Origin of the sequence: Pseudomonas sp. ITEM 17296, assembly GCF_028895205.1 — a bacterium.
Lineage (GTDB): Bacteria > Pseudomonadota > Gammaproteobacteria > Pseudomonadales > Pseudomonadaceae > Aquipseudomonas > Aquipseudomonas kermanshahensis.
The window spans coordinates 227864-341233 of sequence record NZ_WJRS01000002.1 but is presented as its reverse complement, the minus strand read 5'-3'; the positions used below and the strand labels follow the sequence as shown (position 1 = coordinate 341233).

Annotated in this window: 108 protein-coding genes and 6 pseudogenes (2 of these 114 only partly in view); 55 read left to right on the top strand and 59 right to left on the bottom strand. The window is 61.4% G+C overall.

Annotated elements, in window-relative coordinates; translation table 11 throughout:
- The 3 genes from GIB19_RS04215 to GIB19_RS04205 all read left to right on the top strand — a co-directional run.
- A protein-coding gene (locus GIB19_RS04215; RefSeq protein WP_274883752.1) for a branched-chain amino acid aminotransferase crosses the window boundary here: on the top strand, positions 1–397 show its 3' end. The gene continues 623 nt to the left of window position 1, outside the view; the window shows 397 of its 1020 coding nt (coding positions 624–1020); the start codon falls outside the window, past its left edge; it ends in the stop codon at positions 395–397.
- A 158-nt stretch (positions 398–555) separates the two neighbouring features.
- Positions 556–1236 carry a response regulator transcription factor gene (locus tag GIB19_RS04210; protein WP_027594822.1) on the top strand — a complete coding sequence of 227 codons (681 nt, stop codon included), beginning with the start codon at positions 556–558 and terminating at the stop codon, positions 1234–1236.
- Positions 1214–2605: a sensor histidine kinase gene (locus GIB19_RS04205; RefSeq protein ID WP_265968147.1), complete on the top strand. Its 1392-nt coding sequence runs from the start codon at positions 1214–1216 to the stop codon at positions 2603–2605. The genes GIB19_RS04210 and GIB19_RS04205 overlap by 23 nt, the downstream gene beginning before the upstream one ends.
- On the opposite strand, the gene GIB19_RS04200 is transcribed toward GIB19_RS04205, so the two are convergent.
- Positions 2518–3363: an AraC family transcriptional regulator gene (locus GIB19_RS04200; RefSeq protein ID WP_265968146.1), complete on the bottom strand. Its 846-nt coding sequence runs from the start codon at positions 3361–3363 to the stop codon at positions 2518–2520. The two genes, GIB19_RS04205 and GIB19_RS04200, sit on opposite strands and share 88 nt — an antisense overlap.
- A 113-nt stretch (positions 3364–3476) precedes the next feature.
- Here GIB19_RS04200 and GIB19_RS04195 point away from each other — a divergent pair, with 113 nt between their 5' ends.
- Positions 3477–4364 (top strand): EamA family transporter, encoded by an 888-nt coding sequence (locus tag GIB19_RS04195; protein WP_274883749.1) that lies wholly within the window; start codon positions 3477–3479, stop codon positions 4362–4364.
- A gap of 40 nt (positions 4365–4404) precedes the next feature.
- Here the strand turns inward: GIB19_RS04195 and cysS are convergent, their stop codons facing one another.
- Both cysS and GIB19_RS04185 read right to left on the bottom strand, forming a co-directional pair.
- Entirely contained in the window at positions 4405–5787 is a 1383-nt protein-coding gene (gene cysS, locus GIB19_RS04190) for a cysteine--tRNA ligase (protein ID WP_085273481.1), read from the bottom strand.
- 9 nt (positions 5788–5796) lie between these two features.
- Positions 5797–7500, bottom strand: a complete 1704-nt coding sequence (locus GIB19_RS04185) for a glutamine--tRNA ligase/YqeY domain fusion protein (RefSeq protein ID WP_027594817.1) — start codon at positions 7498–7500, stop codon at positions 5797–5799.
- Between the two features lie 249 nt (positions 7501–7749).
- Here GIB19_RS04185 and GIB19_RS04180 point away from each other — a divergent pair, with 249 nt between their 5' ends.
- A complete protein-coding gene (locus GIB19_RS04180; protein ID WP_085273482.1) occupies positions 7750–8253 on the top strand; it encodes a peptidylprolyl isomerase in 504 nt (167 codons plus the stop codon).
- Positions 8250–8972, top strand: a complete 723-nt coding sequence (locus GIB19_RS04175) for a UDP-2,3-diacylglucosamine diphosphatase (protein ID WP_099429509.1) — start codon at positions 8250–8252, stop codon at positions 8970–8972. The genes GIB19_RS04180 and GIB19_RS04175 overlap by 4 nt, the downstream gene beginning before the upstream one ends.
- 136 nt (positions 8973–9108) lie before the next feature.
- Here the strand turns inward: GIB19_RS04175 and pvdQ are convergent, their stop codons facing one another.
- Positions 9109–11400, bottom strand: coding sequence for a bifunctional acylase PvdQ (pvdQ, locus tag GIB19_RS04170; protein ID WP_274883745.1), 2292 nt, complete (start codon positions 11398–11400; stop codon positions 9109–9111).
- 196 nt (positions 11401–11596) lie between these two features.
- On the opposite strand from pvdQ, the gene GIB19_RS04165 reads away from it, so the two are divergent.
- Positions 11597–11971 carry a fe2+ zn2+ uptake regulation protein gene (locus GIB19_RS04165; protein WP_085273484.1) on the top strand — a complete coding sequence of 125 codons (375 nt, stop codon included), beginning with the start codon at positions 11597–11599 and terminating at the stop codon, positions 11969–11971.
- 36 nt (positions 11972–12007) lie between these two features.
- On the opposite strand, the gene GIB19_RS04160 is transcribed toward GIB19_RS04165, so the two are convergent.
- Positions 12008–12196 (bottom strand): hypothetical protein, encoded by a 189-nt coding sequence (locus GIB19_RS04160; protein ID WP_027594812.1) that lies wholly within the window; start codon positions 12194–12196, stop codon positions 12008–12010.
- Positions 12197–12345: 149 nt separating this feature from the next.
- Between GIB19_RS04160 and GIB19_RS04155 the strand changes: the two genes are divergently transcribed.
- The 4 genes from GIB19_RS04155 (at position 12346) to GIB19_RS04140 (ending at position 14786) form a co-directional block, all read left to right on the top strand.
- Positions 12346–12804, top strand: a complete 459-nt coding sequence (locus GIB19_RS04155; protein WP_274883740.1) for a hypothetical protein — start codon at positions 12346–12348, stop codon at positions 12802–12804.
- A gap of 249 nt (positions 12805–13053) precedes the next feature.
- Positions 13054–13461: a Mor transcription activator family protein gene (locus tag GIB19_RS04150; RefSeq protein WP_027594810.1), complete on the top strand. Its 408-nt coding sequence runs from the start codon at positions 13054–13056 to the stop codon at positions 13459–13461.
- 40 nt (positions 13462–13501) lie between these two features.
- Complete coding sequence (locus tag GIB19_RS04145; protein ID WP_274883735.1) at positions 13502–14164, top strand: DUF2589 domain-containing protein; 663 nt, start codon at positions 13502–13504, stop codon at positions 14162–14164.
- Positions 14165–14225: 61 nt separating this feature from the next.
- A complete protein-coding gene (locus GIB19_RS04140) occupies positions 14226–14786 on the top strand; it encodes a DUF2589 domain-containing protein (RefSeq protein WP_265968140.1) in 561 nt (186 codons plus the stop codon).
- Between the two features lie 9 nt (positions 14787–14795).
- Here the strand turns inward: GIB19_RS04140 and GIB19_RS04135 are convergent, their stop codons facing one another.
- From GIB19_RS04135 to GIB19_RS04125, 3 genes are read right to left on the bottom strand one after another with little or no spacing between them, the layout of a single operon-like run.
- Positions 14796–18470, bottom strand: coding sequence for a translocation/assembly module TamB domain-containing protein (locus tag GIB19_RS04135; protein ID WP_274883730.1), 3675 nt, complete (start codon positions 18468–18470; stop codon positions 14796–14798).
- The gene (locus tag GIB19_RS04130; RefSeq protein ID WP_027594807.1) at positions 18467–20209 is read right to left on the bottom strand and encodes an autotransporter assembly complex protein TamA; all 1743 of its coding nucleotides are present in this window, start codon (positions 20207–20209) and stop codon (positions 18467–18469) included. The genes GIB19_RS04135 and GIB19_RS04130 overlap by 4 nt, the downstream gene beginning before the upstream one ends.
- A 51-nt stretch (positions 20210–20260) precedes the next feature.
- Complete coding sequence (locus GIB19_RS04125; RefSeq protein ID WP_027594806.1) at positions 20261–20911, bottom strand: GNAT family N-acetyltransferase; 651 nt, start codon at positions 20909–20911, stop codon at positions 20261–20263.
- A gap of 163 nt (positions 20912–21074) precedes the next feature.
- Here GIB19_RS04125 and xthA point away from each other — a divergent pair, with 163 nt between their 5' ends.
- Positions 21075–21887, top strand: coding sequence for an exodeoxyribonuclease III (gene xthA, locus GIB19_RS04120; RefSeq protein WP_027594805.1), 813 nt, complete (start codon positions 21075–21077; stop codon positions 21885–21887).
- 334 nt (positions 21888–22221) lie between these two features.
- Here xthA and GIB19_RS04115 read toward each other — a convergent pair whose 3' ends face one another.
- Both GIB19_RS04115 and GIB19_RS04110 read right to left on the bottom strand, forming a co-directional pair.
- Positions 22222–22974: an anti-sigma factor family protein gene (locus tag GIB19_RS04115; protein ID WP_274883727.1), complete on the bottom strand. Its 753-nt coding sequence runs from the start codon at positions 22972–22974 to the stop codon at positions 22222–22224.
- Positions 22971–23492, bottom strand: a complete 522-nt coding sequence (locus tag GIB19_RS04110; protein ID WP_238214916.1) for a sigma-70 family RNA polymerase sigma factor — start codon at positions 23490–23492, stop codon at positions 22971–22973. The genes GIB19_RS04115 and GIB19_RS04110 overlap by 4 nt, the downstream gene beginning before the upstream one ends.
- 124 nt (positions 23493–23616) lie before the next feature.
- On the opposite strand from GIB19_RS04110, the gene GIB19_RS04105 reads away from it, so the two are divergent.
- From GIB19_RS04105 to GIB19_RS04085, 5 genes are all read left to right on the top strand, one after another.
- The gene (locus GIB19_RS04105) at positions 23617–24669 is read left to right on the top strand and encodes a catalase family peroxidase (RefSeq protein WP_099429519.1); all 1053 of its coding nucleotides are present in this window, start codon (positions 23617–23619) and stop codon (positions 24667–24669) included.
- On the top strand, positions 24666–25199 hold the full coding sequence (locus tag GIB19_RS04100) for a cytochrome b (RefSeq protein WP_274883726.1): 534 nt from the start codon (positions 24666–24668) through the stop codon (positions 25197–25199). The genes GIB19_RS04105 and GIB19_RS04100 overlap by 4 nt, the downstream gene beginning before the upstream one ends.
- A gap of 85 nt (positions 25200–25284) precedes the next feature.
- Positions 25285–26490, top strand: a complete 1206-nt coding sequence (locus GIB19_RS04095; protein WP_274883724.1) for an MFS transporter — start codon at positions 25285–25287, stop codon at positions 26488–26490.
- Positions 26491–26569: 79 nt separating this feature from the next.
- A complete protein-coding gene (locus GIB19_RS04090) occupies positions 26570–27115 on the top strand; it encodes a cupin domain-containing protein (RefSeq protein ID WP_027594799.1) in 546 nt (181 codons plus the stop codon).
- A 2-nt stretch (positions 27116–27117) separates the two neighbouring features.
- Entirely contained in the window at positions 27118–27417 is a 300-nt protein-coding gene (locus GIB19_RS04085; protein WP_274883719.1) for a DUF7693 family protein, read from the top strand.
- On the opposite strand, the gene GIB19_RS04080 is transcribed toward GIB19_RS04085, so the two are convergent.
- Positions 27390–28004, bottom strand: a complete 615-nt coding sequence (locus GIB19_RS04080) for a 2-hydroxychromene-2-carboxylate isomerase (RefSeq protein WP_274883717.1) — start codon at positions 28002–28004, stop codon at positions 27390–27392. The genes GIB19_RS04085 and GIB19_RS04080 overlap by 28 nt on opposite strands.
- A 30-nt stretch (positions 28005–28034) precedes the next feature.
- On the bottom strand, positions 28035–28766 hold the full coding sequence (locus tag GIB19_RS04075; RefSeq protein ID WP_274883716.1) for an SDR family oxidoreductase: 732 nt from the start codon (positions 28764–28766) through the stop codon (positions 28035–28037).
- An 89-nt stretch (positions 28767–28855) separates the two neighbouring features.
- Between GIB19_RS04075 and GIB19_RS04070 the strand changes: the two genes are divergently transcribed.
- Together GIB19_RS04070 and GIB19_RS04065 are read left to right on the top strand one after the other, a co-directional pair.
- Positions 28856–29419, top strand: coding sequence for a TetR/AcrR family transcriptional regulator (locus tag GIB19_RS04070; RefSeq protein WP_274883714.1), 564 nt, complete (start codon positions 28856–28858; stop codon positions 29417–29419).
- Entirely contained in the window at positions 29406–29999 is a 594-nt protein-coding gene (locus tag GIB19_RS04065; protein ID WP_274883713.1) for an eCIS core domain-containing protein, read from the top strand. Before GIB19_RS04070 ends, GIB19_RS04065 begins: the two co-directional genes overlap by 14 nt.
- A 195-nt stretch (positions 30000–30194) precedes the next feature.
- On the opposite strand, the gene GIB19_RS04060 is transcribed toward GIB19_RS04065, so the two are convergent.
- Complete coding sequence (locus GIB19_RS04060) at positions 30195–31187, bottom strand: bile acid:sodium symporter family protein (RefSeq protein ID WP_099429524.1); 993 nt, start codon at positions 31185–31187, stop codon at positions 30195–30197.
- 119 nt (positions 31188–31306) lie between these two features.
- Here GIB19_RS04060 and ampC point away from each other — a divergent pair, with 119 nt between their 5' ends.
- Both ampC and GIB19_RS04050 read left to right on the top strand, forming a co-directional pair.
- A complete protein-coding gene (ampC, locus tag GIB19_RS04055) occupies positions 31307–32449 on the top strand; it encodes a class C beta-lactamase (RefSeq protein ID WP_274883712.1) in 1143 nt (380 codons plus the stop codon).
- A gap of 324 nt (positions 32450–32773) precedes the next feature.
- Complete coding sequence (locus GIB19_RS04050; protein WP_027594791.1) at positions 32774–33106, top strand: hypothetical protein; 333 nt, start codon at positions 32774–32776, stop codon at positions 33104–33106.
- Positions 33107–33152: 46 nt separating this feature from the next.
- Here GIB19_RS04050 and GIB19_RS04045 read toward each other — a convergent pair whose 3' ends face one another.
- From GIB19_RS04045 to GIB19_RS04020, 6 genes are all read right to left on the bottom strand, one after another.
- Positions 33153–33458, bottom strand: a complete 306-nt coding sequence (locus GIB19_RS04045; protein WP_027594790.1) for a hypothetical protein — start codon at positions 33456–33458, stop codon at positions 33153–33155.
- A gap of 144 nt (positions 33459–33602) precedes the next feature.
- Positions 33603–33791 (bottom strand): hypothetical protein, encoded by a 189-nt coding sequence (locus tag GIB19_RS04040; protein ID WP_027594789.1) that lies wholly within the window; start codon positions 33789–33791, stop codon positions 33603–33605.
- A gap of 139 nt (positions 33792–33930) precedes the next feature.
- A complete protein-coding gene (locus GIB19_RS04035; protein WP_027594788.1) occupies positions 33931–34251 on the bottom strand; it encodes a YbjQ family protein in 321 nt (106 codons plus the stop codon).
- 61 nt (positions 34252–34312) lie between these two features.
- The gene (locus GIB19_RS04030) at positions 34313–35200 is read right to left on the bottom strand and encodes an EamA family transporter (protein ID WP_274883710.1); all 888 of its coding nucleotides are present in this window, start codon (positions 35198–35200) and stop codon (positions 34313–34315) included.
- Positions 35201–35341: 141 nt separating this feature from the next.
- A complete protein-coding gene (locus GIB19_RS04025; RefSeq protein WP_099429527.1) occupies positions 35342–36097 on the bottom strand; it encodes a class II aldolase/adducin family protein in 756 nt (251 codons plus the stop codon).
- Positions 36098–36138: 41 nt separating this feature from the next.
- Positions 36139–37182: an ABC transporter substrate-binding protein gene (locus GIB19_RS04020; RefSeq protein WP_265968128.1), complete on the bottom strand. Its 1044-nt coding sequence runs from the start codon at positions 37180–37182 to the stop codon at positions 36139–36141.
- 177 nt (positions 37183–37359) lie between these two features.
- On the opposite strand from GIB19_RS04020, the gene GIB19_RS04015 reads away from it, so the two are divergent.
- From GIB19_RS04015 to GIB19_RS04000, 4 genes are all read left to right on the top strand, one after another.
- Positions 37360–39312, top strand: coding sequence for an oxidoreductase (locus GIB19_RS04015; RefSeq protein ID WP_274883708.1), 1953 nt, complete (start codon positions 37360–37362; stop codon positions 39310–39312).
- Positions 39313–39350: 38 nt separating this feature from the next.
- Positions 39351–39953 carry a helix-turn-helix domain-containing protein gene (locus tag GIB19_RS04010; protein WP_099429530.1) on the top strand — a complete coding sequence of 201 codons (603 nt, stop codon included), beginning with the start codon at positions 39351–39353 and terminating at the stop codon, positions 39951–39953.
- A 38-nt stretch (positions 39954–39991) separates the two neighbouring features.
- Positions 39992–41047: a GlxA family transcriptional regulator gene (locus GIB19_RS04005; protein WP_099429531.1), complete on the top strand. Its 1056-nt coding sequence runs from the start codon at positions 39992–39994 to the stop codon at positions 41045–41047.
- An 81-nt stretch (positions 41048–41128) separates the two neighbouring features.
- Complete coding sequence (locus GIB19_RS04000) at positions 41129–42334, top strand: NAD(P)/FAD-dependent oxidoreductase (protein WP_274883707.1); 1206 nt, start codon at positions 41129–41131, stop codon at positions 42332–42334.
- A 120-nt stretch (positions 42335–42454) separates the two neighbouring features.
- Here GIB19_RS04000 and GIB19_RS03995 read toward each other — a convergent pair whose 3' ends face one another.
- Complete coding sequence (locus tag GIB19_RS03995; protein WP_099429533.1) at positions 42455–43066, bottom strand: FMN-dependent NADH-azoreductase; 612 nt, start codon at positions 43064–43066, stop codon at positions 42455–42457.
- 132 nt (positions 43067–43198) lie between these two features.
- Between GIB19_RS03995 and GIB19_RS03990 the strand changes: the two genes are divergently transcribed.
- Both GIB19_RS03990 and GIB19_RS03985 read left to right on the top strand, forming a co-directional pair.
- Positions 43199–44101, top strand: a complete 903-nt coding sequence (locus tag GIB19_RS03990; protein ID WP_027594779.1) for a LysR substrate-binding domain-containing protein — start codon at positions 43199–43201, stop codon at positions 44099–44101.
- Positions 44094–44453, top strand: coding sequence for an MmcQ/YjbR family DNA-binding protein (locus tag GIB19_RS03985; RefSeq protein ID WP_027594778.1), 360 nt, complete (start codon positions 44094–44096; stop codon positions 44451–44453). Before GIB19_RS03990 ends, GIB19_RS03985 begins: the two co-directional genes overlap by 8 nt.
- Before the next feature lie 3 nt (positions 44454–44456).
- Here the strand turns inward: GIB19_RS03985 and GIB19_RS03980 are convergent, their stop codons facing one another.
- Positions 44457–44861 (bottom strand): DUF1294 domain-containing protein, encoded by a 405-nt coding sequence (locus GIB19_RS03980; protein WP_274883706.1) that lies wholly within the window; start codon positions 44859–44861, stop codon positions 44457–44459.
- 1 nt (position 44862) lies between these two features.
- On the bottom strand, positions 44863–45693 hold the full coding sequence (locus tag GIB19_RS03975; protein WP_027594776.1) for an undecaprenyl-diphosphate phosphatase: 831 nt from the start codon (positions 45691–45693) through the stop codon (positions 44863–44865).
- Positions 45694–45989: 296 nt separating this feature from the next.
- Here GIB19_RS03975 and mcpP point away from each other — a divergent pair, with 296 nt between their 5' ends.
- The 11 genes from mcpP (at position 45990) to GIB19_RS03920 (ending at position 57752) form a co-directional block, all read left to right on the top strand.
- Entirely contained in the window at positions 45990–47624 is a 1635-nt protein-coding gene (gene mcpP, locus GIB19_RS03970; RefSeq protein ID WP_274883705.1) for a methyl-accepting chemotaxis protein McpP, read from the top strand.
- Between the two features lie 115 nt (positions 47625–47739).
- On the top strand, positions 47740–48306 hold the full coding sequence (gene pnuC / locus GIB19_RS03965; protein WP_027594774.1) for a nicotinamide riboside transporter PnuC: 567 nt from the start codon (positions 47740–47742) through the stop codon (positions 48304–48306).
- Entirely contained in the window at positions 48303–48854 is a 552-nt protein-coding gene (locus tag GIB19_RS03960; protein WP_099429536.1) for an AAA family ATPase, read from the top strand. Before pnuC ends, GIB19_RS03960 begins: the two co-directional genes overlap by 4 nt.
- A 298-nt stretch (positions 48855–49152) precedes the next feature.
- The gene (locus tag GIB19_RS03955) at positions 49153–49590 is read left to right on the top strand and encodes a hypothetical protein (protein ID WP_027594772.1); all 438 of its coding nucleotides are present in this window, start codon (positions 49153–49155) and stop codon (positions 49588–49590) included.
- Position 49591: 1 nt separating this feature from the next.
- Positions 49592–50164, top strand: a complete 573-nt coding sequence (locus tag GIB19_RS03950; protein ID WP_027594771.1) for a hypothetical protein — start codon at positions 49592–49594, stop codon at positions 50162–50164.
- Between the two features lie 51 nt (positions 50165–50215).
- Positions 50216–51715 (top strand): heme utilization protein, encoded by a 1500-nt coding sequence (locus GIB19_RS03945; protein WP_099429537.1) that lies wholly within the window; start codon positions 50216–50218, stop codon positions 51713–51715.
- Between the two features lie 64 nt (positions 51716–51779).
- Positions 51780–52460: a C39 family peptidase gene (locus GIB19_RS03940; protein WP_027594769.1), complete on the top strand. Its 681-nt coding sequence runs from the start codon at positions 51780–51782 to the stop codon at positions 52458–52460.
- A gap of 44 nt (positions 52461–52504) precedes the next feature.
- Positions 52505–53263 (top strand): hypothetical protein, encoded by a 759-nt coding sequence (locus tag GIB19_RS03935; protein ID WP_099429538.1) that lies wholly within the window; start codon positions 52505–52507, stop codon positions 53261–53263.
- A 46-nt stretch (positions 53264–53309) separates the two neighbouring features.
- On the top strand, positions 53310–54590 hold the full coding sequence (locus GIB19_RS03930) for a transporter (protein ID WP_099429539.1): 1281 nt from the start codon (positions 53310–53312) through the stop codon (positions 54588–54590).
- A 138-nt stretch (positions 54591–54728) separates the two neighbouring features.
- Positions 54729–56930: an LTA synthase family protein gene (locus GIB19_RS03925; RefSeq protein WP_274883697.1), complete on the top strand. Its 2202-nt coding sequence runs from the start codon at positions 54729–54731 to the stop codon at positions 56928–56930.
- Between the two features lie 96 nt (positions 56931–57026).
- Complete coding sequence (locus GIB19_RS03920; RefSeq protein WP_274883695.1) at positions 57027–57752, top strand: DUF899 domain-containing protein; 726 nt, start codon at positions 57027–57029, stop codon at positions 57750–57752.
- Positions 57753–57876: 124 nt separating this feature from the next.
- Here the strand turns inward: GIB19_RS03920 and ureG are convergent, their stop codons facing one another.
- The 18 genes from ureG to GIB19_RS03830 all read right to left on the bottom strand — a co-directional run bounded on the left by ureG (position 57877) and on the right by GIB19_RS03830 (position 77989).
- A complete protein-coding gene (gene ureG, locus GIB19_RS03915) occupies positions 57877–58500 on the bottom strand; it encodes an urease accessory protein UreG (RefSeq protein ID WP_010953755.1) in 624 nt (207 codons plus the stop codon).
- A gap of 11 nt (positions 58501–58511) precedes the next feature.
- On the bottom strand, positions 58512–59186 hold the full coding sequence (locus tag GIB19_RS03910; protein ID WP_099429541.1) for an urease accessory protein UreF: 675 nt from the start codon (positions 59184–59186) through the stop codon (positions 58512–58514).
- Positions 59186–59731: a HupE/UreJ family protein gene (locus GIB19_RS03905; protein ID WP_099429542.1), complete on the bottom strand. Its 546-nt coding sequence runs from the start codon at positions 59729–59731 to the stop codon at positions 59186–59188. Before GIB19_RS03905 ends, GIB19_RS03910 begins: the two co-directional genes overlap by 1 nt.
- 18 nt (positions 59732–59749) lie before the next feature.
- The gene (gene ureE, locus GIB19_RS03900) at positions 59750–60247 is read right to left on the bottom strand and encodes an urease accessory protein UreE (RefSeq protein ID WP_027594762.1); all 498 of its coding nucleotides are present in this window, start codon (positions 60245–60247) and stop codon (positions 59750–59752) included.
- Positions 60248–60257: 10 nt separating this feature from the next.
- Positions 60258–61961 carry an urease subunit alpha gene (gene ureC, locus GIB19_RS03895; RefSeq protein WP_274883664.1) on the bottom strand — a complete coding sequence of 568 codons (1704 nt, stop codon included), beginning with the start codon at positions 61959–61961 and terminating at the stop codon, positions 60258–60260.
- Positions 61958–62275 carry an urease subunit beta gene (locus GIB19_RS03890; protein WP_027594760.1) on the bottom strand — a complete coding sequence of 106 codons (318 nt, stop codon included), beginning with the start codon at positions 62273–62275 and terminating at the stop codon, positions 61958–61960. The genes ureC and GIB19_RS03890 overlap by 4 nt, the downstream gene beginning before the upstream one ends.
- A gap of 19 nt (positions 62276–62294) precedes the next feature.
- Entirely contained in the window at positions 62295–62597 is a 303-nt protein-coding gene (locus tag GIB19_RS03885; protein WP_027594759.1) for an urease subunit gamma, read from the bottom strand.
- Positions 62598–62607: 10 nt separating this feature from the next.
- Positions 62608–63441 (bottom strand): urease accessory protein UreD, encoded by an 834-nt coding sequence (locus GIB19_RS03880; protein ID WP_099429544.1) that lies wholly within the window; start codon positions 63439–63441, stop codon positions 62608–62610.
- A gap of 366 nt (positions 63442–63807) precedes the next feature.
- Positions 63808–64722, bottom strand: a complete 915-nt coding sequence (locus tag GIB19_RS03875; RefSeq protein WP_027594757.1) for a site-specific integrase — start codon at positions 64720–64722, stop codon at positions 63808–63810.
- Between the two features lie 260 nt (positions 64723–64982).
- Complete coding sequence (locus tag GIB19_RS03870) at positions 64983–67244, bottom strand: ATP-dependent DNA helicase (protein WP_274883659.1); 2262 nt, start codon at positions 67242–67244, stop codon at positions 64983–64985.
- Entirely contained in the window at positions 67241–68890 is a 1650-nt protein-coding gene (locus GIB19_RS03865; RefSeq protein ID WP_099429546.1) for a VRR-NUC domain-containing protein, read from the bottom strand. The genes GIB19_RS03870 and GIB19_RS03865 overlap by 4 nt, the downstream gene beginning before the upstream one ends.
- A 93-nt stretch (positions 68891–68983) precedes the next feature.
- Positions 68984–70291, bottom strand: a complete 1308-nt coding sequence (locus tag GIB19_RS03860; RefSeq protein ID WP_274883843.1) for an MFS transporter — start codon at positions 70289–70291, stop codon at positions 68984–68986.
- 97 nt (positions 70292–70388) lie between these two features.
- The gene (locus GIB19_RS03855; protein ID WP_027594754.1) at positions 70389–71606 is read right to left on the bottom strand and encodes a fumarylacetoacetate hydrolase family protein; all 1218 of its coding nucleotides are present in this window, start codon (positions 71604–71606) and stop codon (positions 70389–70391) included.
- A 26-nt stretch (positions 71607–71632) separates the two neighbouring features.
- Positions 71633–72703, bottom strand: a complete 1071-nt coding sequence (locus GIB19_RS03850; RefSeq protein WP_274883656.1) for an Ldh family oxidoreductase — start codon at positions 72701–72703, stop codon at positions 71633–71635.
- Between the two features lie 16 nt (positions 72704–72719).
- The gene (locus GIB19_RS03845; RefSeq protein WP_274883655.1) at positions 72720–74300 is read right to left on the bottom strand and encodes an aldehyde dehydrogenase (NADP(+)); all 1581 of its coding nucleotides are present in this window, start codon (positions 74298–74300) and stop codon (positions 72720–72722) included.
- 35 nt (positions 74301–74335) lie between these two features.
- Entirely contained in the window at positions 74336–75877 is a 1542-nt protein-coding gene (locus GIB19_RS03840; RefSeq protein WP_274883654.1) for a UxaA family hydrolase, read from the bottom strand.
- Between the two features lie 164 nt (positions 75878–76041).
- Positions 76042–77007, bottom strand: coding sequence for a LysR family transcriptional regulator (locus GIB19_RS03835; protein WP_274883652.1), 966 nt, complete (start codon positions 77005–77007; stop codon positions 76042–76044).
- Between the two features lie 34 nt (positions 77008–77041).
- A complete protein-coding gene (locus GIB19_RS03830; RefSeq protein ID WP_099429552.1) occupies positions 77042–77989 on the bottom strand; it encodes a LysR family transcriptional regulator in 948 nt (315 codons plus the stop codon).
- 101 nt (positions 77990–78090) lie between these two features.
- Between GIB19_RS03830 and GIB19_RS03825 the strand changes: the two genes are divergently transcribed.
- Both GIB19_RS03825 and GIB19_RS03820 read left to right on the top strand, forming a co-directional pair.
- Entirely contained in the window at positions 78091–79404 is a 1314-nt protein-coding gene (locus tag GIB19_RS03825; protein ID WP_099429553.1) for an L-fuconate dehydratase, read from the top strand.
- Positions 79405–79471: 67 nt separating this feature from the next.
- Positions 79472–80773 carry an MFS transporter gene (locus GIB19_RS03820; RefSeq protein WP_099429554.1) on the top strand — a complete coding sequence of 434 codons (1302 nt, stop codon included), beginning with the start codon at positions 79472–79474 and terminating at the stop codon, positions 80771–80773.
- Between the two features lie 7 nt (positions 80774–80780).
- On the opposite strand, the gene GIB19_RS03815 is transcribed toward GIB19_RS03820, so the two are convergent.
- The 3 genes from GIB19_RS03815 to GIB19_RS03805 all read right to left on the bottom strand — a co-directional run bounded on the left by GIB19_RS03815 (position 80781) and on the right by GIB19_RS03805 (position 85077).
- Positions 80781–82154 carry a GntR family transcriptional regulator gene (locus GIB19_RS03815; protein WP_274883646.1) on the bottom strand — a complete coding sequence of 458 codons (1374 nt, stop codon included), beginning with the start codon at positions 82152–82154 and terminating at the stop codon, positions 80781–80783.
- Entirely contained in the window at positions 82154–83536 is a 1383-nt protein-coding gene (locus GIB19_RS03810; protein ID WP_274883644.1) for a hypothetical protein, read from the bottom strand. The genes GIB19_RS03815 and GIB19_RS03810 overlap by 1 nt, the downstream gene beginning before the upstream one ends.
- 515 nt (positions 83537–84051) lie before the next feature.
- Complete coding sequence (locus GIB19_RS03805) at positions 84052–85077, bottom strand: zinc-dependent alcohol dehydrogenase family protein (RefSeq protein WP_027594744.1); 1026 nt, start codon at positions 85075–85077, stop codon at positions 84052–84054.
- Positions 85078–85281: 204 nt separating this feature from the next.
- On the opposite strand from GIB19_RS03805, the gene GIB19_RS03800 reads away from it, so the two are divergent.
- From GIB19_RS03800 to GIB19_RS03785, 4 genes are all read left to right on the top strand, one after another.
- Positions 85282–86196 carry a LysR family transcriptional regulator gene (locus GIB19_RS03800; RefSeq protein ID WP_027594743.1) on the top strand — a complete coding sequence of 305 codons (915 nt, stop codon included), beginning with the start codon at positions 85282–85284 and terminating at the stop codon, positions 86194–86196.
- A 151-nt stretch (positions 86197–86347) separates the two neighbouring features.
- Positions 86348–87619, top strand: a complete 1272-nt coding sequence (locus GIB19_RS03795; RefSeq protein ID WP_274883639.1) for a tyrosine-type recombinase/integrase — start codon at positions 86348–86350, stop codon at positions 87617–87619.
- A 386-nt stretch (positions 87620–88005) separates the two neighbouring features.
- Positions 88006–88713, top strand: coding sequence for a tyrosine-type recombinase/integrase (locus GIB19_RS03790; protein ID WP_274883637.1), 708 nt, complete (start codon positions 88006–88008; stop codon positions 88711–88713).
- A complete protein-coding gene (locus GIB19_RS03785; RefSeq protein WP_274883636.1) occupies positions 88640–89251 on the top strand; it encodes a tyrosine-type recombinase/integrase in 612 nt (203 codons plus the stop codon). The genes GIB19_RS03790 and GIB19_RS03785 overlap by 74 nt, the downstream gene beginning before the upstream one ends.
- Before the next feature lie 112 nt (positions 89252–89363).
- On the opposite strand, the pseudogene GIB19_RS28360 reads toward GIB19_RS03785, so the two are convergent.
- The 5 genes and pseudogenes from GIB19_RS28360 to GIB19_RS03755 form a co-directional block, all read right to left on the bottom strand.
- Positions 89364–89728, bottom strand: a pseudogene (locus GIB19_RS28360) (IS66 family transposase); the annotation flags it as partial.
- 64 nt (positions 89729–89792) lie between these two features.
- Positions 89793–90212, bottom strand: a pseudogene (locus GIB19_RS03770) (IS66 family transposase).
- Positions 90213–90296: 84 nt separating this feature from the next.
- Positions 90297–90440: an IS66 family transposase zinc-finger binding domain-containing protein gene (locus GIB19_RS03765; RefSeq protein ID WP_267285392.1), complete on the bottom strand. Its 144-nt coding sequence runs from the start codon at positions 90438–90440 to the stop codon at positions 90297–90299.
- The gene (locus GIB19_RS03760; protein WP_267285393.1) at positions 90376–90711 is read right to left on the bottom strand and encodes a transposase; all 336 of its coding nucleotides are present in this window, start codon (positions 90709–90711) and stop codon (positions 90376–90378) included. Before GIB19_RS03760 ends, GIB19_RS03765 begins: the two co-directional genes overlap by 65 nt.
- A gap of 203 nt (positions 90712–90914) precedes the next feature.
- Positions 90915–91733, bottom strand: a complete 819-nt coding sequence (locus tag GIB19_RS03755) for a DMT family transporter (RefSeq protein WP_223811839.1) — start codon at positions 91731–91733, stop codon at positions 90915–90917.
- Between the two features lie 270 nt (positions 91734–92003).
- Here GIB19_RS03755 and GIB19_RS03750 point away from each other — a divergent pair, with 270 nt between their 5' ends.
- The 4 genes and pseudogenes from GIB19_RS03750 to GIB19_RS03735 form a co-directional block, all read left to right on the top strand.
- Entirely contained in the window at positions 92004–92621 is a 618-nt protein-coding gene (locus GIB19_RS03750) for a TetR/AcrR family transcriptional regulator (protein ID WP_125859158.1), read from the top strand.
- A gap of 186 nt (positions 92622–92807) precedes the next feature.
- Positions 92808–94115 (top strand): sulfite dehydrogenase, encoded by a 1308-nt coding sequence (gene soxC, locus GIB19_RS03745; RefSeq protein ID WP_223811840.1) that lies wholly within the window; start codon positions 92808–92810, stop codon positions 94113–94115.
- Complete coding sequence (locus GIB19_RS03740; RefSeq protein ID WP_125859159.1) at positions 94102–94677, top strand: c-type cytochrome; 576 nt, start codon at positions 94102–94104, stop codon at positions 94675–94677. The genes soxC and GIB19_RS03740 overlap by 14 nt, the downstream gene beginning before the upstream one ends.
- Positions 94678–95056: 379 nt before the next feature.
- Positions 95057–96125, top strand: a pseudogene (locus tag GIB19_RS03735) (TonB-dependent receptor plug domain-containing protein); the annotation flags it as partial.
- 449 nt (positions 96126–96574) lie between these two features.
- On the opposite strand, the gene GIB19_RS03725 reads toward GIB19_RS03735, so the two are convergent.
- The 4 genes from GIB19_RS03725 to GIB19_RS03710 form a co-directional block, all read right to left on the bottom strand.
- Complete coding sequence (locus tag GIB19_RS03725; protein WP_274883628.1) at positions 96575–97258, bottom strand: TetR/AcrR family transcriptional regulator; 684 nt, start codon at positions 97256–97258, stop codon at positions 96575–96577.
- A 58-nt stretch (positions 97259–97316) separates the two neighbouring features.
- On the bottom strand, positions 97317–97871 hold the full coding sequence (locus GIB19_RS03720; RefSeq protein WP_125859160.1) for an OsmC family protein: 555 nt from the start codon (positions 97869–97871) through the stop codon (positions 97317–97319).
- Between the two features lie 229 nt (positions 97872–98100).
- Positions 98101–98433 (bottom strand): carboxymuconolactone decarboxylase family protein, encoded by a 333-nt coding sequence (locus tag GIB19_RS03715; RefSeq protein ID WP_274883625.1) that lies wholly within the window; start codon positions 98431–98433, stop codon positions 98101–98103.
- Between the two features lie 413 nt (positions 98434–98846).
- Complete coding sequence (locus tag GIB19_RS03710) at positions 98847–100316, bottom strand: amino acid permease (RefSeq protein WP_125859162.1); 1470 nt, start codon at positions 100314–100316, stop codon at positions 98847–98849.
- Between the two features lie 320 nt (positions 100317–100636).
- Here GIB19_RS03710 and metC point away from each other — a divergent pair, with 320 nt between their 5' ends.
- A complete protein-coding gene (metC, locus tag GIB19_RS03705) occupies positions 100637–101824 on the top strand; it encodes a cystathionine beta-lyase (protein ID WP_274883623.1) in 1188 nt (395 codons plus the stop codon).
- Positions 101825–101875: 51 nt separating this feature from the next.
- Here the strand turns inward: metC and GIB19_RS03700 are convergent, their stop codons facing one another.
- Positions 101876–102442 (bottom strand): TetR/AcrR family transcriptional regulator, encoded by a 567-nt coding sequence (locus GIB19_RS03700; RefSeq protein ID WP_274883621.1) that lies wholly within the window; start codon positions 102440–102442, stop codon positions 101876–101878.
- 320 nt (positions 102443–102762) lie between these two features.
- On the opposite strand from GIB19_RS03700, the gene GIB19_RS03695 reads away from it, so the two are divergent.
- Positions 102763–103458, top strand: a complete 696-nt coding sequence (locus tag GIB19_RS03695) for a DsbA family oxidoreductase (RefSeq protein ID WP_125859165.1) — start codon at positions 102763–102765, stop codon at positions 103456–103458.
- 1286 nt (positions 103459–104744) lie between these two features.
- On the opposite strand, the pseudogene GIB19_RS03690 reads toward GIB19_RS03695, so the two are convergent.
- Both GIB19_RS03690 and GIB19_RS03685 read right to left on the bottom strand, forming a co-directional pair.
- Positions 104745–105645, bottom strand: a pseudogene (locus GIB19_RS03690) (IS5 family transposase).
- Positions 105646–106409: 764 nt separating this feature from the next.
- Positions 106410–106655: pseudogene (locus GIB19_RS03685) on the bottom strand (transposase); the annotation flags it as partial.
- Between the two features lie 300 nt (positions 106656–106955).
- Between GIB19_RS03685 and GIB19_RS03680 the strand changes: the two are divergent.
- Positions 106956–107246, top strand: a complete 291-nt coding sequence (locus GIB19_RS03680; protein ID WP_125859167.1) for a c-type cytochrome — start codon at positions 106956–106958, stop codon at positions 107244–107246.
- A gap of 154 nt (positions 107247–107400) precedes the next feature.
- Here GIB19_RS03680 and GIB19_RS03675 read toward each other — a convergent pair whose 3' ends face one another.
- The 4 genes and pseudogenes from GIB19_RS03675 to GIB19_RS03660 all read right to left on the bottom strand — a co-directional run bounded on the left by GIB19_RS03675 (position 107401) and on the right by GIB19_RS03660 (position 110245).
- On the bottom strand, positions 107401–108501 hold the full coding sequence (locus GIB19_RS03675) for an MFS transporter (RefSeq protein ID WP_274883618.1): 1101 nt from the start codon (positions 108499–108501) through the stop codon (positions 107401–107403).
- A gap of 85 nt (positions 108502–108586) precedes the next feature.
- Positions 108587–109084: pseudogene (locus tag GIB19_RS03670) on the bottom strand (acyl-CoA dehydrogenase family protein).
- Entirely contained in the window at positions 109053–109970 is a 918-nt protein-coding gene (locus tag GIB19_RS03665; protein ID WP_264312522.1) for an acyl-CoA dehydrogenase family protein, read from the bottom strand. The pseudogene GIB19_RS03670 and the gene GIB19_RS03665 overlap by 32 nt, the downstream one beginning before the upstream one ends.
- Positions 109967–110245, bottom strand: coding sequence for a MoaD/ThiS family protein (locus GIB19_RS03660; RefSeq protein ID WP_125859168.1), 279 nt, complete (start codon positions 110243–110245; stop codon positions 109967–109969). The genes GIB19_RS03665 and GIB19_RS03660 overlap by 4 nt, the downstream gene beginning before the upstream one ends.
- A gap of 183 nt (positions 110246–110428) precedes the next feature.
- Here GIB19_RS03660 and GIB19_RS03655 point away from each other — a divergent pair, with 183 nt between their 5' ends.
- The 4 genes from GIB19_RS03655 to GIB19_RS03640 all read left to right on the top strand — a co-directional run.
- Positions 110429–110743, top strand: coding sequence for a copper uptake system-associated protein (locus GIB19_RS03655; protein WP_125859169.1), 315 nt, complete (start codon positions 110429–110431; stop codon positions 110741–110743).
- A gap of 125 nt (positions 110744–110868) precedes the next feature.
- Entirely contained in the window at positions 110869–111744 is an 876-nt protein-coding gene (locus GIB19_RS03650; protein WP_125859170.1) for a LysR family transcriptional regulator, read from the top strand.
- Between the two features lie 104 nt (positions 111745–111848).
- Entirely contained in the window at positions 111849–113015 is a 1167-nt protein-coding gene (locus GIB19_RS03645) for a pyridoxal phosphate-dependent aminotransferase (RefSeq protein WP_125859171.1), read from the top strand.
- Between the two features lie 47 nt (positions 113016–113062).
- On the top strand, positions 113063–113370 hold the beginning of the coding sequence (locus GIB19_RS03640) for an AEC family transporter (RefSeq protein WP_407692102.1). It continues 568 nt past the right edge of the window; the window shows 308 of its 876 coding nt (coding positions 1–308); the start codon lies at positions 113063–113065; the stop codon falls past the right edge of the window.

Below are 113370 nucleotides of genomic sequence, written 5' to 3'. Positions count from 1 at the left end.
CCTCGATCCGCTGACTCACACCAAGATCGAGGAAGTCGGTTCGGCCAACTTCTTCGGCATCACCGCCAACAACGAGTTCGTCACTCCGAAATCGGCCTCCGTGCTGCCAGGCATCACCCGCCTGTCGCTGATGGAACTGGCGTCCTCGCGCCTGGGCCTGAAAGTGATCGAAGGCGATGTAGAGATCAACCACCTCGACCGTTTCATCGAAGCAGGCGCTTGCGGTACCGCTGCGGTAATCACCCCGATCGGTGGCATCGAGTACAACGGCAAGCTGCACGTCTTCCATGATCTGGAAAAAGTCGGCCCGGTAACCCAGAAGCTCTACAACGAGCTGACCGGCATCCAGAGCGGTGACGTCGAAGCACCAGCAGGCTGGATCGTCAAGGTCGCCTGAGGCGCTTTGCAAGCCTGACAAAGGGGCATGCCAGATGATGGCATGCCCTTTTTTTTGGCTGCTGGGTCGGGCCCGAACCGCCAGATGAATTTTTCTTAAATCGCCGTTTGTCTATTCTTTGGCACAATCAAGCCTCTATTCGCCGCCCAGGAACCAGCATGCCACGCGTACTGACCATCGAAGACGACGCCGTCACCGGCCAGGAAATCGTCGCCGAACTCTCCAGCCACGGCCTGGACGTGGATTGGGCCGACAATGGCCGGGAAGGCCTGGCCAAGGCGATTGCCGGTGGCTACGACCTGATTACCCTGGACCGTATGCTGCCCGAAGTCGATGGCTTGACCATCGTCACGACCTTGCGCAACCTGAAAATCGCCACGCCGATCCTGATGATCAGCGCCCTGTCCGACGTTGACGAACGCGTGCGTGGCCTGCGTGCTGGGGGGGATGACTACTTGACCAAGCCGTTCGCCTCGGACGAAATGGCCGCCCGTGTCGAGGTGCTGCTGCGCCGCAACAGCGTGCCGATGACCCAGACCCGCCTGCAAGTCGCCGACCTGCAACTGGACCTGATCAGCCACGAAGCACGCCGCGGCGAGCACACCCTCAACCTGCTGCCGACCGAGTACAAACTGCTCGAATACCTGATGCGCCACAGCGGCCAGGTGATCACGCGGATGATGATCTTCGAGGAAGTCTGGGGCTATCACTTCGACCCGGGCACCAATCTCATCGACGTCCACATCGGCCGCTTGCGCAAGAAGATCGACTCGCCCGGCCAATCGCCGTTGATCCGTACGGTACGGGGCTCCGGCTATGCCATTGCTGAACCCGTCTAAGGGCTGGAGCTCGTCAACCAGCCGCTTGCTGGCACTGTACAGCTTTCTGTTCGTGGCCTGGAGCAGCATCCTGATGGGGGTGCTGTACTTCGAGGTCTCCAGCTACCTGAACAAACTGACCCGCCATTCCATGCTGCAGCGCCAGCACCTGTTCGCACACATGAGCGGCAAGCAACTGGACGACGCCTTGATTGCCAGCCAGGCCTTCGAGGAACGCAGCTTCGATGCCTACGGCCTGTTCGATGCCCAGCTCAACCCGCTTGGCGGCCGCCTGCGCACGCTGCCTTCGGAGCTAGGCTTGGACGGCAAGGTGCATGAGCTCAAACGCTGCCTGGACGCCGATGACCCGCACATGCCACGCGACAGCTGCGACGCCGTGGCCATCAAAGTGCAGGATGGCCGCTGGCTGGTGCTGGTACGGGACAATGGCTCGTTGTTCGTGGTCACGCGGATCATCCTGCATGCCCTGCTCTGGGGTATTTCCCTGACCTTGATCCCCGGGTTTGCCGGCTGGTACCTGCTGCGCCGCAGGCCGCTCAAGCGCATTCGCGCGATTCAGGCCCAGGCCGAGTTGATAGTCGCCGGCGACCTCACCCACCGGCTGCCGCTGTCAGCCCGTCGCGACGAGCTGGACATGCTTGCCGCCATCGTCAATGCCATGCTCGACCGCATCGAGCGGTTGATGCACGAGGTCAAGGGGGTGTGCGACAACATTGCCCACGACCTGCGCACGCCGCTGACCCGCCTGCGCGCGCAGCTGTACCGAATCCGCCAGCAGAGTGCCGCAGATTCGGCGCAAGCCGAGGCGCTTGACCAGGCGATTGGCGAAACCGATACCTTGATGGCGCGCTTTCGCGGCTTGTTACGCATCAGTGAACTGGAGGACCGTCAGCGGCGTGCAGGTTTTGTACAACTCGACCCGCATGGTCTGCTGGTAGAGCTGCACGACTTCTACCTGCCGCTGGCGGAAGATGGCGGTATTCGCCTGGAGCTTGAGCAGCCCGCGCAGCTACCGGCGCTGCACGGCGACCGCGAACTGCTGTTCGAGGCATTGGCCAATCTGGTGGGCAACGCTATCAAGTTCACCCCAGAGGGTGGCCGCGTGCGCGTGTTGGGGACGCAGGACGACCAAGGCCTGCACATCGCCATTGAGGACAGCGGCCCGGGGATTCCTGAAGAGGAACGTACGGCGGTACTCAAGCGGTTTTATCGCAGCGAGGAAGGTCACCGCCACCCAGGCTTCGGGCTGGGCCTGTCGATCGTTGCTGCGATCGTCGACCTTCATGGGTTTGGGCTGGAGGTAGGCGCCAGCGAACTGGGCGGCGCCAAACTGGTACTGCATTGCCCATTGACGGGGGCATCGAAGTAACGGCTGGGCGCCTCGCCCAGCAAGCGCTTGAACACGGTCGCAAAGGCGCTCGGGCTGCTGTAGCCAAGCGCCAGCGCGACGCGGGTGACTGGCTCCCCTTTGCCAAGCCGAACCACGGCGTCCAGCAAGCATGCCTGCTGGCGCCATTCAATGAAGCTGATCCCGGTGTACACGCGAAACTGGCGCGTGAACGTGCGCCGGCTCATGCAGGCCCAGTCCGCCATGCCATCGATGCCTGTTTGCAGCGAAGGCGCCGCCAGAAACGCTCTGCATGCCCGCGCAAGGCGCGGCTCCTCGGGGATCGGCGCATTCAGCGACAGCGCCGGCATGTCGGCAATCTCATGCAGCAGCAAGCCCATCAAGCAGGCATCACGCCCCTGCAGGGGGTACTGCGCAGGCACTTCGATCGCCTTTTCAAGCAGCTGCTGCACCAAAGGGGAAACCGCAAACACCTGGCAATGCCCAGGCAACCCCACCCGCTCGGCGGCCTGCGGGCAAATATAGGCATTGAGCATGGTTACCGGGCCGCGCATCTGCATGGCATGGGCCACTTCTGCAGGCACCCAGATGGCCCGTAAGGGCGGCACGGCCCAATTACCTGATTCGGTTGCAACCGTGATCACGCCGCAAGCGGCAAAGGCAAACTGGCCTCGACCATGGCGATGCATCGGGAACAGTTCGCCATCCGCAAAGGCCTTTCTCGTCACCACCACATCACAAGGCGTGTCGTCGTACAGCGTATCTTCAACGTAGGTCATGGCCTGATTTTAATTGGATTCGACCTTGAATTGAAAGCGGGCCAAACCGTTACCGCGGCATAGTGACTGAAGCGTCAAGGCGCACTGCCGCGACCTCAGAAGATTGCCAAACCATGCACAGAAAACACCTGACCCTTGCCGTCCTGGTCACAGCCCTATGGGGCCTTAACTTCCCGATCACCAAACTGGGCTTGGCCCACGTCGACCCACTGCTGCTCACCGGCTTACGCTTCGCGCTGTGCGCATTGCCGTGGGTGTTTTTCGTCAAGCGCCCCAAGGTTGCCGTCCGCTGGTTAGGTGCCTATGGCCTGATCTTCGGCGTAGCCATGTGGGCACTGATCAATCTCGGCATCGCCATGGGTGTGCCACCAGGCAGCGCGTCGCTACTGATTCAGTTCAGTGCATTCTTTACCCTGGCGTGGGGCTGCTTGCTGTTTCGCGAGCCCCTGACCGGCCCGCAACTGGTCGGCATCGGGCTGGCAGCGACCGGCTTGGTTGGCATCCTCGCAGCAAGCCCGGGCAAAACCACGACAACAGGGTTGCTGCTGGTCTTGATCAGTGCCCTGGCCTGGAGCATCGGCAACGTCATCATCAAGCTGTCAAAGGTGAAGGAAATCTTTGCCTTCGTGGTATGGGCCAGCCTATTTGCGCCAATACCCTTGCTGTCGCTCACGTGGTGGCTGCATGGCGCAACCCCGTTCGTGGCACTGGCAGCGCAGACGAATGCCATCGTGGTCTTTTCCCTGGTCTTCCAGGTGTATGCCGCGACGCACTTCTGCTATTGGGGATGGAATTACCTGTTGCGCGAATACCCGGTGTCCACGGTAGCGCCGCTGTCGCTGCTGATTCCGGTATTCGGCATCGTCAGCTCAGCCTTGATCGTGGATGAGGTGCCTAGCGGTTGGGAGTGGTTGTGTATTGCCCTGATCTTGTCAGCGCTGGCGGTCGGCATGAAAAAAGGGCGAGCGGTGCTGGGGAGAAAACCGCTGCCTGTTGTTTAGTGTCGCGAAAGGGCTGCGTGGCAGCCCCTCGCGCCACTGATCAGTCAGCCAAGCGCCAGGTAGTCCCGCCCTTGCCGTCTTCCAGCACCACGCCCATGGCGGTCAGCTGGTCACGAACACGGTCGGATTCCGCCCAGTTCTTGTCTGCACGCGCCTGCAAGCGCGCCTGGATCAACGCTTCCACTTCAGCCGCATCGACCTTGCCTTCTGCGCCTGCACGCAGGAAGTCGTCGGCCTCCAGCTGCAGCACACCCAGCACATCACCCAGCTCACGCAGGCGGCCAGCAAGGCCCGCTGCCGCGTCGAGATCGCTGTCGCGCAGGCGATTGATCTCGCGCACTAGGTCAAACAGCACGGCGCAGGCTTCGGGGGTGCCGAAGTCGTCGTTCATCGCCATGCTGAAGCGCTCGACAAACGCCTCGCCACCCTTGGCCGCCACCCGTGGTAAGCCGCGCAGGGCGTGGTAGAAGCGCTCCAACGCGCCTTTTGCATCGCGCAGGCTGTCTTCGGAGTAGTTGATGGCACTGCGGTAATGGCTGGCCACCAGCAGGTAGCGCACTACCTCCGGGTGATACTTCTCGAGCACGTCACGGATGGTGAAGAAGTTGTTCAACGACTTGGACATCTTCTCGCCGTTGATACGGATCATGCCGCAGTGCATCCAGGCATTGGCGTACTGCTTGCCGGTGGCCGCTTCGCTCTGGGCGATCTCGTTCTCGTGGTGCGGAAACTCCAGGTCGCTACCGCCACCGTGAATGTCGAAGCTCTCGCCCAGGCAGCAGGTGGACATCACCGAGCACTCGATGTGCCAGCCCGGACGGCCCGGGCCCCACGGCGACTCCCAGCTCGGCTCGCCCGGCTTGACGCCCTTCCACAGCACGAAGTCCAGCGGGTCTTGCTTGGCCTCGTCGACCTCGATCCGGGCACCGATGCGCAGGTCTTCGATCTTCTTGCGCGACAGCTTGCCGTAACCGACGAACTTGCCTACCCGGTAGTACACGTCGCCGTTACCGGGCGCGTAGGCGTAGCCCTTGTCGATCAGCGTCTGGATCATGGCGTGCATGCCCGCGATGTGATCGGTGGCACGTGGTTCCTGGTCCGGCGGCAGGATGTTGAGGCGGCGCTCGTCTTCGTGCATCGCGTCGATCATGCGGGCGGTCAGCGCGTCGAAGGTCTCGCCGTTCTCGTTGGCCCGGTTGATGATCTTGTCGTCGATGTCGGTGATGTTGCGCACATAGGTCAGCTCGTAGCCGCTCTTGCGCAGCCAACGGGTGACCAGGTCGAAGGCCACCATGCTGCGGCCGTGGCCAAGGTGGCAGTAGTCGTACACGGTCATGCCGCACACGTACATGCGCACCTTGTTGCCATCCAGCGGCTTGAAGGCTTCCTTGGTTTTGCTCAGCGTGTTGTAGATGTTAAGCACGACGGTTCCTTAGCTGCCCCAGGAGTCACGCAGGGTGACAGTGCGGTTGAACACCGGGCGACCCGGCTGGCTGTCCTTGAGGTCGGCGCAGAAGTAGCCTTCGCGCTCGAACTGGAAGCGGTCTTCAGGCTGTGCCTGGCCCAGCGACGGTTCGGCGCGGCAGCCGGTCAGCACTTGCAGCGAATCTGGGTTGATGTTGTCCAGGAAGCTGCCGCCGTCCTCGGTTTTTTCCGGGTTTGGCGAGCGGAACAGGCGGTCGTACAGGCGCACTTCACACTCGACGCTGCCTGCGGCCGGCACCCAGTGGATCACGCCCTTGACCTTGCGGCCTTCCGGGTTTTTGCCCAGGGTGTCCGGGTCGTACGAGCAACGCAGTTCGACGATGTTGCCGTCAGCATCCTTGATAGCTTCATCAGCGCGGATCACGTAGCTGCCACGCAGGCGCACCTCACCGGCCGGTTCCAGGCGCTTGTAGCCCTTTGGCGGTTCTTCCATGAAGTCGTCGCGGTCGATGTACAGCTCGCGGGCGAACGGCAGTACACGTACCCCCATGTCTTCCTTCGGGTGGCGCGGCAGTTCGAGCTGCTCGACCTGGCCTTCCGGGTAGTTGGTGATGACCACTTTCAGCGGGCGCAGTACGCACATGGCACGTGGCGCGGTGCGGTCGAGGTCGTCACGGATGCTGAATTCAAGCATCGACATGTCGACCACGCCGTCGGAACGGTTGGTACCGATCATCTCGCAGAAATTGCGGATCGACGCCGGCGTGTAACCGCGGCGGCGGAAGCCGGACAGGGTCGACATGCGCGGGTCATCCCAAGCGTCGACATGTTTCTCGTCGACCAGCTGCTTGAGCTTGCGCTTGGAGGTGATGGTGTAGTTCAGGTTCAGGCGGCTGAACTCGTACTGACGTGGGTGCGCCGGCACCGGCAGGTTGTCGAGGAACCAGTCGTACAGCGGACGGTGGCCTTCGAACTCCAGGGTGCAGATCGAGTGGGTAATGCCCTCGATGGCGTCCGACTGGCCGTGGGTGAAGTCGTAGTTCGGGTAGATGCACCACTTGTCACCGGTCTGGTGGTGGTGGGCATGACGGATGCGGTAAAGAATCGGGTCGCGCAGGTTCATGTTCGGCGACGCCATGTCGATCTTGGCCCGCAGCACGCGCTCGCCGTCCTTGAACTCGCCGGCCTTCATGCGTGCGAACAGGTCGAGGTTTTCTTCGACGCTGCGCTCGCGGAACGGGCTGTTCTTGCCAGGCTCCTTGAGGTTGCCGCGGTATTCCTTGGCCTGATCAGGGGTCAGGTCGCAGACATAGGCCTTGCCACGCTTGATCAGCTCGACCGCCCAATCGTGCAACTGGTCGAAGTAGTTGGAGGCATAGCGCACGTCGCCGGCCCAGTCGAAGCCCAGCCACTTGACGTCGCTTTGGATGGCGTCGATGTATTCCTGGTCTTCCTTGGCCGGGTTGGTATCGTCGAATCGCAGGTGGCAGACGCCACCAAATTCCTTGGCCAGGCCAAAGTTCACGCAGATCGACTTGGCGTGACCAATGTGCAGGTAACCGTTGGGCTCCGGCGGGAAGCGGGTGACGATGCTGCTGTGCTTGCCCGAGTCCAGGTCGGCCTGGATGATCGGCCGCAGGAAGTTCGCAGGGACAGCGGGGGCGCCTTTGGCAGCGGCGTTGGGCGCGTTGTCGGCAGTGGGCTTGCTCATAGGATCCTTGAATGCACGTGTCCGGCCTGGGTAGGCCGATTGAATCAAAGGGCCTATCATAGCCGAAGCAGTCAAGCTGCTGACAGCCGGGCTCGGACAAACTGGCGTGATTTATCACGGCTTTTTGCCGCAGGCTGGCAAAATGGCCTGTGCGCGCCATTGTGTCGCGATCGCCTGAAACTGCGTCAGGTGATAACCCGCGCACTGCGCACCCTAATTCCTTAATGCCTTGAAAGAGCGAATTTCAGCATGTCCAAAGTTAAACTGACCACCAACCACGGCGACATCGTCCTGGAACTGAACGCCGAAAAAGCCCCGCTGACCGTTGCCAACTTCCTGGCATACGTTGAAGCCGGTCACTACTCGAACACCGTGTTCCACCGTGTGATCAAGGGCTTCATGATCCAGGGCGGCGGTTTCGAGCCAGGCATGAACGAAAAGCGTGACAAGCGTGCCAGCATCCAGAACGAAGCCGACAACGGCCTGAAGAACGACAAGTACACCATCGCCATGGCCCGCACCATGGAGCCGCACTCGGCCTCGGCGCAGTTCTTCATCAACGCCTCCAACAACGACTTCCTCAACCACAGCGGCAAGAACGTGCAGGGTTGGGGCTACGCGGTATTCGGCGAAGTGATCGAAGGCCGTGAAATCGTCGACGCCATCGAAAAAGTCGCCACCGGTTCGAAAGCGGGCCACCAGGACGTACCGAAAGAAGACGTGATCATCGAGAAAGCCGAGATCATTGGGTGATACTGCTGATCTCCGATCTGCACCTGCAAGAAGAACGCCCGGATATCACCCGGGCGTTTCTTGATCTGCTCGATGGCCGTGCGCGGCATGCCAAAGCGCTGTACATCCTGGGCGACTTCTTCGAAGCGTGGATCGGCGACGATGCCATGACGCCGTTCCAGCAGTCGATCTGCCAGGCCATGCGCCAGTTGAGCGACAGCGGTACGGCGGTCTACCTGATGCATGGCAACCGTGATTTCCTGATTGGTCAGGCCTTTTGCGATGCCGCAGGCTGCACCTTGCTGGCCGACCCGAGCGTTGTCGAACTGGGCGGTGAGCAGGTGCTGCTGATGCATGGTGACACGCTGTGCACGCGGGACGTGGCCTACATGAAGCTGCGTCGTTACCTGCGCAACCCGTTGAGCCTTTGGATTCTGCGGCACCTGCCGCTGTCCACGCGGCACAAGCTGGCGCGCAAGCTACGCAGTGAAAGCCGCACGCAAACGCGCATGAAGGCCACGGAAATCGTCGACGTCACGCCAGAGGAAGTGCCCAAGGTGATGGCCGCGCACGGTGTCAGGACACTGGTTCACGGTCACACCCACCGGCCGGCGATTCACAAGCTGGTAGTGGACGGGCAACCGGCACGGCGCATTGTGCTGGGGGACTGGGACCGCCGGGGCTGGACCCTGCAGGTCGATGAACAGGGCTTTCAGTTAACGCCGTTCGAGTTTTCCTGACTACCCGGAAATCTGGGGCCGCTTTGCAGCCCATCGCAGGCAAGCCAGCTCCTACAGGTATGTGCGAATCCCTGGGAATACGCTGTACCTGTAGGAGCTGGCTTGCCGATGGGCTGCGAAGCAGCCCCAGATTCACTTATCTATCCCCTTCGCTGATCACTGTCTCGCGATACGCCGGATCTGCCTTTATCTGCGCCTCGGTAAACGGAATCACTGCCAACTGCTTGGCCGAGAACGCCTTGGTCTGGTCATGCGCATGCGCCGAGCCCGCCTCGCTTGACTGTGAAAACGTCAGCAGCCCGCGCGCCTGCGGCCCTTGTTCGGTAAAGCTGACCAGTTGCAGGTAGCTGGTACCACTGACCACCAGGCGCTTGCCCGGCCCATGCGGCACACTGTGGATCGCGTTGTACACCCCAAGCCCCTGCGGCCCGCCAGGCACCGGCGTACCATCGATAGCCTGCTGCACCTGCCCCCAACGGCTGTCGCCCCCCACCCCGCTTTTGGCCACTTGCTGCTGGGACGCCAGCGCCGCCTGGTGCAGCAGCTTGCGCACTGCCGCCTGCTCGACCGCCAGGCCACGCGGCGTATGCTGCGGGTCGGCCGGGTTGAACGCTACCCGCCAGCTTTCAGGGTGAGCCGCCAGGGCCTCGAGCATGTTTTCGAAATGCACCAGGCCAACGCCGCTGTCCAAGTCTGCCTTGCCATTCCAGGCGACCAGGCTGGCACACACAGGCTGCACATCTGCCTCGGCACCCTTGCACCACGCCAACAGGTCCGGCAGCAGCAGGCTCGCGAGGTAGACTTCATCATCCATCACCATGCGCTGCAGGTCGTCTACACCCAGCTTGGCCGTGCCTTGCAGGCGCTGCAGGGCAAACCGCCCACGCATGCCGAGGGGCTGGTCATCGCGGCTGACCAGCGGCGAAAACCCGGTCAACGGCTGAGCCGGGTTGGCCATCCAGGCAGGGTCGTTGGAGTTCTGCACGAAGTCCTTGCGCTCGAGGCTCGGCAGCAATCGTGCGGGGAAGATGCCGGGCTGCGCCGCCTGGGCGTCGACCTTCCACTGGCAGGCACTGCGCGAGCCATCGAGCACCACCATGCGCCCTTGCGCCTTGGGGTTGCCGCACTCACTCAGCAGTTGCTGGTCGACGTACGGCACCACCGACTGGTTCAGGTACAGCGCCCCGCCCCCCTCATCGACAGCAAGCGTGTTAACCCAGGGAATGCCCTGCAACTGCTGCACCGAACCCTTCAACGCGTCCAAGCTGTCGGCGCGGTTGATACGGTACCACTGCTGCAGCACCCGCGTGTTGCCCAGGTTGGCGTCGCGCAGGCTGTAGGCCGCGTGCGCGTCCCAATCCAGGCGCCCAGGCCATTGCACCACTGGCCCGAATTCCGAGCTGTAGACCTGGCGTTCTACCTGGCTCAAGGTGCCATCCTCGGCCTTGACCGTAACGCTGACAGCCTGCCGCATCAACGGCATTGACTTGCCATCGAGCATGTAGCGGGTCGGGTCCTTCGGGTCGAGCTGAAGGCGATAAAGGGTGAAATGGTTTGACGTGTCGACCGTATGCGTCCACGCCAGATGCCGGTTGAAACCGATGTTCACCACAGGCAAGCCCGGTAGTGCCGCCCCCATCACATCCAGCTGGTCCGGTATGGTCAGTTGCATCTGGTAGAAGCGCATGCCGCCCATCCAGGGAAAGTGCGGGTTGGCCAGCAGCAGGCCACGGCCATTGGCCGAGCGCTGCGAACCGACGGCCACCGCGTTGCTGCCGCGCTCCGAGGCAAAACGCTCCTGCCGGGCCAACGCCGTGGCAAAGCCTGTGGCCTCGCGCTGACTGGTCAATGAGGGGGGCTGTGCCCCTGCCAACGCTTCGGCGAATTGTCCTACGCCCCCCTCAGCCAACAAGCGACGGGTCAACTTGATCAAGTCTTCGCTGGTGATCGGCCGCACCCAGTCACCCTGCCCGCACTCTGCCGGTAGGCCTTGGCTGCGGCGCTCGGCGAGGGCACGGTTGAAGCCGCCTGCATAGCCATCGAGCAGGTCACGCACCGGTGCCGGTTGTGCCTGCAGAAATGCCCCCACAGCGCTCGGCGTATTGAGCCAGGTGAAGAACAGGTCACTGGCAAGGTTGTCCCGTTGCTCGACGGTCTTGGCCTTGGCACCGAAGTGCCGCGATCGCTCGCCGCTAACCGTCAACACTTCGTTAGCCAACAGGCACAGGTTGTCCTGCGCGTAGGCATAGCCAATGCCATACCCAAGGCCGCGCTCATCCTTAGCCACGATGTGCGGCACTCCGTAGCTGGTACGCCGAATCTGCGCACTGGCATCCGTGCTGGCGGGCTGCGCCAGCGCGGCAGTGCTGAAGGCGACCAGCGCAGCCGCCAGGCCTGCGCTGGTCATGGGACGAGAAATTGAGAACACGGGCACACCTCGGATCCAGGGGTCATCCCGATCAGACGAATGGCTGAATGAAAATTTTACGTATTACAAGGCGATAGAACGTCTTGAACAGGAAAGGCATATTTTTTTTTGAGCGGGCTGCAGATTTTCCGTTCTCATTCGTCCTAGTAAGTGAGGCAACCACATTTCGGGTTAGTCCACGAAAAGGAGCATTCACATGTACAACCCGCAACCCTCAATGCAGGCTGCACGCGTACCCGGCAAAGCGCCCAAGGGACAGGACGTTTTCGCCGAAGAACGTGTCGGTAACGAACAGATTCGCGAACTTTTACGCACCTTTGGCTTGCGCACCAGCCTGATCCGCTTGAAGGTGATCGATGCGCTGCATGCGGCCGACCGTAATGGCCGCAGCATTGGCGTGCGTGGCGTGCACGCGCAACTGGAACAACTGGACATTCCACTGTCGTTCCTGAGCGTGCGTGAAGTGCTCAAGCGGCTGTGCGCCGAAGGCGTCATCAACCTGGGCAGCGACAAATGCTACAGCCTCAACCCCCAGGCCCGCGCCGTGCTGGATCAAGCGTCCCCGCGCTGAGCGTACGGCCGGCCACGCCTGGCCGGCCCGCACAGGTCAGGGCTTGACCTTGCGCCGCAGAATGCCGTTGATGACTACCACGACCACCGCAATGGCGATCGCCAGCAACTGGAAGGTCTGCTCACTGATCGTGCCCTGCTTTTGCAGGTGGGACAGGCCAACCATGAGGCCCAGTACTACCAGGATGATCAGAAGTGAATATTTGAGGCGCTGCACGTGTGTCATTGAAAGTTCCTTGCAACATCAGGGGCAAAAGGCTCGCAACGAGCCGCGGCAATGATACAACGCCCACCCGCACTGGCGCTGCATTTCCTGCTTAGTGTGGTGCCACTCGCCTGAAAGCATGGGCCCTCATCGCCCGTGCCGGAGGCACTATGTACAAATCCCTGCTGCTTGCATCTCTTGCTGTGACGCCCTTACCTCTTTACGCGCTGGACACGCGCCAGACACCCCCCGAACAGTTGCTCAAGCTAGGCAGTGAACTGGCGACCAACGCCGGGTCCAGCCAATGGCAGCAACTCTGGTACAGCGTTCGCGAAGCGGGTTACCTGCAGGCTCATGCCTCCCAGGTGCACTTCACCGTGCCGGCAACCCTGTTACCGGAGTTGGCCCGACAAACACTGGCACAGGCCGACCAGGTGCACGCAGTGAAGCAGACCCGGGCACTTTATCGCCGAAATTTTCCCGATCGCATTGTAGGAAAACGCGCCGAGCATGCGTTCAACGCGCTGTGCCTGCTGGTCGACTGGCGCGCCCTGCCCCAAGGCATGAGCACGACCCCCAAGGCATACCTGAGAAGCGCAAGCCTGTTGAGCCTCTATCCGTGCGACTGAGGGTCACTGACCCAGCAGGTAAGCCATGGCGTGTCACAGCGGGAATTCACCGGCTGCAGCGAATAGTTGAAGGCATGTCCTACAAGAAGGGAAATCACTGCCTGCAAACACTGTTCAACGAGGCTACAAACCCAAGCCTATATGGCGCCTAGCGACGCACCTTGGCTCTACCTGAGAATTCGGTCACACCTTCGACACAACGCCGCAGGTGATCGCTTACCGCATCTACACCGAACGAAGGAGCGTCTTATGGAGTTACCAGACCTTACCCGGATAGACATCAGCCAGTTACCCCACTCACTGCAAGCGCTGATCGACTGCATCGGTATCGACAATGCATTCCAACTCACCTGCGCCTATGGCGGCAGACCCAAATACATCCCCAAGCACCGCGAGCGCACCAAGCTCGCCGATGTGCTCCCGGCCGACGCGCTCGATGCGCTGATCAAGCGCTTCGCTGGCGTGGCCCTGGAAATCCCCAAGGCCGACCACTTCATGCGCCAGTTGCGCAACCTGCAGATCCAACAGGAAAGCGCCGAGGGCTTGTCACGCAGCCTGCTGGCCGACAAGTACGGCCTGAGCCTGCGGCAGATCGGCAATATCCGCCGACAGGACCCCCTGTGTTCGCTGGTCGATAACCCTAGTGGTCGCCACTGACGGCTAGGTTTGCAGCACCCATTAAAAAGAGAATCCAGCTATGTCCCTAGACAACAGCCTCATCGGATCCGTCATCAATGCCTTGCCGATGGACCGCATGATCGCAGGCCCCATGCAAGCCATGGTTCAGGCACAAGTAACCGCAAGCAAGTCGTACGCCGACTTCCTGATGCAAGTGTGCGTTCAGGAAGGCAAGGCGGTCGCCATCCAGTTCGACTACGACGAAACCATCGTCGATGAACAGGGTGAGTACCAAGGCGTCGTCAGCAAAACCATGAAAGTGCCGCTGGTAGCGGCGATCACCCACCCGAACATCGCCATTGAGGAAGGTAATGTCGAGTTCGAACTGACCATCAACCAGATGTCGGAAGACGTGGCCGACAGATACCTGGCCGCAACGGCAACCGGGTCGCTGGGTTGGGGGCCATTCAAGCTCAACGTCAAGGGCAGCATCAGCCACAAGTCCACGCAAACCCGCAAGACCGACACCCGCGCCCGCTACGCTTTCAGCACGACCCTGAAGCGCCAAGATCCGCCTGAAGCGGTGATGAGGGTCATCGATTTCCTGACCGAGGCTGCCACCAAACCCACTGTCGTCAAGTCCGCAAAGCTGAATAGCCCGGATATGATCTCGCAAGCCGACACGCTCAACGGCCTCGCGAACGGCAGCAAAGCAACGCCTGGGGCACCTGCTGCTAACTAACGTTGGTAACGATCGCCCCCTTGCAACAGGGGGCACCCCCCTGGACCCAGGAGCCGAACGTTTGGACAAGTCCCCCGCCCCCATGACATCCATCGACCTGCGTGAGATCACACGCGGCCTGCAAGAAGCCGCCAGCGCCACCAACAGCCTGATAGCTCAGCAGTACATCAATCTGTTCGATCAATTCTTCGACTGCGACACCGAAGCACTGGGTGCGCCCATGAAAGCCAAAATGGTCGAAATCGCCATGGATGAGCAGCACATCATGCGTGTGCCCTTGTTTGCGCTAGTGTCGCCCAAGGGCCTGGCACTTGAGCGCATGCAGGTTGACCTGTCGGTCCGCGTCAAGGGCACCGAGGCGCAGCAAGCGCTGCAGGCGGCCAGCGAGACGAACGCCGCCAGTTTCAAGGTGACCATTGGTGGCCAGGGCCGTCAGGGTGACAGTCGCGACCCTGACGAGGTGCAGATCCGCATGCAGTTCCAGGCCAGTGAGCCGCCTGAAGCGCTTAACCGGCTGATCGAGGAATACACCAGCCTGATCACACCGGTGCGCATAGCTAAACCCACACCCTCGCCTACTCCCGATACCAATGAATTCGTCGAAGCTGCCACGGTCCGCTGACCGCGGCGATCAGAAGTCCCGTTTGTAGAAGATGTCCAGCGAGCTTGCCAAGCCGCTGGCAGCCTCCAGGTACACCATCCGGCTCAACTTGTAGCGCAACGCGATGGTGTTGGCAGGCTCGAACACCCCTACCCCGTAACGCAAGCTCAGCTTCTCGGTCAGGTTGCCGCTGGCGACCACACTGGTGGTATTGCCTGAGCCTTCGGTATCCAACTGGAAATCATCGATACCCAGGCTCGATGCCAGGCTGCCGGTAATGCCGGCACTGCCTGCCAAGCCCAAGCCCAACGCGGCCTCGGCGAGCATGTTGTTGTCCTCACCCGACGTGCCCAAAGGGCGACCCAGCACCAGGTACGACAGGGCCTGCTCCTGGCTCATGGCAGGCTCGGAGAACACCTGCGTGGTGGGCTGCTCGGCACTGCCGCTCAAGCGAATACCGGCAATCACATCATCGACTTTGCGAATCGCTTCGATGTCCAGGTACGGCTGGTCGAGCGGGCCGGCAAACAGCAAGCGCGCCCGGCGTATGGTCAGGCGCTGCCCGTAGGCGCGGTAACGACCATCGGCCAGGCTCAGTTCACCGCGGGTATCGAGGTTATCGCCGATATGCACGTGGCCCAACAGGTTGGCCGTGAGGCCAAAGCCTTTGAACGACAGCTTTTCGCGCCCGACATCGACATCGATGTCCATGGCCATCGCCATGGGCGGCTTGCCCTCCTCGGTCTGATGGCCAACGATAACGGTGTCATCAGACACCTTCACCGTCGAGGGCGGCAGCTCGCGTACCGTGATCTTGCCTTTTGGCACCTGCACCTTGCCGGTTATCGCCAGCTTGTCATCGACCAAGCGCAGGTTCAGGTCCGGGGCGACTTCCAGCGTCGCATAGGGCTCGACCGTCACCGGCAATTGTTGCCCCTGCAAACGCAGGTCCATGCCCAAGGCCTGGCCCCAAGTCAGATTACCGGACAGTTGCCCGCGCCCCGCTTCGCCGCTGCGCCAACCGCCGTTGAGCTGGACCTGTTCACCCGCGATCGTAGCCTGCAGCGAGAGGTCTTGGAGGCTAACCGGCAGTTCGGCGCCACTGACCTCGCCCTGGCTCAGTACCAGGTTGCCGTTGACCTGCGGTGCCAGCAGCGTACCCGACAAATTTCCGCTGCCATTCAACTGCCCGGCCAGGCGTTCGACCATGGGCACGAACGGTCGGGCGACCGACAGGTCCAGGCCCGCCAGGCGGAAATCGCCCGACAATGGCTTGTTCTTGCCCAACGGGTCGAGGCGGGCATTCAGGCTCAGTTCGCCCAGGCGCTCACCCCGGAAATTCAAGCGGGTGTCGATGCGGCGAGGTGCCAGGGTGCTGTCCAGGCGCAGCGCCTGATAAGGGAAATCGATCCAGCGCCCCTTGTCGCGCACGCGCAAGGTGCCGCCACTGGCGTCGACAACAATGTTGCCTTTCGGGCCGCTGGCCGGGATATCCAGGTTGACGTCGGCATTCAGCAGGCCCTGCCAGGCAAAGTCCTTTGGCAGCCACTGGGCCAGGCTGTCCAGCGGGAACTGTTTAAGGTGGTAGCGCAAGCGCGGCTCAGGCGCCAGGCGCTGGTCATCACCACACAGGCTGGCCTGGCCGGAACGCCAGCAATGGGCGCCAAAATCCAGCTGGCCGCTGGCCAATCGCTGCAGGCGTGCCGGCGCCTGCAACTGCCAATCCTGGCCTCCGGCCTGGATTCGGCCACTGGCAAGGCGACCACGCCAATCGCCTTTGCTCAACTGGCCGTCCAGGCCCAGGTCCAGCTTGAGCTGCGGGCCGTCGAGCGCCAGGGTCAGGGCTTGCTGGCGAATGTCGCCTTTGCCATTGGCCTGCAAGGTGCCCAGTGCCGTGTCACCGAGGTGAATGCCGCCGGCTTTGAGGTCGATCACACCACGTTGGGCGCTGTCCAGGCGTGCGTCCAGGTCCAGGCGCTGAATACGGTTTTCGGCCTGCGCCAACTGTTGGCCCTGCAAAGTGAGCGTACCTTGGGGTGCCGTTAAGGTCCCGGCGACGTCCAGCCGGCCCTTGACCTGCCCTTGCAGCCTGGGCCATAGCTGCCCCAAACGCGGCAAGTCGAGATCCACGCGCCCGGCCAGCCGCTGTTGCAGGCTGCCACTGCCATTGATGCGGTTGTCACCCAGCTGGATAGCCAAGGCTCCGAGCGTCCAGCTTTCCCCAGCCCCTTGGGCTTCGACCTTGAGCACTGCCGGCTGCCCGCGCAGGCGGCCTTTAAGGTCGAGCTGGGCATCGAGCTTGAGTGCATCCCCCTTCATTTCACCTTTGCTGCGCAGCGGCCCGGCCAGGGTGCCGGGTAGTTCGGCAAGCCAATACGCGGGGTCGAGCGCCGAGAGCTGCAGGTCGACATCCCACGCCAGCGTATCGGCGAAGCGCACCGCGACGCTGCCTTCGGCCTTGCCTTGCCCAGCGCTGAGCGCCAGCTGCTGCAGTTTCACCTGGCTCAAATCACCTTCGAACGGGCTGGCCAGGGAAAACGCCCCCGCCGGGCCGTCGAGATCACCCTTGAAGGTGCCTTGATAGTTGCCATCGCGGTAGTGGACCTGGGCATTGAATTGCTTGAGCGTGACGTCAGGCGGCGTCTCCAGCGGGTACAGGCGCAACCACGGGAAGTCCAGCCAATCGAGCTGGGCATCGGCTGTCAGGCCCTGTTGCCAGTCGGCACTGGCCTGCAGCTTCAGCCGCTGGTTATCGCTGGCGTTGAGGTCCAGGGCATCGACCTTGGCCCCTTTGCTATCCACCCGCCCGGACAGGACCAAGGCAATCGGTGACTGCTCAGCCGGCAAACTGGCCGAGCCCGACAATTTATAGCCCTTGAGCAAATCACCTTTGGCATTGAGCTCAAGCTGATTGAACTGCAGGGTGTCCGGCAGCGACCCGGTTGGTTTGAAAGCGTCGGAACGGATCTGCAGCGTTGCCGGCAGGTGCTCGGCCAACGCTTGTAGCTCACCGTTCAGCCGTGCATCGAGGTAACCCGAGCTGGTGCCTTCGAGAGTGAGGGTTTTCTGCAGCTCGCCTTGCGCGGTCAACGCCAGTTGCCAGCTTTTACCCTCTACCGAAGGCAGCTGAACTTGCCCTTGCAGCTGCAGCGGCCAATCGCCCTCAGGTTGCAGGTCGCCTTGCAGGTCCAGGCGCAGGTCATCGCGCTGCAGATGCAGGCGGTCGATGCGCATGCCCGTTTGGGTCCAGTGGGCGGCCAGTTGCACATCACCCAGCAGGTCGCTGCCGTCGAGTCGCAGTTGGCCGATCTTGACCTCGCCCAGCTCGATGGCGACCGGCAAGCGCAGGGCCGGGAGTTGCAGCGGGCCGCTTTCAGCCGGTGCATCGCTGGGTGCAAACGCCATGTCGATGCGCTGCGCCTGCAGTTGATCGATACACAAGGTGGCACGCAGCAGGCACCCGGGCGACCATGTCAACAGCGGGGCCTGCACCTCGACCCGATTACCGCCCTCCACCCAGCTCAGCTGGCTGGCTTGCCAACTGCCCGCCAGGCGCCCTTGGAAGTCAGCGACCTGCAACCCCGGCACCCTGGCCAGTGCCCAGCGGCTGCCGCTTTCGGTCCCCACCAGCACGCCCAGCGCCAGGCCCACGGCCACTACCCCGCCGAGCACGCCCAGCAGTACGAATTTGAACACACGTGTCACAGCTCAGGCCCCATGGAGAAGTGCAGGCGAATACCGCCCTCGTCATCGAGGGCCTTGGCAAGGTCCAGGCGCAGTGGCCCGACCGGTGAAACCCAACGCACACCAATGCCCACCCCAGTCTTCAGGCTTGGCAGCTCGAAGGTGTTGAACGAGTTGCCCTGATCGACAAAGGTTGCCACGCGCCACTTTTCAGTCAGTGAGTACTGGTACTCGACGCTGCCAGCCACCAGGTAGCGGCCACCGATGCGGTCGCCGTCGCTGTTTTTCGGCGACAAGGTCTGGTAGTCATAGCCACGCACGCTCTGGTCGCCACCGGCGAAGAAGCGCAGCGATGGCGGGATGTTGTTCTTGTAGCCGTTGGTGGCGCTGCCGCCAAATTGCACCCGGCCGAGGAAGCGATGGTTATGGCCAAGCGTGGTAAGGCCCTTGAGCAGCACGTTGCCGTGCAGCAGGTTGGTGTCGGAGACCAGGCCTTCCTTCGCCACCTGGGTATCGAACTGCAGGCGGTAGCCATTGTGCGGGTCAATGCGGTTGTCGCTGCGCAGGTACGAGAAGCTGACACCCGGCATCAGCAAGTTGCTCAGCCCCGAGTCATCGCCCAGGCGGTACTCTTCACGCTGGTACTTGAGCGAGATGACCCGCTGCCAACCACTGGGCAACTTGCTGTGCCATTCTGGCCCGACGGTGAGCAGCTTGCTGAGGGTGTCGGTACCGGCGAGTTCCTCGTTCTGGTAACCACCGGCAAAGCGCAGTTTGTCGGTCAGCGGCGGGTCGAGCGGCACGTCATACCACAGGCCGACGTTCTGCCGAGGTGCCGACAGTTCGGTTTCCCAGCCGTAGCTGTGGCCCTGAGGGTTGACCCAGTGTCGCGTCCAGTTGGCCTTGCCACGGGGGCCGACGTCAGTTGAGAAGCCCAAGCCCAGGCCCATGGTGCGTGGTTTGCGGGTTTCCAGGCGGACCTCCACCGGGATGTCCTCGCCCACGGCGGCAGTCGGCGCGGCGTCTACCCGCACACCTTCGAAGTAACCACTCGATTGCAGGTCGTTGTTGAGTTCGGCAATCAGCTCGGAGTCATAGGGCGTGCCTGGCTTGAACGAAACCATGCGCTGCAGCAGGTCTTCATCCAGCGGTGTGTCACCGCCAAACTTGACCGCGCCCAGGCGATAGCGAGGGCCGCTTTGGTAGACCAGTTCGATGTCGGCCACGCCGGCCTGGGGGTCGACTGCCAGGCGTTGGCGGCTGAAGCGGCCGGCGAAGAAGCCATAGCGTGAAGCCTGGTTCTGGATCAGCCGTTTGGCATCTTCGTAAAGCCCATGGTTAAGCTGCTCGCCAGCGCGCAGTGCCTTGCTGTCGGGCACCCGAAACGCCTTCATCTCACTGGCAGGCCCTTCGATGCGCACCGTCACGTTGCGCAGGCGCACAGGCTCGCCGGGGGCGATCTGGATTATCAATTGCGGGGCTTGGTCGGCTTTGGCGGGAGGCTTGACCTCGGTATCGATCTGGGCTTGATAGTAGCCAAGTGCCTGCGCGGCTTTGCGCGCCTGCTCCTGAGCCCCGCGACTGAAGCGCAGAAGCGCTTCTTCATCGCGGTCACCCAAGTTGCCGATATAGCCTTCGACATTGGCCTTGAGCGCTTTGTTGGCTGGTTTTACCTTCACCAGCAACTCGCTCTGGCCCCATGCTGCGAAACTGGCGACCCAGAAAACCAGGCCCCAGGTTAATCTTCCTGAATACGTCATGCGGGGCATGCTACCAGAGCCGGGCGCTCAAGGGAGCCGTCTGGCGGCTTGTCAGGCAAAAGCGGAAGTTGAAGACACGGGGTTGGGATGGAAGAACACCCTTTCTCGGATCGGCCCTACGGCAACCTCGCCAATTTCTTCATAGCCCTGACGCTGGTAGAACGCCAGGTAGTGCTCATTGCCGGTGTCCAGCACCACGCCCTGGGTGCTGGGGTCTTCCGCGCACCAGTCATGCACAGCTTGTAACAATTGCTCACCGTACTGGCGCCCCTGAAATTGCGGGTGCACGCCCAGTAGAGGCAAGACGTGCACTTGGTCTGTAGGCAAGCAACTGGCCAATGCGGCCTGGTAGTCCATGTAGCGTCGCGTGCAGCGCAGGCCGGTACCCAGCATCATGCGCAAACGCCAGGCCCAGCTGTCGGCCACCCCCAGCCTGCGCAGCGGCGGCACGATCAGGGCCAGGGCAATCAAGCGGTCATCCAGCAACAGGCCAATGGCCGGCAGTTGCAGGTAAAAGTGCTGGCGTACCCATTCACGCACCATCACGCGCAGGCGGCGCTCATAGCCTGGGCGCTGCGCCTCGAAAATGTAAGCAAAGGTAGGTTCATGGCGGTAGGCGTTGTACAACAGCGAACGCGCCTCACGGCTGTAGCCGTCGTCGAGTTGGCAGATACGCGCCGGCGTGGCAGTGGTTTCGGGCATTGCGGGCAGTCCTCCTGGAATGGGCTTGCAATGCCTTGGAGTGTGCTCCACCGCGCATCGTTCAGCCCCTACAGCACGTTAGCAGCAGCACCCCGAACCCGCCATGCTGGTGATGACGCGCGATGTCGGCTAGCATCGCGGCTTTTACCGGGATTGTCTTTCCATGAAGATCGTCTGTTTCAACATCAACGGCCTGCGAGCTCGCCCGCATCAGCTGGCGGCGCTGATCGACAAGCATCAGCCTGACGTGATCGGCCTGCAGGAAACCAAGGTCAGCGACGATCAGTTCCCTCTGGCCGATGTCCAGGCACTGGGCTACCACGTGCATTACCACGGCCAGAAAGGCCACTATGGCGTCGCCTTGCTGTCGCGCCAGGCACCGCTGAGCCTGCACAAGGGTTTTGCCACCGATGAGGAAGACGCCCAGCGCCGCTTCATCTGGGGCACCTTCGCCGATGCCGACGGCAACCCGATCACCATCATGAACGGCTACTTCCCCCAGGGTGAAAGCCGCGACCACCCCACCAAATTCCCGGCCAAGCAGCGCTTCTACAGCGACCTGCAGGCCCTGCTCGAAAACCAGTTCCGCAACGACCAGCCGGTGCTGGTGATGGGCGACATGAACATCTCGCCCCAGGACTGCGACATCGGCATCGGCCCGGACAACGCCAAACGTTGGCTCAAGACCGGTAAATGCAGCTTCCTGCCGGAAGAGCGCGAATGGATGGAGCGCCTTAAAGGCTGGGGCCTGGTCGACAGTTTCCGCCACCTGCACCCGGACGTGGCCGACCGCTTCAGCTGGTTCGACTACCGCAGCCGCGGTTTCGAGGATGAACCCAAGCGTGGCCTGCGCATCGACCTGATCATGGCGTCGCAGCACCTGGTGCCACGGATCAAGGCGGCGGGTGTGGATTATGAGTTGCGCGGGATGGAAAAGCCGTCGGACCATGCGCCGATCTGGCTGGAGTTGAGCTGACCCTAGTCAGGTGTAAGGCATTGGAGTTGTAGCGCCTGTGAGATCGAGCGCCGCCCGCGCGGCGCTTCGCAGCACAAGGCTGCTCCTACATTTTTTTCGGGCCAATCAGGCCTGAGACAGAGGCGCGCGGCCCTTTGGCGCTCACCTCGATATCGTGTGGAACAAACAAGGCGGTCGCGCGCGTTGCTACAGGCGTTACTGGCCCGAAACAGATGTGGGAGCAGCCTTGTGCTGCGAAGCGCCGCGCGGGCGGCGCTCGATCTCACAGGCGCTGTAAATCCCATGCCCTACACCTGGCTGCCCACACCCACTCAACCATATCATCACCATCACCCTACAACCCCAACCGCAACGCCTCCCCTACACCCGCCCCACGCGTATCGTCCGCCGCACTGACCAACGCAAAGTTATACGCCCCATGCGACCAGTACCGTGCCTCCAGTTGCCCATCAACCCGCTGCCCCTCGGGCATGCGTTCATAACGCTCACCCGGCGAGCGCAGAAACAGGCTGATGCGTTCCCCTTTGCCATCCTGAAACACCAGGAGCGCCGCAGGCCCTTGCTCGTTGCTGAGCAACCGCGCGCCCACCGGCCTGAAACCGTAACCTGCCAGGTCCGGCAACTGGCCTACCCGGCTGAAATGACGCCCCAACCAGTCACGCAATTGAGTCGGGTCGCTGGCCTGGATATCCAGCGCCTCGCTACCGGCAAACAGCCGATGAGCCTGGACCGCATCGGCCATGGGCAGATCGACCCTGGCCAACATCGCATCCCGCGCCTGCCAACCGCCCAAACCACCCACACCAATCGCCAGCACGAGCACTGCCGCCGATGCCCAACGCCGTTGACGACGCTGGCGCAGCCGCTGCTTTAATTGGCCCAGATCTAGCTGCGCCCCCCCCGGCTGCTCACCCAGGCCGGCGAGTGCCACACGCAGCCGCCGCGCATCGCTGCGCCAGCCCTCGACCCGCGCCGCTTCCTGCGGGTTGGCCGCCAGCCAAACCTTTACCTCTGCCCGGCGGGCAGGCGTCAGGCGCTCATCGATGTAGGCATGCAACTCATCTTCAGTGGGGATCAGGCGTGTCATTTCAGTCTCCGCAAGGCCGGGGGTTGAGGGTTGCCCTCGGTCAGTTCGCGCAAGGCATTGCGGGCGCGCGACAAGCGCGACATCACGGTACCGATAGGGATGCCCAAGGCCTGGGCGGCCTCTTTGTAACTCAAACCTTCGATGCTCACCAGCAGCAGCAAAGCACGCTGCTCCGCCGACAGCCGAGCAAAGGCACGCAGGTCGGCCTGGGCCAGCACGATGTCTTCGATATTGCCGCCAACGGGCTCGCTTTCCACCTCGGCGCGGCCGAACCAGGACAGCCAACGGGCATGCAGGCGGTCGCGGCGTTTGCCGTCAAGAAACAGCCGATAAAGGATGGTGAACAGCCAGGCGCGCAGCGCCTCAGCTTCACGTTGCTGGCCCTGGCGACTCAAGGCTCGCTCGACGGTGGCCTGCACCAGGTCGTCGGCGCTGCCCGGTTCGCGCGTCAACCACAAGGCAAAGCGGCGCAAACGTGCCAGCAGCTCGCGCCACTGGTGTTCGTCCAGATCGTGCATGGCTATGTCCCGGCCTCTGGGGTTGTCAGTGTAAGAGGCAGACGCCCGGTAACAAAATCTATTCCCGCCCAGGGAATAAGTTTTTCCCTGCAGCGTCGTACCGGCACCTTCACAGAACCGGACGATGATCATGAACTCACCTTTGCACGGCCCCGCCAAGGCCCTGCGCCTGGCGGCCATCGGCGCTGTCATGCTGGCTGCCGGCGCAGGCTTTGCCTATGCCGCCGGCTGGATCGGCGCACCTGAACTGACGCCAAAGCGCATCATCGACACCTTCGAGGCCCAGGCCGGGCACTACCCAGGCTACCGCAAGAACCACGCAAAAGGCCTCTGTGTCTCGGGCTACTTCCAGGCCAGCGGGCAGGCTGCCAGCCTGTCCACGGCCCGCGTGTTCAGCCAGGAACGCGTGCCGGTTATCGGCCGTTTTGCCATTGGCGGCGCCAACCCGTTCGCGCCGGACACGGCAATCCCGGTGCGCAGCCTGGCGCTTCAGCTCAGCACTGACGATGGGCAAGTCTGGCGTACCGGCATGAACAACCCGCCGGTACTGGCGGTGGGTACGCCGCAGGCGTTCTATGAACAAGTCCTGGCCAGTACGCCAGACCCTGCCACTGGCAAACCGGACCCGGCCAGGCAACAAGCGTTTTTTGCCGCCCACCCCGAAAGCGCGGCGTTCCGCCAGTGGGCGGCGAGCTACAAGCCAAGCAACAGTTTCGCCAGTACCCAGTATCACAGCATCAATGCCTTCCGCCTGATCGACGCCGCCGGCGCGGCACAGCCGGTACGTTGGCAACTGGAGCCGCAAACCCCGTTTACCGCCCTGCCAGGCCAGGTGGACGACAAACAATACTTGCAGCACGACCTGCAACAGCGCCTGGCCCAAGGGCCGCTGCGCTGGACCCTGCGCCTGGTCCTGGCCGAGCCTGGCGACGCCGTGGACAACCCGGCCAGCCCATGGCCTGCGCAACGGCGCAGCGTAGACGCCGGCACGCTTGTGCTCGAACAGGTCGACGCGCCTGAGCAAGGTGCTTGCCGCGACATTAATTTCGACCCGCTGATCCTGCCCCACGGCATCGAAGCCTCTGCCGACCCGATTCTGGCCGCCCGATCCGCCGCCTATTCGGAATCGTTCAACCGCCGCAGCCGTGAATCGCTCGGCACTGGAGCCCGCCCATGAAACCTGAAGCCTTCCACCCCCTCGCCCGCCTGCTGCACTGGCTGATGGCGGTGTTGATTGTGGCCATGCTGTTCATTGGTGTGAGCATGGTCAGCGACCTGTCACTGCGCCACCCCGTATTGCTCAGCCTGCACAAGGCCACGGGCCTGGCCTTGCTGGTACTGGTGGTGTTGCGTATCGGCCTGCGTTTGGCCTTGCCACACCCACCGCTGCCACGCGACCTGCCACGGCTGCAGCGGTTCGCCGCCGGTGCCTCGCATGTGCTGCTCTATGGCCTGATGCTGGCCATGCCACTGCTGGGCTGGGCCATGCTGTCGGCCGGCGGCTACCCGCGGCCCCTGCAATTGCCGGCAATCGCCCCCCACGACCTGCAGCTGTATGCCGTGCTGCGACAAGCCCACGGCTGGGCTGGCTACCTGCTGTTCGCGACGATCCTGGTGCACCTGGGCGCAGCGCTGATGCACGCTTTGGTGCGCCGCGACGGCGTCTTGCGTAGCATGTGGCCTGGCCCCCTGCGTCGCAGCGAATAAGCCGGTGCGGTTCAGGGCGTTCGACAATCGATAATAATTCTTACTAAGATCGGCGCACTTATCGCTGAACTTCTCTGGACTGCCCATGAACGTCGCAAAGGATCCTGCCACTCTCGTGCCTGCCAGCACGCTGGACTTACGCCCACTGCTGCTGGCCAACATGGCCTGCACCATGTCGATGATGGCCTTCGTTGCCCTGATAGGCCCAATCGCCCGCCAGCTCGGCATGGCCACCTGGCAGGCCGGTGCCGCTGTTACCGTCGCCGGGGTGGTCTGGGTGCTGCTGGCACGCCCGTGGGGCCGCGCCGCTGACCGGCTAGGCCGCCGCCGCGTGCTGCTGCTGGGAAGCGCAGGCTTCACCGTGGCCTACTGGCTGTTGTGCGTGTTCGTCGAAGGCGCGCTGCGCTGGATGCCGGGCGCAACCCTGGCCTTTATCGGCCTCATGCTCGCACGCGGCTGCATCGGCGCCTTCTACGCCGCCATTCCAGTGGCTTGCAATGCACTGATCGCCGACCATGTCGAACCGCAGCGCCGAGCCCGCGCCATGGCCTCACTGGGCGCGGCGAACGCGGTCGGCCTGGTGCTGGGCCCGGCACTGGCCGGACTGCTCGCGCGCTACAGCCTGAGCCTGCCGTTCCACCTCATGTCGCTGCTGCCGGCCACCGCGTTCTTCGTGTTGCTGTTCACACTCAAGCCACAAGCGCTGGCGCACACCCATGCGCCCAGCCCTGTGCAACTGAGCGACCCCCGGCTGCGCCGGCCTTTGCTGGTGGCCTTCAGCGCCATGCTTAGCGTCACCGTGTCACAGATCATTGTCGGGTTCTTCGCCCTGGACCGCTTGCAGTTGGGCCCGGCTGACGCGGCTCAGGTCGCCGGCATTGCCCTGACCACGGTCGGTGTGGCGCTGATCCTGGCCCAAGTTGTGCTGCGCCAACTGGAATGGCCGCCGCTGAAGATGATCCGGGTGGGCGCCAGCGTGTCGGCCGTGGGCTTTGCCTGCGGTGCACTGGCGACCACCGCGCCCTGGCTGTGGGCGTGCTTCTTCGTCGCTGCGGCCGGCATGGGCTTTGTGTTCCCGGCGTTTTCGGCGCTGGCGGCCAATGCCATGCAGGCCTCGGAACAAGGCGCCACAGCGGGCTCGATCGGCGCCGCCCAAGGCATGGGCGCAGTAATTGGGCCACTGGCCGGCACCCTGGTGTATGCCCTTGACCCACGCTTGCCGTTCCTGGCGGTAGCCGCGCTGTTGCTGCTGGTCGGGCTATGGCCGATGCCACGCGAACCACGTGCCTGATAAGCACAGCGCGCAAGCGTGCAGAGTGTGTTTTAATGCGTCGCTCATTATTTTTGACACCTCTGATTACAAGGCGGCTATGGACACGGGGACGCGACTCAAACTGGTGCGTGAACGCAACAACCTCTCCCAACGGGAACTGGCCCGCCGCAGCGGGCTGACTAACTCGACGATCTCGCAGATCGAACAGAACCGCGTCAGCCCTTCGGTCAGCTCCCTGAAAAAACTGCTCGAAGGGATCCCGATGAGCTTGGCGGAGTTTTTCAGCTTCGACGAGCCGGTGCGGGAAGAGCGCTTCGTGTTCCGCGCCAGCGAGCAGCCAGACTTGGGCCGTAACGGCCTGCGCATGCTGTTGGTAGGTGCCAGTGTCGAGGCCCGTCAGATGCGCATGCTGCGTGAACTGTACGCACCGGGCGCCGATTCGGGCGAGCCGATCGTGCATGCAGAAGGCGAAGAGTGCGGCCTGGTCACCCGCGGCACCGTCGAGTTGTGGGTCGATGGCCAGGTCAGCGTGCTCAATTCGGGTGATGGCTACTACATCCCCACTACCCTGCCGCACAGCTTCAAGAACATTGGCCAGGATGAGGCCGAAATCATCAGCGCCAACACCCCGGCGAACTTCTGACCGTGAACCGCCCAGGCACCGTGAACGCACGGGCCGCGTATCAGCGCTTGCGTGACGCAGCCCTGGGCGTCCACCCCTTGCACATCACCGCCCAGCGCGCCGAAGGGCTGGTCGATGTGCTGATCGAAGGCTGGCAGTTGACCCTGGCCGTGGATGCCGAAGGCCTTGCTCAATGCGTCCAGTGCGTTGCCCCCAACGCTGATCAGGCCGGCCTTGAAGACTGGCACCGTTACGGCACCAACCCCACCGACCTGCTCAGCCTGTGGGAGCGTACTCAGCTGGAAGCGCGCCTGGCCGGTTGACGCAGCGCGTCCTCGACAAAGTCCAGGCGGTCTTGCCCAAAGAACATCTCATCACCGACAAAACAGGTCGGCGCACCAAATACACCGCGCGCAACGGCTTCCTCGGTCGCCTGCTTCAGGGCCGCCTTCACCTGCGCGTCGCCCGCCAGGGCAGTGAGCGCGGCAAGGTCAAAGCCGGCATGTTCCAGCGTCTGCTGCAACACCGCCGCGTCCCCCAGGTTGCGTCGCTCGGCCCACAGGCCGTTGAACAATGCCCGCAACAGTGCCTCGAAGCGTTCCGGTGCTTGCAACTGTGTGCCGATTACACCGCGCATCAGCATCAGGGTATTCATCGGGAAGCCCGGTGGAAGCCCAAACGGCACACCATAGCGCGCTGCGAAGCGTGCAAGGTCGGTAAACATGTAGCGGCCCTTGGCTGGGATCATTGCCGGCGAGGCATTGCCGGTGGCCTGGAAAACCCCACCCAACAGCATGGGCCGATAATGCAGCGCCGCGCCATGGCGGTCACAGATACCCGGCAGCTGGGTCCACGCCAGGTAACTGGCGGGGCTGCCGAGGTCAAAGAAGAATTCGACGGTCTTGGTCATGGGTTCGGTCCTTGGTCGATGAGGGGGGGCTTACCAGCGTTCCATCCAGGGGCGCAGGTCCAGTTCGAATGTCCAGGCATCTCGCGGTTGGGTGTGGAGGAACCAGTAGCTGTCGGCAATATGGGCCGGGTCGAGGATGCCATCCTGGTCCTTAAGGGCGTAGCGCTCGGGGAAACTGTCGCGGATGAACGCGGTATCGATTGCCCCATCCACCACTACATGGGCGACATGGATATTGCGCGGCCCCAGCTCACGCGCCATGCTCTGGGCCAATGCCCGCAGGCCATGCTTGGCACCGGCGAATGCGGCAAAGCCAGCAGCGCCACGGGTACCTGCAGTAGCGCCTGTGAACAGAATCGTGCCGCGCTCACGCACCACCATGCGCCGAGCCACCGCCTGCGCTGTCAGAAACCCGGCAAAACAGGCCATCTCCCAAATCTTGAAGTACTTGCGCGGCGTTTCATCCAGAATGCTGCAAGGCACATTGGCGCCGATATTGAAGACAAACGCCTCGATCGGGCCAATATCACGCTCGATGGTCTCAACCAGCGCGGCCACCTCTTCCTCCTTACGCGCATCGGAGCCAAAGCCATGGGCCTGGCCGCCTGCGGCGCGGATCTCGTCCAGCAGCGGTTGCAGCTTGTCCGCCTGACGGCGAGTGACGCAGGCCACGTAGCCCTCCCGCGCGAAGCGCTTGGCGATCTCGCCCCCCGTGGCATCTCCCGCGCCGATCACCAGCACTACTTTTTGTGGTTGAGTCATGTGCGCCCCTTTGGTGAGTGATCGTTTAGTAAACGAACGCTATGTTATGATCGCCCCCATCGTCAAGCCAAGCGCGCAGAGGCAATTGAATGCGCTATACCAGCGACCACAAGCAACAAACCCGCGAAAAGCTGCTGGCCACCAGCGGTGCACTGGCCAAACGCGGCGGTTTCACCAGCACTGGCGTAGCCGGGCTGATGAAAGCCATCGGGCTGACCGGCGGTGCCTTTTACAATCACTTCCCTTCCAAAGATGACCTGTTCACCGAAGTCGTTCGCCAGGAGCTGTGCAACAGCCCGCTGGCGCGCCTGGCCAATCAAGGTGCCAGCCGCGAGCGCCTTGGCCGTTGCCTGCAGCAGTACCTGAGCCTGGCCCACCTGCACAATGCCGAAGGGGGCTGCCCCTTGCCGCCGCTTGGGGTGGAAATCGCCCGGGCAGATCAACCGGTGCGTGAGGTGGCCGAACATTGGCTGGTCGAGTTGCACAAAGCCTGGAGCACAACACTGGAGGATGAACAACTGGCCTGGGTGTTGATCAGCCAGTGCGTCGGGGCGTTGCTGATCGGGCGCATGCTCGCCAGCGAAGTCGTGCAGTCCGAAGTACTCGATGCCAGCCGCAGCTTCGTCGAAAAGGCCTTGAATGAAAGCCGTTAACCTGTTGCTTGGCTTGCTTTTGAGCGTGCCCGTGTTTGCTGAACAGACCTGCCCTCCGGGCCAGTACCAAGTCTGCCTGATGGGCTGTTTCTGTGCGCCGGTCGACCCAGGCCAGGCCGGGCAGATCCTCAAGGACGTCGAAACCATGGCCTCAACCAGCCTGGCCTACGCGTTGCGCCAGGCCCGTGACGAAGCCAGCGCCAGCGGCAGTGAGCCGATCCCGCTACACATCCGCGCCCAGCTCGAACCCTGGTATGACTTTGCCGTGCTCGATGCCGCGCGCTTCAGGGTTGGCGATGAACAGCAGATGAGCGCAGCCAACGCGATGCTGCAAAACCCCGATGTGAATGCCGTGACACTGATCGACACGATCATCTTCCGCCATGCCAGCGATGCTGAAGACAATGTGGCGCTGTGGGCGCACGAGCTCAAGCACGTGCAGCAGTACCAGGCATTAGGCGTCGATGAGTTCGCCCGGCGCTACACGCGTGACTTCAATGAGCTGGAAGGCCCGGCCTACAAGATAGAGGCGGAGGTTGCCAAGGCGTTAAGAGCGCGCAGCTCCGGCCAGGCCCGGTAAAGTGATAAAGCACCTCAAGAACAGCACATAACTACCTGACTCAGCAGGTATTTGTTGGAGAACACAAGGCCTGAGCCTGCGCAATTACCTGTGGGAGCGGCGGTGCGGCGGTCCGACTTGCCCGCGAAGAGGCCGGCACAAGCACCACAAGACAGTTGCTCTCACACAGTCAGCAGTACCTATACCCCTTGTCTATCAAGACGATACAGGGGCCTTCTCACCCACATCCTCACGGCTGGCATAACGCTGCGCCAGCACCGCGCACACCATCAGCTGGATCTGATGGAACAGCATCAGCGGCAAAATCATCGCGCCAATGCCACTGCCCACGAACAGCACCTGAGCCATCGGCACGCCGGTCGCCAGGCTCTTCTTCGAACCGGCGAACAGAATGGTGATGCGGTCTTCAAGGTCAAAGCCCAGCACCTTGCCAAGGAAACGGGTGCCATACAGCACCACCGCCAACAAAATCCCGCAGACCACGAACAGCCCCGCCAGGTGCTGTGGCGATACCGTGTGCCACAGGCCCGTCACCACCGCTTCACTGAACGCGGTGTACACCACCAGCAGGATCGACCCCTGGTCCACGACCTTGAGCCAGCGCGCGTTGCGCTTGACCCATGCGCCGATCCAGCGGCGTGCGATCTGCCCGGCCACGAAGGGCACCAGCAGCTGCAAGGTGATTTTCAGTACGGCATCCAACCCCGACCCAGTGTCACCGCTGGCGCCCAGCAACATCATCACCAGCAGCGGCGTGAGGAAGATGCCCAGCAGGCTCGAAGCGGCAGCGCTGCAAATGGCGGCCGGCACGTTGCCGCGGGCCAGGGAGGTGAACGCGATGGCTGACTGCACAGTGGCCGGCAATGCACACAGGTACAGCACGCCCAGGTACAGCTCATTGCCAACCAATGGCACGAACAGGGGCTTGAACGCCAACCCCAGCAGGGGGAACAGTACAAAGGTGCAGGAGAACACCAACGCGTGCAGGCGCCAGTGCCCGGCCCCGGCGATGATCGCTTCGCGCGACAACTTGGCGCCGTGCAGGAAGAACAGCAGGCCGATGGCCAGGTTGGTCAGCCAGCCAAAATACACTGCACCGTCACCCGAGCAGGGCAGCACGGTGGCGATCAGCACCACCCCGAGCAACGCCAGGGTGAAATTGTCGAATAACATCCGCAAATACTTCATCACAGGTTCCGTCTTGTCATTGTGCAAGGGCAGACGATAAGGTCTGCGGCTTTTCTTCGCTAACGCCGGAACCCCCACAGGTGTCGATGAACGGACACAACCCCACAAAGGACCTGCCCATGTTGCTCCCTCGCCTGGCCGCACTGACTGCCGCCATCACATTCGCCATGGGCCACGCAGCCGCTCAGGCTGACGACACGCTGCAAGCACGCGTCGACCCCCTCATTCGCACACTGATGCAGGAGCAAGGCATCGCCGGCATGGCCGTGGCGGTGTACGCCCACGGCCAGGCGCACTATTTCAACTATGGCGTGGCCAGCAAGGCCGAGGGCACGCCGGTTACCCAAGACACCCTGTTCGAGGTCGGCTCGTTGAGCAAGACCTACACGGCTACCCTCGCTGCCCTGGCCAGCGCCGAAGGCAAACTGGACCTTCAGGCCCCGGCAAAACGCTATCAGCCCGCACTGGCTGGGGTGCCGCTGGGGGACGCCAGCGTGCTGGAACTGGGGGCCTACAGCGCCGATTGCCTACCGTTGCAGTTCCCCGATGAAGTGCAGACGCCGCAACAGGTCGTGGACTTCTTCCGCCACTGGAAGCCTCACGCCGCGCCGGGCACCCAGCGCTGCTATTCCAACCCGAGCCTGGGCCTGTTCGGCGATTTGGCGGCACGCGCGCAGCAGCGCCCCTTCGCGGAGCTGATGAGCCAGGGCCTGCTGGTGCAACTGGGCCTGAAACACACCTACCTGCAGGTGCCCGCCAGCGCCCAAGGGCTTTATGCCCAAGGCTACGACGCAGAAGACCGCCCGGTACGCGTCAGCCCAGGCCCTTATGCCGATGAAGCCTATGGCATCAAGACCAGCGCCAGCGACATGCTGCGCTACGTGCGCCTGCAGATGCAGCCAGACGGCCTGCCCGCTGCACTGCAAAACGCCATTGCGATCACCCATAAGGGCTACTTCCAGGTCGGCACCATGACCCAGGGCCTTGGCTGGGAGCATTACCCTTATCCGGTTGCGCTAGGCACCTTGATCGATGGCAACAGCCCTCGCCTGATCCGTGAGCCTCAGGCCACCACCCGCCTCGTCCCTGCCAGCCCTGCCCTGCGTGAGGCCTGGTACAACAAGACCGGCGCAACCAGCGGTTTTGGCGCGTACGCCGCTTTTATTCCTGCCAAAAACATGGCCGTGGTGTTGCTGGCCAACCGTAATTATCCGAACGAAGCCCGCGTGCGTGCGGCCTTCCAGATTATTGAGGGGCTGTGAAGGTAGCGGCCGGTTTTACGCCGGCCAGCGCTTGGATTGTCGAACAACATGACAAAAATGTAGTGCCTAAAAATATTCACTACAAAACTGTTGACGCCGTTCATCGCGCTTGGGCATGATTGAGTCGTCTCCCCGATCGGGAGCGGTGGCAAGGGTGTTCCAGACGGCTTGCGCGGTAACGCAGGCCGTCCGTGGAGAGGGAACTGTCCAAAAGGCAGCGTGTGAAAGCCCCTGTTGCGATGCTGCTGTAGCAGCCTTGGTAGTGCGCTACACCGTGGTAGCGCCAACTGTGAAAATCACCTACGAATGGGTAATGGGGGCTTTATGATGAACTTGAACAACAATCCCACAATCGACCAATTGGCCCAGCTGTTCGCCGTGCGCAAGGACAGCCTCGACGACCATCTGCTGTGGGTGAGCCAGACCGGTGAGGTGCGTCTCGACCGCCTGCCACCGAACACCATCGAAGCTGAATTCGAAGAGCACCTGCCCAGCATGCGTGCACGCTTCAAGGTCTACCGCCGTGGCCAAGGCTACGTCGGCAAGAAGGCCGCTGCCGACACCGAGTTCGTTGGCCGCGTGCTGCAGACCCTGCAACAAGAATGGCCCGCCGCCCGTGAGCGGCAGGCAGTCAAGGTGATCGAACCGCTCAACTGAGTGGCTACCCGCACCCTCAAGCCCGGCCCCAAAAGGCCGGGCTTTTTCATGCGCGCCTGCGCGGTTGCGCCATGGCTGGCAGCGGCAAGGCGCCGGTAGCCAGTGCCCGGGCCCGCTCGACGCCCCAGACCAGCGCACGGGTCATGGTCTCGCCAGGGCGCGAGGGGTAATACTCTTCCAGCACTGCCCGGCCATTGCCGGCGTACACACCGAGGAACAACTGGGTGGCGCCGAGGCGCGACAACCGCACCTGCACATCCAGCGTGGTGCCGTCACTGAGTGCTTCATCGTGGCTGCGGCTGTGCAGTTGAGCGTCGGCCCACTGCCAATAGGTCTCTTCCCTGACTCGCATGAGCGTTCAATCTCCGTTTGCTGAAATGCCGCGCCAGAAAACCACATCTTCGCAAGCCCGGCGAGCGCAACCCAGCGATGCCATGAGCAGCGTCAACGAATGGCAATAAAAACCCCGCCGTTTGGCGGGGTTGCTGGAGCGGGATCACTTTTTCAGCGGAACCCGCGGCATGAAGCGGCCCTTCTTGGTGCGCTGCAGATGTGCAGGCTGAAGCTGTTCCGAATCATCCAGCGTCATGTTGGCGAAGCCCAGACGGAATGCCGACTGGCCGCAACGCACCTGGCTGTTGATCGGGAATGCGTCGTTCAGGTCTTCAAAAAAGGATTCGCTCATGCCCAGTCTCCCTCCAGTGGCGGTCGCGCCGGCAAGCAGATGGAATGCCTAAGTGAACGCGGCCGGTAAAAGTGAGACTAGCTGGTCATTTGCAGACTGCCTGGCCAAACGCTTTACGCCCGACCAGTGGCACATGGCCTTACTTTAGGCGGACTGCCGTGCCGGTGGCGAACACCACGACCATGCCACCCTGCACCGATGGCATGCTGATTTCGAAATCCACACCGACTACGGCATCAGCATTCAACTGCCGTGCGCGCGCTTTCAACTCTTCGGTAGCCTGTTCGCGGGCCTCGCGCAGTGCGCTCTCCAGGGTTTGTGAGCGGCCACCGAAGAAGTCGCGGAAACGCGCGAAGAAATCCCGCACAAAGTTGATGCCCTGCACGGACTCAGAACTGACGACGCCCAGGTAGTCGGCAATCGGACGGCCTTCGAGCTGGCTGGTGGTGGAGATGATCATGAAAGTGCTCCGTTGGCCTGGCGAAAAGCGCCAATTCTAACAGAGCACTGGCAGCCCGGCGTCAGGAGACGCTGGCCGCACGTAACCGCTGGCCGATCTTCGCGCCAAACACATTCACCAGCAGCCCGACCATCACCAGCAACGCGCCCCACCCCTGCAACACGGTCAGGCGTTCCCCCAGCAACCAGGCCGAGGAGCTCAAGCCAATCACGGGGACCAACAGCGAGAACGGCGCGACCTTGCCCGCCGGGTGGCGCGACAACAGCTTGCTCCACAGGCTGTAGCCGAGCATGGTGGCGACGAATGCCAGGTACGCCAACGCCAGTACCGAGTTCCAACCGATGTTGGCCAAAGCATGGCCGATGCGCTCAGGCCCTTCCAGCCACCACGACAAAGCCAAGAATGGCAACGGTGGAATCAGCCCGCCCCAGATCACCAGCGCCACCAGGTCGACCGACCCGAAACGCCGCGTGATGATGTTGCCCACGCCCCACATCGCGCCCGCGCACAGGGTCAACAACAGCGCAAGCATCGGCACATGGCCGCTGTCTTCACTGCCGATCAACGCCAACCCGCTGGCCGCCACCAGCAGCCCCAGCAGGCTGGCAAGGCGCAACCGCTCACCCAGGAACAACGCAGCGAAACCCAAGGTGAAGAATGCCTGGGATTGCAGGATCAACGACGCCAACCCCGGCGGCATACCGCTGTACATGGCCTGGAACAAGAAGGCGAACTGCCCCAAGGAGATCGTCGCGCCATAAGCGATCAGCCAGCGCCAGGGCAGCTTGGGCCGCTTCACCAGCAACACCGCCGGGAAGGCCACCAACAAGAAGCGCAACGCCCCCAGCAGCATCGGCGGCAGGCCATCCAGGCCGACCTTGATGACCACGAAGTTGACTCCCCACGCAACAATCACCACCAGGGCGATCAGCAGGTCCTTGAGCGGCATTGCGACATCCTTCTTCAGGCTTTCTCGACATATTTCGTTACAGCATAAGGCTATTCCTTTTCCAGGGACCAGCACAGTTAGGGCGCAGGGTTGCGCAACAGTGTCACTGTTGCAGTCTTCATACGCCGTGGCATTCAACCATCAGTCGCGGTAACCCGGCGCCACCCGCTCCAGCATCCGCAGTAGCGCGCCCCACGCCAGCCCCACTGCATCCGGGTCCGACAGTTCGCCCTGCTTCAAGCCCTTCAGTGGCGCATTGAACTGCTGCTCGGTACGCTCACACACGGCGGCCGGCGGCATTATCAATTGCCCGGCACTCTGCGCCGCCAACTGGATCTCGCAGGCTTTTTCCAGGTAGTACATGCGCAGGAAGGCTTCGGCCACAGAACGCCCGGTGGTCAGCAACCCATGGTTACGCAGGATCATCACCGGCCGGTCACCCAGGTCGGCCACCAAGCGCTGTTGCTCATCCAGGTCCAGGGCGATGCCTTCGTAATCGTGGTAGGCAACCTTGCCATGAAACTCCATGGACATCTGGTTGACCGGCAGCAAGCCACATTCCAGTGCCGCCACCGCACACCCGGCCCGGGTGTGGGTGTGCAGCACGCAGTGGGCGTCTTCGCGAGCCGCATGAATAGCACTGTGGATGACGAACCCGGCCGGGTTAACCGGGTGTGGGGTCGCCTCGACTGGCTGCCCATGCAAGTCGATCTTCACCAGGCTGGAGGCTGTGATCTCGTCGAACAGCAAGCCGTAGGGGTTGATCAGAAAGTGGTGCTCCGGCCCAGGCACGCGCAGCGAGATGTGCGTGAAGATCAGGTCGCTCATGCGAAAGTGAGCGACCAGGCGGTAGCAGGCCGCCAGCTCCTGACGCAGGGTCTGTTCGGTAGGGGTCATTTCTCGTTCATCCTGTTAGAAAGGCAGCTGTGAACACTAGGCTATTTCGTAGCCCAGGCATTGAATCGCTGCTCCAGCTCTTCGCCATGGTCGACCCAGAACTCCACGTTCATCGCCAGCGCCCCCTGCAGGTTCTGTGGCGAGGTTGGCACCCAGCCGGCCAGCCCCGGGGCGAGCCTGGCCGCTGCCTGGGTGTTGGTCGGCCCATAGGGGATCTGCTCGACGTAACGCACCTGGGTATCAGGCTGGTTGGCATAGGCGATCAGCCGCTTGGCCTGGTCGACATGCCGCGAGCCCTTGATGATCGCCCAATAGTCCATGCCATACAGGCTGCCCGGCCAGACCAATGCCAGCGGGCTGCCCTGCTGCGCCGCCACCGCGATGCGGCCACTGTAGGTAGACGTCATCACCACATCACCGGCGGTCAGCCACTGGGCCGGCTGGGCACCCGCGTCCCACCACTGGATATAGGGCTTGAGCTCAGTGAGTTTGGCAAACGCGCGGTCGACCCCGGCTGGCGTTGACAGCACCGTGTACACGTCCTCGACCTTGACCCCATCAGCCAGCAAGGCGAACTCCAGGTTGTACACCGCACGCTTGCGCAGGCCACGTTTGCCTGGGTACTTGCTGACGTCCCAGAAGTCTGCCCATGAAGCGGGGGCTTGAGCCAGCTTGTTGCGGTCGTAGGCAATCGCCACGCTCCACACCAGGGCGGCAGAACCGCAGTCCTGCGCGGCATCCGGAATCAGCTCGGCGGCATGGCCCAGGCGCTGCCAGTCCAGCCGCTCATAGATGCCCTCCTCACAGCCGCGCATCAGGTCGGGCCCCTCGATCTGCACCACGTCCCAATCGACGTTGCCGGTATCGGCCATGACCTGGATACGGGCCATTTCGCCGTTGTATTCGCTCTGGATCAACTTGCTGCCGTCCTGGGCACTGAAAGGCTTGAAGATCGCCTCGTCCTGGGCTTTCTGACCAGCGCCGCCATAACCGACCACGACCATTTGCGGCGCAGCGTGCGCACTGCCCAAGCCAAGGGCCAGAAGCGCTGCGCAAAGGTGGGTTCTGCGAGGGAATGCATGCATCGAGGTTTCCTCCTGCCGGTGCCCAAGGGCCCGATTTCTTGTTGTTGTGAGGTCACGCCCTCACCAGTGAGGGTGAAGAAAACCTAGCCGCGCACCAGTAAAAAAACAAGTTGATTTTTTACTGGCGGTACACTTTCATAAACAAAACAAGAACAACACCGCACCGGAGCCGCCCGTATGCAAACTGCCTTTCCCCACCTGTTCGAAACCTTGCAGATTCGCGGCAAACGGTTGAAGAACCGCATCATGTCCACGGGCCACGACACGTGCCTGCCCACCGACAACCTGGTCAACGACAAGCTCATCGCTTACCAGCGAGACCGCGCCGCCGGTGGGGTTGGCCTGATCGTGCTGCAGGTGGCCGGTGTGCATGACAGCGCCCGCTACACCTCCCACGTGCTGATGGCCACCGACGATGCCTGCATCGACGGCTACCGCCGCCTGGCCGAGGCCTGCCATGATCACGGCACCGTGGTGCTGTCGCAGCTGTTTCATCCGGGGCGGGAGATCATGGAATCTGCCGACGGCTTGCTGGCAGTGGCCTATTCGGCCTCGTCGGTGCCCAACGAGCGCTTCCGGGTGATGCCGCGCGCGCTGGACCAGCCGATGATCGATGACATCATCCAGGGCTATGCCAGCGCCGCCCGCCGCCTGCACCAGGCGGGGCTGGATGGCGTCGAAGTGGTCGCCAGCCATGGTTACCTGCCTGCGCAGTTTCTCAATCCGCGGGTCAACCTGCGCACCGATGGTTACAACGGCGGCCTGGAGCAGCGCCTGAGGTTTCTGCGCGAAGTGTTGGCGGCGGTGCGCGCCGCGACCGACGAACACTTCATCGTCGGCCTGCGCATCAGCGCCGACGAGCGTGACAGTGAAGGCCTGAGCGAAGACGAGTCGCTGGCGGCCGCCGAAGCGTTGCAAAGCCAGCTCGACTACCTGCACATCGTCGCCGGCACCTCGGCGTCCCTGGGGGGCGCGGTGCATATCGTCCCGCCCATGGCCATCGAGCCGGCCTACCTGGCGCGCGAAGCCGGCACGTTCAAGCAGCGCCTGGCCATTCCGTTGTTCGTTACTGGGCGCATCAACCAACCCCAAGAGGCCGAGCTGATCCTGGCGCGTGGCCAGGCCGACGTGTGTGGCATGACCCGCGCACTGATCTGCGACCCGCTGATGCCGACCAAGACCGAGCATGGCCGAGTTGAGGACGTGCGCGCCTGCATTGCCTGCAACCAGGCATGCATCGGGCATTTTCACCGCGGCCTGGCGATTTCCTGCATTCAGCGCCCAGAAACCGGCCGCGAACTGCAGTACGGCCAGATGACGCCCACCCCAGCCCCCAAGCGCATCCTGGTTGCAGGCGGCGGCCCCGCAGGCATGAAGGCGGCCACCGTCGCCGCCGCGCGCGGCCACCACGTCACCCTGTATGAGGCCGGCCCACAACTGGGTGGCCAGGTGCTGCTGGCGCAACTGCTACCCCGGCGCAGCGAATTCGGCGGCGCCAGCACCAACCTGCAACGGGAAATGGCCTTGGCCGGCGTGGAGGTGGAGCGCAACACGCGGGTCGACCGCGCACTGGTCGAGCGCGAGCGGCCCGACCTGGTGATTGCCGCCACCGGCGCCACGCCCTACTGGCCGGCATTCGAACGCGCCGGCGAACTGCAGGTAGTGGATGCCTGGCAAATCCTGCGCAACGAGGTCACCCCAGGGCGCTCGGTCCTGGTCATCGACTGGCGTTGCGACTGGATCGGCCCGGGTATCGCCGAGCGACTGACGCGCGAAGGGCATCAGGTGCAATTGGCGGTGAACGGCACCCATTGCGGCGAGAACCTGCCGCTGTACGTGCGCGATCAACTGGCTGGCGAGCTGCACCGCCTGGGTATTCCCATCACGCCCTACGCCCGCCTCTATGGCTGCGACGACAACACCGTGTACTTGCAGCACACGGCCAGCGGCGAACCAATGATCTTCGAAGGCATCGACACCTTGGTGCTGTGCCTGGGCCACCAGCCAAACGACACCTTGGCGACGGAGCTGGCCGGCCTGGTGGAAGTTCGGCGCATCGGCGACTGTCTGGCACCGCGTACCGCCGAGGAGGCGATTCACGATGGCCTGACGGTTGCCTGGGCGCTCTGAGGCTGTACATACTGCCGTTTTCCGACGGACCGACGTGCATGAGCCAACTCCCGCAGCCCCCCTCCGCCACCGACGACGGCAACGCCGCGCCGCAGTTTCTGGGAACCCGCATCCGCGGCCTGCGCAAGCGCCGCGGCATGACCCTGGCGGAGTTGGCCACACAGAGCGAGCTGACGGCCGGCTACATCAGCCAGTTGGAGCGCAACCTCTCTTACCCGTCGATCCCGGCTTTGTTCAACATCGCCCGCAGCCTGGGTGTGACCATCCAGTGGTTTTTTGCCAGCGAGGCCAGCACTGCGCCAGAGGACCAGGGCTACGTGGTACGCCGTAACAGCCGCCTCAGCGTGCATTATGAGGACGGCATCGTCGACCAACTGCTGACACCCCAGCCCAACCGCGAGCTGGAGATGCTTCACTCGCGCTTTCCACCGGGCACCTACAGCCAGCAGAGCTACAGCCACGACGGCGAAGAGGCAGGGTATATTCTCAGCGGCAGTTTTGAACTGTGGGTGGGCGAGCGCTATTTTCAGCTGGGCGAAGGCGACAGTTTCAGCTACTCCAGCCAGGAGCCGCATCGCTATGGCAACCCAGGGGACGTGGATGCTGTGGTGATCTGGGTGATCACGCCACCGACCTTTTGAGCCCGCCAAGCGGTCACTTTTGATCAGGCCATCCGCCAATGACTGAACACGCCCACCAGCTTGAGCCTGCGCTGCAACCGGTCGACCACCCTCGCGTCGTGGTCTTCGTCGCCTATCCGCACATGGGCCTGCTCGACCTCACGGGCGCCCAGACGGTGTTCTGGGCCGCCACCAAGGCCATGGCCGAACGCGGCCGACCAGGCTATCGGGTACACACCGCCAGCCTTGACGGCGGCCTGCAGCAAACCGCTGAAGGCCTGGTGGTGGCGACAGAAACCTTGGACACCGTGATGGCACAGGTTGTCGACACGCTGATCGTACCCGGCGCCCCGGACATCATCCGCACCCTCCCCGACCACGCGCCGCTGGTGGCCTGGCTGCGCCGCGCCGCCGTGCAGGCCAGGCGCACAGCCTCGGTGTGCAGCGGCACATTTCTGCTGGCCAGCGCCGGTTTGCTCGATGGGCGCCGCGCCGCCACCCACTGGGCCATGTGCGAGGTACTGCGCCGCGACTTCCCGGCGGTGCAGGTAGACCACGAGTCGATCTTCGTTCAGCAAGGCGCGGTGTGGACCTCGGCCGGGGTCAGCGCCGGCATCGACATGGCCCTCGCCCTGGTCGAACTGGACTGCGGCCGTGAAGTGGCGATGCAGGTGGCACGCGAGTTGGTGGTCTTTCTCAAGCGGCCTGGCGGCCAGGCGCAATTCAGTGAGCTGCTCAAGCTGCAGGGGCGCGATTGCAGCGAGTTCGAAGCCCTGCACCTCTGGCTCAACGAACACTTGGGCGACCCACGGCTGAGCGTCGAACACCTGGCCGAACAGGCGCACATGAGCCTGCGTAACTTCACCCGGGTGTACAAGCTCAAGACCGGCCGCACACCGGCCAAAGCCATTGAAGTGTTCCGCCTGGAAGCCGCGCGGCGCCTGCTGGAAAGCGCCGACAGCCACATCGAGCAGGTCGCGCGCCAGTGCGGTTTCGGCAACGAAGAACGCATGCGCCTGGCCTTCCAGCGTCAACTGGCGGTAACACCGCGTGACTACCGCGCCCGTTTTGCACGCTCTGTTTCGTTGGCCGAAATTCAGGGGTCTTTGGCCTAGGGCGTGACGCTCGTCGCTCGTAACATCGGTCTCCTCAAACACGGGCTACCTTGGTTACCCGGACATTCCAGGAGCACAACGATGAAGAATATCCTGATCATTGGCGCGGGCTTTGCCGGCCTCTGGAGCGCTCTGAGCGCTATACGCCAGCTGGACTTGAACGGTCGCAATGATGTCGAGGTGACGCTGCTCGCGCCCCAGGCCGAACTGCATGTACGCCCGCGCTTCTACGAACCTGAAGTACATACGATGGCCGCGCCGCTGGAAGCGCTGTTTGAGGCGGTGAACGTGCGCTTTGTGCAAGGCACGGCCTTCCACATCGACGAAGCCGCCAGGCGCGTGCGCTATCGCACGCAAAGCGGTACCGAGTGCGAGCTGGGTTATGACCGCCTGATCATGGCCTGCGGCAGTGTGCTCAACCGGCCGGACATGGTCGGCATCGAGCATGTTTTCGATGTCGACAAGATCGACAGCGCGGCGCGCCTGGAGGCGCACCTCAAGTCCCTGGCTAGCCTGCCGGACACACCTGCCCGCAACACCGTGGTGGTGGCCGGGGGTGGCTTCACCGGCATCGAGACTGCCACCGAGTTGCCGGCGCGCTTGCGCAACATCCTCGGTGACCAGGCCACACTGCGTGTGCTGGTCATCGACCGTGGCGCCAGGATCGGCGCAGCCTTGGGTGATGGCATCCGCCCCGCGATCGAGCAGGCATCCGAGGCTTTGGGGGTGGAATGGATCTGCGGCGCAACCGTGGCCTCGGTGGACCCCGACGGCGTCCTGCTGGATAACGGCCAGCGCATCGATGCCAATACCGTGATCTGGACGGTGGGGTTCAAGGCCAACCCATTGACCGAGCAGATCAGCGGTGACCGGGACCGCCAAGGTCGGCTGCACGTGGACGGCAACCTCAAGGTCAAGGGTAACGACGCGGTCTACGCGGCAGGTGACGTTGCATATGCCACCTGCGACGAGGCTGGCAACTATGCGGTAATGTCTTGCCAGCATGCGATCCCGCTGGGCCGCTACGCCGGCAACAATGCCGTGGCCGAATTGATCGGCGTGGCACCGATGACCTACAGCCAGCCCAAGTACGTCACCTGCCTCGACCTGGGCGCCTGGGGCGCAGTGTATACCGAAGGTTGGGAGCGCAAGGTGTCGCCACCGGAAGACAAGGCAGAGGCCAAGGTGCTCAAATCGCAGATCAACACGGGCTGGATCTACCCACCGGCCGCGAACGATCGTGCGGCGGCGCTGGCGGCGGCTGACCCGACGATACCGGTCGCCTGACACAGCCGAATCGCCGGCAAGCCGGCTCCCACAGGTACAGCGCCAGAACTGAGGTTGGCGCTAGCTCTGTGGGAGCCGGCTTGCCGGCGATGGGGCGCAAGGCGCCCCCTTTTACCGCAATCAGGCAGCAGCGAACAGCTCGTTGGCGATCTGGGCCTGTGCGGCGTCGATGGCCTGGCTGCGGTGCTCTGGGCCGTAGGCCAGACCATGGGCGCGTACGATTTCCAGGTCGGTGACACCGATAAAGCCCAGGAACACCTTGAGGAAGTCTTCATGGCCGGCACCCGTCGGCTGGCCAGCGTGCAGGCCACCGGCGGTGGATACCAGGATCACCTTCTTGTTACCGCACAGGCCTTCAGGGCCGGCTTCGGTGTAGCGGAAGGTCTTGCCGGCAACGGCTACGCGGTCAATCCAGGCCTTGAGCTGGGTCGGCACGGTGAAGTTGTACATCGGCGCACCCATCACAACGGCGTCGGCGGCGAGGAATTCTTCCAGGGTTTCGGCGCTCAGCTTGGCTTCGAAGGCCTGGGCCGCGTCGCGCATGCCTTCAGCGGTACCGGCGGCCACCAAGGTAGCAGCGGAGAAGTGGGCGATGGCGTCGGCAGCCAGGTCGCGGTAGACCACTTCCAGGCTTGGGTCGGTGGCTTTCCAGGCTTCGACCACTTCGCGGCTCAGCTGGCGGGAGGCGGAATTGTCGCCCAGGATGCTCGAATCGATGTGCAACAGTTTCATGGGACTCTCCTGTAATGAAGACCGCGGCATTGGGCGATCACGATGGGGAGAATCCTACCGGGATGACGAATAGCTGATAAGCAGGCAAAAATGCGTTAGTTTGTCCCACAGATGGAACAGTGAGACATTCCCATGCAAGACCTCAACGACCTCTTCTACTTCGCACGCGTGGTCGAAGCCGGCGGTTTCGCCGCTGCCGGGCGCCAGCTGGGCATCCCTAAATCACGCCTGTCACGGCGCATCGCCGAGCTGGAAGAGCGCCTGGGCACACGCCTGCTGCAGCGCACCACGCGGCAATTGAAGCTGACCGCCGTGGGCGAGCGCTACCTGCACCACTGCCAGGCCATGCTGCTGGAGGCAGAAGCCGCCGACGAGGCCGTCGCCAGCATGAGCAGCGAACCACGCGGGCGGCTGCGGGTGTCATGCCCAGTAGCACTGGCACATGCGTTTCTGCCGGACGTGATCAGCCGTTTTCTCGCACAGTACCCACTGGTGCAACTGGACATGGTCCTGCTCAACCGCCGGGTCGACCTGATTTCCGAAGGCATCGACGTAGCCCTGCGCGTGCGTGACCTGGGCGACGAGGACCCGGCCCTGGTTACCCGCCGGCTGCGCCAGGCGCAGATGCAACTGGTCGCCGCTCCAGGCTTTGCCGACCACATTCGCGAGCCCGCCGAGCTGGCCTCATTGCCGGTGCTGGGCGCGGCCGAAGCTGACCGGCTGGTACACTTTCGCCTGCTCGGCCCGAATGGACGCCAACAGGACATCGCCCTGGAGCCACGCTTGGCCATCGATGATTTCGTGGTGCGCAATGCCGCGGTCCGCGCCGGGTTGGGCTTCACTGCGCTGCCCAGTATGTTCTGCGAAGAGGAACTGGAACGTGGCGAGCTGGTGCGGCTGCTGCCGGACTGGTCATTGCCGGGGGGGTATCTGCAGGCGGTGTACCCTCACCGGCGCGGTGTGTTGCCGGCCGTACGGGTCTGGATTGATCATCTGGCGGCGTCGTTCGAGGCCTGTGGGGAGCGTTATGTCTAAGCAGAAAATGACCGAAGCCCAAGTGGCGGACTTTTGCCTGAGCCTGCCCGGTGCGCGGGAGGACTATAAATGGGGCGGTATCCGGGTGTTTTCGGTCGCAGGCAACAAGATGTTCGCGGTGCTGGACCTGGCGGGCGCAGGGTTATCGTTCAAGGTCGCCGATGAGCTGTTTCTGGGCTACTGCGACCGCCCCGGCGTGCGTCCCGCGCCCTACCTGGCCCGGGCGCGGTGGGTCAGCATGGCGCCGCCTTACCCCATGGGGCGCGACGAGCTGTGTGACCTGCTGCAGCGTTCGCACCAATTGGTGGTGCGAAAGCTGGCGAAGCGGTTGCAGGTGGGCTTGTTGATCTGATGATCAGATGGCGGAGAGCAGGTGGCGCCCCAAAAACAGGTAGTCCACCCAGAACACCTGATGCAGCAACACAATCCCCCAGAACACCAGCTGATACGACAGCTTGCGCGTCTTGTGCCGGAACATCTGCTGCGCAACCAGCGCCCCCGGCCAGCCGCCACACAGCTCGCTGGCATGCAGTACTTTTTCTGGCGTGCGCCAGGCCTGGCTGCGTGCCTGTTGTTTGTCCTGCCAGTACAGCAGCAGGCTGATCAGGCTTACCGCCGGGTAGAGCGCCAACGGCACCCAGGACTGGTCGGTCCAGGCCATCTGCGCCGCCCCCAGGCCCGGCAGCAGGCACAGCGCGCCCAACACCAGCAGTTTCAGGCGCACATTACGTACGCCCTCCTCGCTTTGAGCTTTGGCCATATCAACCGTGCGCCGTCGACCAGTCGACCCAACCGAACTGCCAGGTCGCCAGGATCAACAGGCCAAAGGCAATACGGTACCAGGCGAACGCCGCATAGCTGTGGTTGGCGATGAACTTGAGCAACGCGCGCACAGCGATCATGGCAAAGATGAACGAGGTCACGAAGCCGATGGCGAATACCGGCAAGTCGCTTGGCTGGAACAGGTCACGGTACTTGTAGCCCGAGTACACCGCTGCACCGACCATGGTCGGCATCGCCAGGAAGAACGAGAACTCGGTCGCGGCCTTGCGCGACAGCCCGAACAGCAGGCCGCCAATGATGGTCGAGCCAGAACGCGAGGTACCCGGAATCATGGCCAGGCACTGGACGAAACCAATTTTCAAGGCATGGCTCCAGCGCATCTCGTCAACGTGGTCGACCTCCACGCGGTGCTCACGGCGCTCGGCCCAGAGCATGATCACGCCGCCCACCACCAAGGCCGCAGCCACGGTGATCGGGTTGAACAGGTATTCGTGAATCAGGTCGGCGAACAGCACGCCCAACACCACCGCCGGCATGAACGCCAGCAGCAGGTTACCCGTAAAGCGCCGCGCCGTAGGCTGGGTGGTGAGCCCAAAGACCACGTCGAGTATCTTGCGTCGGAATTCCCACACCACCGCCAGGATGGCGGCAAGCTGGATGATGATGTTGAACGCCATGGCCCGTTCGCCACCAAAGCCGATGAGGTCGGCGACGATGATCTGGTGCCCGGTGCTGGAGATCGGCAAGAACTCCGTCAACCCTTCGACCACGCCTAAGATGATTGCCTGAAAGGCAGTCCAAAAATCCATCATTCCCCCGATGGAGCGCTGCTGCTGCAGGCCCCTTGTTCTTGATTTACTTGAAGTTGCCGCACACGGCCCGGCAGTTTTACAGCGACTGTTGGGCGTAACGCCAGTGGAAAAGTTCACGCCCCCTAAAGGTTTCATCTTGCGCGGCCGAAATCCTATCAAAGCCGCTTTGCAATGGCTTGCTCCGTTGCTGCAGACTACGACCAGACTAGCACTTAGCCATTAGTCGAGTGGGGGCTTGTCGCAAAGCATGCTTGGATGCACCTGAATAACAAGAACAAGGCGGGAGTGCCTGGATGAAAACCCTGAGATCGATGTCGATCAGCCGTCGTCTGTGGCTGATTCTGCTGGTGGCAGTGGCGATGCTGGTAGTACTGGGCCTGCTGATGCTGCGCCAGATCCATGGCGACCTGTATCACGCCAAGGCGGAAAAGACCCGCCACGTGGTGCAGACCGCAGCCGGTGTGCTGGCCTATTACCAAGGCCTGGAGGCGGCCGGCACGCTGAGCCGCGATGCCGCCCAGCAACAGGCGTTGCAGGTGGTGCGCGCCCTACGTTACGACCACGACGACTACTTCTGGATCAACGACCTGGGGCCGAAGATGATCATGCATCCGGCAAACCCCAAGCTCGACGGCCAGGACCTGTCTGCCATTCGCGACCCCGACGGCTTTGCCGTGTTCAACGAAATGGTCAACCTCGCCCGCAGCCAGGGCGCCGGCCCGGTCAACTATCGCTGGCCCAAACCCGGCGCCAGTGAACCGGTGGCCAAAACCTCCTATATACAGCTGTTCAAGCCGTGGGGCTGGGTTATCGGCTCAGGCGTTTACATCGATGACGTGCAGGCCGAATTTGCCCGGCAATTGCGCGACGCCTCGCTGGTCGGCCTGGGCATTGCGCTGCTGATGGCGCTGGTGGTCATGCTGATTGCCCGCAGTATCGCCCGCCCCTTGCAGGAGGCCGTGCAGGCCATGGGCACAATCGCCAGTGGCGAAAGCGACCTGACCCGACGCCTGGACACCCACGGCCGGGATGAAATCACGCACTTGGGTGAACACTTCAACCGCTTCAACGGCAAGCTTCAGGGCGTGGTCGGCCAGCTGCAGGGCGCCGCCCATGACCTGGCCAGGTCCGCCGGCCATGTCGGTGACAACGCCGGGGCAGCGCAACAGCACAGTGCCCAGCAATCCCAACAGATGGAGCAGGTGGCCACGGCCGTCAACGAAGTCACCTACGCCGTGCAGGATGTGGCCAAGACAGCCGAGCAGGCCGCCGGGGAAATGCGCGCGGCGCAGCAACAAGTGCAGCATGGCCAGCAGGCCATTCATGGCAGCCTGGAACAGATCGATCGGCTGTCGGCGACCATCGACCAGGCTGTCCAGGTGATTCGCGACCTGGCCGGGCACAGCACGCGCATTGGGGGTGTGCTGGACGTGATCCGCTCCATCGCCGAGCAGACCAACCTGCTCGCCCTCAACGCGGCCATCGAAGCGGCACGCGCCGGTGAACAGGGCCGTGGCTTTGCGGTGGTCGCCGACGAGGTTCGCCTGCTGGCCCAGCGCACCGCTCAGTCCACGGCCGAAATCCATACCATGATCGAGCACCTGCAAGGCCAGTCGGACGCGGCAGTACGGGCTATTGACACCAGCAGCGAGGCCTCGCGCCAGACCATCGAGCAGGCCCGCGAGGCCGGTGCCAGCCTGGATGCCATTAGCCAGGTGCTGCACAACCTGACCGCGCTCAACGCGTCCATCGCCAGTGCCACCTTGCAGCAATCGCATGTGGTCGAGGAGATCAACCGCAACGTGCTGGATACCGCCGGCTTGTCCCAGCAGACCGCCGAGGCGGCGCGCCAGTCGAGTGATGCAGGCGTGGCGCTGGGGCGGTTGAGTGAGGAACTGGAGCAACTGTTGCGGCAGTTCCGCGTGTAGCCCCCTGTAGGCGCGGCCTTATTGCCACGCAAGGCCGCGCCTACACCCGTACTACTCCTTCTATTATCGACAAGCTACAATCGCGCCCCTCTTATCGCCTCTCCAAGGATCGCCGATGTCCGGCCTTGAACTCATCGCCGCCGTACTCGGCGTCACCGCTGTCTGGCTCACCGTCAAGCAGAACGCCTGGTGCTGGCCGATCGGGCTGGTCATGGTGTTGATCTATGGCTGGCTGTTCTTCGAGGTGAAGCTGTACTCGGGTATGTTGCTGCAAGTGGCCTACGCCCTGTTGCAGCTGTACGGCTGGTGGCAATGGAAGCGCCCAGGCCGTGCGCACGATGCCCGCCAGGTGACACGCCTGCACACGCGCGCGCTGTGCACCGGGCTCGCACTCGGCGCACTGCTCAGCACGGCCCTGGGTGCAGCCATGGCCAACTGGACCGATGCCGCCCTGCCCTGGCTCGACGCCACGCTGACCGGCTTCAGCCTGGTCGCGCAACTGTGGATGGCACAGAAACGCCTGCAATGCTGGCCATTGTGGTTTGTGGTAGACATTGTCTATGTCGGCCAATACCTGCATCAGCAACTGTATTTCACCGCAGGCTTCTTCGCGGTGCTCACGCTGATCGCCATACGTGGCTGGCTGGAATGGCGCCGTGACCCCGCGCTGGTGCAAGCATGAAGGTGCTGGTGCTGTGCGGGCCGGAATCCAGCGGCAAGAGCTGGCTAAGTGGCGTGCTGCAGGCGCATTTCGGTGGCGTGGTGGTCGCTGAATACGTGCGCCACTTCATCGACCAGGAATGCCGCGACACCTGCTACGCCGACATCCCCACCATCGCCCAGGGCCAGCTCGAGTGGGAAGACCGCGCCCGCGCGCAAGCGCCCGAACTGTTGATACTCGACACCCACTTGCTCAGCAACATGCTCTGGAGCCGCGCCCTGTTCGACGACTGCCCGGCCTGGCTGGAAGAGGCCTTGCTTGCTCGGCACTACGACCTGCACCTGTTACTGAGCCCTCAAGGCGTGGACTGGGTTGCCGATGGCCAGCGTTGCCACCCCGACCTGAACGACCGTCAGCGCTTTTTCGACGACAGCCTGCAGTGGCTGCAACGCCATCAACAAGCGCTATTGGTGATTGATGGCAATTGGCCGCAACGCCAGTTGCGGGCCTTGCAAGCAGTCGCTACGCTGCTTGATAGCGATGCGCCAGCCTGCCCCACCGAGTGTTAAGCCACTGACACACCCTGGTGGGTGATAGTCCCCGCAAATGCGGGGGTTGCCCCTGTTCCGGGGGCAGTGTCAACCTCGTGAAACACCCCTGCAAAAATCCCTCCAAGCACGGCCTGTGCTGGCTTTGCCAGTGGCTGGCCAAATGCTCTGTTTCAGCGGTGATACAAAAAAAGCCGCTCTTCTTCAGCTTTTCTTCCCAACGTGTTGATTCCATAGCATTAACTGAAAGCGGCACACCTTCTGCTCTCTTATTCGCAACGCTGAATAGGGCCAGCGCTCAAAAGAAGGAATTGCCATCGTGGGGAATCTTGATAAAGGCATTTATCGGCTCCTGCTGGTCAGTAGCATCGTCGGATCGGGTTTGAGCCTGCCTGCCCAGGCCGAGAATGGGATCATCACCATTACCCGCGATGTGCAGACGCGCAACGCGACCATCCCGCCGCTGATTCCTGACCCCAGCCCGACCACCGTCAACGCCAACCCGTCCGCGCAGATTCTCAAGCAAACCCATGAGCTGAGCGACGGCGACTTTGCCAACATCAGCAGCGGTGCCGGCATCAGCGCCCTGGTCACGCAACAGACCAACACCATTGGCGGCAACGTCACTAACCAGACGCAACTGCCCAACCTCGCCGCCGGGCGCGGCTCAGGTTCAGGCAACGGCATCTCCAACATGGTCAACTCAAGCGTGCAACGCGGCCTGGCCCCCTTGCAAATCCTGACGGGAGGCAAGTGAGATGAGGCATACGCTGCTGATCCTGGCCACGCTCTGCAGTGCGCCGGCCTTTGCGCAATCCCCCGTGATCAACAACGCCAACATCGACGATTCGGGCAGCCAATACCAGGGCAACCTCACCGTCAACCAGGCAGCCGGCGACCTGCAGCAGCAGGCTAACGCCCGCGCCATCGCCGTGGGCCATGAGGCCAGCGCCACCACCCAGATACGCCAGCGGCTCGGCACCGCAGTCGACCGCAACATGGATGCCACCGCCAGCATCCAGGGCAATGCTTTCAGCCAAGGCAGCGGCGCCCTGGGCGTCAACCAGAGCGCCGGTGCCAGCACCCAGCAAGCCAACGCACTGCGCATCAGCCTCAGTACTCAACCGCAAAGCATCGACGACAGCGTCCTCATGCAACAGAACGTGGCGCTGCTCAACAACTCCGATCCAGCTGACACCGCACCCGGCCATCGCCAGGTCACGACCAGTGACCAGGCATTCACCGGTAGCCGTGGGGTGATTCAGGTGAATCAGAGTGCCGGGGTGGGAAACCGAATGGCCAACACCTTGAGCATACGGGTCGCGGATTGACCCAAACAGTTAAGAACAACACTTAACCTAAATAAAGTACGGAGAATCACCATGAAACCCTCGATGGCAATCAAGCCTCTGGTTTTCGCAATTGCTGCGGTCATGGCTGTTGCTGTACAAGCTGGGCAAAACGATCGGCGTAATGACCATCACAATGGCCACCACAACAATGGTCAGCACACGCCTCCACCCACCAAGATCCCGGTGTACGCCACCGCCAACGCCATAGATAGCCAGCGCAGCACCGGCAATACCGTCACCAACCAAGGCACCATCAACGAAGCCGAGATGAGCAGCTCGGCCACCGGTGCCAGCGGCAACGTCGGGGTCAACGTGGCGGCCGGTAACGGCAACCAACAAGACAACGCCGCTGCCATCGCCAACGCAGCGTCCGACTCGAGCCTGGACAACAGCTTCGTGTTCGGCACCGCCGAAGCCACTGCGGACGTTCGCCAGTTCAGCAACAACAACCGGGTCGACAACTGGTCTACCCAATCGTCTGCGGTGATGAGCGGTTCGGGTGACGGCTCCTCCGGTAACGTGGGCGTCAACATTGCTGGCGGCGACCTCAACCAACAGAAAAACACCATGGCGATCGCCAACACCAATGCGCCATTGGGTAATGCCACCGCAACCGCCTCTGCCGACCAGAACGGCCCAGGCCTGACCGTGCACAACAACGCGGACCGCACCTACCGTGTGGATACGCTGACCTTCACCACGTCGGCCAGCGGTTCGAGCTCTCGCGATGGCTCGTTCACCTCCAGCGATGACCGCAGCTCGTCCTCGAGCTTCAGCGTGGCGGGCGCCCAAAGCGCCAGCAACAATGGCTCTAGCTCCTGGAACTCCAGTGGCTCGGCCAGTTCGAACGCCAGCGGCTCCAACAGCTCCAACGCCAGCGGGTCGAACAGCGCCACTGCCAGCGGCTCCAATAGCTGGAACGCCAGCGGCTCTGCCAGCGCCAACGCCAGCTCGTCCAGCAGTGCCAGCCTGAACGCTACCCTGGCTGCTGCCGCCGATGCGACGCGCACTGTGACCACCGACGATGGCCGTCGTGAACGCACCCGCACCGACAGCTTCGATGCTTCGCTCAATGCGTCGCTCGATGCTTCGATCGACAAGTCGCATGAAAGCGCCTACGACTCGTCGTTCGAAAAAGCGTTCGACTCCTCCTACGACAAGACCCGCAACTCTTCGTACGACAAGTCTCGCGACTCTTCGTACGAGAAGTCCCGCGACTCTTCGTATGAGAAAGCCCACGATTCTTCTTACGCAAACGCTTCGGAGTCTGCGTACGAAAAATCGGGCGAAAAAGCCAATCAATCGTCTAACGACGTGTCGAAAAGCTTCAGCGAAAGCAGCTCGTATGACCTGAGCAACACCGTGTCCTTCCAAGTGCTGACCCCAACCGGCTGGGCCAACCCTGTGACCAACACTGCAACCCTGAGCGGTTCGGTGAATGGCGGCAGCGGCAACCTGGGCGTCAACGTGGCAGCCGGTGTGGGCAACCAGCAAAGCAACTCGCTGGCCATCTCCAACACCTCGTTCTAACAGCTGTAGCCTCGAGGCCCCCTGCGGGGGGCCTTTTTCAACCAGAACAAGAAGGCACCCGATCATGCGTATTTTCGCCTTGGCGTTTTTGCTGTGCCTGGCCAGCGTGAGCGAAGCTGCACAAATGCCGTTGTCCGTGCTGCCCGGTGGCGCGGTGGTGTTCAAACCCATCCAGAGTGTGCGCGAGCGCAAGTTCGCCGACCTGGTGCAACAAAAAACCGACTTCAGTTGTGGCGCCGCGGCGCTGGCTACCATCCTGCGCCAGGCCTATTGGCTGGACGTGGACGAACAACACATCATCGAAGGCATGCTGGCGCACGCCGATCAAGACTTGGTGCGCACGCAGGGCTTCTCCATGCTCGACATGAAACGCTACGTGGAAAGCCTGGGCATGCGCGCCCGTGGGTACCGGGTAGCACCCGAAACCCTGACTAGCGTGCGTATCCCGGTCGTGGTGCTGATGGACATCCGTGGCTACAAGCACTTTGTGGTCATGCAAAAGGTCGACAACGGCTGGGTGTACATCGGTGACCCTGTGCTGGGTCACAAACGCTTCAAGGTCGAGGACTTCCTCAAAGGCTGGAACGGCATCATCTTCGCCGTGATCGGCCAGGGTTATGACAAGGGCAATGCCCTGCTCGACCCGCCTCTGCCACTGACTGCCAAGGGCCGCGTCAATAACTTCACCCCGGTACAGGACGCAGAGCTGCTGGATTTCGGTTTCATCAAAAGCGACTTTTTCTAACGGTTCTTCTAACGATAGGGAGCACGACGCTCCGGGAGCATCCAATGAAGATTCCATTCTGGCTAGCCGTGGCATGCCTGGCCGCCAGCCTACCGACCCACGCACAGCCGCTCACCCCCATCGAACTGAAGGATCAGGAGTTGGCGAACCTGCGCGGGCGCTACGTGATGCCGGGGCGGATCGTCAGCTTCGGCATCGTCATGACCAGCACCTGGCAGAATGCCAAGGGCGACGTGATCGGTGCATCGTCGACGCTGCAAGTGCAGCAAAACACCATCAAACCGCAGTTCTATGTGTCGATGATCGACGAAAAAGGCACCAGTGCGGCCCATTCGCAAAGTGCCAACCCCGCGCCCGGCACCGGTGCGGTCAGCGGCGGCAGCGGCCTGAACTCCACCGAAGGGGTGACCCAGGTGGTGCGTGCGGCGGGCGACAACAACACCGCCTATAACAATGTCGACATCAACGTCACCAAGGCCAACCAGGCGCCCGTGGCCCAGCCGCAGGGCCAGGCACTGACCGCAGGCTCGACCCTGGTCGGCGAAAACGGCGCAGGCGCGCTGAGCGTTTCGTCCACCGGCGTGGGCGTGCAGCTCAATATCAATGCCGCCAACAACCAGGGCAGCACCGTGCAACGCCTGGCCCAAGGGGGCCTGACGCAGAACACGACGTTGCTTGGCAACGGCAACCAGGTCAGCAACCTCACCTCCCTCAACGTCGTCATGCGCGAGAACGTACCCACGGCCGCTTCGCTGAACGGTAGCCTCGACCAGCTCAAAGGTCTTCGCACTCTCGGATACTGATCTACGCTCAGTCTCATCAAAAGTAGTCGGAAGGGACGGCATATCCATGCACCGATCGTTAACGTTCAGAGCTTTTGTCTGTTTGACTACCCTGGCCCCATCCACCGCCCTTTATGCAGCAGTCGACCCACAGGTTGAGGCCCTGAAACAAGAACTGATGGCGTTGAAACAGCGCTACGAAGCGCAGCAGCAAGCGTTGATGGTCCTTGAACAACGGGTTCGCCAGGTGGAGGAGACCCCCGCGGCGCCGCAGCCTAAACGGTTGACCAAATCCCCGGCCGAAACGGTCAAAGGCGGGCAGACCGTCGCCGCCGGGGCGCCAGGCACCACCGGTAGCTCCTATGGCCAGTCGCTCAAGGAGGATTCCGAACCTGCGCAAAGTGTGTCCAACCTGTACGACGAGGCCAGCGGCTTCTTCGGTGGCGGCAAGTTCAGTTTCGAAACCGGCGTCACCTACACCCATTACGACACCCGCGCACTGGTGCTCAACGGCTTCCTTGCGCTGGACTCGATTTTCCTCGGCAACATCAACCTGGACCGCATCAAGGCAGACAACTGGACCCTGGACATGACCGCCCGCTATAACCTGGCGCAGCGCTGGCAGTTCGACATTAACGTCCCAGTGGTCTACCGCGAATCGACCTACTCGTCTGGTGGCGCCGGTGGTGCAGCCCCGGTCACCAGTGATGAAACCGTTACCCGCGACCCGGAAATCGGCGATATCAACGTCGGCGTTGCCTACAAGTTCATGGACGAGTCCGAAAACTGGCCCGATGCGGTGGCGACACTGCGGGTCAAGGCGCCCACCGGCAAGGATCCGTACGGCATCAAGCTGCGCGAGGTGCCGGGCAACGACAACCTGTCGGTGCCAGAAAGCCTGCCGACCGGCAACGGCGTATGGGCGATTACACCGGGCATCTCGCTGGTCAAGACCTTCGACCCCGCCGTGCTGTTCGGCAGCCTGTCCTACACCTACAACATGGAAGACTCGTTCAGCGACATCAGCCCCCAGGTCAACAGCAAGGTGCCGGGTGACGTGAAACTCGGCGACTCCTGGCAAGTCGGGGCCGGTATCGCCTTTGCCTTGAACGAGAAGATGAGCATGTCGTTCTCGGTTTCCGACCAGTTTGCCCGCAAGAGCAAGATCAAGCCGGATGGCGGCGACTGGCAATCGATCAGCAACAGCGATTACAACTCAGCCAACTTCAACATCGGCATGACCTTTGCAGCCAGCGACAACCTGACCATCGTGCCCAACCTCTCGATTGGCCTGACCGACGATGCGCCAGACTTCTCCTTCAGCCTCAAATTCCCCTACTACTTCTGACCCCCAGCCGCCTGCCGGGCCTGCGCAAGCCAGCCCGGCATTTGGTTACCAGCCTTGTAGCCCGCCGTATTCCCTGGCCCAGCCTGTTATCATTCAGCACAGTTGCATGACGATTTAATGGCAAAAGGGAAGTTTTCTGTGAAGAACCTGTTCGACCACCCACGCACCCGGCTCGTCGCTTTGGCGGGCCTGGTGCTGGTGATCCCACTGGGTACGCGCGCCATGCTGGGTTGGTCCAACCCGCTCGGTTATCTGTCCGACCTGGCCCTCGGCAGCCTGCTGGTCTTGCTGCTGCACCGCCGGCCGTGGTGGCTGGCGTTGCCGGTTTTGCTGGCCTGGGCGGCGCTCTGGGTGGCGTCGGCCGAGCTGGTGAGCGCGGTGGGCAGGCTGCCCACCAGCGCCGACCTCGGCTACCTGACCGACTCCCAATTCATGGAGAACTCAACCGGCGGCGGCCTCGCGCATGGCTGGTTGCCCTGGCTTTTGGCGGCCGGCCTGCTGGGCTGGTTGCTCAGCGTCTGGAGCAGCCGCGGCCAACGTGTCGCCCCCCTGCCCCGCAAGGCCTGGTCAGTTACGCTGCTGCTGTTTGGCGCGCACTGGGGCAGCCAACACCTGGCGCCTTCCGATGCCGAGCAGTGGCGGCAGTACAACCTCTCCCATCAGTTGCTGTCGGCCGGCGTCGGTAGCCTGCAGCGCCAGGCCCTGGGCTGGGCCGGCCAGGAACAGGTGGTCACGCCCTTGCCCAGCAGTGGCCTGACCCAGTCCGACCTGCATGGCCAGAAGCTGCTCAAGGCACCGGGCAGTGCACGCAACCTGTTGGTCATCACCGTCGAAGGCATCCCCGGGGCCTACATTCGCCCCAACCGCCAGGCCCTGCACAGCCGCTTCGACGAAGACCTGATGCCAAAGCTCAGCCGTTGGGCCGAGCGCGGCATGAACACCCCGGATTATGTGCTGCACACCCACCAGACCATCCGTGGCCTGTACGCGATGCTGTGCGGTGATTACGACAAGCTGGCCAACGGCACGCCTAAGGGCGTCGAACTGCTGACCCAGAACGACCGTAACCAGGCCTGCCTGCCGGCACAGTTGCGCCAGGCCGGGTTCACCACCCACTACCTACAGGGTGCTGGGCTGCGCTTCATGGCCAAGGACCGCATCATGCCGCACATCGGTTTCGATTCGGTGCATGGCCTGGAGTGGTTCCGCAACAAGAACTACCTGGAATTCCCTTGGGGCAAGGACGACCGCGCTTTCTTCGAAGGTGCCCTGGACTATGTCGGCCAGCTGAGGAAACAAGACAAACCCTGGATGCTGACCTTGCTGACCGTGGGCACTCACCAGCCATATTCGGCACCGGCTGCTTACCTCGAGCGCTACGACACGCCCAAGCAGGCTGCCGTCGCCTACCTGGATGATGCAATCGGCGCGTTTCTCGATAACCTCGAACGCCAGGGTGTGCTCAAGGACACCCTGGTGGTAGTCACTTCCGACGAGTCCCACGGCATAGACGGCGTGCGCCTGGCATCCTCGTGGGGTTTCAACCTCACCCTGGCGCCGGAGCAGGCGGAGCTACCCACTATCAAGCGCGGCACTTATGGCCATATCGACCTGACCACGTCGCTGCTCGACTACTTCGCCTTGCCGATCCCCGTCGCACTGGGTGGCCGCTCGCTGTACCGCGATTACGACACTGGCCGCGAGATGATCTCCTACACCAACGGCATGCTGCGTTACCACAACGGCCAAGGCGTGTTCACCGAATGCGACTTCCAGCAGCGCTGCCGACGCTATGCCAGCGAAGGTTTCATCGCCGACCAGGCGCGCTACCTCGGCACCGGTGACGACATGCTCGGCCAGCAGGTCGTTACCCTGGCCGGCACCCTCGACCAGTCGCTGCTGCAAACGCCGCTCAACCTGCGCTACCAGTTCGGCGGCCCATCACCGATAAAGTTGCGCAAGCGCATTCACGATGACTGGGCCGACAACCTGATCGGTGCGCAGTACCTGGAGATGCCCGGCGGCTCGCACACCCGTGTACGGGTCAAGGTGCGCTCGCTGGACCCGCGTCGTGCGGCCTACATTCAACTCAAGGCCAAGCAACTGGAGCAAGATGTGCCATTGGGGCTGCCAGAAGAAATCCGCGTGACGGCGGATCAGCCACTGGAAATGGAGTTCAGCTTTGACAACCCGACCGAGCGCAAGGCGTTTTCCTTCCACCTGCTGGGGTATGGCGGCGGTGCGGTCGAAGTCAGCGACTTCAGTGTGATTACCGCATTACCTGGGGAAAGCGACGCGTCGGATGAACTGACCGACGACCCTATCGCCCATTCGGGCTGACGCCAAGCCCACCGTTCATCGCACCGCCTTCGATGCCTGTCGATCTGGCCCTGCCCCGCTCGACCAGTGCTGAATCCCTACCCTGGAGTCAGCACCATGAGCAGTGAAAACAGGCATGAGGTGGTCTCCCGCAGCCAGTGGCTGGCAGCACGCCGACAGCTATGGCTGCACGAAAAAGCCTTCACCCATCAACGCGACGAGCTGGCTGCAGCACGCCGCGCTTTGCCCTGGGTGAAGGTCGAACAACCCTATCGATTCCAGGGGCCGGAGGGCGAACTGAGCCTGGCCCAACTGTTCGCCGGGCGCAGCCAGCTGTTGCTCTATCACTTCATGTTCGCCGAGGGCTGGCGTGAAGGTTGCCCAGGCTGCTCTTTCCTGGCTGACCATTTTGACGGCGCGAACCTGCACCTGGCGCACCACGATGTATCGCTGGTGGCCGTCTCCCGGGCGCCCTACGCCGAGTTCCAGGCATTTCGCCAGCGCATGGGCTGGCAGTTTCCCTGGTACTCGTCCGCAGGTAGCGGGTTCAATGAAGACTTTGGCGTCAGCGTGGGTAGCGATGGGCCTCGGCAGTACAACTATGAGCCTTATGAAGGCAGCGAAAGCGAGTTGCCGGGGTTGAGTGCGTTCTACCTTGACGCGGACGGCGGCGTGTACCACACGTACTCAACCTATGCCCGCGGGCTGGACATTCTGGTCAATACCTACAACTTCCTCGACATTGCGCCGTTGGGGCGTAACGAGGTCGGGACCATGGACTGGGTGCGGCACCATGACCGCTATGAAGGGCAGACCGGCAAGGCGCATTGTTGCCATGACTGATGCAAGCCTGCCCTAAATGTTGCAAGCCTGCCCTGAATGTTGCGCTGTAGGAGCAGCCTTGTGCTGCGAAGAGGCCGGCCTCTTCGCAGCACAAGGCTGCTCCTACACGCGTATTGCATGCGGGCTAGCCGCGCACACCAAGCATCCCGCGTTCGACGATGAAATCGATCACCGCCTGCAGCCCTTCGCCCTTTTTCAGGTTACTGAATGTCCATGGCCGCTGTGGGCGCATGCGCTGGGTGTCGCGCTCCATCACCTCCAGCGATGCACCGACGTAAGGCGCAAGGTCGGTCTTGTTGATCACCAGGAAGTCGGACTTGGTAATCCCCGGTCCGCCCTTGCGCGGGATCTTCTCACCCTCGGCAACATCGATGACGTAGATGGTCAGGTCGGCCAGCTCCGGGCTGAAAGTGGCGCTGAGGTTGTCACCACCGCTCTCCACGAAGATAACCTCAAGGTTACCGAACTTGCGCGCCAAGGCCTCCACCGCCGCCAGGTTCATCGAGGCGTCTTCGCGGATCGCCGTGTGTGGGCAGCCGCCGGTTTCCACGCCGACAATGCGCTCAGGCTCCAGTGCACCGGCCTCGGTGAGGATGCGTTGGTCCTCTTTGGTGTAGATGTCGTTGGTCACCACGGCGATCTGATAATGATCGCGCATGGCCTTGCACAGGGCTTCGAGCAGCGCGGTCTTGCCGGAACCGACCGGGCCGCCGACACCGACGCGCAGGGGTTGTTGATAGCTTTGCATGAAGGCAGTCCTCAGGAACGGAACAAACGGGTGTATTGGGTTTCATGTCGCGATGAAGCAATCGCCAGCAATGGCAGGCCGCCACCGAGCTGGTCATCGCCCAGGGCCAGCGCCTGGTCGAGTACGGCGGGTAAGTCCTGGCCAAGGTCGCGCAGCAAGGTTTGCGCCGCCTGCTGGCCGAACGGCACCAGCTTGACCCCGGCCATCACTGCGCCTTCGAGCCAGGCGAAGCCAATGCCCAGCGCCAACTGACGCAGCGGGATCGCCCAGTAGGCGCCGAGCCAGGCCATACCGCCCAGTTGGCTGAGTTCAAGGCTGGCCCGCCAGGCGGGGTCCTGCCCCAATTGCCAGCCATCGAGCAGGCGTGCCAGCGCCGAGCCACGCTGTTGTTCTTCCAGGCGCAACTCCGCGGTTTCCCGGTTGGCCAGCAGAAAGCGGCTCCATTGGCTGAATGCTTGGGCATCCGTGGCCAGGCAGGCCTGATACAGGCGTGCCAGCACGGGCCAGTCGACGCAGCCCAGGGTGTCGTGCAACTGCTCGCGCTGCCAGGCGCTGAAGCTGGCGATATCCTTCACCCAACCCGCTTCGACGGCCCATTCCAGGCCTTGCGAGTAGGTGAACCCACCCACCGGCAAACCCGGGCTGGCCAGTTGCAGCAAGCGCAACAGCGCCAGGTCGCTGTCCATCAACCGGCCAGGACCAGTGCGGCGCCGGCCAGCAGGCCACCACCAAAGGCTTTTTGCAGGCCGCTGTGGCGGCGCAGCAAGCAACCCACCGCGAACCCGGCCACCAGCAGCAGGCCGCTGACGGTCACGAAGCCAGCACTGAATTGCCAGAACGCGCTGGGCGTGGCTTCAACGCCATGCGCCCAGCCGTGAAACAGGGCGAACACCGGCATGGCCAGCGCCAGCAACAGCTGGCGGCTAGGCAGCAACAGGGCCCCGGCGGCGACCAGCAACGACACGCTGATCATCGTTTCCATGCCCAACACATCCCCAAACAGATGGCCGCACACCGCGCCACCAAACATCGCCGCCAGGGTTGCCAAGGGCAAGGTCAGGTTGCGTCGGGTCAGCGCAGCGAGCACGCCAGTGCCCAGCAGCATCAGCAAGTGGTCCAGGCCGGTCAGCGGGTGCAGCAGGCCGTCCTGCAACGGGTTGCTGTCGTGGCCGGGGTGGGCGAAGGCCGGCACCGCCAGCATCAGCAGAAACAGGGCGAACGTCTTTTTCATCAGTGGCTCCAGGGCAGTTCAGGAATGGGCAGGCAGGCGCACGAACGGGTGGTCGTTGCCATGGCTGTGGCTATGGCTGTGCGGCGCGCTCTGGTAGGCGCCCGCCTCGGGTTCGAACGGCGCCTGTTCGGTTTCCACCGTCAAGCCCAGGCCTCGCAGCATGTCGTCCAGCACATAGTCGTGCTGGTAACGCAGCAGGCCAGGTTCGATCTGCAGCGGCACATGACGGTTGCCCAGGTGGTAGGCGGCCCGTGCCAGCAAGTGGGGGTCGGCGCAACGTACCGTCGAAACCGTTTCTGGGGCGGCCAGCACGCGAATGACCTGGCTGCCATCGGCATCGGCCAGCAGTTCACCGCCGCGCAGCAGGTGGCCGCGCGCGAGCATCAGCCCGGCGTCGCGGCCGTCGTCGAGGGTTACCCGCAGGCGGCTCTTGATGCGGCTGTCCACATCCAGGGTGACGGTGCCGGTTTCGGCAAGCGAGCCGGGTTCAGTGACCCGGCGAGTCAGGACTATCATCTGTGCTCCTTCAGAACAGGAAGTAACGCTGGGCCAGCGGCAGTTCGCTGGCCGATTCGCACACCAGCAACTCGCCGTCGGCACGCACCTGGTAGGTCTGCGCATCGACTTCGATGACCGGCTGCAAGGTGTTGTGGACCATGTCGGCCTTGCGCACCCGTCGGCAGCCGTGGGCCACACCGATCAGGCTGCGCAGGTTGAGTGATTCGGCCAGGCCGCTGTCCATGGCGGCCTGCGGCAGAAAGGTCATCCGCGTGGCGTGCCGCGCCGCGCCCAGGGCGCCGAACATCGGCCGGTAGTGCACGGGTTGCGGCGTCGGGATCGAGCCATTGATATCACCCATGGGCGCGGTGACGATCATCCCGCCCTTGATCACCAAGGCGGGCTTGACCGCAAAAAAGGCCGGGGCCCACAGCACCAGGTCAGCCAACTTGCCCACCTCCACTGAACCCACTTCATGTGCAATGCCGTGGGTCAACGCTGGGTTGAGCGTGTACTTGGCGATGTAGCGCTTGACCCGGAAGTTGTCGCTGTAGCTGTTGTCCGGCGCCAGAGGCCCACGGCGCAGCTTCATCTGGTGCGCCACCTGCCAGGTGCGCAGTACCACTTCCCCTACGCGGCCCATGGCCTGGGAGTCGGACGAGGTCATGGCGAAGGCGCCCATGTCGTGCAGGATGTCCTCGGCAGCGATGGTCTCGCGGCGGATGCGCGACTCGGCGAACGCCACGTCCTCGGCGATGCTCGGGTCCAGGTGGTGGCAGACCATGAGCATGTCCAAGTGCTCGTCGACAGTGTTGACGGTGTACGGCAAGGTCGGGTTGGTCGAGGACGGCAGCACGTTGGCTTGCCCTGCGGCGCGGATGATGTCCGGCGCATGGCCACCGCCCGCGCCCTCGGTATGGAAGGTGTGGATGGTGCGGTCGCCAATGGCCGCCAGGGTGTCTTCGATGCAACCGGACTCGTTGAGGGTGTCGGTGTGGATCGCCACCTGGATGTCCATTTCCTCGGCCACGCCCAGGCAACAGTCGATGGCTGCCGGGGTCGAACCCCAGTCCTCGTGCAGTTTCAGGCCGACGGCGCCTGCCGCGATCTGCTCGCGCAATGCCTCGGGGCGCGACGCATTGCCTTTGCCCAGCAGGCCGATATTGATGGGCAGGCTGTCGGCGGCCTGGAGCATGCGCGCCAGATACCACGGGCCAGGGGTGCAGGTGGTGGCGTTGGTACCGGTGGCCGGCCCCGTGCCGCCACCGATAAAGGTGGTGACGCCGCTGGTAAGGGCCTCCTCCACCTGCTGCGGGCAGATGAAGTGGATGTGCGAGTCGATGCCGCCAGCGGTGACGATCTTGCCTTCCGCAGCGATCACCTCGGTGCCTGGGCCGACTGGCACGGTGACCCCTGGTTGCACATCGGGGTTGCCGGCCTTGCCAATGGCAGCGATGCGGCCGTGCTTGACGCCGATGTCTGCCTTGACGATACCCCAGTGATCGATGACCAACGCGTTGGTCAGCACCAGGTCCATGGCTTCGGCCGCCAGCATCTGGCCTTGCCCCATGCCATCGCGGATGACCTTGCCACCGCCGAACTTGACCTCTTCGCCATACACGGTGAAGTCTTTTTCGACCTCTACCCACAGCGCGGTATCGGCCAGGCGCACGCGGTCGCCCACGGTGGGGCCGAACATGTCGGCATAGGCCTGGCGGGAAATACGGCTCATGCCCTGCCCTCCAGTGCGCCCATCACCTTGCCCTGGAAGCCATAGACCTCGCGCTTGCCGGCATAGGCGACCAGTTGCACGGTGCGGGCCTGGCCCGGCTCGAAGCGCACGGCGGTGCCGGCTGGAATGTCCAGGCGAAAGCCCAGGGTAGGCGCACGCTCGAACACCAGTGCGTCGTTGACCTCGTAGAAGTGGTAGTGCGAGCCGACCTGCACGGGCCGGTCGCCGTGGTTGGCCACGCTGACGCTCACCGTCGCGCGGCCGCTATTAAGCTCGATGTCGCCGCCGGCGACCTGGATTTCACCTGGGATCATGCTGGGCTCCTGGGCTGTATCAGACGATGGGGTCATGCACGGTCACCAGCTTGGTGCCATCGGGGAAGGTCGCCTCGACCTGCACGTCGTGGATCATTTCAGCGACGCCAGGCATAACTTGCTCATGGCTCAACACTTCACGGCCCAGGCTCATCAGCTCGGCCACCGTGCGGCCATCCCGGGCGCCCTCGAGCACGGCGGCACTGATCAGCGCCACCGCTTCCGGGTAGTTGAGTTTCAGGCCGCGGGCCAGGCGCCGCTCCGCCAGCAACGCGGCGGTGAACAGCAGCAGTTTGTCTTTCTCTCTTGGGGTCAGCTCCATGGCGCTTCTCTCAGGTAGCCCAGATACGCGGCGGGCATGCCGGCAGGCCGAGGACGGCCGGGCGCAAGGCATGCCAGAGGCGTTGCAAGGTGTGTTGCAGGTGTTGGTTGTCGTGGTCGAGCAGGCGGATGACCAGCAGCGAGCCGATCAGGGTGGCGCCAGCGGGGTTGTCCAACTCATCGAGCAAGGCCCGGACGTGGTCCAGCAGCGCAGGGTCCGCCGGGGCGGCGCAAAAGGTGGCGACCAAGGGATGCCCACCGAGCTTGCTTAGTTGCCCGCCTTCGATGCGCAGGCGCTCGTACAGGCCTGGGTCATCGGGCATTTCGATGTGCAAGCGGCTGTCGAGGGCGCCGTGATCGAAGCGCTCATTCATCACCGGGCGGCCCAGGCATAGGGTTTCCCAGGCCAGCAACCGGGCGCCTGGCGCCAGGGTGAAGCGGCTGTCGAGGCTGGCACGGGCACCGGCGAAGAAAATGCTGTCTTGAGGCAGCCATTCCAGGGTGCTGTCCGCGGCCAGGTGAAAACGCTGGGCCAGCCGTGCGGTCGGGCCGATGCTGCGGTAGAACTTGCTCGCGCCGGGCATGGTCAGCAAGGCGTGGCTGCCAGGTTCAAGGTGGATGTCGAGTTCCAGCCGGTCACCGGCAACGATGCCGCCGGGCGGATGCAGCACATAGACATGGCACGGCGCGCCCTCGGGATAGAAAGGCCGCTGCACCAAAAGAGGTCCAAAATGCCGCCGCGCACCAAGGCGGGTCACACCGTCGCGCTGGGTAAAGCGCAACTGCAGGAAGGCACTCCAGCCTGCATCGTCTTGTTGTTGTTCGATCTGCTCCGCGAGCGACATCCTGCGGCCCCTGATATCCGTGGCCTGGTGGCCGTTTAGAGGGCCAGGCAGGCGGCGCTTGAGGGCTGCCAGCCTGACCACTCGATCAAATTCTCAGGCTGGATATAGCAGGTTGCGGGCCAACTACGCAGGTGAACAAAAATGAAATCGACAGCGCGACCGCTCTGGCATCGGGCACACAGGGGTGGCGCGCACAAAGCGAGGGCGCACGAAGGCCCTGTTTCGGTGCCGGAATGTAATGAGCTTTTTTTGTAGGAGCAGCCTTGTGCTGCGAAGAGGCCGGAGTGAGCACCTGCAATCTCCACTGCTTACACCGGCCTCTTCGCAGCACAAGGCTGCTCCTACAGACAGCTATGCAGTGAGGCTTCAGTAATCGAAGCGGTCTACCGCCCGCCGCCGTTCGTTGTCATCTCGGCGGTCGTAACTGGCCGTGGTCTGGATATTGGCATGGTGCGCGAGCTTCTGGGCAATCGACAGGTCGTGCTCTTCAATAACCCGGGTGATGAATGCACGGCGAAAATCATGGGGCATGATCTTCACACCCACCTGGGCACCGCGTTGGCGCGCAATGTAGTAGATCGCATGCTTGGTGATGCGGGCGCGGGTAATGTGGTTGCCCCGGCGAATGCGGTTGAACAGGAACGGGTCGTCCGCTGCCCCCTCCGGCAAATCGTTGCGACGCAGGTCCAGCCACGCCTGCAGCTTTTCGAACGCCCAAGGCGGCGCATACTTGATCAACTGCCGGTTGCCCTTGCCCAGTACCTGCAGGCTGCGAGCATCGAAGTCGACCTGGTCCAGGTCGATGTCGACCGACTCCGACTTGCGCATGCCGGTGCCGTACAGCAAGGCAATGATCGCTGCGTCGCGCACACCTTGCGGCCGAGGGTCGGCCGCGCACACGTCCATCAACTCACGGATCAGGCTGCGCCGCAGGTTGCGCCCCGGTGGCAGGCGGCTACCGGTCGCCGGCTTGACCTCGCGGATCCTCAACAGCTGCTCATGGTCGATCAGGCCCTGGCGCCATGCCTCGTTCATCACCCCACGCACCGCATTCACATACAGCGACGAACTGTTAGGGGCGTAACCATCCTCACGCAATGCCGCTACCAGGCCGATCACATGCCCAGGTTCAAGCAAGTGCCACGGTACATCAACAAGGTTGCAGTCGACGAAACCCAGCCGGTCGGCCGCGTCCTGAAGGATGTAGCGCATGGTTTGCTGGCTCGACGGCGCCAGGCGGGCCATGTACTGCAGCAGCGGGTTTTTCGAGAGATCGGTCACAACGTGAATCCTGTAGCGACGCTTGACCGGTACGGGGGCAGCCAAAGCGTGAAGCGAGTCTATTCGACATGAAAGCAAGCCCAAATGCCAACGCATGGCCATTCGGGCTTGGAGCAGTGCCATCACCTTGATATTCAAGGGGTTTGAAGACGGCGCGGAGGGTAATGTTACCCCAACTGACGCCCGCATAACGAACCCAAGCCCGCCTACCCGTCCACAGTTTGACCAGCGGTGAACGGCGCCAAGGGCAGCGGCAAGCGTCACGCACCGCCCGACCGCCACCAACTGGGAAACATCTGCTGAACCCGCGGTTCGGCAAAACGTTCGTCGATCAGCACCAACACGCCTTGGTCCTGATCCCCCCGAATGACCCTGCCCGCCGCCTGAATGACCTTGCGCACGCCTGGGTAGAGGTAGGCGTAATCAAAGCCTGCGCCAAACTGGCGCCCCAGGCGCTGCTTGAACTGCTCGTTGACAGGGTTGACCTGGGGCAGCCCGAGGGTCGCGACAAACGCCCCGATCAAGCGCGTGCCGGGTAAATCGACCCCTTCCCCGAACGCGCCCCCCAGCACCGCAAAACCCACCCCGCAGCCATCCGCCACGAAGCGATCGAGAAATGCCTGACGCGCCTCTTCATCCATGCCTGCCGCCTGCGCCCACAGGGGGATGTCTGCATGCCGCTCTGCCAACAAGCCGGCCACCTGCTGCAGGTATTCGAAACTGCTGAAAAAGGCCAGGTAGTTACCGGGCATGCGCTGGTACTGCTCGGCGATCAGCGCGACGATTGGCGCCAGCGAAGCCTGGCGTTCTCGGTAACGGGTCGAGACCTGGCTGGCGATGCGTACTTCGAGTTGTTCGGCGCGAAACGGCGCTGCCACTTCCAGCCAGGCCGTGTCGGCCGGCATGCCGAGCAAGTCGCTGTAGAAATGCCGAGGGCTCAGCGTGGCGGAAAACAGCGTCACACTGCGCGCCGCCTGCATGCGTGGGGCCAGCAGCCGCGCCGGGGTGACATTGCGCAGGCACAGGGTGGCCAGGCGCCGCTTGCGCTGGCCTTCGCGCTGGCTGATGTCGAAGATGAAATGCTCGTCGAACAATTCAGCCACCCGGCTGAACTGCAACGCCTGGTAGAAGAACTGCAGCACCTGCGCATCTACCTCGGCTGGCGCCTGATTCATGCGCTCCTGGATCAGCCCGATGCACTGCTGCAGGGCGCGTATGAAGGCCTCCGGCAACTGCTCGCTGGCCTGATACGGTGCACGCTGCTCTTTGTACAACGCGTTCCACTGCCGGTTGAGGCGGTCCAGCGCATGGGTGAGCCCTTGCGGTTTGCTCTGGCGCAAGGCGAGCAACTGGCCTTGATCGAGGCTGGCGCTGTACATGCCGCGACCGCGCTCGACCAGGTTGTGCGCTTCGTCCACAAGCACCCCCACCCGCCATTGGTTAGCCTGGGCCAAGCCGAACAGCAAGGCATGGGCATCGAAGTAATAGTTGTAATCAGCCACCACCAGGTCGACCCAGCGGGCCATTTCCTGGCCCAGGTAATAAGGGCAAACCTGATGCGCCAAGGCCACCTCGCGCAGGCTGGCACGGTCCAGCAACGGCACCGCTGCTGCAGCCTCGCGCGCGGCGGGCAGGCGGTCGTAGAAGCCTTGCGCCAACGGGCAGGACTCGCCATGGCAGGCTTTGTCGGGGTACTCGCAGGCCTTGTCGCGGGCGATCAGCTCCAAGGTGCGCAAGGCCGGTTGCGGCGTGGCATCGGTGATCTGGCGCATGGCATCGAGGGCCAGCGCCCGGCCCGGCGTCTTGGCCGTCAGAAAGAACACTTTGTCGAGCTGCTGCGGCACCATCGCCTTGAGCAATGGGAACAAGGTGCCCAGGGTCTTGCCGATACCGGTACTGGCCTGGGCCATCAGGCAGCGGCCGGTGCTGACGGCCTTGTACAGGGTCTCGGCCAGTTGCCGCTGGCCCTGGCGGAATTGCGCATAGGGAAACCCCAGCGCCTGCAGATCGCGGTTACGCTCGGCCAGTCGGCCTTGCTGACGCTGCGCCCAAGCCAGAAAGCAGCGGCACTGGGTTTCGAAGAACGCTTGCAGCGCGGCAGCCGTGTGGTGCTCGCTGATCAGCGTCTGGCCGTCGCTGTCCACGTCCAGGTACACCAGGGCCACTTCGATGGCCGGCAATTGCCGCGCTTGGCACATCAACCAGGCGTAGACCTTGGCCTGGGCCCAGTGCAGCTGGCGATGGTTGGCCGGCTGGCGCGCAAGGTCGCCGCGGTAGGTCTTTATCTCTTCCAAGCGGTTGCAATTGGGGTCGTAACCGTCGGCCCGGCCTCGCACCCGCAGGCTTTCAAACTGCCCCTCAAGGGCCACTTCCGACTCGTAATCAGCCGCACGCCGCGCCACTACCCGACGGTGCCCCTCGATGCCTTCCTGGGCCGTGGGCGACGGGGTGAAGCGCAGGTCCAGGTCGCCAACCTTGGCACTGAACTCGCACAGGGCGCGCACCGCCACGCTGTAGCTCACGCCGCCTCGCTCCAGCGCACATGGCACACTGCCACGGGCAAACCTTGGGCACGGCAGAACTCTAGCCAGCGTAATTGGTTGTCTTGCAGGCGGTCGCCCGGCCCCTTGACCTCGACCATGCGGTAGCCGCCCTGCTCGGGCCAGAACTGGATCAGATCAGGCATCCCGGCGCGGTTGTTGCGGATGTCCTGCAACAGGCGCAGGAAGCACTGCTTCAGGTGCGCGGCAGGCAGGCAAGCCAGTGCCTGTTCGAGCAAGGCTTCGCTGAGCATCGGCCAGAACACGAACGGCGACTGCAGGCCGTGCTTGGCGGCGTAGCAATCGAGAATGGCCTGGCGGTGGCTACCCTCGTCGAGCCGCCCCAGGCAGCGGTCGAACAGCGCACTGCGCCGTTGCTGGAAGTCGCTGTCGTGCAGGTCTTGTGGCGCGGCCTGGAACGGGTTGAAAAAGGCACCCGGTACCGGCGCGAAGATCGCCTCCCAGCACAGCAGACCGAACAAGCTGTTGAACAGTGTGTTTTCCACGTAATGGACCTGCCCGCCGGCCTCGGCCAAGTGCTGGCGCACAGCCTCCTCCACACCCAGGGCTGCGTGTTCACGCGGCAGCTCAAGTTCGATCAAGTGCAGCGGCGCAGCACGCTGGCGACGTTGTGGCGGGCCGCCGAGTTTGCGGGCCAGGCGCGGCAGCATGCGTTCGAGCGCCTGCACCTCCAGCGCATTGGCCGGGGCCGCGGCCAGCTGCTGTGCCAGTGCATGGGCCTGCGGCCATTGTTCACTACGTTCCAGTACACGCACCTGACGGATTCGCGCTTGCGCATGGCTGCACTGGCCGTAGACAGCCATGGCCTGGTCCCAGTTGCCCTGGCGCTCGCATTGCTGGCCCAGGGCAAACAGCAGGCGCGCATGGCGCCGGGCCAACCAAGGGTTGTCACTGTGCAGCCCTGCCATCGCCCCCATAATCGACAGCGGGTCATCGCCCTGCTCCAGCCGCTCGGCGCACTGGTGCAAGGCCATGGCCAGATCGACCTCGGCGCGATGGCGCAAGGCGCGCGAATCGGTGCTGAAAGGCACGTGCTCGTAGCGCAGCAAGCCCAGGTCGGCGAGTACGAAGTCCGACCAATCCTGGTAAAGGTTGCCAAAGAACAACAGGCGCATGCGGTCACACAGGGGCTGCAGGCACCACTGGAAAATGCGCACGTCGCAGCCGGGGAACCAGGCCTGCAACGGCCTGGCCGTTAGCCCCAGGGGTTGAAGCTGCGCGAGCAAGTCGTGCTTGGCGGCGCGCGGCCGGCTCAATTGGGCGGCGAAGCACGACGCCAGTTCGTCCTTGCGCAGCAAGCTGAACAACTGCTCCAGCTCCAGATGCGCAGGCTCCCGAACCCAACCCAACGCCTGCAACGGCTGCAAGGCCAGCGCGGTATCGCCGATCTCGGCATAGGTCAGCTTGTCACTGCGAAACAGCTCGCCCTTGCGCATGACCATACGCACCATCAAGGCCTGCGCCGGCGCGTCCAATTGCGCAAACGCCTGGATGAACGCCAGCTCCTGGTCATCGAGCAGGTCGTCATAGCGCTGCTCGACCCATAGCAGCACCTGGCGGAAGTTATGCAGGTAATAGAACGGGTCGTCGACAGAATGGGCGATCACGGGGCAAGGTCGGGCAGTGAATGTGGGTACTGGTTATACATACAGATACCCACACCTGACAAGTGCCGTAGGTCCAGTGGCGCAGTAGGGCTGTTACTCGGTCACCCCAACCATCGGCCCCGCCTCGGCCTTTGCACTGCCGATCGGTGCCTTCAGCAGCAGGAAGTAAGCCACCGCCGAGCACAGTGCCACGATCGCGCTGATCATGAATGCCGTGTTGAACGAGCCCGAGTATTGGATGCTGAAGCCGGTGACGATCGGTGCCACGGAGCCCGCAATGTAGCCGCCGAAGTTCTGGATCGAGCCAAACGACGCCACCCGCGGGCTGTCGACGATGGTGTTGACGATCATCCACGCGGTGGCACTGGCCATGTTGATGCTGAACAGCGCCAGGCAAAGCAGGACCACACAGCCGGTCAGGCCACTGACGAAGGACAGCGGCAAGGTGAACAGCGCCGCCAGCACCAGGCCGGTGATCACGCTGAATTTGCGGCTGCCAAGAATGCTCATGCCGCGTTTGACCAGCAAGTCGCAGAAGCGCCCGGCGACGATCGTGCCCGCCGCGCCGAAGCCATAGGCCAGCGAAACCACCCAGGCAGTCTTGTACAGGTCCAGGCCGTGCTCACGCTCGAAGTAGCCGGGCAGCCAGGTCAGGTGCAACCAGAGCATGTAGATCACGCCCATGAAGCCCAGTACCGCCCCCCAAGTGCTGCGGTGCTTGAACAAGTCGAGCCAACCCGCAAAGTACGACACCTTCGGCGCCTGTGGATTGGCCGCAGGCAGCGGCTGCTTGTACTCGGAAGGCAACGGTTTACCTTGCGCAGCGAGCTCAGCCAGGTACTGCGCCTTGCTCTTGTAGAAGCTCAACCAGCACACCGCCAGCACCACACCGATCAACCCGGTGATGATGAACATGCCGCGCCAGCCGAAATTGACCATGAACAGCGTCAGCAAGGGGGGCGCCAGGCATGGGCCAAGGCAGGTCGAGGACCAGACGATACCGGTCGGGGTGCCGCGTTCGTTGGCATCGAACCATTCCGACAAGGCCTTGGCCGCCGAAGGGAACATCGGCGCCTCGCCAATCCCCAGCAACACGCGCAAGCCCATGAAACCGGCAAAGCTGCTGACCATGCCAAAGGTGGCCTGGGCCACCGACCAGGCCAGCAACGAGGCGCCGAGGGCGATCTTGCTGCCCAGGCGGTCGATGATCATGCCCATCGGCAACTGGGCAAAGGCATAAGCAATGGAGAAGGCCGACAACAGAATGCCCATCTGCGAGGGGCTGATCATCATGTCTTTCTGGATCGAGGTGTTGGCGATCGACAGCGCACTACGGTCCAGGTAGTTGACGATGCCAATCAACAGCAGGAAGACAACGGTGAGGCGCTGATACTTCTTCATAGGGTTCATTGGGTGGCCTTTATTATTATTGTTGCAGCGCCTTCAGCGCCCTGGCGATCCGTCGGTCCTGTTGCGTTCATCCTTGGTGCGGCAACCCTCAAGGTTGACGCGCAGTTACCGCCGCCTCGAGCAGGCCGCGCCGGCTCAGGCTGTCGATCAGCGCACGCAGGCCGAAGCCCCACTGCGGCGCGAGGTCGCTGGTGGTGACGCGGTTGCACAGGGTGCCCAGTTGCGCGTTGCTGATGGCGACCAGGTCGCCGGGCTTGTGGGTAAAACCGTTGCCTGGCTGATCGCGGTCCTGCTTGGGCGCGAACAGGGTACCGAGAAACAGCACCAGGCCGTCGGGATACTGGTGGTTTTCGTTGAGGGTCTGCTGCACCAGGTCCTGGGGGTCGCGGCTGATCTGGCGCATGGAGCTGCGGCCGGACAGGATGAAGCCGTCCTGGCCCTCGACACGCAGGTCCACTTCGGCGTTACGCACATCGTCCAGGCTGAAGCTTTCGTCGAACAGGCGCAGCAATGGCCCCAGCGAGGTGGAGGCGTTGTTGTCCTTGGCCTTGGACAGCAGCAAGGCACTGCGCCCTTCGAAGTCGCGCAGGTTGACATCGTTGCCGAGCATGGCGCCCTTGATGCTGCCGTCGCTCGACACCGCCAGTACCACTTCCGGTTCCGGGTTGTTCCAGCTCGACTTGGGGTGGATACCGATGTCGGCACCGTGCCCGACCGCCGACAGTGGCTGCGCCTTGGTGAAGACTTCGGCATCCGGGCCGATGCCCACCTCCAGGTATTGCGACCACAGGCCCTGCTCCACCAGGACCTTGCGCAGCGCTTCGGCCTGAGCAGAGCCCGGGATGATCTGCGAGAGGTCCGCACCGATCCGGCTGGCCAGGGTGTCGCGAATGGCATCGGCCTTGGCCGGGTCGCCCTTGGCTTGCTCCTCCACCACTCGCTCCAGCAAGCTGGCGGCGAAGGTGACGCCGGCGGCCTTCACTGCTTGCAGGTCGATCGGTGCCAACAGCCAAGGCAAGCGCGCGTCACGTTGACCAGGGTCGCTGTTGGCCAGCAGCGCCGGCAACTCGATCAACGCGTCGGCCAATGGCAACGCACGCAGGTAGGCCACCGGGTCGGCCACTTCCAGCAGGGCCGAAACCGTCGCCACATGGGCGCTGATATCGTGCACGGCGCCGGCCTTGACCAGCACCACGGCGGGGCCTTGATCCGGCAGCCAGACGCGCCCCACCCAGCTGCCGGTGTCGAACACGGCAAGGTCGTGGCTTAGCGGCAGTGGCTGGTTGGCATTCGATTGGTCTGTCATGGGTGCACCCTTGTTGTCATTGTCATTCATTGGGAAAGCGCCTGCGAACGGGTCGCCAGCTGCAACTGCTCGGCCAACTGGTCGAGGTCGTCGAGCACTGCCTGCGACAGGCTCAGGCCCTGCGCCAAGGCTTGCCGGCGCAACGCCAGGCCGGCTTGCCCAGGCAGGCGCACCGGGCGCTCGGGGTCTACCGGTCGGCTGGCCACGATCAACCGGCCAAGGAAGGTGGTTTCGTCGGTAAACGCTTGCAGGCCGCCGAAAAAGCGCGGGTCGATGACCACCGCGGTGGCCGACGCGCCCCACTGGTCCGGGGCGTCCTTGCGGCCATGGCCGGCCAATGCCGAGGTCAGTGCCTCGACCAGGATTGCCAGGGCAAAGCCCTTGTGGCCAAAGGCCTGACCACCCAGTGGCAGAATGCTGCCCTGGGGCGTGGTGAAGAAGTCACGCGGGTCATCGCTCAGGTGGCCATCGTTGCTCATCAGCACCGGGTGCGGCAGCCGGCTACCGGCATCACGGCACTGCCCGACCAGGCCGAGGGTCACCGTAGACATGCTCACGTCCAGCAGGATCGGCTCACCCTGGGTCGGAATGCCGGCGGCAATCGGGTTGGGCGTGAACACTGGGTCGACCCCACCATGGGCACAGACCAGCCCCACGGACGGGTCCGAGGAATACACCATGGCCACCAGGCCACGGTCGGTATAAGGCTTGAGGTAAGCCGCCAGGCAGCCAATGTGCGCAGCCCGGCGCACCACGGCAATGCCGATGCCCTGTGCGCTGGCCCCTTTGGACGCGCAGTCGAGGGCCCGGCTGACACAGTACGGGCCAAGTACGTAATGGCCGTCGAAAAGACTGGAAATGCCGCTGTCCGACACCTGCTCCAGCGCTTGGGCCTGCGCCTTGATCTGCCCGCTGAGCATGCCGCCAATATAGCGGCTGACCAGGTTCAGGCCGTGGGTGCGATGGCCCAGCAGTTCGCCTTCGAGCAATACCTGGGTCACCACCTGGGCGACCTCGGCATCGGCACCGGCTTTTTCGAACAGTTGCTCGACGAACCGGGTTAGCGCCTGCACGTCATAGCGTCTGGTTTGCGTCATGCCTGTCACTCCACGGTCAGTTCAGGGCTGCGGTGCTGGGCTTGCCGTCCACCAGGCGCTGGATGCCCAATGGGTTGGCGTTCTGCAAGGCGGCGGGCAGCAAGGCGTCAGGCACGTTCTGGTAGCACACCGGGCGCAGGAAGCGGTCGATGGCCAGGGTGCCAACCGAGGTGCCGCGGGCGTCCGAAGTGGCCGGGTATGGGCCGCCGTGGACCATGGCATCGCACACCTCGACCCCGGTGGGGTAGCCATTGAGCAGCACGCGACCGACCTTTACTTCCAATGCACCCAGCAAGTAGCCGTAGGCCGCCAGGTCGGCATCGTCCGCCAGCAGCGTGGCGGTCAGTTGGCCGCGCAAGGCTGCCACCGCGCGCATAAGCTCGGCTTCATCGGCAACTTGAACCACCACCGTGCACGGGCCGAACACTTCTTCCTGAAGCAACTCGTCCTGCTCCAGCAGCAGGCTGACATCGGCCTCGAACAAGTGCGGTTGGGCCTGGTTACCGCGTTGCGCCTGGCCACTCAACCGCTTGACCCCAGGGTGGGCAATCAAAGCCTGCAGGCCCTTGCCATAGCTGCCCAGGGTGCCAGCGTTGAGCATGGTCTGCGGCGCTTGCTCTGCCATGTGCCCGGCCAACTGCTCGACAAAGGCACTGAACGCGGGCGAGCGAATGCCCAGGACCAAGCCCGGGTTGGTGCAGAACTGGCCACAGCCCTGCACCACCGACGCGGTGAGGTCCTTGGCCAGTTGCGCACCGCGCGAGGCCAAGGCCTGGGGCAGCACCAGCACTGGGTTGATGCTCGACATTTCGGCGAACACCGGAATCGGCTGCGGCCGTGCCGCCGCCATGTCGCACAGCGCACGCCCACCCTTGAGCGACCCGGTAAACCCGACTGCCTGGATGCCGGGGTGCTTGACCAGGGCCTCGCCAACCCCGCCACCGAAGATCATGTTGAACACACCGGCTGGCATGTTCGTCCGTTCGGCAGCACGAACCAGCGCTTCAGCTACGCGTTCGGCAGTGGCCATGTGGCCGCTGTGGGCCTTGAAGACGACCGGGCAACCGGCCGCCAGGGCTGCTGCGGTATCGCCACCCGCCGTGGAGAACGCCAGCGGGAAATTGCTGGCGCCGAACACCGCCACCGGGCCCACACCGATGCGGTACTGGCGCAAGTCTGGGCGTGGCAACGGCGTGCGGGCAGGCAGGGCCTGGTCGATGCGGGCGCCATAGAAGTCGCCACGGCGCAGCACCTGGGCGAACAGGCGCATTTGCCCGCTGGTACGCCCCCGCTCGCCCAGGATCCGGGCAGTAGGCAGGGCCGTTTCCTGGCAGGTCAAGGCAATGAAGTCTTCGCCGAGGGCGTCGAGCTCGTCGGCAATGGCCTCCAGGAACTCGGCGCGGCGCACCGCTGGCAGGTTACGAAACAGCGGGAAAGCCGCCGAGGCCGCGCCCACAGCGTTGTCGACTTCGGCCAGGGTGGCCTGATAGAAACCGCCGGGCAGGCGCTCGCCGGTGTGGGCGTCGACGCTGTAGACCAGGGTCTGGCCCAGCGCGCTGCGCTGGCCTGCAATGAAGTTGTATCCGCTAACGTGCATAAAAGGTTGCCTCAAATTCAGGAGTGGGCTGTCGATCAGGTCACGGCGCCGATCTGCCAGGGCACGAACTCGTTCTGCCCGTAGCCGTGCTGTTCGCTTTTGCTGCGCGCGCCAGAGGCGATGCGCAGCATCTGTTCGAAGATGTACGCGCCACGCTCTTCGATGCTGGTGGAGCCGTCGGCGATGCCACCGCAGTTGACGTCCATGTCCTCTTCCTGGTGCTCGAACACCCGGTTGTTGGTCGCCAGCTTGATCGACGGCGCCGGGGCGCAGCCGTAGGCCGAACCGCGGCCAGTGGTGAAGGCAATCAGGTTGGCGCCGCCCGCGACCTGGCCGGTGGCCGAGACCGGGTCGTAGCCCGGCGTGTCCATGAACACCAGCCCATGGGCGCGTACCGCTTCGGCGTACTGGTAGACGTCGACCAGGTTGCTGGAGCCGGCCTTGGCCACCGCACCCAGCGACTTCTCGAGGATGGTGGTCAGGCCGCCCGCCTTGTTGCCGGCCGACGGGTTATTGTTCAGTTCAGCGTTCATGCGCTGGCAGTAGTCTTCCCACCAGTGGATGCGCGCCACCAGCTTCTCGCCGACTTCGCGGCTTACGGCGCGACGGGTCAGCAGGTGCTCAGCGCCATAAATTTCGGGCGTTTCAGACAGAATCGCGGTGCCACCGGCCGCCACCAGGCGGTCGACGGCATTGCCCAACGCGGGGTTGGCGGTGATCCCCGAGTAGCCATCGGAGCCACCGCACTGCAGGCCAACGATCAAGTGGCGTGCGCTGACCGGCTCGCGTTCAACCTGGTTGGCTTGGGCCAACAGCGCCTTGACCTGCTCGATACCGGCGGCGATGGTCTTCGAGGTGCCGCCAATGCCTTGGATGGTGAAGGCGCGCAGTTGCGTGCTGGTGGTAAGCCCTTGGGTCTCCAGCAGGCTTTCGATCTGGTTGGTTTCACACCCCAGGCCGATGATCAGCACGGCCGCGAAATTGGGGTGTACGGCATAGCCGGCCAAGGTCCGACGCAACAGGCCCAAGGCTTCACCGGAAGGGTCTACTGCGCAGCCGGCACCGTGGGTCAAGGCCACCACGCCGTCGATGTTCGGGTAGTCGGCCAGCGCTTCGGGGTGGATGTCGCGGCGGAAATGGTCGGCCACGGCCCGGGCCACGGTCGCCGAACAGTTCACCGAGGTGAGAATGCCAATGTAGTTGCGGGTGGCTACCCGGCCATCGGCACGGACAATGCCCTGGAACACCGCCTCAGCGACCGGCGTGCTGCGGGCATCGACGCCAAAGGCATAGTCGCGGGCAAAATCACCCATCTGCACGTTGTGCACGTGAACATGGTCGCCGGCGTCGATGGCCTGTGAAGCAAAACCGATGATCTGGCCATAGCGGCGCAGGGGCTGGCCCTGCTCCACGCGCTGGGTGGCGACTTTATGGCCTGAGGGGATCGCCTGGCGTACGGTGATCGCTTCTGCGTCCAGGAGCAGGCCTTCAGGCAGTGCCTGGCGGGCGATGAGAACGTTGTCCAGCGGGTTGAGGCGGATGACGGCAAGGTCACCAGAGCGGGCAATCAGTTGCATGGGACCTCTCAGGGCGGTGCGGCTGACTTCTTGTTATGGCGTCGCCCGTTCGATACCGGGCGAATCTGCGACCACTGTAAGAAGCCTTGCGCAACATTCCCAATGAGATGATCCGATCAAGCGATAACCCAGGGTTATCGATACCGTCTATCGGTGGTGTTTTATCAATCGCTTATTGTGCCCTGCGCGACACGTCGCTGCTGCGCGAAGTCGAGCAGAATCTCGACGAACGCGTGGGCCGACGGGGTCAGCGGCTCGTCCTTGCGGGTAACGATGCCGTACTCCAGCGCGGGCAGGTGCAAGGGGCTCTGCAGTTCCTTGAACTGGCCGCTGCTCAGCTGTGCGGCGACCATCGACCTGGGAAGCATCGCGATCATCGGGCCCGATTGCAGCAACTGCAGGAACATCGGCATCGAGATGGTCTCGACGCTGTCTGCCGGTGTGGCAATGCCGGCCACCCTGAAGGCCTGCTCCAAGCGATTGCGAATTGGCGTGCCCACGGGGTAAAGCACCCAGGGCCACTCACCCAGTGCCTCCACCGGGGTGCTGGCCAGTGCATTGAGCGGGTGGCGGTTGTTGACCACCAGGCTGAAGGGCTCGGGCTCCAGGGGCTGATAATCGAACAGCTGACTGAAGCGTTCTTCCGTGAAGCGGCCGATCATGATGTCGAGTTTGTTCTGCTCCAGCATGGCCAACAGGTGGTCACTGGAGTGCTCGACCACTTCGATCGAGAGCAACGGGCTGCGTGCCTTGATGGCGGCAATGGCTTGAGGAAGCACCACGGGGGTGGCCGCAAAAATGCCACCCACGCGGATGAACCCGTGCCCGCCCTTGCGCAGCCGGTTGACCTGGTCGACAAACTGCTGCGAGTCGCCCAACACCCCTTGGGCGTAGCGCACCACATATTCGCCAAGTTCGGTGGGCGGCATGCTGCGTGGCAGGCGCTCGAACAAGGCGAAGCCAAACTGCTCCTCCAGGTCACGCAGCATTTTGCTCAGCGCCGGCTGGCTGAGGTTCATCCGCGTAGCGGTGGCGTGCATGTTGCGGGTGCGTGCCAGGGTGTCGATCAGCACCAAGTGCTTGTAGCGGACCCAGTTGCAGAAGCTGGAGTGGGTAATGTCCGACGGCATCAGAGGGCAACCTCGAAAAGGTGTAAAGGCAGGGCTATTGCGTGCGCAGGTACTGCAGCAACCTGTCCAGGGCCACGGAGTTGGGGCGCGAGCGTAAGGTCAGCAAGCCCAGGTTGGCCATCGAGATCGGCAGCTCTACCGGCAGGATGGCGACCATGCCGTAGCGCGCATAATGCTCGGCCACATCGTTGGGCACCACCGCAATCATCTCGGAGGCCTCCAGCATCGCGGTGGTGGCCAGGATCGAGGCGGTCTCGACAATGTCCAGCGACTGCACCATGCCGCCCGCCTGCAAGGCACTTTCGACCCGGCGGCGCATGGGGCTGCCGATGGGGTGCAGGATCCAGGTCAGGGCCACCAGGTCGGCCAGCTGCAACGCCTTGGCGTCGGCCAAGGGGTGGCCGGCGCGGGCGATGACGCGCATCTGCTCACCGCCCTCGAACAGTTCGATGTTCAGGTCCTGGCTGTCGCTCTGGTCGGGCAGGCGCCCGACCACCATGTCGAAATCACCGCGCAGCAGCGCCGGCAACAAGGTGTCACTGGTGCCGACTTCGAGCGAGATACGCACCTTGGGGTGATCGCGTTTGTAGGCCAGCACCGCCTTGGTCAGCAAACCGGGCACCGGCCCCATCACACTGCCCACCCGCACCAGGCCCAAGGCACCGCGCGCCAGTTCGGCGATCTGTGCCTGGGCATGTTCGAACTCGTGCAGCGCGTTCTGCGCGTAGCGGATCATCACCTCGCCATACAGCGTTGGCTGCATGCCACGCGGCAGGCGCTCGAACAGGCGCACACCCAGACGTTCTTCCAGTTGCTGCAGCAGCAGGCTGGCCGCCGGTTGAGTGGTGTGCATCGCAGTGGCGGCACGGCGCAGGTTGCCGAACTCGCCCAGGGCGTTGAGCAAGGTGATCTGGCGGCTGGAGATCTTCAATGTGCCAAGGTTTTGCGGCAGCGCTGGGCTGTCTGCGGGCATTTGAGACATATCAATTCCGATATCCCTACTTAGGAATTGGCGATTATGCCTATATCGCTCGACAACCTACAGTCGAGTCTCCCACTGCCTGACCAGAACAAGAGTCCGCCATGAGCATACGCATTACCCACCTGAGCGTCCGTGACATCCGCTTCCCGACTTCGCTGTCGCTGGACGGCTCCGACGCCATGAACAGCGCCCCTGACTACTCGGCCGCCTACGTCGTGCTGCACACCGACGCCGACGCCCTCGAAGGCCATGGCCTGACCTTCACCATCGGCCGCGGCAACGAAATCTGCGCGGCGGCGGTGCAATCGCTGGCACCGATGATCGTCGGCCTGACCCTGGAAGAAATCACCGCCGACATGGGCGCGTTCTGGCACCGTTTCACGGTGGGTGACAGCCAGTTGCGCTGGCTTGGCCCCGAGAAAGGCGTGATCCACCTGGCCACCGCCGCCATCATCAACGCCGTGTGGGACCTGTGGGCCAAGCACGAAGGCAAACCGGTGTGGAAGTTGCTGGCCGACATGACCCCAGAGCAACTGGTGCGCTGCCTGGACTTCAGCTACGTCACCGACGTGCTGACCCCCGAGGAAGCCATCGCCCTGCTCCGCCGTCAGGTGCCAGGCAAGGCCCAGCGCGAAGCGCAAATGCTGCGCGAAGGCTACCCCGGCTACACCACCGCCCCCGGCTGGCTCGGCTACAGCGAAGAAAAAATGCGCCACTTGGCCCGCGAAGCGGTCGCCGACGGCTGGACCCACATCAAGCAGAAAATCGGCGCCGACCTGGAAGAAGACATTCGCCGCGCCAGCATCCTGCGGGACGAAATCGGCTGGGAACGCACCCTGATGATGGACGCCAACCAGGTCTGGAGCGTCGATGAATCGGTGGCCAACATGCGCCGCCTGGCCGCCTTCGAGCCCCTGTGGATCGAAGAACCCACCAGCCCCGACGACATCCTCGGCCACGCAGCCATCCGCCAGCGTATCGCGCCCATCGGCGTGGCCACCGGCGAGCACTGCCACAACCGGGTGATGTTCAAGCAAATGTTCCAGGCGGGCGCACTGGACTTCTGCCAGCTGGACGCGGCCCGGCTGGGTGGCCTGAACGAGGTGCTGATCGTGCTGTTGATGGCGGCCAAGTACGATGTGCCGGTCTGCCCGCATGGCGGCGGGGTCGGTCTGTGCGAATATGTGCAGAACATCGCCTTGTTCGACTACATCGCCGTTTCGGCATCGCTGCACAACCGGGTGCTGGAATACGTCGACCACCTGCACGAACACTTCCTCGACCCGGTGGTGATCCATCGCGGCCGCTACATGCCGCCACAGCGCCCGGGCTACAGCATTGAAATGCACGCTGACACCCTGGAGCGCTACCAGTACCCCAACGGCGCGGTGTGGCTCGACATCAACCGTTCCTGACCTACCGACCTGAGTGTGCCGCCGCAAGCGCGGCACACCACCAGCACTTATCACGGGGAAAAAAACAATGACAATCCTCACCGGCACGACAGCGGCCACCGCGCCTGCCGTCGCTACCGAACAGCGCCTGAACGGCCTGTTGCTGCGCAAATTGATGCCACTGCTCATCGTCGTCTACGTGATGAGCTTCCTCGACCGCACCAACATCGCCTTGGCCAAGGCCAGCATGGGCATCGACCTGGGCCTGTCGGCGGCGGCCTACGGCCTGGGTGCCGGCCTGTTTTTCCTCACCTATGCCCTGGCCGAAGTGCCGAGCAACCTGATCATGCACCGGGTGGGCGCACGCTTTTGGATCACCCGCATCATGATCACCTGGGGCCTGCTGTCAGCGGGCATGGCGTTCGTCCAGGGGGAAACCTCGTTCTACATCATGCGCCTGCTGCTCGGGGTGGCTGAGGCCGGCCTGTTCCCCGGCGTCATGCTGTACCTGACGTACTGGTTCGACCGCGAACAGCGTGCGCGCGCCACCGGCTACTTCCTGCTGGGTGTGTGCCTGGCCAACATCCTCAGTGGGCCGCTGGGCGGCGCGCTGCTGGAAATGGACGGCGTGCTGGGCTGGCACGGCTGGCAATGGCTGTTCGTGCTCGAGGGCCTGCCTGCGGTGGCGCTGGCCTATGTGGTGTGGAAGAAGCTGCCCGATGGCCCCGCGTCGGCACCTTGGCTGTCCGCTGCCGATGCCCAGGACATCGAGCGTCGCCTGAGTGCCGAACGGGCTGCAGCGCCGCAACAGAGCAAGCTGGGGCAAATGTTTCGCGACAAGCAGATCTGGTTGGCGATTGCGGTGTATTTTGTGCACCAGATCACCATCTACACCGTGATCTTCTTCTTGCCAGGCATCATCGGCACCTATGCCGCGCTGTCGCCCTTCCAGGTCGGCTTGCTGACCTCGGTACCCTGGATCGCCGCCGCCATCGGCGCCGCCACATTCCCACGCCTGGCGACCTCGCCCAGCCGTTGCCGTACCCTACTGTTCTTTGGTCTGCTGACCATGTCCGCCGGGTTGCTGCTTGCTTCGCTGTCCAACTCCTTCATTGGGCTGCTCGGCTTTTCGTTGACCGCCTTGATGCTGTTCGTGGTGCAGTCGATCATCTTCGTCTTCCCGTCCAGCCGCCTGAGCGGTAGCGCACTGGCGGCGGGCCTGGCGTTCGTCACCACCTGCGGCCTGTTTGGCGGGTTTGTCGGGCCGTCGGTGATGGGCCTGATCGAAGAGGCCACCGGCAGTACCCGCAACGGCTTGTGGATCATTGCTGCGATGCTGGTGGTGGCGGCACTGATCAGCACCCGTTTGCGTCAGGGGCAGGAGCAGTAGCTCGCCCTCATTTCAAGTGCTGCGAGCCGCCCTGCCCTATTGGCCGGCCGCAGCGCAGTTCCAGCGCTTGAGCCAGTTTTTCCAGGGCCTGCTGCAACGCATTTGGATCCTCGCCCACCCAGGTCAGTGCCAGGTATTGCTGATGACGCACCTCCGCGCTGTGCTGCCCGCCCGGGACCACGCGCAGGGCGCTGCCTGACAACGCCGCTACCACGTCATCCAGTCGCAGCGGCCAGCGGGAGCGCAACCACAGGGTCCAGCCGCCCTCAGGCATGTCGAAGGTCACGTGTTCGCCCAGCTCAAGCTTGAGCTGCCGGCTAAAGCACGCCATGCGCCGTTGCAGTTCTGCCCGCAGCCGCCCCAACTGGGTCTCGATTTCACCTTTGCCAAGCAGGTGAGCCAGTGCCTGCAACCGCAACGGCGCCAGCTGAAACGCACGCTGGGCGAACGCCTCGGCCAAGCCGGCATGACGCCCCATCACATAGGCGTAAGGCGCTTCGCCCCCCACTGCGGCCTCGAACGACCCCATCACCAACAGCCAGCGTGGGTCGACCCAGTCGCGCAGGCGCGCATTCGGTGGCCCGCTGTAACACAGTTCGCTGTCCAGGTCGTTTTCCAGCAACCACACCGGGTGGTCGCCAAGCAGTTGGCCAATCTGTTGCTGGTCGTGCTGCGACATCAGCCTGCCCTGGGGCAGGCTGAGGCACGATGGCATGATCAGCATGCCCACCGGCTCGGCACTGAGCAGCCGTGCCAGCGCCTGCACATCCGCCGTGCCGCTGTTACTCAACGGTACCTCCAGCACGCGCATGCCACAGCGCTGCAAGGCGCGCAGCACCGGCCAGCAGCACGGCGATTGCACCAGCACGGTGGCGCCGCGCAAGGCCAACGCTGCCAGCAGCACCTCCACCAATGCCTGCACGTCAGGGGCAAGGTGCACCTCCTCGGCACGCCAGTAATGGCTGGAGGAACGGGTATAGCGCTCGGCCAACGCATTGCGCAGCCGAGCACCGCCGACCTCTTCCACCGGGGCGGTGCCACGCGCACGCTGACGTGCCAGGCGCCGCTCATGGGTAAACAGCGACCGCTCTAGCATCGAGTGAGCGGGCACATGCCATGGCCCAGCCACCGCTTGCACCGGCGAGCCGCCAGCGTGGGCGCGCACGAAGTAACCCGACCGCGGCACGCAATGCACACGGCCCTCATCCTCCAGCAAGCTGTAGGCGCTCTGCACAGTGGCCAGCGATACGCGCAAGCGCCGCGAAAGCGTGCGTAACGACGGCAAGCGCCATGGCTCACGGCCTTGTGCCTCATCGATCAGCGCTTCAAGGTAGCGGTACACCTTCCGATAGGCGTAATCGCCGGTTACCGATCGGCCCATCAGGGCAAGCCCTCAAAGGCGGGCCTTCCTGCAGCGGGCGGGCGCGGCAGCCACTTCAGGTGCACATCGCGGCGAGCCAGGTTGGCCATCAAGCGCCTGGACGTCGGTTGCAGGCCCCCCTCATAGATCGCCCGCAACGGTACCAGCGCCAGGCCGCTGGTGTTCACCAGCCAGTCCTTCACCGCCTCGGGGCACGGCTTACCCTGCAAGGCCCGGTGCAGGTAGGGCAACGCCACCAACATGTCGGGATGACGGCACTTTAAAAAACGCTCAAGGCCTTTTCCCTGCCGGGCGAAAGGGCTGAACAACAGGCACACCAGTTGGGTCTGGCTGATGCCGTAGGGTTTGCCCAGGTGCGCGGAGGTTGGCTCGCGCTGCCCGCCGTCGCTGCTAGGGCTTGCCAAGCGTAGTGCCGGCCGATGGACCAGCGGCTCGAGGCTGCGCGCACGCAAATCGTGCAGTTGCGCCACGGCCCGCGAATCGACAAAGGCCGCCAAGGGCCAGGCGTCCTGAGCCGCATCGAAGCAGCAGCCCAGCATGTGATCGAACTGCTCGTCCTCAAGCAGGTGTGGCAGCAGGTCGTCGATGGCGATTACACGCAAGGGCGCCTCCTCGGTTGCCATGCTGCTTGAAGCGTCTGCGCGCTCCAGGGGTGAGCCGGCAACCCCATGTAACCTGCCCAGCCCGTTGGCCAATGCCGACAGGCACTGGTGCACGACGTGGGGGCCACGCTCCCCTGCAAGGCGCAGGCTCCGCCGCGCCCAGGCCAGGTAGCGGCGGCGCTGGCGTGCAGGTACGGCAGTAATCAGCACATCGGCCCGCGGCTGCGCCTGCAGCGCAAGGCCCACTGCGCCCGCCAGCTCCAGGTGCAGCCGGCTGCCCAGCAGGGCTTCGGGCCTGGCATCGACCCCGTGGCCGAACATCAGCATGGCATTGCGCGCCAGTGCCCAGCGCTCCGGCGTAGCCGACTGCCGACGGCTGAAAGGCACGACTTCACAGCCTTCGGTCATCTGCAGTTGCACCCGCGGGTCATCCTGCATGAACAAGGCATTGAAGCTGCGTTCATGGTTTTCCAGCACGGTACTGCCGGCAGCAGGCAGGTTGACCACCAGTACCCGCAACTGAAACGTCACAGGGGCGCGCAAGGCGATACTCAACTGGGCGGCACGCAAGGTGGCCAACAGGTGGGCACTGCGCCGGTCAGCCCCTTGCAACACCAGCAAACGGAACGTGCCAATGTATTCGGGCCCACCGGCAGCCACCAGCAATCGCTGAATCAGCAACTGCAAGGAGGCACGTTGCGCCTGGGACATATGGCTCAACAAGCGCTCGAGCACTTGCTGGTAGATATAGTGCATCGCCTGATCGTGTATAGCGCCCACGTAATCACCTCATCAACTTCATGTATCCATCACACCGGCAACTGCAAACAGTGCAATGCGTCCTTCCTGAAGAAATTTCCTACAAACTACGGGAAATAATGACGTGAACTGCTCTGTCGCCAAGCCATCGAAAAAAATGCGCCGCACCGATGACCGGCTGCTGCCATACGCTGCCCTAACTCGGGCATAGCCATGCTCATTCCACGCTCCTTGCGCAAACTATCACTGGGCCATTATCGAGCGTTGGATATCGAATAGAAGATACAGATCAGCGTAAAAAAACCATTCAGCAAGCACGGGAATACACAATGGTCCGGGGACCACAAGTATTCAACTTGAATTTCCTTCCAAGATATTACGACAATAAAAAGCAAAGGCTTAAAATATGTAGTCTCCGTACTTTTTAATTGTAGGATGCGTCTGATTTTTTATGGATATAGCATTTGGGCATTGCACCCACCAACGCACAAAAAACCCGGGACGTTGCCCGGGTTCTTGTGGTCTTCAACGCCCCTTCAGGAAGGCTGTGCCATATCCAGTACCACCCGCCCGCCACACGGGCATTCATCCATGTACCGATGCGCCTCGACCACCTGATCGAAGGGATACACCTTGATGATCTGCGGGGTCAGCAACTGATCGGCGGTGAACTGGTTGATATCCCGCAGCGCCCGCTGCAGCGCGACCTGGTCCTGGCTGATGCCCAGCTCCGGCTTGCCGGTAAAGTTGCCGATACAGTGCACATAGAACTGGATGTTCTTCTGAAACGCCGCACAGGCCGGAAACGGCGTCTGGTTACCGCCTTGCAGGCCGTACAGCACCAGGCTGCCACGGGGCGCGAGCACATCGCCGAGAAGCGACATCTGCGGCCCACCCATGCCATCGAGGACCATGTCCACGCCACGCCCGTCGGTGTATTTGCCAACCTGCAGCAGCAGGTCCTGCTCCTCGGTCACAATCACCTTGTCCGCCCCCAGGCCCAACAGGTAGTCGCGCTGTTCCGGCTCCTTGGTGGCCGCAAACACCTTCAACCCCAACGCCTTGCCCAGTTGCACGAACGCAGGCCCGGCGCAGTGGCTGGCATCGGTCACCAACGCGGTTTGCCCTGCCTTGGCGCGGGCCAGGTCGACATACGCGAAGTAGGCAATCAGCAGCGGCGTGTAATGCACGCTGGCCTCGATCGGCGTGAGGATAGCCGGGTAGCGGGTGATGGCTGTACGCGGCAGCACGATCACGTCGCCATAAACCGGGTGATCATTGGCGCTGGTGGCCGGGAAGCTGGCGACCCGGTCACCGACCGCAATATCCTCGACCCCTTCACCGACAGCTGTCACCACACCCGCCATCTCATGGCCGATCCCCGCCGGCAGGCGGGCTTGGGACGGTGCCAGGTTCTGACGCCAGAGCACGTCATACCAGCTGACGCCGATCGCCTCGACGCGGACCTGCACCTCGTCGGCGGCAGGCGACGGTTCGGCCTGCTCTTCGCAACGGAGCACATCGGCTGCACCGAACTTGTGGAAACGGATCATGCGGGACATCGCATACCTCGCCTTGTGAACCTCTATTACCACGGACTTTATCCGGGCTTTGGCCGTTAGACCATCAGTGGTCATTAATAGTCGACATGCTTGTCATCGATTGGGCACCTGACATTCATCTGAATTGGCCCCCGGAAATCGGTGCAGGGTAACAGCCTTTGGCCTTAAGATTCACCCCTGCCCCACTTTAGGCGAAGCGCACCGATGAATCGAAACGACCTGCGTCGTGTAGACCTCAACCTGCTGATCGTGTTCGAAACGCTGATGCACGAGCGTAGCGTGACCCGTGCTGCCGAGAAACTGTTCCTCGGCCAGCCGGCCATCAGCGCGGCCCTGTCGCGCCTGCGCAACCTGTTCGACGACCCCCTGTTCGTGCGCACCGGCCGCAGCATGGAGCCCTCGGCGCGGGCGCATGAAATCTTCGCCCTGCTCTCCCCGGCGCTGGACTCGATCTCTACCGCCGTCAGCCGCGCGGCCGAGTTCGACCCCGCTACCAGTAATGCTGTGTTCCGCATCGGCCTGTCGGACGACGCCGAATTCGCCTTGCTGCCGCAACTGCTCAAACGCATCCGTGCCGAAGCACCGGGTATCGTGCTGGTGGTACGTCGGGTCAACTACCTGCTGATGCCAACGCTACTCGCCTCAGGGGAAATCTCGGTGGGCGTCAGCTACACCAGCGACCTGCCAGCCAATGCCAAGCGCAAGGTGCTGCGCCGCAGCAAGCCGAAACTGCTGCGCGCCGATAGCGTGCCCGGCAGCATCACCCTGGACGACTTCTGCGCCCGGCCGCACGCCCTGGTGTCGTTTGCCGGTGACCTGTCCGGTTTCATCGACGAAGCCCTGGACGAGATAGGCCGCAAGCGCCATGTGGTGCTCGCGGTACCGCAGTTCAATGGGCTGGGGAGTTTGCTGGCCGGTACCGACATTGTTGCCACGGTGCCGGATTACACGGCGGATGCGTTGACGGCTGCCGGGGGGTTGCGGGCTGAGGACCTGCCGATCGAGGTGCGCAGTTTCGAGCTGCACATGGCGTGGCGGGGGGCGCAGGATAATGATCCTGCGGAGCGGTGGTTGCGGTCGCGGATACAGATGTTCTTCGGAGACCCCGATAGCTTGTGACTGACTTCCATCGAGATCCGAAAATGCCAATAAAATCAGGCTCGTAATCTGATTTTACGTCCAAGGCCGTCCGTCGCATTCCGCTCATTTCCAACACGCCTGCGGGTATATTTTGGGGTACTTTTTCCGTTTCGAAAAAAAGTACCCGCACATGACGACGACCCTTCCCACGCCTGCATTGCGGCGTAAACTCAGCGATGCCTTCTTGCGTGCCATTGCTGAACCCGGCAAGTACGCCGACGGCGAGGTACCCGGTCTTTACCTGCATGTTCAGGCCTCGCAGAAGTCGAACAAGCCTGCCGCTAAATACTGGCGGATGAGGTATCGCCTGCACGGCAAGGAGAACGTGTACGCGATCGGCCGTTATCCCGACATTGGCTTGAAAGACGCGCGCGACTTGGCTCGAGCCGCGCGCCAGAACGTAGCTCATCACGTCGCCCCGCTGAAGGCCAAACGCAAGAAAATCGCCGATCAGCTACTTAATGAGGAACGCACATTCAGTTACGTCGCCGAACAGTGGCTGGCCTTCAAGTCGCACGACCTCGTAAGCAAATCCCTCGCGGGCTTTCGCGGCGCTTTGAATAATCACATACTCCACACGATCGGCACCATTCCCGTCAGCGAGATCAAACTGGACCACATCATCGAGATCATCGCTACCCTTCGCCGAGCACGCACACTGGCCATGGCCAAGCGCGTGCGTACCATCATCCGTGCCGTGCTCGGTTTCGCTGAGGGTCGTGGCTGGGTGGAGCGTAACGTGGCCCTGAGCAACACCGAAGAGCTCAAGGTTCGCCATGTGGTGACCAGTAATCCAGCGATCGAACGACCAGCCGATTTGGGTCACCTTCTGCTTCGTCTGGATGAGCTCAGCCCGAGCAGCGTGAGCACTGCGATGCGCTTGCTGGTCATGCTGCCGGTTCGCCCCGGCGAGCTGGTGAAAATGCGTTGGGAAGACATCGATCTGGTCAGCGCCGACTGGCGCTATGTAGTAGGGAAAACACGCCATCTGGACAAGAGCAAACACATCGTGCCGCTGCCGGAGCAAGCCCTTGTGCTGTTGCGTGAACTACATGAACGGCGGGTGGTGGATGAAGCGGGCAATGGCTGGGTCTTTGTATCGCCGGTCTACCCAGGCTATCCAGTTGACGCCACATCCCTGGCCAAGGCCTACCAGCGGATCTGGCCGGAATACCGCATCACTGCGCACGGTTTCCGCGCCACCTACCGTACTATCGCTCACGAGCATTTGGGCATCGATCCGATTGTGCTGGAGTTGTCGCTTTCACACCGTATGCCAGGCGCTCTGGGCGCAGTGTATGCGCGCGCGCAGTTGCTGCCGCAGCGACGAGAAGCAGCGCAGCATTGGGCGGACTACCTCGATCGGCTACGAAAAAATTCCAAATATACAGCAGCAGAGTAGTTGTCGGGAAAGTACAAATTCTACGTGCACTTCCTTCTTGCCATGATCACAACAACTGCCTTATCAGGAAGAGCCAATTCAATTTCGTGAGTATGGCGGAGCATTCGGGATTCGAACTCACGCGACGCAGCCAACCCGATGAAAATAAAGCCATAATAATCAATAAGTTAGAAAAATGAGTTAGAATGCAGCGTAGTCATTCGAAGTGTGTTTCCACTCCCGACCACCGGCATCCAAAACCCGACGTCTGGCCGCTCTAAAACAACCTATTTGGGGTAGTTTGAACCTTGCCACAGTCTTCTAGCTTCCGCCCAGCTCCGTCTGTTTCCAAGCTGCGAGTGGGGGACCAATTGGGGGACCAGATTCAATGGCTGGAGATTACCACCATGCCCAAACTCACCGCGAAATTGATAGAAAACCTGAAGGGCTATGGCAAATACGATGACGGCGATGGCCTGCGCCTTGTCATTCGTAAGTCTGGAAAAGCTTGGGTGCTGCGCTACCAGCTGGCAGGCAAGCGCAAGGAAATCGGCTTGGGCCCCTACCCTCACTATGGGTTGAAGGAAGCGCGATCCCGCGCCGACACTCACAGAGCATTGATTCGCGAGGGTATCGACCCTTTGACACATAAGGCTGATGGACTCCAGCAGGCTGAAGCTGCGCGGATTGCTCGGGAGAAGAACCTTGAAAACACCTTCCGCGCTTGTGCCGTGGACTACATCGAAGCCCATAGAGCTGGCTGGAAAAACGCAAAACACGCGCAACAATGGGTCAACACACTCACTACTTATGCGTTCCCCTTAATCGGAGAAAAGCCAGTCGACGAAGTTGAAACAGACGATATCCTGAAGATTCTGAATCCAATATGGACCGCTAAGCCTGAGACAGCCGCCAGGGTCAGAAACCGGCTGGAGCTCGTTCTCGATGCCGCCAAAGCACGCCGGCTACGCACGGGTGAAAACGCCGCTCGCTGGCGAGGTCACCTGGACAAGCTTCTGCCTAGAAGAAGGCTGGCAGATCGTGGTAATCATCCCGCTCTACCTTGGGAGCAAGTACCAGCCTTCATGGCGGACCTTGCATTCCACGGACCTTAGTTCAACTGCAGTGAAGTTAACCGTGCTGTGTGCTCTACGCACAAGCGAAGTGATAGGTGGGTATTGGGAAGAAATTGATCTGGACGAAGAGATTTGGACTATTCCGGCTGCCCGAATGAAAGCGGGGTACCAGAATAGGGTACCGTTATCTAAAGCCGCCCTTCATACGCTCAGGTGTCTGAAGGCAGAACGCAAAAGCAGATTGATTTTCCCGGGTCGGAGCATTGATCGACCGCTTTCGAACATGGCAATGCTACAAAAAATACGCGGCATGGATGAGAAATCTTTAGCCAACAATGGATCCGGCTGGCGCAATGAAGCTGGTGAAATCATCACCATGCATGGTTTTCGATCAAGCTTCCGAGACCGGGCCGCCGAGACAACTAACTTCGCCAACATCGTCCCTGAGATGGCCCTAGCGCATAAAATCAGTAATGCGACAGAAGCAGCGTACAGAAGAGGCGACCTGTTGGAAAAAAGAAAACAGCTTATGGAGGAATGGGCTCGCTATGCACTGTCAGGTTGCAAAACAACCTGACAGTGGCAAGGTGCTGCAAACGCCGTCCGTATGTTAAGCCCATTGAAACTACCTTGAAGGCTGAACCTGATCGGTACCAAGGTAAGCGGCCAGCGAACACACCTTGCACAGATCAGGCAGGCGTCCACTGATGCGGCATCAGTCGCTCGATCTCGCTGGCCCGCTGCGTCGGCAGCCGCGTCAGTACATCCTTGAGATAAGCATACGGATCATGCCCGTTGATACGCTCTGACTGGATCAGGCTCATGATCGCGGCCGCCCGCTTGCCGCTGCGCAGCGATCCCGCAAACAACCAGTTGAGCGCCCAAGCGCTTACGGCCGGATCAAGTTCTCGATCAGGTTGTTGTCAATGGGCACAGCACGATCTGCCAGGTAGCGCGTCAGCGCTACCCAGCGTTTGAGGCTGTAATCCAGAGCCTTCGATGTGGTCGAGCCCTCGGGCACCAGTTCACGCAGGGCCAGCATCCACTCATGCAGTTTTTCAGCGATGGGCAGCTTTTATTGGCTGCATGCAAGTCAAAGAACTCGCGGCGTGCGTGGGCTATGCAGCCGATCTCGGTGATGCCCAGTTCGAAGCTGGCTTGTAGCCGGCAAAGTCATCACAGACCAGCTTGCCGTTCCAGGCGCCCAAGAAGTTACGCGCACGTTCGCCAGCACGGCTGGGGCTGAAGTCCTAGATCACGGCCTTAAGGCAGAGAACGGCGTAGCGCTGTAGGCCCAGGCATAAGCGCGACGGGTTTTCTTCTCGCCGGGGTGCCAGCATTTGTACCGGCGTTTCATCGGCGTGCACCACGCGCTGGGCCAGCAACACTTCGAGCAGCACATCGACCAGCGGCTGAAGCTGCACGCCGGTTTGACCCACCCACTGCGCCAGTGTCGAGCGCGGGATGGCCAGGCCGGCACGGCCGAAGATCTTTTCCTGTCGATAGAGCGGCAAGTGGTCGGCAAACTTGGCCACCATCACGTGGGTCAGCAGGCCGGCAGTGGGGATGCCTTGTTCGATTACTTGCGGCGGCACCGGGGCCTGGATCAGCGTTTCGCACCGTCAGCAGGCCCATCTCCCGCGAACGTGCTGCTCGACAGTGAACATGCCCGGTGTGTAGTCCAGCTTTTCGCTGACGTCTTCAACAATGCGCTGAAGCTGGTAGCTGCAAGCACACTGAGTGTCGTCCGGTTCGTGATGGATCACGGTGCGCGGGAACTGGCGCCAGCGACGCACGCTTGGGTTGCTGGCGTGGTTCTGTCTTTGCGGGTGGTGGATGGAGGGCTTTTAACTCCGCCTCGAGGGCCTCAAGGTCGGTATTGAGCAGGTCGTCGAGCAAGCTGCCTTGCGCCGGGCTGATCTGCTCACTGCGCTTGGCGAACTTGTGTCGTTTGAGGATGGCGATCTCGTGAGCGAGCTGCTCGATGATCGTTTCATCACGATGGATCTTTCTGCTTTGGGTGTCGACCTTAGACATCAACTGCGCAGCCAGTGTGCGCAGTTGTTCGGGGTCATTTGGTCGAGATCGGACAAGTAAGTCATGGGGTGGGTTTTACCAAAGCAGCTGACTGCTTCAGCTAAAAGGCAGCATTTAAAGCAATGTAATTGCGCCGCCTGCTCCTTCTTCGTCAACATCAGTAATTCATATGAAACGGACACCTCACACCCAAGAGGCCTGAATTACGCGCCTCGCTTGCTGCCCAACACCAACGCAACGCCCCCCAGCACACCCACGGATGCCAATACCATCCTTAAACTCAGGCTTTCATCAAGCAAAACGATGCCTGCCAGCGAAGCTAGAATCGGCACGCTCAACTGCACCGTTGCCGCTTGAAACGCTGCAAGATCACGCACGACGACGTACCAAACCGCGTAACCGACGCCTGACGCCAGCGCCCCGGAAAGAACGGCGTAAAGCATCCCCAGCAAATCCCAGCGCAGCCCTGGCAGAAATGGCAAGCTAGCAATCAGAACCAAGGGAATGGAGCGGATGAAGTTGCCGGCAGTAGTCGCCAGAGGGTCGACGCCCCCTTTGCCAAACAGTGAGTAAATTCCCCACGCAAGTCCCGATAGCAACATCGTGAGCGCACTAAGGGCATCGGGGGATGCCGCGCCTGGAAGCAACAAGCTGACCAAGCCAGTAAGCGCTAACACAAATCCAACGACTGTCAGCGTGGACATCCGCTCGCCTTTGAACAAGCCGTACAGAACCATGCTCAGTTGAACTGCGCCAAACAGCAGCAACGCGCCCATCCCAGTTTCCAAATGAACGTACGCGAAGGAAAAAGCGAAGACGTAAACGAACAAGGCTGCGGCGCCCTTCCAGCTGCCTTTAACCCTGGTTGAGGACAGTCTCAAGGCACACATCAGCCATAACACCAAGGCGCCGCTGGTCAGCCGGACAACGCTGAAACTCGCAGCATCGATGTCGGTGTGCTTGAGCGCCAGGCGGCACAGTAGCGAGTTCGCGGCAAAGGCGACCATGGCGAAACAGGTCATCGCTATCAATCTTGCCGAGGCTGATGAGTTGGACGCCCGAGTTAAGGGTTTGCTCATTGTCATGGTCAATCCGAATGCCTGGGTAGGCTCTTAGAATTCTCGACGCCACCGCGCCCTTAGAAACACGTTCGATTTAAGTGGGCTTATAGTCGCTCCTGTACCGATCGGTCAATACAGCCCCTTACCAGCAACGGGGTTTAGCATGACCCGTTTGTATCCTTCAACGCGCACGCTGGGTATGATTGACGCTCAACTGGTTGGAACTGACCCATGGGAAAAAAGAACGCCATCGTCGCTGCCGAACCTGCTGAAACAAGCACCAAGGAGCGGATCCTGAAAATCGCTGCGCAGTTGTTTTCGACGCGCGGGTTTCATGCGACTGGAATGGCTGAATTGGAAAAAGCAACTGGCCTAGCTCGGGGCGCGCTGTATTACCATATCGGCAGCAAGGAAGAATTGCTGTTCGAAATCACCAGCAGGTACTTGCGGGTGCTCATCGCGGAAGGTACACCTTTGTGCGGGAGCGATTTGTCTTCGGAAGATAAATTTCGCCAGTTTTCGGCCATCGTAATGCGCACGATTGTCACCCATCTGGCCGAAATGACGGTGTGTTTCCGGGAAGTGTATTCGGTCATTGGCGAGCGCAAGACCGAGCTGCTTGATCTGCACCGCCGGTATGAAAAGCTCTGGTCGCACATCCTCAAGGCTGGCGTGAGCGAGGGGACCTTCCGTACATCTGACTCGTTGGCCGTGAAGGCTATCCTAGGTATCCACCACTACAGCTACTTGTGGATCAAGCCCGGAGGCCCGCGTTCCCCGGAATCCATCGCGACATTCTTCTGCGACACCCTCCTGCCCGGACTTAAGGTTGAGCCACGCCTGGCTTGACTGTCATTAGCGGCGCTTCAAATGCGCCGCCTCCATCGACCTCCTCCTCATTCACGTCCCATCACCGATGGTCGTCCTTGCGACTGGACCACGCGCGTTTTTCCTTCTAGTCTAGCCACAGACCGACCGATCAGTCTACAAGCTTGCCGTTGGGTCCGTCCCGACAAAGAACCCCAGGGAACAACAATGACAAAGAAATCCATGGTCCCCACCAAGCAAGACACGTCTGAGACATCTTTGGCTCGCAGGGACTTCCTGATAAAAAGTGGAACCGTTATCGGCGCTGCCGCCTTTGCTCTGAGTGATAGCGCTCTGGCCAATGCAGAGACGACCAACATCGCCCCGCTTGACCCGAACCTGCCCCTTGAAGTCCCGCAATGGTCCCGCAGTCTTGGCACTCCCACGGCAAGCCCTTACGGCAAACCTTCAACGTTCGAAACCAAAGCAGTTAGGAATCTATATCCCGGCCTGAAAGAGACCATGTCCGCCTACAGCACCTCTCCACTTCAGGAACTGGACGGCATCATTACCCCGAATGGTCTGTTCTATGAGCGCCATCATGCGGGCGTCCCGCAAATCGATCCGGCTGAACACCGGTTGGTAATTCACGGCTTCACCGAAAACGCCTTGATCTTTACCGTGGACGAGATACGCCAGTTCCCCGCCGTGTCAAGAGTGCACTTCATGGAGTGTTCGGGCAATCCATCGTTTCTACCTCCGTGGGGCAAAACCGCCGCCGAAGTCAGTGGCCTGGTCAGTTGTGCTGAGTGGACTGGCGTTACCTTGAAGACCCTGCTGGATGAAGCCGGGCTCAAACCGCAAGCCAAGTGGATCATTGCCGAAGGGGCGGACGGCGCGGCAATGACACGCAGTATTCCCATCGAAAAATGCCTGGACGATGTGATGGTTGTCTACAGCCAGAACGGCGAGCGTCTAAGGCCGGAACAGGGCTACCCGTTGCGTCTGTTTGTCCCCGGCTACGAGGGCAACACCCACATCAAATGGCTGCGCCGACTTCATGTCACCGATGCGCCCGCCTACAGCCGGGAAGAAACCGCCAAATACACCGACTTGATGGCCGACGGTAAAGCTCGGAAATTTTCCTTTGTCATGGAATGCAAATCACTGGTGACCTACCCTTCCGGCACCCAGAAACTGACGCGCAAGGGTCTGCATGAGATGCGTGGCATAGCCTGGAGCGGCCACGGCAAAATCACCCGTGTCGATGTTTCCGTTGATGGCGGCAATACCTGGACGCAAGCCAAGTTACAGGAGCCCATTCTGACCAAGGCGCTGACCGCCTTCAGGGCGCCTTTCGAATGGAACGGTCAAGAGTTGATGATCATGAGCCGCGCCATCGATGAGACCGGATATGTTCAGCCGATGCTGGAACAGTTGATTGATGAACGTGGCAAGGTCTCTTTCTACCACAACAATTCGGTGCAACCGTGGCGTATTTCCAGCAATGGGGAGGTGACCAATGGACGGGCTTAAAGGTGGTTCGTTATTCATCGGTCTGCTTTGCGCCTGTGCGCTGAATCATGCCTCGGCACAATCCCAATACGGTTTGGGCACCAAGGCTACCGAAGCGCAGATAGCCAGTTGGAACATCGATGTGGCACCCGACGGCAAAGCCTTGCCTCAAGGGCGCGCGACGGTAGCGGATGGGGAAAAGGTCTACATGAACAGTTGCGTCAGCTGTCATGGCGTGAAGCTCGAGGGCGGCGTCGGACCTGCGTTGGCGGGAGGCGAAGGAACCCTGACTACTGACAAACCGCTCAAGACAGTCGGCAGCTATTGGCCTTACGCAACGACGCTTTTCGACTACATCCGAAGAGCCATGCCCTTCCAGGCGCCACAGTCATTGTCCAACGAACAAGTCTATGCAGTGACCGGCTACATCCTGCACATGAACAAGCTGCTGGACGCCAACGCGACCGTGGATGCGTCGATCTTAACAAAGATAAAGATGCCAAATCGAGACGGTTTTTATACCGACGACAGACCGGACAGCAACGCGGTTGTCTGCGTGTCGAACTGTTTAAAAGTTCACTGACGGATCAAAAAATGTAAAATCCGCTCTTCGAAAGACCGTCCTTCTCAACGAGCTTTGCTGATGAGGCTGGACGGCGCGGCATTCGAAATGCCAGCAGGATGTGCTCTCCCCTGCCATTGTCCGTCGAGGCTGATTGCATCATCGCAAGCCTGTTCCCTGCCATCCTGCTGCCAGCGTTTTTCGAGCTACTCGCCCTGCTTGCCGGTGAGCCAGCCAAGCCGTTGCCCGCACAACCGACGCCCTGGTCACCCAGACAGCGCTGACCCATGATCAACCCTCGTGCTTCCCCCGCCCTACTTCCTTCGCCTTGACATCATCACCATCTACCGCTGGATGACGCGCGACCGGTGTGTGCTCATATTAAGCTAGGAAGCTTTTCATGTTTCGCTTGACTACTTTGGCGTTGCTCGCGAGCTTACCCCCCGTTACGTCAATGCCTCGACCAACCAGCCGAAACCGGCCACCAGCCTGGACCTGGATACCCCCATCGAAAGCGGCTTGCATCTGGACCTCAGCGCCCGGGAAAATCCCGCCTCTGTAAGCTTGGCTGATCGCAAGCCTATGGAACGTATCGGAGCACGCAAATTTCAAGACGCTGTGAACGCTCTGCCTGGGATTAACGCTCCTGCGCCATCCGGCTGGGGCAGCTATGTGTCGTACTGTGGCTTCAACGATGCCCAGATCAGCCAGCTGTTCAACGGCATCAATCTGCAATACGGCGGCGCAGCACGTCCGGTCGGTGCCTGGAGTTATGATCGGGTGGAATTGCTCGGCGGCCCCTCCTCCTTCCTCAACGGCAGCGGTGGCCTAGGTGGCAGCCTGAACGTCATCACCAAACTTGCCCAAACGCGACGAAGATACCTTCGTGGGCCGGATGAGCTACGGTCACTACGACATCTGGGAAACCACGGTCGGCTTCAATAAAGCGCTCAACAGCGGAGCGGGTCCACGCCACTATGCGCGCCTCGACTACAGCCGTACCAGCGGCAACGGCTACATCGATCGCCAGGACAACGGTGCGGGCAACTTGGCCTACTCGCTGCTCAGCGACATCAACGACCGACTCTCCCATACGCTGGCGATCGAATACCTGGAAGAGAAGAAAGACAGTCCCTACTGGGGCACGCCGGTACTAGAACCAATGGCCGGCAGGTTGCACATCGACAAGCGCAACCGCTTCAACAACTACTACGTCAACAACAGTCGCTACGAGCAGGGTACCCGCTGGATAGGCTCGATCACTACCAGCTGGACGACAACACCCAGTTGCGCAATACCTTCTACCATTACGACGGATAGCGCGATTAGATTACCCCAACCTTGAGGTTTACCGTTCCAACAGGGATAACAGCGCCATCGCCCGCTCCGGCGGTTACCGCCAGCGGCACAATCAGGAAGACGACCAGACATTACTGGGTTCGATTAAGCATGAGTGGCAGGAGAGCGGCGGCGTTTATGGCTATCGCATAATCCATGCCGACCCGCATGATGTCGGTGAAGATGGTGGTCGGCATTGTGTGGAGAGGCTGGTGTGTCATGGGGTGGGGGTGCAGCGCTATCAGGCAGGTATCGGAGTCGCCTCGGAAAGTACGACAGTAAGCCGGCGGTCGCCTTATCCAATTGGCTGGAGCGCCAGTTCGATGTTGTAGAAGGCAGATCAAGAGGAAAACCTATAATATGCGGGAAGATACTCGTGGTGACGTGCTCCATTACATTAAAATATTCTACAATGCAAAATGCCGGTAAGATTTCAACAATTAGCTGCAGCCAATAGCGTTTGAAAAGCATTACGCGACGAGCTTGCAAGGTACTTAGTGGATCCTGAGCGATTCATCAGCCTGTTGACTGATGTGACCTCTGAACAAGCTCCTCAGTGACTAATTTACCATCATTACGGCTAAGGGACCAAAACGGAGACTCCGCTTAATTCAGAGCTTGTGGATAGATGAGCTAGTCCACTATTTGAAATGATCGATAATAAGACGAGATCGAAGCCTTTCAGTAGATACTCAGATGAACCAAGTGTCCAATCAATAAAGCTTGCTCCCTCCAGGGTGCTGAGCAATAAATGAGCATACAGCTTTAGGTCGCTTTGCGGCTTTTGGCCGCAGACTTCAAACAACTGTCGGAGCTTTTCTTCAATCCACGCGAGCTGTTTGTGGAAAAAGCTCGTGATTAGAAGTTGAAGGGATTCAGGTAAAATAGGAAATTCGGCCGCTAAAGCACCACACAATGGCAGGAGCCCGCGGCTAATGCTGGCTTGGAAAATTGTGGCAAACGTTTTGAGTTGCTCGGCAGGGCTCATCCCGGCGCCTTCGATCTGCTCCAAATCCACTATGAATCTCGCCATGTAGCGCTCGATAATTTCCTCGCCGAGTTTTTCCTTCACCGAAAAGTGATAATGGATACTCGCCTTTTTTATGCCGATCTCCATGGCGAGGTCGGCGTAACTAAAACCTGTGTAGCCCCTTGTGCGAATCAGATGCTCCGCATAGCTAAGCAGGTTCTCCCGCGTGTTGAGTGGCATAGAGCGCCCCAAACCAGTGCTTGTCCGAATTGAGATGCCTGCATGCTCACGCATTCAAAGCAGTTGCCGCCTGACGGCGGCAACGATCCTATCATGCGTAGGTGCAGACTAATTACGAATTACGTACCTCCAAAGTCGGAATCATCCGAATTGCCTTCGAGAAATTGGCCAAGTTTACCGAGGTCTTAGTTACTACTTTGTGCAGTTCTTCGACGCGCTCTTTCGGGGCGTCGGTATCGATACGAACAGTGTAGCTTACCTCGTCGTAACCTGGGTTGACGCTCTCGTTCAAGCCGAGGAAGCCCCTGAGATCCAGCTTGCCGTCCGCTTCGATTTCAAGGCTGTTGACCTTGATACCCATGGCTGCAGCGTTGGCCACATAGCCGACAGACAGGCATGCGTTCAGAGCAGCCATCAGAAGTTCTTGTGGGTTCGGAGCACTGTTAGCGCCCAGCAGTTGCTCAGGCTCATCGGCAGCGATTTCGAAGTGACGCTGGTAATTTTCGCCACCTAGAGAGTAGTGGTTGACGGTAGCGACAGTGCGAGTCTGGTGCTCCCACTTGGTCTTCACATTAAAACGAGCTTCGCCTACCGCTGGCGATTCGGTGACACTTTGTGCGAACTGCTGCAGGGCTGCTACATCAATGCCATTCAGGTTGTTACTCATCTGCTTTTCCTCTCAAGTGCACTTAAGCGCCGGACGGCTTAAGATGAATTACAATAAATCTATCAACCAGTTGGTACAATTACAAGCTCTTGATCGACACATATTTTGCACAGGCTTGTAGCGTGCTTCGCGTATTGCGCCTACCTATCAAATTGTGCAGTCATTCACACTTGAGCAACAAACTGACTGTCTCAATATGTATTGGTATCTAACAGATAGGCTTACCTGTTTACTCTTTATCGAAGGCATCCAGAACGTGGGTACTGTAGACGAGTGCTGCACCTGCGTTCATGTTGACCGCTACACCAAGGGCTTCAGACACCTCTTCAACGGTTACGCCGAGCTTTTTGGCTTCGGCGACGTGGAATGCGATGCAGCCATCGCAGCGCGTAGTTACGGCGACTGCCAGGGAAATTAACTCGCGAGTCTTAGCATCCAGATGGTTAGTCTTGGCGCCTGCGCCACCCAGAGCCATGACACCTTTGATGGTGTCCGGAGAAAGCGCGCCCAATTGCATGAGTCGAGCGTTGATATCTTGACGGGCTTGTTTCCAATCTTGCATGTGATCCTCGCAGTTTCGCTATGGCACAGAAAGTAAGTTATCACCCAAGGAGCCGGGTTTAAATAATGTTACCATCTAGTAGGTAGGCTGACAAGAGCTGTCGTTCGCCACCCGTAGGTGGCTCTCCAATCACGTCAGCACAGGCCACCCGACCTGTGCTGAAATAGCCTTCCGTTCAGCGACCGCAGCAAGCTTTGCCATGAGCCCGATGAGCTTCTCCGTTTTCGAATATTCCGGTAAGCGCATACGAAGCCCGGGGCGATTCAGGCCAAGGGTGGCGATAGATCAACAGCCGTGAGCTTGCCTAGCTAAATCCCTAGCTCGCCAGCCAGAGCACGTATGAAGCAGCCGGCTTGAGGAAAAAGCATCTGCGGAAAAGCCGCGCTAGGCGCGGCTTCGTGTGACGGGGCAAATCACTTAAGAACCGTCACTTCCGGGACAACCCGGCCTTCTGGCTTTTTATTTTTTACATGTGCTGTACGCGACCAGCCCCACATCAACGCAATCGCAATAACTGGAATCATCAGCAGCGTATACGTCCCATTGGGATAATCGAACCCGATCATGACCAACACTACAAGTAAGAAGCCCAAGGTCAACCAAGAGGTATATGGAGCGCCTGGCATCTTAAACTCAACCGCTTCTACCTCTCCTCTCTTGACAGCTCGTCTGAAGTAGATTTGCGAGAGAACAATGAATCCCCAAGTTGACAGAACCCCAAGGGCGGCTACGTTCAACATCAACTCAAAGATCTGAGAAGGGATCAGGTAGTTCAGAAGTACGCCAATAGCATTGATTGCCACTGTCAAGATAATGCCCTTGAACGGAACGCCCTGCGAATTCATGGCAGCCAACGACTTAGGTGCAGAGCCACCCATCGCAAGCGAGCGAAGCACCCGGCCAGTGGCGTACAAGCCTGAATTGAGACTCGACAATGCTGCCGTCAATACCACGATGTTCATTACCGTACCGATACCTGGTACGCCAAGAGCGCCAAAGAACGTCACGAACGGACTAACATTGGCTTCGTACATCGTCCACGGTAAAACCGTAACCAACAAGACCACAGAGCCAACATAGAAAAGCCCAATCCGCCAAATTACGCCATTGATAGCCTTGGGAAGAACTTTTTTCGGATTTTCAGTCTCGCCTGCCGCCGTACCTACCAACTCAATACTGGCATAAGCGAACACCACCCCCTGCATGATAATGATTGCTGGGAGCACACCATTAGGGAAGATACCGCCATTGTTGAAAATTAGATCCAACCCTGGCTGATGCCCTGCAATCTCATGGCCTGTTGCGAAGAAGAAGGTCCCTACTGCCAGGAAGGTACCGATAGCAGCTACCTTGATTACTGCGAACCAAAATTCCATTTCCCCGAACCACTTAACGCCGACCATATTAAGCAGCGTGACGAGCCCTAATGCACTCAGTGCAAAAAACCATTGAGGCACGTCACTGAACATATTCCAGTATTTCATATAAATTGCAATGGCCGTAATATCTACTACACCCGTCGTTGCCCATACAAGAAAATACATCCAGCCGGCAACGTAGGCGACTTTTTCGCCCATGAACTCACGAGTATAGGATACGAAACTACCGGAACTTGGCCGATGCATGATCAGCTCTCCCAGTGCGCGTAGTATCAGGAACGCAAATAAACCACATACTAAATACGCCACTGCTAACCCTGGCCCGGCTGTGTGCAACCTGCTGCCAGCTCCCAGAAAAAGGCCGGTCCCGATAGCGCCTCCAAGTGCGATCATCTGAACATGGCGATTTTTTAGATTTTTTGCATAGCCATGCTCATGGGATTCAAGCCACGACTTTTTATCAACGTCGGAATCTGGCTTAACTTTTATTTTTGTGTTTGTCATAGTCCACCTAATCACTCATAGGGTGTCAGTGCCGCTCCGCCACGAAACACTGATTCATCAACAACGCTACTGCGGTGCTCCTCGACCAGACTTGGCTTATGCCAATGCTTTCCATGGAAGCGACGAAGCCAAATGGTTTGTTAGAGACGATAAAACGCTACCACCTAGTAGGTAGACATTCAACAAAAATCATAATATTGGTATAAATATCTGATTTATAAGGATTTTTACATCCTCTACCACTAGGTAGCGGTTTGCGTATATGATGCCTAAGGGTTTAGGATGCACAGCACCCGACGCCTTAAATAATGGCCTTTGTCATGGAAACGGTTATGAGTGCAAAACAAGAGTATGATGTGCAAACGCTTTTGACCCATGGTGGAATACAGCCCGACCAGCATCACGGGTTCGTGAATACACCGATTTATCGCGGGTCGACTGTCGTATTCCCTAGCGCCGAGGCATTTCGTGAGGGACGGCAAAAATACCAGTACGGTCGATGGGGGAACCCCTCTACCGATGCATTGACAAGCGCAATCAAAGCGCTAGAAGGAGCAGAAGGTACGGTGCTATGCCCTTCGGGCCTTGCCGCATGCTCAACGGCGATCCTTGCTCTGATGGAAGCTGGTGATCATATTTTGATCCCAGATAACGTCTACTCACCCGTTCGCACGCTGTGCGATTCACTGCAGAACCGCTTCAATTTTGAAGTGACTTATTACGACCCCACCCTTGGTGCTGACATCGAGAGCCTGGTCAAACCGAACACGAAGGTCATCTACACCGAGTCACCCGGTTCCCTGACCATGGAGGTCCAGGACATCCCTGCCATCGTGAGAGTCGCCCGGACACACGGCGCATTCACTATCACCGATAACACGTGGGGTACACCTCTCTTCTTCCCCGCCATTGAGCATGGAATCGATCTTTCGGTGATGGCCGCGACCAAATATATCGTAGGTCATTCTGATGCGATGCTGGGTACCATTTCTGCTTCGCCGCGCGCGTGGGATAAGATCAAATCCTTCCACGCACTGACGGGCATTTTCGCCAGCCCCGACGACGTTACGCTTGCCCTCCGCGGGCTACGCACGTTGCATGTACGCCTGGAGCGACACCAGAGAAATGCGATCGCTGTAGGGAAATGGCTTGAGCAACGATCCGAAGTGAAATCGGTTTTCTACCCAGCTCTCGAATCCCATCCTCAGCACAACCTTTGGAAGCGAGATTTCAAAGGTGCTTCTGGGCTCTTGTCGTTTGTGACACGAGAGGCACCACAGGCGTGTGTAGACAAGCTTGTTGATTCATTGAAGTTGTTCTCGATTGGATACTCGTGGGGAGGCTTTGAGAGCCTGGTGCTCCCCGCAACGCTACAATCAATAAGAACCGCAAAACCATGGGAAGAGCCAGGGCATTTGATTCGACTTCATGTCGGCCTGGAAGACGCTGACGATCTTATTCGAGATCTAGAGGAAGCGCTTAATGAATTCAGTAAAAATTTGAAGTAACTTCCGTGTCAGTCTCGCCGGCGCGCTAGCCCGACGTCGGCGACGACCAAATCACGAATGCTTTGTAAAGCCACTCAAGAAGCATTCAAAAGAATTCTCAGAATTAGAGTCTTCTTGGATAGCCCAAGAAACAAAGGCCTCCCCCTCCAAGAAATTCAGAATCGTTCGAGAAAGTGGCTTGAGCCCTTGCGAAGTCTTTATTTCGCCCTCCTCTTGCCCGAGCTTGACCGTATCCTCTACCCAACGTAGATGTAGCTCAAAAAAGCCTTTAGTGAGCTTACGCAGGCTATCCGGTAGTACAGCGATTTCCGCGGCCAGAGCGCCACAAAGCGGCAGAAGGCTCGCATCACGACTTTCACGAAATAAGGCGGAGAACGCAATTAGACGCTGCACCGCGCTTTCAGACTCCTGATCGATTTGCTCAAGACGCTTACAGAATCTGAAGATATAGTTCTCCACAATCGCCACACCTAATTTTTCCTTTGTTGGGAAGTGGTGATGGATGCTTGCTTTACTAATACCAATGATGTGTGCAAGGTCAGCATAACTGAACGCTGCATACCCTTTTGTGCGCAACAAAGACTCTGCAGATGCAAGAAGGTCAGTACGGGTACTCATTCCAAACTCGCTTAACAAAATAAGCTTACAGAATACCTCGTTTTACACGCACCATCAAGGTACCGCCTATCCTAGGACGGCCCCCTTAAATATAGCTCGCAGTGAAGCCACGTAAACCGGCCTTGCACATGACCCGAGATGCTGACAACACAGGAGACAGCAAGGCGAAAAACCTGAAAATTGACTTGAGGCAAGTGCCTACCCACCCGCGAACAGGCTTCACGTGAGGCACGTTCCCCACCAGCACTGAGAGACATTGCAGGACTACCTACTAGATGGTAAAATTAGACTAAACCTATCATTTCCACTTGGAATTAACCATGACCACCTCGATCCAAAGCCTCACCGTTGATGTCTGGTCTGATTTTGCCTGCCCGTGGTGCTGGATTGCAAAGCATCGCTTCGAAATGGCACTCGCAAACTTTAAGCATCGCGACCAAATCAAGGTTAATCATAGAGCTTACCGCCTAGCGATAGGCCAAAGACCAATGCCAATCAAAGACGTTCTGCTTAAAAAATTTGGTAACCATCGCTCAGTGGACGATTTTGTAAACAGCATTCAAACTCACGCAGAGGCGACAGGCCTAGTCTATAATTTTGACACACTATTATTTGGTGACACGACCGCTGTTCATGCTTTAGTTAAAGCTGCCGACAGGCTTGACGTTAGCCAGGCACTGATCGAAAATCTCTATGAAGCTAGTATTACGCGAGGAGTCTCACTCTACGATCTCGATTCAATTGCGGTGGAGGCGGCAAAACTAGACATCCCGAAAGAATTTGTCAAAAACGCCTGGACCAATAGCGAATTAATTCGATTGATTACTAAGGATGAGTCTACGGCCAAGAGCTTCGGAAGCGGGGTCCCGCTTTTCCAACTTGCCAAAACCTGCACTATATCGGGCGCGCAATCAGTAGAGGTATTTACTCAGAGTCTTGAGCAAATGTACTCTTCAGCCACCAGCAGTCTATCATACCAAGGTATGACTTGTGACCTGAGTGGATGCGAAGGTTAACTCATAATTTAGCCCTCGATGCGCTCCAGGCCTAGCTCGTTATTCTCAGGGCTACCCTGCGCCCACAGTTCACATAAGAAATATTTAAGCAATTTTGACTACGAGAACTCTTGGAGCTTTATTAGCGACCCTATTCACTGTGACGTATTGCGCCAATGTGCGGCCATTCACCACTCATCATCGCTTAGCGGAAACCAATCGAAAATTTGCATCCTTGGAAACAGCCAGCGCAGTGCAATCACTGGAGGAAACTTTTACCTTCAAGGGATTTCTTATCGTTGAACTTTGGAAGCTTACAGATCTGCGCCACACTCTACAAAGAACTTTAGAGTTATCTGGAACGAGAGCTGCTCCAGGCCTATCAGAGGGATCAGAGGGATCAGCCAGCTAGTTTATCAACCACCATACCCACCAGACCCCGGACAGATAATATGGGCAACAAAGAATCCAGCCCCCCCTCCTTCAGATTCAGCACCACGCGGACTGAAGGCTCACGCCGGGTGAGGTACTCTGAGGGAAATCACATCAACACTGAGGAATGCCTTCTCTGCGTTCCAACGGATGATCACCCCAGAGCAACCCCGGATGTTGCCGCTGACCGAAACCTGACCGAGGGTTTAAACTGCTTCGACTTACTTTTCGAGCAGGAAACACAGGCTGATCCGCATGGAAATGCTGGGACAAATATTACGTATCGAATCTCAGGGTTTCGAGGAGGGGGCTGAGAAACCTCATCTTGCCTGCTACGCGCAAACAGCCGGTCAGCGAGATCAAGCTGGAGCACACAACCACGATCATCACCGAGTTGCGTCGCCAACGCATATCATAGCCCTAGCAAACTGGCTATCGGAACACCAGCCGACCCAATGCTATCTGGCGAGTGCTATCCGCAAGAATTGAGTGCGGTTGGTAACGACTGCGCTGCCGGGCGATGATCGTTATCTTTCGCTTCAGCCGTATGGGTATGACTAGAACTAACACGCTGGGGCTCATTCAAGGCGAAGAAAAATACCGCCACCGCCATCGAAGCCACTGAAAATGGTACCAAGGTACGGATACTGAAAATCGCTGTAGCGCTTTTTCGACGCGGGACTTCACACAACCGGTCTTGCTGAGCAGGAGAAGGCTACAGTCCTGGATCGAGGCGCTCTATATCATTTAGGGATGCTCCGATCAACTTGCCGAAAAGCGGCGGCAGGCCAAACATTCTCCGGCGCGTACCGCTGCTTGCCGAAAGAAAGTCCCATGCACAGCGTTTTGAGGGCTTTGTCGCCCGGTCTTCCGTGTTACGCGCGTAACTTGCCCATACCCATCAGCTGCTTTCGAGCCATCCATAGGTTCGACAGAGCGAACAGCGTGGTCAACTGAGCCGTGTGCTTCATCAGCCCTCGAAAGCGCACTTTCACGTAACCAAATTGCCGTTTGATCACCCGAAACGGATGCTCAACCTTGGCCCGTGCCTGTGCTTTGCAATACTCAATTTTGCGCTTGGCTTTGTAAAGCAGGCTGCGTTTGTTCAGCTTGGTATACGTGCTGCGGCGCGCGGCGACTTGCCAGATTACCTCACGGCTTTCATGCTCTTCGCGTTTCTCGACACCGCTGTATCCGGCGTCTGCATACACCGCGTCTTCCTCGCCATGCAACAGCTCGGCGACCTGTATGACATCGGCCACATTGGCTGCGGTGCCATGGACGTGATGAACCAGGCCGGACTCAGCATCGACGCCGATATGAGCCTTCATCCCGAAAAATACTGATTGCCTTTCTTGGTCTGATGCATCTCGGGATCGCGCTTGCCTTCTTCGTTCTTGGTCGAACTTGGGGCAGAATAATGGTGGCATCAACGATGGTGCCCTGGCGCAACGACAGGCCTTTCTCCTGCAAGTAACCGTTGATGACCGCAAGGATCGCAGGTGCGAGTTGATGCTTCTCCAGCAAGTGCCGGAAATTCATGATCGTGGTGTCTTCGGGGATCGGCGCGCTCAGCGTCAGGCGTGCGAACTGGCGCATAGGCGTGATTTCGTAGAGCGCTTCTTCCATGGCCGGATCGCTCAGGGAGAACCAGTTCTGCAACAGATGGATGCGCAGCATGGTTTCCAGCGGGTAGGGTTTTCTACCGCCGCCGGCCTTGGGATAGAACGGCTCGATCAGCCCCAGCAGCCCAGTCCAGGGCACGACCTGATCCATCTCGGCGAGGAAGCGTTCGCGGCGTGTCTGCTTGCGCTTGCCGGCATATTCGAAGTCGGAAAAGCTCATCTGGCTCATGGGTGGCTCGGATCAGGTGGTCAGGCGTATTTCAGCACATTTGGGGACTTGATCGGAGAATCCTTAGGCAAAAGGAAGAGTTGCTATTCGAAATGACCAGCCGCTATCTGCGTATCGTGATTGCTGAATGTGCCCCGTTGTGAGAACGCGATCTGCCTGCAGAGGACAATTTCGGCAGTTCTCCGCCATAGTCATGCACACGCTCGGGGAAAATCTGGCCGAGGTGACTGTGTGGTTCCGTGAAATATATTCCGCCATCGGCGCACGCCAGCCGAACCGCTAAACTTGCACCGTCAGTATAAAAAGCTCTGGTCATTAATCCTCAGCGCAGGCGTCCAGGAGGAGACCTTTTGTACATCCGACTCGTTGGCCGTAATGCCCGACTCCATTGCAGATTTCTTTTGCGACACCATTCTGCCGAGACTAAAAATTCCGCAAGCTTGACCACCATCAGCGGCGCAACACCTGCTGCGCCGGGGATGCCGTTGGCCAAGGTAGGAATGCCCGCCATAACGAAATGACCGGACGGATCGAATCAATTGTTCTTGTTGATTTAATCGAATCTTCTCCTGTTGCAGCTAGTGTTGCTCTCTGCTGCCCAAGACCAACGCCACGCCGCCTAGGACAGGCACACTTAATTGAACCGTAGCCACTTGAAACGCTGTCAGTTGGCGCACCGCGCTATACTAGGCTCTGTCTGAAAAGAGGTGTCTCAAACACCGCATCGCGCAGGCCAGCGAGACCATCGCTGCATAACTTTTCGTCAGCTTGTCGAAGCGAGTCACGATCCTTCGATTCTCTTTCAGCCAGCCAAACATGCGCTCGATCACATTGCGTTGACGGTACTTTGGGCGATCGAACAGGCGGGGTAGCCCAGGCTTGGGTTTGCGCTTCATCGAGCGCAAAGGAACAACCGACTGCATGCGGTATCGAGCGTTCCTGAGTCCTCGGAGTATGGATGCCCGTTGGCGCTATGAAAAAACAAAAGCCGGGGCGATCCGCCTCCCCGACTTTTGTTTGATTCAATGAAAACCCTGCCAAGAGTACAACACCGGATCGACTGCAACTTAGCATAGCACTCTGGCAACGCGGCGCTGCGACAGCACGCCGCACCCTCGGCACCCAATCTGCATCTTAGGCCACTACGCCAGCCCTGCGTCAGAACGTCGCACCTCACAGCTACCGTCGCTTCCATAGACTCAGGTCTCCAATAAAAACCTGAGAGGTAGGTCATGAAAAAAACACTCGCAATGCTAGCCTGTATAGCAACAGCAAGCCTGGCTCACGCCGCCCAGGACCCAGAGGCAGTGTTCAAGCGCGCCTGCCAGATGTGCCACAACGGCCAACTGCCCATGGCGCCGAAAAAAGGTGACCACGAAGCCTGGAAAACGCGTCTTGCCCAAGGCAATGACGTGCTGGTCAAGCACGTCACCGAGGGCTTCAATGCAATGCCGCCTCGGGGCCTGTGCATGGACTGCAGCGCCGATGACTACAAGGCCGTGATCGACTACATGTCCAGGTGATTAATGCCCAATGCCGCACGTACCGTAGCGCGGCGGATAGCGGGTATTGGCTCATCCCCTGCTGTCGCGCCGCCGAGCACCCAAATACAGGCACAGAAACGCACCAAGCAGCAACACCGCGATCATCGCCCACCTCACCTGGCTGTAACCCTGACTACGCCCGAGCAGCAAACCGAACAACGGCGGCCCCAACGCGAAACCACCGAAGAACCCCACCGACAACAGACTCGCAGAGGCAGCCGGCGCACCAAACGAGCGGTCGCGCAGCACCATGCTCATCGCCACCGAATTGGTCCCCACCGCGGTCAGCCCCATGCCCATACTGCTGACCCAGAGCCACGACCAGGACTGCGGGCCAGCCGGGCTCACACTGTAGACCGCCAGCGCCGCAAGCAGGCAGGCATAGCACGCCCAGCATCAGGCTTTCGTCCTTCATGCGTGCGGCCAGTGGGGTCAGCAGCACACGCGCCAGGATCCCCATCAACCCAAATACCGCTACCAGCGAACCCGCTAGCACCGCAGGCATGTCCTGGGCGCGGGCATAGACCCCAAGATAAGTGACGAACGACGACAAGGTGATGGCCACGCAACACTGCACAGCCATCAACAGGGCCAGGCAGGCCGACGGGCGTTGAAGGGTGATCGGCAGGCCTGCCTTGCCCGCCTGCCGTGCAGGTAGAGAGCGCATGCCGATGCACCCCAACAGCAGGGCAATCGGGGCGAACAGCACAAGTGCCGTTCGCCAGCCCAGGCCCTGAGCGATGGCAGGTAACAGTAACCACGCGAACAGCGCCGACACCTGCACCCTGGCCTGCTCGAAACCAACGGTCGCGGCCCGCTCGGCAACCGGCAGATTTTCGGCGATCAACAGATTGGTCGCAGGATTGGCCAATGCCTGGGCCGCGCCACAGATGGCCAGGGCGATCACCAGCCCGTAGAAGCCTGGCAGAAGGCCGGCCAACGCATACGCCAGGGCGTAGGCGCCAAACAGCAGCCCCAACGCCCGCCGCCCACCGAGTCGATCGACGATGGCCCCGGCCCACAACGAGAGCAGCGCGGCCAGGGCGAAGGCACTCATGGTCAGGTAATCCAGCCTGGTCTCGGGAACACCCAAATCGGCGACCTGGTACGGGCCCAACGCACCGATGGCGTAGAACACCAGCATGGGCAAGGCCATGGCCGCACCCAGCAAGCTGCGCAGCAACAGCGCGGAGGATTGTCGGACCTGCGCCATAAACGCGTGATCAGTCTGCATGTTGGCCGTCCTTGTCGTCGTCCATTGCGGTTATCCCGTGTACAGATAACGACGACGGCGCGGCGAAATTCAACCCACTCCCGGCTTAGTGGGCAGCGATCATCTGCCGTCCCACGGCGCTGACGAGCGCATCGTCAGTACCATCCATGAAGTGGCTGGCGCGGGCATGTCGGTAGATCCCCGACAGAGGCGTAGCGTCGCCCAGCCCCTCGGCGCCGTAGACCTAGATCGCTGAATCCGCATTCAGGCTCAAGGCCCTGGATGCCGCCAGCTTGGCGAGGTCGGCTTCCACGTCGTGAGGCTGCCCCTGATCGAACCGGGTCGCGGCGTCGCGCAGCAGTGATCGGGTGGCATAGATCGCCTGGTACGCCTCAACCATGCGTGAGCGCACCAGTTGCTTGTCCGCAAGGCGCGCCAGGGTGCCTCGTGGCGAGACAATACGCGCGCCCATCAGGTCAGAGCAGCGCTGCGCCATGCCCAGCCAGTGCGCAGAGCGCAGCAGGCGCCCCAGGCCCAGACGCTCCTGGATCAGCGCAAAGCCCTGACCGACTTCACCCAGGACCTGCTGCGGGTCGACCCGCACGGCACAAAGCCGTACCCCCGATTGCCCCTGATAGCGCCCCAGTACGCTCATCCTCCCGGCGACTTCCAGGCCGGGCGTGCCGACGCACCACGAACAAGGTCAGCGCCTGCTCCACCGGCCCATCACCGGTGCGTGCCACCACGGTGATGAATGCCGCCTGCTCGGCACGGCAGATAAACCACTTCTCGCCGTCCAGCCGCAAATGATCGCCGCACCAATGAGCGCGGGTCTTGAGGGTTGCGGATATCGAGCCGATGCTGTTGGGCTCCGACATGCCGAAACTGGCCACAACCTCCCCGGCGAGCACTGGCGCGAGTACCTCATGGCGCAACGCCTCACTGCCGTGACGCAGCATGATGAAGGGCGGGCGCAGCCGTGCAGAAGAACAGCCGGCAGGCAACTGTTCGGCGCCCTCCTCGGCAGTCGCCCCGGCGAGGTACTGGCTGATGCACAACAACCCCGCCCCAGGCAGTGACAGGCTGCACTCGACAGCCTTGCTGACGCGCAGGCGCCCCAACGCCGAGGCCATCAGCCAGGTCAACACCAGGCTGGCTGCCACGTTGGTAAGGTAATCCAGATCGATGGCCTCCGCCTGTCCACGTGCCCGGCCATGTACCGCCATCAGGCCGCAGGCGGCCTGCAGGGTGAATTCGCTGATAGCCCTCGGGGCATCGCTGACCCAGCCGGAGATGCTGCAGTGGACCGGTTGCATGCCCTCGCCTTCCAGCCGATAGATCCGCCGCCGCCCGTCACCTGACGCATGGCGAACCTCCAGCCCCAACGCCCGCGCCTGGACGCTCAAGGCGCGCTGCAGCGGATCATGTGGGTCGGCGAAGGGGCCGAGCAGCCGGCAGCCGCCCAGCACGGTCGGCGAAACATCGCTCATCGTGCGCCTCCGGCGACGGCGTGCAGGAGGGTGAGTTCATCGTGGTCGCTCACAGCAGTGTCAAGGTTATCGAGAAAACGGATGTCCTCATCGTTGAGGTACAGGTTGATGAAGCGATGCAGTTGCTGCTCGTCCATCAGCCGCTGGCGAATGCCCGGGTAGCACCGCTCGAGGTCTTCGACGACCTCGCGCACCGTCTGCCCTTGGGCCTGGACACGCTTGCTGCCGTGGGTGTAGCTGCGCAACAGGGTGGGAACACTGACAAAAACCGGCATGGGGTACTCCTCGGCCACAAGGCCGATAACAGGAAGAATCGGACGGTGGCGCGGCTCAGGCCGCGCGGGTGCCGCTGTCGATGATGCGCAGGCTCTCTTCGATCACCTTGCCCTACGCGATGCGGTAGCACCGCACAGGATGCTCGCAGCCCAAGACGGTAGAGAGGATCAGGTAGTGAACCTGTGGCTCGTTGGCGAACTCGATATCGGCTTTGCTCGGATACCCTCGAGGGCGACCACGCCGTGGCCGGCTGGCTGCAGGACCAGCGCGGCGGCCGCGCCCTGCTGCGCAAGGGCCATGGCTGGGGCGTGGTGTTGTGCGCGGGTGATTCGCTACTGGACCCGGCTTCCCTGCGCAGCGCCGGGCTGCGTGAACAGGGCGCCGAACGACTCAGCCAGGCGGTGCGCGAGGCCGAACGCAGCCAGCCAACCGAACGGATCAGGCAGTTCGCGCTGTTTCACGGCGTGGTCAAGGACGCCGCTCACGGCAATCACTGAAATCCTGCTACTCAAGGGTCGGCATGTCCCAAGCACGGGCAAGCGGGCCTTGCAGTTTCGTCAAGACAGCACGTATAAAACCAACCCCGTACCTGCTTGCCGGCAGCAAAGCATGAGAAAACACTATGTCATTGCGTGCACTTCGTTCTTTGATCGCTATCGCTCAGCACGGCTCGTTTGCGCGAGCGGCAGACACCGTCCATCTCACCCAATCGGCAGTGAGCCTGCACGTAAAGTCGCTTGAAGAAGAGTTCAATGCCGCTTTGTTCGACCGCTCGCGGCGCTTGCCCGTGCTAACCGACGCTGGCCATCTGGCCGTGGAGCGCGCGCACGAGATCATTGCACTTTACGACAGCATTGCTTCGGACATTGGGGCTGATAACGAGCTGCGCGGCCGACTGAAAATCGGCGCCATCCAGACGGCATTGGCCGGTGCCTTGCCACTTGCCCTCGCCGCACTGGCCGCCGAACACCCTCACCTGCGCATAAACGTAGCCTCGGGCATGTCTGCCGAATTGGCCACGCGCGTAGAGGCGGGCGAGTTGGATGTCGCGATCACTACAGAGCCGGTGAAACCATACCCCTACGGCCTGGTCAGTACGACACTCTATGAAGAAGGCTTTTGGATCATTGCGCCGAGCTCATGCGCAGGCCTGGATTTTCGACAGCTACTTCAACAACTCCCCTTCATCCGCTTTGACCGCAGGGCCTGGGCCGGGCGCACCATTGATCGAGAGCTTCGGCGGATGCGCCTGCGGGTGAAAACCAGCATGGAGCTGGACAGCCAGGATGCAATCATCCAGATGGTTGCCAGCGGTTTGGGGGTGTCAGTGGTGCCGCTATCGAACCAAAACCTCGAAGACCTCAAGCACCTGGACGTGCAGCCGTTCGGATCACCGCAAAGCACGCGTCGCGTTGTGCTTCTGGAACAAGAAGAAAGACCACTCGCACGGCTGGCGGCAGCGCTGGCGCAAGCGGTCAAACAGCACGCGCCTACGTGATGACCCATGATTAAAACTTGTTGAACCGTGAATTTTAAATCGTTTTTACTTTAGGTCTCGAGTTCATATCGTAGTGCCCATCCCACTGTATTGCGAAGGGCACCATGCACAATATCGAAACGCCAAACAGCGCTTTCCAATCGCCGATTCTGCTCATGGCCAAACGTGCCGCCGCAATGCGCGCCGCGGGTCGAGACATCGTTGACCTGACGCTCGGTGAACCTGACTTCAACGCCCCCGCGCACGTAATAGAAGCTGCGCATCAAGCCTTGGGCAGCCGCCTGAGCTATGCCCCGTCAAACGGCATTGAGCCCCTGCGCCGTGCTATTCGTATGCGGGCCTGGGAAGATCGCGGGTTGGACTTCGGCGATGATCAAATCGCGGTGGGATGTGGCGCAAAGCAGATTATTTTCAACGCATTCCAGGCTACCCTAACGCCCGCTGACGAGGTTATCGTCCCCGCGCCCTACTGGGCCAGCTATCCCGCCATGATTAAGATGTGCGGCGCGCAACCGATCATCCTGCCGACCACCGCTTCGCAAGGCTTCAGGCTGACTGCAGAGCACCTGACAGCGGGTCTGCGCCGAGCAGTATCGCCCAAGTGGGTGGTGCTCAATGCGCCCGGCAATCCTTCAGGGGCACTTTACTCAAAGCGCGACCTCCACGCGTTGGCTGACGTTCTGCGCCAGTACCCGAAGGTGATGGTGTTGTCCGACGATATCTACGCAGAAATCCGCTTCACCCAGGAGCCTTATCTGACACTGGCGTCAGTAGCGCCAGATCTGGCAGAACGCATCCTCATTGTCGACGGCGTATCCAAAGCCTATGCCATGACAGGTTGGCGCGTCGGCTGGGGGTGCGGGTCGAAATCACTGATTTCGGCAATCACTACCGTGCAATCACAAAACTGTACACAGACCAGCACCTTGAGCCAACGTGCTGCAGTGGCTGCGCTTGAAGGGCCACGAGACTTTCTGGCCGAGCGCAACGCGATCTATCGGCAGCGCCGGGATGCTGCGCTTCACGTCCTGCGCTCGAGCAACAAGCTGCAGGTGCCCTGCCCGGAGGGTGCGTTCTATCTACTTGCGCAGCTCAAAACGAGCATTGACGACCAAGCTCTTGCGCTTGATCTACTCGAAGCCGGCATCGCAACGGTTCCCGGAAGTGCCTTTGGACTGCCTGGGCACCTGAGGCTTTCTTTTGCCACAGACGAAGCCACCTTGGTTGAAGGGTGCAAGCGCTTGGTTAGTGCGCTGGAGGCGTACGCGTGACGGCCGAACTTTTAATAGCACTTGCTCCTATCGCATTGCTGATTGTCATGGGTACCTGGCTCAAGCGCAGTCGATTTTTGCAAGACAGCTTCTGGGCACAGGCCGAGCGCCTGGGTTACTACGTTCTGCTGCCGGCGCTTTTTCTGCACGGTCTGGCGACCGCCAAGCTGGACAATGTACCCGTCCAAGGGATGATCATGGCGCTTGTCCTTTCGACGGTCATGGTCGCGGTGCTGATGGTCGGTGCCCGTCCGTTGATCAAAGACAACGACGCGGCGTTCACGTCCATTTTCCAGGGCGCGGTGCGCTTCAACAATTATGTAGGCGTCTCAGTGGTGGCCGGCTTGTTCGGCGC

Coding starts and splice junctions, on each gene's coding strand:
- GIB19_RS04210 (WP_027594822.1), top strand. CDS start 556: ATGCCACGCGTACTGACCATCGAAGACGACGCCGTCACCGGCCAGGAA.
- GIB19_RS04205 (WP_265968147.1), top strand. CDS start 1,214: ATGCCATTGCTGAACCCGTCTAAGGGCTGGAGCTCGTCAACCAGCCGC.
- GIB19_RS04200 (WP_265968146.1), bottom strand. CDS start 3,363: ATGACCTACGTTGAAGATACGCTGTACGACGACACGCCTTGTGATGTG.
- GIB19_RS04195 (WP_274883749.1), top strand. CDS start 3,477: ATGCACAGAAAACACCTGACCCTTGCCGTCCTGGTCACAGCCCTATGG.
- GIB19_RS04185 (WP_027594817.1), bottom strand. CDS start 7,500: ATGAGCAAGCCCACTGCCGACAACGCGCCCAACGCCGCTGCCAAAGGC.
- GIB19_RS04180 (WP_085273482.1), top strand. CDS start 7,750: ATGTCCAAAGTTAAACTGACCACCAACCACGGCGACATCGTCCTGGAA.
- GIB19_RS04165 (WP_085273484.1), top strand. CDS start 11,597: ATGTACAACCCGCAACCCTCAATGCAGGCTGCACGCGTACCCGGCAAA.
- GIB19_RS04160 (WP_027594812.1), bottom strand. CDS start 12,196: ATGACACACGTGCAGCGCCTCAAATATTCACTTCTGATCATCCTGGTA.
- GIB19_RS04155 (WP_274883740.1), top strand. CDS start 12,346: ATGTACAAATCCCTGCTGCTTGCATCTCTTGCTGTGACGCCCTTACCT.
- GIB19_RS04150 (WP_027594810.1), top strand. CDS start 13,054: ATGGAGTTACCAGACCTTACCCGGATAGACATCAGCCAGTTACCCCAC.
- GIB19_RS04145 (WP_274883735.1), top strand. CDS start 13,502: ATGTCCCTAGACAACAGCCTCATCGGATCCGTCATCAATGCCTTGCCG.
- GIB19_RS04130 (WP_027594807.1), bottom strand. CDS start 20,209: ATGACGTATTCAGGAAGATTAACCTGGGGCCTGGTTTTCTGGGTCGCC.
- GIB19_RS04125 (WP_027594806.1), bottom strand. CDS start 20,911: ATGCCCGAAACCACTGCCACGCCGGCGCGTATCTGCCAACTCGACGAC.
- xthA (WP_027594805.1), top strand. CDS start 21,075: ATGAAGATCGTCTGTTTCAACATCAACGGCCTGCGAGCTCGCCCGCAT.
- GIB19_RS04115 (WP_274883727.1), bottom strand. CDS start 22,974: ATGACACGCCTGATCCCCACTGAAGATGAGTTGCATGCCTACATCGAT.
- GIB19_RS04110 (WP_238214916.1), bottom strand. CDS start 23,492: ATGCACGATCTGGACGAACACCAGTGGCGCGAGCTGCTGGCACGTTTG.
- GIB19_RS04105 (WP_099429519.1), top strand. CDS start 23,617: ATGATCATGAACTCACCTTTGCACGGCCCCGCCAAGGCCCTGCGCCTG.
- GIB19_RS04100 (WP_274883726.1), top strand. CDS start 24,666: ATGAAACCTGAAGCCTTCCACCCCCTCGCCCGCCTGCTGCACTGGCTG.
- GIB19_RS04095 (WP_274883724.1), top strand. CDS start 25,285: ATGAACGTCGCAAAGGATCCTGCCACTCTCGTGCCTGCCAGCACGCTG.
- GIB19_RS04090 (WP_027594799.1), top strand. CDS start 26,570: ATGGACACGGGGACGCGACTCAAACTGGTGCGTGAACGCAACAACCTC.
- GIB19_RS04080 (WP_274883717.1), bottom strand. CDS start 28,004: ATGACCAAGACCGTCGAATTCTTCTTTGACCTCGGCAGCCCCGCCAGT.
- GIB19_RS04075 (WP_274883716.1), bottom strand. CDS start 28,766: ATGACTCAACCACAAAAAGTAGTGCTGGTGATCGGCGCGGGAGATGCC.
- GIB19_RS04070 (WP_274883714.1), top strand. CDS start 28,856: ATGCGCTATACCAGCGACCACAAGCAACAAACCCGCGAAAAGCTGCTG.
- GIB19_RS04065 (WP_274883713.1), top strand. CDS start 29,406: ATGAAAGCCGTTAACCTGTTGCTTGGCTTGCTTTTGAGCGTGCCCGTG.
- GIB19_RS04060 (WP_099429524.1), bottom strand. CDS start 31,187: ATGAAGTATTTGCGGATGTTATTCGACAATTTCACCCTGGCGTTGCTC.
- ampC (WP_274883712.1), top strand. CDS start 31,307: ATGTTGCTCCCTCGCCTGGCCGCACTGACTGCCGCCATCACATTCGCC.
- GIB19_RS04050 (WP_027594791.1), top strand. CDS start 32,774: ATGATGAACTTGAACAACAATCCCACAATCGACCAATTGGCCCAGCTG.
- GIB19_RS04045 (WP_027594790.1), bottom strand. CDS start 33,458: ATGCGAGTCAGGGAAGAGACCTATTGGCAGTGGGCCGACGCTCAACTG.
- GIB19_RS04040 (WP_027594789.1), bottom strand. CDS start 33,791: ATGAGCGAATCCTTTTTTGAAGACCTGAACGACGCATTCCCGATCAAC.
- GIB19_RS04035 (WP_027594788.1), bottom strand. CDS start 34,251: ATGATCATCTCCACCACCAGCCAGCTCGAAGGCCGTCCGATTGCCGAC.
- GIB19_RS04030 (WP_274883710.1), bottom strand. CDS start 35,200: ATGCCGCTCAAGGACCTGCTGATCGCCCTGGTGGTGATTGTTGCGTGG.
- GIB19_RS04025 (WP_099429527.1), bottom strand. CDS start 36,097: ATGACCCCTACCGAACAGACCCTGCGTCAGGAGCTGGCGGCCTGCTAC.
- GIB19_RS04020 (WP_265968128.1), bottom strand. CDS start 37,182: ATGCATGCATTCCCTCGCAGAACCCACCTTTGCGCAGCGCTTCTGGCC.
- GIB19_RS04015 (WP_274883708.1), top strand. CDS start 37,360: ATGCAAACTGCCTTTCCCCACCTGTTCGAAACCTTGCAGATTCGCGGC.
- GIB19_RS04010 (WP_099429530.1), top strand. CDS start 39,351: ATGAGCCAACTCCCGCAGCCCCCCTCCGCCACCGACGACGGCAACGCC.
- GIB19_RS04005 (WP_099429531.1), top strand. CDS start 39,992: ATGACTGAACACGCCCACCAGCTTGAGCCTGCGCTGCAACCGGTCGAC.
- GIB19_RS04000 (WP_274883707.1), top strand. CDS start 41,129: ATGAAGAATATCCTGATCATTGGCGCGGGCTTTGCCGGCCTCTGGAGC.
- GIB19_RS03995 (WP_099429533.1), bottom strand. CDS start 43,066: ATGAAACTGTTGCACATCGATTCGAGCATCCTGGGCGACAATTCCGCC.
- GIB19_RS03990 (WP_027594779.1), top strand. CDS start 43,199: ATGCAAGACCTCAACGACCTCTTCTACTTCGCACGCGTGGTCGAAGCC.
- GIB19_RS03985 (WP_027594778.1), top strand. CDS start 44,094: ATGTCTAAGCAGAAAATGACCGAAGCCCAAGTGGCGGACTTTTGCCTG.
- GIB19_RS03980 (WP_274883706.1), bottom strand. CDS start 44,861: ATGGCCAAAGCTCAAAGCGAGGAGGGCGTACGTAATGTGCGCCTGAAA.
- GIB19_RS03975 (WP_027594776.1), bottom strand. CDS start 45,693: ATGGATTTTTGGACTGCCTTTCAGGCAATCATCTTAGGCGTGGTCGAA.
- mcpP (WP_274883705.1), top strand. CDS start 45,990: ATGAAAACCCTGAGATCGATGTCGATCAGCCGTCGTCTGTGGCTGATT.
- pnuC (WP_027594774.1), top strand. CDS start 47,740: ATGTCCGGCCTTGAACTCATCGCCGCCGTACTCGGCGTCACCGCTGTC.
- GIB19_RS03960 (WP_099429536.1), top strand. CDS start 48,303: ATGAAGGTGCTGGTGCTGTGCGGGCCGGAATCCAGCGGCAAGAGCTGG.
- GIB19_RS03950 (WP_027594771.1), top strand. CDS start 49,592: ATGAGGCATACGCTGCTGATCCTGGCCACGCTCTGCAGTGCGCCGGCC.
- GIB19_RS03945 (WP_099429537.1), top strand. CDS start 50,216: ATGAAACCCTCGATGGCAATCAAGCCTCTGGTTTTCGCAATTGCTGCG.
- GIB19_RS03940 (WP_027594769.1), top strand. CDS start 51,780: ATGCGTATTTTCGCCTTGGCGTTTTTGCTGTGCCTGGCCAGCGTGAGC.
- GIB19_RS03935 (WP_099429538.1), top strand. CDS start 52,505: ATGAAGATTCCATTCTGGCTAGCCGTGGCATGCCTGGCCGCCAGCCTA.
- GIB19_RS03930 (WP_099429539.1), top strand. CDS start 53,310: ATGCACCGATCGTTAACGTTCAGAGCTTTTGTCTGTTTGACTACCCTG.
- GIB19_RS03920 (WP_274883695.1), top strand. CDS start 57,027: ATGAGCAGTGAAAACAGGCATGAGGTGGTCTCCCGCAGCCAGTGGCTG.
- ureG (WP_010953755.1), bottom strand. CDS start 58,500: ATGCAAAGCTATCAACAACCCCTGCGCGTCGGTGTCGGCGGCCCGGTC.
- GIB19_RS03910 (WP_099429541.1), bottom strand. CDS start 59,186: ATGGACAGCGACCTGGCGCTGTTGCGCTTGCTGCAACTGGCCAGCCCG.
- GIB19_RS03905 (WP_099429542.1), bottom strand. CDS start 59,731: ATGAAAAAGACGTTCGCCCTGTTTCTGCTGATGCTGGCGGTGCCGGCC.
- ureE (WP_027594762.1), bottom strand. CDS start 60,247: ATGATAGTCCTGACTCGCCGGGTCACTGAACCCGGCTCGCTTGCCGAA.
- ureC (WP_274883664.1), bottom strand. CDS start 61,961: ATGAGCCGTATTTCCCGCCAGGCCTATGCCGACATGTTCGGCCCCACC.
- GIB19_RS03890 (WP_027594760.1), bottom strand. CDS start 62,275: ATGATCCCAGGTGAAATCCAGGTCGCCGGCGGCGACATCGAGCTTAAT.
- GIB19_RS03885 (WP_027594759.1), bottom strand. CDS start 62,597: ATGGAGCTGACCCCAAGAGAGAAAGACAAACTGCTGCTGTTCACCGCC.
- GIB19_RS03880 (WP_099429544.1), bottom strand. CDS start 63,441: ATGTCGCTCGCGGAGCAGATCGAACAACAACAAGACGATGCAGGCTGG.
- GIB19_RS03860 (WP_274883843.1), bottom strand. CDS start 70,291: ATGAAGAAGTATCAGCGCCTCACCGTTGTCTTCCTGCTGTTGATTGGC.
- GIB19_RS03855 (WP_027594754.1), bottom strand. CDS start 71,606: ATGACAGACCAATCGAATGCCAACCAGCCACTGCCGCTAAGCCACGAC.
- GIB19_RS03850 (WP_274883656.1), bottom strand. CDS start 72,703: ATGACGCAAACCAGACGCTATGACGTGCAGGCGCTAACCCGGTTCGTC.
- GIB19_RS03845 (WP_274883655.1), bottom strand. CDS start 74,300: ATGCACGTTAGCGGATACAACTTCATTGCAGGCCAGCGCAGCGCGCTG.
- GIB19_RS03840 (WP_274883654.1), bottom strand. CDS start 75,877: ATGCAACTGATTGCCCGCTCTGGTGACCTTGCCGTCATCCGCCTCAAC.
- GIB19_RS03835 (WP_274883652.1), bottom strand. CDS start 77,007: ATGCCGTCGGACATTACCCACTCCAGCTTCTGCAACTGGGTCCGCTAC.
- GIB19_RS03830 (WP_099429552.1), bottom strand. CDS start 77,989: ATGTCTCAAATGCCCGCAGACAGCCCAGCGCTGCCGCAAAACCTTGGC.
- GIB19_RS03825 (WP_099429553.1), top strand. CDS start 78,091: ATGAGCATACGCATTACCCACCTGAGCGTCCGTGACATCCGCTTCCCG.
- GIB19_RS03820 (WP_099429554.1), top strand. CDS start 79,472: ATGACAATCCTCACCGGCACGACAGCGGCCACCGCGCCTGCCGTCGCT.
- GIB19_RS03815 (WP_274883646.1), bottom strand. CDS start 82,154: ATGGGCCGATCGGTAACCGGCGATTACGCCTATCGGAAGGTGTACCGC.
- GIB19_RS03805 (WP_027594744.1), bottom strand. CDS start 85,077: ATGTCCCGCATGATCCGTTTCCACAAGTTCGGTGCAGCCGATGTGCTC.
- GIB19_RS03800 (WP_027594743.1), top strand. CDS start 85,282: ATGAATCGAAACGACCTGCGTCGTGTAGACCTCAACCTGCTGATCGTG.
- GIB19_RS03795 (WP_274883639.1), top strand. CDS start 86,348: ATGACGACGACCCTTCCCACGCCTGCATTGCGGCGTAAACTCAGCGAT.
- GIB19_RS03790 (WP_274883637.1), top strand. CDS start 88,006: ATGCCCAAACTCACCGCGAAATTGATAGAAAACCTGAAGGGCTATGGC.
- GIB19_RS03760 (WP_267285393.1), bottom strand. CDS start 90,711: ATGTCTAAGGTCGACACCCAAAGCAGAAAGATCCATCGTGATGAAACG.
- GIB19_RS03755 (WP_223811839.1), bottom strand. CDS start 91,733: ATGACCTGTTTCGCCATGGTCGCCTTTGCCGCGAACTCGCTACTGTGC.
- GIB19_RS03750 (WP_125859158.1), top strand. CDS start 92,004: ATGGGAAAAAAGAACGCCATCGTCGCTGCCGAACCTGCTGAAACAAGC.
- soxC (WP_223811840.1), top strand. CDS start 92,808: ATGACAAAGAAATCCATGGTCCCCACCAAGCAAGACACGTCTGAGACA.
- GIB19_RS03740 (WP_125859159.1), top strand. CDS start 94,102: ATGGACGGGCTTAAAGGTGGTTCGTTATTCATCGGTCTGCTTTGCGCC.
- GIB19_RS03725 (WP_274883628.1), bottom strand. CDS start 97,258: ATGCGTGAGCATGCAGGCATCTCAATTCGGACAAGCACTGGTTTGGGG.
- GIB19_RS03720 (WP_125859160.1), bottom strand. CDS start 97,871: ATGAGTAACAACCTGAATGGCATTGATGTAGCAGCCCTGCAGCAGTTC.
- GIB19_RS03715 (WP_274883625.1), bottom strand. CDS start 98,433: ATGCAAGATTGGAAACAAGCCCGTCAAGATATCAACGCTCGACTCATG.
- GIB19_RS03710 (WP_125859162.1), bottom strand. CDS start 100,316: ATGACAAACACAAAAATAAAAGTTAAGCCAGATTCCGACGTTGATAAA.
- metC (WP_274883623.1), top strand. CDS start 100,637: ATGGAAACGGTTATGAGTGCAAAACAAGAGTATGATGTGCAAACGCTT.
- GIB19_RS03700 (WP_274883621.1), bottom strand. CDS start 102,442: ATGAGTACCCGTACTGACCTTCTTGCATCTGCAGAGTCTTTGTTGCGC.
- GIB19_RS03695 (WP_125859165.1), top strand. CDS start 102,763: ATGACCACCTCGATCCAAAGCCTCACCGTTGATGTCTGGTCTGATTTT.
- GIB19_RS03680 (WP_125859167.1), top strand. CDS start 106,956: ATGAAAAAAACACTCGCAATGCTAGCCTGTATAGCAACAGCAAGCCTG.
- GIB19_RS03675 (WP_274883618.1), bottom strand. CDS start 108,501: ATGCAGACTGATCACGCGTTTATGGCGCAGGTCCGACAATCCTCCGCG.
- GIB19_RS03665 (WP_264312522.1), bottom strand. CDS start 109,970: ATGAGCGATGTTTCGCCGACCGTGCTGGGCGGCTGCCGGCTGCTCGGC.
- GIB19_RS03660 (WP_125859168.1), bottom strand. CDS start 110,245: ATGCCGGTTTTTGTCAGTGTTCCCACCCTGTTGCGCAGCTACACCCAC.
- GIB19_RS03650 (WP_125859170.1), top strand. CDS start 110,869: ATGTCATTGCGTGCACTTCGTTCTTTGATCGCTATCGCTCAGCACGGC.
- GIB19_RS03645 (WP_125859171.1), top strand. CDS start 111,849: ATGCACAATATCGAAACGCCAAACAGCGCTTTCCAATCGCCGATTCTG.